Source organism: Parasphingorhabdus sp. (assembly GCF_048269915.1).
In the GTDB taxonomy this organism is placed as follows: domain Bacteria; phylum Pseudomonadota; class Alphaproteobacteria; order Sphingomonadales; family Sphingomonadaceae; genus Parasphingorhabdus.
Map to the genome: position 1 here is coordinate 418,395 of NZ_JBLWTY010000001.1, position 114,367 is coordinate 532,761.

105 protein-coding genes, 1 pseudogene and 1 riboswitch (2 of these 107 only partly in view) are annotated in these 114,367 nt (G+C 57.2%); of the genes and pseudogenes, 47 read left to right on the forward strand and 59 right to left on the reverse strand.

Going from position 1 to position 114,367, the window contains the following annotated elements; all coding sequences use genetic code 11:
• Positions 1-159, forward strand: partial view of a tetratricopeptide repeat-containing sulfotransferase family protein gene (locus ACN0WX_RS01950; RefSeq protein WP_417620589.1) — the final stretch only. 1,425 nt of this gene lie to the left of the window's left edge; 159 of the gene's 1,584 nt are visible here — the last part of the coding sequence; its start codon lies beyond the left edge, outside the window; it ends in the stop codon at positions 157-159.
• Positions 160-262: 103 nt separating this feature from the next.
• Here the strand turns inward: ACN0WX_RS01950 and ACN0WX_RS01955 are convergent, their stop codons facing one another.
• The 5 genes from ACN0WX_RS01955 to ACN0WX_RS01975 all read right to left on the reverse strand — a co-directional run bounded on the left by ACN0WX_RS01955 (position 263) and on the right by ACN0WX_RS01975 (position 7,180).
• The gene (locus ACN0WX_RS01955; protein WP_417620590.1) at positions 263-2,677 is read right to left on the reverse strand and encodes a TonB-dependent receptor; all 2,415 of its coding nucleotides are present in this window, start codon (positions 2,675-2,677) and stop codon (positions 263-265) included.
• 190 nt (positions 2,678-2,867) lie between these two features.
• Positions 2,868-3,857: a sterol desaturase family protein gene (locus ACN0WX_RS01960; protein ID WP_417620591.1), complete on the reverse strand. Its 990-nt coding sequence runs from the start codon at positions 3,855-3,857 to the stop codon at positions 2,868-2,870.
• A 275-nt stretch (positions 3,858-4,132) separates the two neighbouring features.
• Complete coding sequence (locus ACN0WX_RS01965) at positions 4,133-5,062, reverse strand: YncE family protein (protein ID WP_417620592.1); 930 nt, start codon at positions 5,060-5,062, stop codon at positions 4,133-4,135.
• A 31-nt stretch (positions 5,063-5,093) separates the two neighbouring features.
• A complete protein-coding gene (locus ACN0WX_RS01970; protein WP_417620593.1) occupies positions 5,094-6,107 on the reverse strand; it encodes an MBL fold metallo-hydrolase in 1,014 nt (337 codons plus the stop codon).
• Between the two features lie 17 nt (positions 6,108-6,124).
• Positions 6,125-7,180: an MBL fold metallo-hydrolase gene (locus tag ACN0WX_RS01975; protein ID WP_417620594.1), complete on the reverse strand. Its 1,056-nt coding sequence runs from the start codon at positions 7,178-7,180 to the stop codon at positions 6,125-6,127.
• A 212-nt stretch (positions 7,181-7,392) separates the two neighbouring features.
• Here ACN0WX_RS01975 and ACN0WX_RS01980 point away from each other — a divergent pair, with 212 nt between their 5' ends.
• From ACN0WX_RS01980 to ACN0WX_RS02025, 10 genes are all read left to right on the forward strand, one after another.
• The gene (locus ACN0WX_RS01980; protein ID WP_417620595.1) at positions 7,393-8,478 is read left to right on the forward strand and encodes a putative urea ABC transporter substrate-binding protein; all 1,086 of its coding nucleotides are present in this window, start codon (positions 7,393-7,395) and stop codon (positions 8,476-8,478) included.
• A gap of 41 nt (positions 8,479-8,519) precedes the next feature.
• The gene (locus tag ACN0WX_RS01985) at positions 8,520-9,335 is read left to right on the forward strand and encodes an ABC transporter permease (protein WP_417620596.1); all 816 of its coding nucleotides are present in this window, start codon (positions 8,520-8,522) and stop codon (positions 9,333-9,335) included.
• Positions 9,332-10,150, forward strand: coding sequence for an ATP-binding cassette domain-containing protein (locus tag ACN0WX_RS01990; protein ID WP_417620597.1), 819 nt, complete (start codon positions 9,332-9,334; stop codon positions 10,148-10,150). The genes ACN0WX_RS01985 and ACN0WX_RS01990 overlap by 4 nt, the downstream gene beginning before the upstream one ends.
• A 13-nt stretch (positions 10,151-10,163) precedes the next feature.
• Entirely contained in the window at positions 10,164-10,652 is a 489-nt protein-coding gene (locus ACN0WX_RS01995; RefSeq protein ID WP_417620598.1) for a CopG family ribbon-helix-helix protein, read from the forward strand.
• Positions 10,649-11,473, forward strand: coding sequence for an urea amidolyase associated protein UAAP1 (locus tag ACN0WX_RS02000; protein ID WP_417620599.1), 825 nt, complete (start codon positions 10,649-10,651; stop codon positions 11,471-11,473). Before ACN0WX_RS01995 ends, ACN0WX_RS02000 begins: the two co-directional genes overlap by 4 nt.
• A gap of 20 nt (positions 11,474-11,493) precedes the next feature.
• Positions 11,494-12,129, forward strand: a complete 636-nt coding sequence (locus ACN0WX_RS02005; RefSeq protein ID WP_417620600.1) for an urea amidolyase associated protein UAAP2 — start codon at positions 11,494-11,496, stop codon at positions 12,127-12,129.
• A complete protein-coding gene (gene uca, locus ACN0WX_RS02010) occupies positions 12,126-15,728 on the forward strand; it encodes an urea carboxylase (RefSeq protein WP_417620601.1) in 3,603 nt (1,200 codons plus the stop codon). Before ACN0WX_RS02005 ends, uca begins: the two co-directional genes overlap by 4 nt.
• Positions 15,725-17,491: an allophanate hydrolase gene (gene atzF / locus ACN0WX_RS02015; protein WP_417620602.1), complete on the forward strand. Its 1,767-nt coding sequence runs from the start codon at positions 15,725-15,727 to the stop codon at positions 17,489-17,491. Before uca ends, atzF begins: the two co-directional genes overlap by 4 nt.
• A gap of 208 nt (positions 17,492-17,699) precedes the next feature.
• Positions 17,700-18,692 (forward strand): sterol desaturase family protein, encoded by a 993-nt coding sequence (locus ACN0WX_RS02020; RefSeq protein WP_417621188.1) that lies wholly within the window; start codon positions 17,700-17,702, stop codon positions 18,690-18,692.
• A 116-nt stretch (positions 18,693-18,808) separates the two neighbouring features.
• Positions 18,809-19,435 (forward strand): hypothetical protein, encoded by a 627-nt coding sequence (locus tag ACN0WX_RS02025; protein WP_417620603.1) that lies wholly within the window; start codon positions 18,809-18,811, stop codon positions 19,433-19,435.
• 255 nt (positions 19,436-19,690) lie between these two features.
• Here the strand turns inward: ACN0WX_RS02025 and ACN0WX_RS02030 are convergent, their stop codons facing one another.
• A complete protein-coding gene (locus ACN0WX_RS02030) occupies positions 19,691-21,295 on the reverse strand; it encodes a carboxylesterase/lipase family protein (RefSeq protein WP_417620604.1) in 1,605 nt (534 codons plus the stop codon).
• 127 nt (positions 21,296-21,422) lie between these two features.
• Between ACN0WX_RS02030 and ACN0WX_RS02035 the strand changes: the two genes are divergently transcribed.
• Positions 21,423-22,784, forward strand: a complete 1,362-nt coding sequence (locus ACN0WX_RS02035; protein ID WP_417620605.1) for a hypothetical protein — start codon at positions 21,423-21,425, stop codon at positions 22,782-22,784.
• 12 nt (positions 22,785-22,796) lie between these two features.
• Here the strand turns inward: ACN0WX_RS02035 and ACN0WX_RS02040 are convergent, their stop codons facing one another.
• From ACN0WX_RS02040 to ACN0WX_RS02085, 10 genes are all read right to left on the reverse strand, one after another.
• Positions 22,797-24,125 (reverse strand): glycoside hydrolase family 1 protein, encoded by a 1,329-nt coding sequence (locus ACN0WX_RS02040; RefSeq protein WP_417620606.1) that lies wholly within the window; start codon positions 24,123-24,125, stop codon positions 22,797-22,799.
• A 13-nt stretch (positions 24,126-24,138) separates the two neighbouring features.
• Positions 24,139-25,806 (reverse strand): MFS transporter, encoded by a 1,668-nt coding sequence (locus ACN0WX_RS02045; protein ID WP_417620607.1) that lies wholly within the window; start codon positions 25,804-25,806, stop codon positions 24,139-24,141.
• A gap of 305 nt (positions 25,807-26,111) precedes the next feature.
• Positions 26,112-26,795, reverse strand: a complete 684-nt coding sequence (locus tag ACN0WX_RS02050; RefSeq protein ID WP_417620608.1) for a TetR/AcrR family transcriptional regulator — start codon at positions 26,793-26,795, stop codon at positions 26,112-26,114.
• A 43-nt stretch (positions 26,796-26,838) separates the two neighbouring features.
• Positions 26,839-28,428 carry an AMP-binding protein gene (locus ACN0WX_RS02055; protein ID WP_417620609.1) on the reverse strand — a complete coding sequence of 530 codons (1,590 nt, stop codon included), beginning with the start codon at positions 28,426-28,428 and terminating at the stop codon, positions 26,839-26,841.
• On the reverse strand, positions 28,425-30,074 hold the full coding sequence (locus ACN0WX_RS02060; protein ID WP_417620610.1) for a carboxylesterase/lipase family protein: 1,650 nt from the start codon (positions 30,072-30,074) through the stop codon (positions 28,425-28,427). Before ACN0WX_RS02060 ends, ACN0WX_RS02055 begins: the two co-directional genes overlap by 4 nt.
• Positions 30,075-30,088: 14 nt before the next feature.
• Entirely contained in the window at positions 30,089-32,389 is a 2,301-nt protein-coding gene (locus ACN0WX_RS02065) for a TonB-dependent receptor (protein WP_417620611.1), read from the reverse strand.
• Positions 32,390-32,576: 187 nt separating this feature from the next.
• Positions 32,577-32,774 carry a hypothetical protein gene (locus ACN0WX_RS02070; RefSeq protein ID WP_417620612.1) on the reverse strand — a complete coding sequence of 66 codons (198 nt, stop codon included), beginning with the start codon at positions 32,772-32,774 and terminating at the stop codon, positions 32,577-32,579.
• 56 nt (positions 32,775-32,830) lie between these two features.
• Positions 32,831-33,706, reverse strand: a complete 876-nt coding sequence (locus ACN0WX_RS02075) for a methyltransferase domain-containing protein (protein WP_417620613.1) — start codon at positions 33,704-33,706, stop codon at positions 32,831-32,833.
• A 16-nt stretch (positions 33,707-33,722) separates the two neighbouring features.
• Positions 33,723-34,118: an ArsR/SmtB family transcription factor gene (locus ACN0WX_RS02080; protein ID WP_417620614.1), complete on the reverse strand. Its 396-nt coding sequence runs from the start codon at positions 34,116-34,118 to the stop codon at positions 33,723-33,725.
• A complete protein-coding gene (locus ACN0WX_RS02085) occupies positions 34,115-34,747 on the reverse strand; it encodes a peroxiredoxin (RefSeq protein WP_417620615.1) in 633 nt (210 codons plus the stop codon). Before ACN0WX_RS02085 ends, ACN0WX_RS02080 begins: the two co-directional genes overlap by 4 nt.
• A 100-nt stretch (positions 34,748-34,847) precedes the next feature.
• Between ACN0WX_RS02085 and ACN0WX_RS02090 the strand changes: the two genes are divergently transcribed.
• The 8 genes from ACN0WX_RS02090 to ACN0WX_RS02125 are packed head-to-tail and all read left to right on the forward strand — an operon-like array spanning position 34,848 to position 42,579.
• Positions 34,848-35,765: an MBL fold metallo-hydrolase gene (locus ACN0WX_RS02090; RefSeq protein WP_417620616.1), complete on the forward strand. Its 918-nt coding sequence runs from the start codon at positions 34,848-34,850 to the stop codon at positions 35,763-35,765.
• Complete coding sequence (locus tag ACN0WX_RS02095; RefSeq protein ID WP_417620617.1) at positions 35,765-36,205, forward strand: YeeE/YedE family protein; 441 nt, start codon at positions 35,765-35,767, stop codon at positions 36,203-36,205. The genes ACN0WX_RS02090 and ACN0WX_RS02095 overlap by 1 nt, the downstream gene beginning before the upstream one ends.
• On the forward strand, positions 36,202-36,609 hold the full coding sequence (locus ACN0WX_RS02100) for a DUF6691 family protein (RefSeq protein ID WP_417620618.1): 408 nt from the start codon (positions 36,202-36,204) through the stop codon (positions 36,607-36,609). Before ACN0WX_RS02095 ends, ACN0WX_RS02100 begins: the two co-directional genes overlap by 4 nt.
• Positions 36,610-36,636: 27 nt before the next feature.
• Entirely contained in the window at positions 36,637-38,232 is a 1,596-nt protein-coding gene (locus ACN0WX_RS02105) for a TIGR01244 family sulfur transferase (protein ID WP_417620619.1), read from the forward strand.
• Between the two features lie 9 nt (positions 38,233-38,241).
• Positions 38,242-40,011, forward strand: coding sequence for a SulP family inorganic anion transporter (locus tag ACN0WX_RS02110; protein ID WP_417620620.1), 1,770 nt, complete (start codon positions 38,242-38,244; stop codon positions 40,009-40,011).
• A complete protein-coding gene (locus tag ACN0WX_RS02115; protein WP_417620621.1) occupies positions 40,008-41,429 on the forward strand; it encodes a cytochrome ubiquinol oxidase subunit I in 1,422 nt (473 codons plus the stop codon). The genes ACN0WX_RS02110 and ACN0WX_RS02115 overlap by 4 nt, the downstream gene beginning before the upstream one ends.
• On the forward strand, positions 41,426-42,430 hold the full coding sequence (gene cydB, locus ACN0WX_RS02120) for a cytochrome d ubiquinol oxidase subunit II (RefSeq protein ID WP_417620622.1): 1,005 nt from the start codon (positions 41,426-41,428) through the stop codon (positions 42,428-42,430). The genes ACN0WX_RS02115 and cydB overlap by 4 nt, the downstream gene beginning before the upstream one ends.
• Positions 42,430-42,579, forward strand: coding sequence for a DUF2474 domain-containing protein (locus ACN0WX_RS02125; RefSeq protein ID WP_417620623.1), 150 nt, complete (start codon positions 42,430-42,432; stop codon positions 42,577-42,579). Before cydB ends, ACN0WX_RS02125 begins: the two co-directional genes overlap by 1 nt.
• Positions 42,580-42,609: 30 nt before the next feature.
• On the opposite strand, the gene polA is transcribed toward ACN0WX_RS02125, so the two are convergent.
• Together polA and ACN0WX_RS02135 are read right to left on the reverse strand one after the other, a co-directional pair.
• Positions 42,610-45,414, reverse strand: a complete 2,805-nt coding sequence (polA, locus tag ACN0WX_RS02130) for a DNA polymerase I (protein ID WP_417620624.1) — start codon at positions 45,412-45,414, stop codon at positions 42,610-42,612.
• 77 nt (positions 45,415-45,491) lie between these two features.
• Positions 45,492-46,301 carry a GGDEF domain-containing protein gene (locus tag ACN0WX_RS02135; protein WP_417620625.1) on the reverse strand — a complete coding sequence of 270 codons (810 nt, stop codon included), beginning with the start codon at positions 46,299-46,301 and terminating at the stop codon, positions 45,492-45,494.
• Positions 46,302-46,491: 190 nt separating this feature from the next.
• Between ACN0WX_RS02135 and ACN0WX_RS02140 the strand changes: the two genes are divergently transcribed.
• Positions 46,492-46,908 (forward strand): MAPEG family protein, encoded by a 417-nt coding sequence (locus ACN0WX_RS02140; protein ID WP_417620626.1) that lies wholly within the window; start codon positions 46,492-46,494, stop codon positions 46,906-46,908.
• 80 nt (positions 46,909-46,988) lie between these two features.
• On the opposite strand, the gene ACN0WX_RS02145 is transcribed toward ACN0WX_RS02140, so the two are convergent.
• Entirely contained in the window at positions 46,989-47,726 is a 738-nt protein-coding gene (locus ACN0WX_RS02145; RefSeq protein WP_417620627.1) for an energy transducer TonB, read from the reverse strand.
• A 102-nt stretch (positions 47,727-47,828) separates the two neighbouring features.
• Positions 47,829-47,912, forward strand: a riboswitch (ZMP/ZTP riboswitch).
• Positions 47,913-47,930: 18 nt separating this feature from the next.
• On the opposite strand from ACN0WX_RS02145, the gene ACN0WX_RS02150 reads away from it, so the two are divergent.
• Positions 47,931-48,617: a DJ-1/PfpI family protein gene (locus ACN0WX_RS02150; RefSeq protein ID WP_417620628.1), complete on the forward strand. Its 687-nt coding sequence runs from the start codon at positions 47,931-47,933 to the stop codon at positions 48,615-48,617.
• A gap of 224 nt (positions 48,618-48,841) precedes the next feature.
• Here ACN0WX_RS02150 and ACN0WX_RS02155 read toward each other — a convergent pair whose 3' ends face one another.
• The 3 genes from ACN0WX_RS02155 to groES all read right to left on the reverse strand — a co-directional run bounded on the left by ACN0WX_RS02155 (position 48,842) and on the right by groES (position 52,832).
• Entirely contained in the window at positions 48,842-50,689 is a 1,848-nt protein-coding gene (locus ACN0WX_RS02155; RefSeq protein WP_417620629.1) for a DUF885 domain-containing protein, read from the reverse strand.
• Between the two features lie 151 nt (positions 50,690-50,840).
• Positions 50,841-52,493, reverse strand: coding sequence for a chaperonin GroEL (groL, locus tag ACN0WX_RS02160; RefSeq protein ID WP_417620630.1), 1,653 nt, complete (start codon positions 52,491-52,493; stop codon positions 50,841-50,843).
• A gap of 48 nt (positions 52,494-52,541) precedes the next feature.
• Entirely contained in the window at positions 52,542-52,832 is a 291-nt protein-coding gene (groES, locus tag ACN0WX_RS02165; protein WP_417620631.1) for a co-chaperone GroES, read from the reverse strand.
• 326 nt (positions 52,833-53,158) lie between these two features.
• Between groES and ACN0WX_RS02170 the strand changes: the two genes are divergently transcribed.
• From ACN0WX_RS02170 to sppA, 7 genes are read left to right on the forward strand one after another with little or no spacing between them, the layout of a single operon-like run.
• Complete coding sequence (locus ACN0WX_RS02170; protein ID WP_417620632.1) at positions 53,159-53,452, forward strand: DUF2282 domain-containing protein; 294 nt, start codon at positions 53,159-53,161, stop codon at positions 53,450-53,452.
• A gap of 60 nt (positions 53,453-53,512) precedes the next feature.
• The gene (locus tag ACN0WX_RS02175) at positions 53,513-54,385 is read left to right on the forward strand and encodes a DUF692 domain-containing protein (protein ID WP_417620633.1); all 873 of its coding nucleotides are present in this window, start codon (positions 53,513-53,515) and stop codon (positions 54,383-54,385) included.
• Positions 54,369-55,112 (forward strand): putative DNA-binding domain-containing protein, encoded by a 744-nt coding sequence (locus ACN0WX_RS02180; protein WP_417620634.1) that lies wholly within the window; start codon positions 54,369-54,371, stop codon positions 55,110-55,112. The genes ACN0WX_RS02175 and ACN0WX_RS02180 overlap by 17 nt, the downstream gene beginning before the upstream one ends.
• A 13-nt stretch (positions 55,113-55,125) precedes the next feature.
• Positions 55,126-55,575: a DoxX family protein gene (locus ACN0WX_RS02185; RefSeq protein WP_417620635.1), complete on the forward strand. Its 450-nt coding sequence runs from the start codon at positions 55,126-55,128 to the stop codon at positions 55,573-55,575.
• A gap of 4 nt (positions 55,576-55,579) precedes the next feature.
• Positions 55,580-56,104 carry a sigma-70 family RNA polymerase sigma factor gene (locus ACN0WX_RS02190; RefSeq protein WP_417620636.1) on the forward strand — a complete coding sequence of 175 codons (525 nt, stop codon included), beginning with the start codon at positions 55,580-55,582 and terminating at the stop codon, positions 56,102-56,104.
• A gap of 1 nt (position 56,105) precedes the next feature.
• The gene (locus ACN0WX_RS02195; protein ID WP_417620637.1) at positions 56,106-56,747 is read left to right on the forward strand and encodes an NrsF family protein; all 642 of its coding nucleotides are present in this window, start codon (positions 56,106-56,108) and stop codon (positions 56,745-56,747) included.
• A gap of 57 nt (positions 56,748-56,804) precedes the next feature.
• Positions 56,805-58,691, forward strand: a complete 1,887-nt coding sequence (gene sppA / locus ACN0WX_RS02200; RefSeq protein ID WP_417620638.1) for a signal peptide peptidase SppA — start codon at positions 56,805-56,807, stop codon at positions 58,689-58,691.
• Here the strand turns inward: sppA and ACN0WX_RS02205 are convergent.
• From ACN0WX_RS02205 to mdh, 8 genes are all read right to left on the reverse strand, one after another.
• Positions 58,664-59,296, reverse strand: a complete 633-nt coding sequence (locus ACN0WX_RS02205) for a trimeric intracellular cation channel family protein (RefSeq protein ID WP_417620639.1) — start codon at positions 59,294-59,296, stop codon at positions 58,664-58,666. The two genes, sppA and ACN0WX_RS02205, sit on opposite strands and share 28 nt — an antisense overlap.
• The gene (locus ACN0WX_RS02210) at positions 59,293-59,979 is read right to left on the reverse strand and encodes a PepSY domain-containing protein (protein WP_417620640.1); all 687 of its coding nucleotides are present in this window, start codon (positions 59,977-59,979) and stop codon (positions 59,293-59,295) included. The genes ACN0WX_RS02205 and ACN0WX_RS02210 overlap by 4 nt, the downstream gene beginning before the upstream one ends.
• 147 nt (positions 59,980-60,126) lie before the next feature.
• Positions 60,127-60,843, reverse strand: a complete 717-nt coding sequence (locus tag ACN0WX_RS02215) for a hypothetical protein (RefSeq protein ID WP_417620641.1) — start codon at positions 60,841-60,843, stop codon at positions 60,127-60,129.
• 29 nt (positions 60,844-60,872) lie between these two features.
• Positions 60,873-62,279 carry a dihydrolipoyl dehydrogenase gene (lpdA, locus tag ACN0WX_RS02220; RefSeq protein WP_417620642.1) on the reverse strand — a complete coding sequence of 469 codons (1,407 nt, stop codon included), beginning with the start codon at positions 62,277-62,279 and terminating at the stop codon, positions 60,873-60,875.
• A gap of 95 nt (positions 62,280-62,374) precedes the next feature.
• Positions 62,375-63,610 (reverse strand): 2-oxoglutarate dehydrogenase complex dihydrolipoyllysine-residue succinyltransferase, encoded by a 1,236-nt coding sequence (odhB, locus tag ACN0WX_RS02225; protein WP_417620643.1) that lies wholly within the window; start codon positions 63,608-63,610, stop codon positions 62,375-62,377.
• A gap of 17 nt (positions 63,611-63,627) precedes the next feature.
• Entirely contained in the window at positions 63,628-66,414 is a 2,787-nt protein-coding gene (locus ACN0WX_RS02230; RefSeq protein ID WP_417620644.1) for a 2-oxoglutarate dehydrogenase E1 component, read from the reverse strand.
• Positions 66,415-66,466: 52 nt separating this feature from the next.
• A complete protein-coding gene (gene sucD, locus ACN0WX_RS02235) occupies positions 66,467-67,357 on the reverse strand; it encodes a succinate--CoA ligase subunit alpha (protein ID WP_417620645.1) in 891 nt (296 codons plus the stop codon).
• Between the two features lie 101 nt (positions 67,358-67,458).
• A complete protein-coding gene (mdh, locus tag ACN0WX_RS02240; RefSeq protein WP_417620646.1) occupies positions 67,459-68,421 on the reverse strand; it encodes a malate dehydrogenase in 963 nt (320 codons plus the stop codon).
• Between the two features lie 399 nt (positions 68,422-68,820).
• Between mdh and ACN0WX_RS02245 the strand changes: the two genes are divergently transcribed.
• Together ACN0WX_RS02245 and ACN0WX_RS02250 are read left to right on the forward strand one after the other, a co-directional pair.
• Positions 68,821-69,915, forward strand: a complete 1,095-nt coding sequence (locus ACN0WX_RS02245; RefSeq protein WP_417620647.1) for a hypothetical protein — start codon at positions 68,821-68,823, stop codon at positions 69,913-69,915.
• On the forward strand, positions 69,912-70,952 hold the full coding sequence (locus ACN0WX_RS02250) for a phosphotransferase (protein WP_417620648.1): 1,041 nt from the start codon (positions 69,912-69,914) through the stop codon (positions 70,950-70,952). Before ACN0WX_RS02245 ends, ACN0WX_RS02250 begins: the two co-directional genes overlap by 4 nt.
• On the opposite strand, the gene ACN0WX_RS02255 is transcribed toward ACN0WX_RS02250, so the two are convergent.
• From ACN0WX_RS02255 to ACN0WX_RS02280, 6 genes are all read right to left on the reverse strand, one after another.
• The gene (locus ACN0WX_RS02255; protein WP_417620649.1) at positions 70,953-72,341 is read right to left on the reverse strand and encodes a M20/M25/M40 family metallo-hydrolase; all 1,389 of its coding nucleotides are present in this window, start codon (positions 72,339-72,341) and stop codon (positions 70,953-70,955) included.
• A 10-nt stretch (positions 72,342-72,351) separates the two neighbouring features.
• Positions 72,352-73,473 carry a cell division protein ZapE gene (gene zapE / locus ACN0WX_RS02260; protein WP_417620650.1) on the reverse strand — a complete coding sequence of 374 codons (1,122 nt, stop codon included), beginning with the start codon at positions 73,471-73,473 and terminating at the stop codon, positions 72,352-72,354.
• Positions 73,470-73,964, reverse strand: coding sequence for a PaaI family thioesterase (locus ACN0WX_RS02265; RefSeq protein WP_417620651.1), 495 nt, complete (start codon positions 73,962-73,964; stop codon positions 73,470-73,472). The genes zapE and ACN0WX_RS02265 overlap by 4 nt, the downstream gene beginning before the upstream one ends.
• Before the next feature lie 16 nt (positions 73,965-73,980).
• Positions 73,981-74,763 carry a succinate dehydrogenase iron-sulfur subunit gene (locus ACN0WX_RS02270; RefSeq protein ID WP_417620652.1) on the reverse strand — a complete coding sequence of 261 codons (783 nt, stop codon included), beginning with the start codon at positions 74,761-74,763 and terminating at the stop codon, positions 73,981-73,983.
• Positions 74,764-74,868: 105 nt separating this feature from the next.
• Positions 74,869-75,753, reverse strand: a complete 885-nt coding sequence (locus tag ACN0WX_RS02275) for an alpha/beta hydrolase (RefSeq protein ID WP_417620653.1) — start codon at positions 75,751-75,753, stop codon at positions 74,869-74,871.
• 73 nt (positions 75,754-75,826) lie between these two features.
• The gene (locus tag ACN0WX_RS02280) at positions 75,827-76,834 is read right to left on the reverse strand and encodes a phosphoribosylglycinamide synthetase (protein ID WP_417620654.1); all 1,008 of its coding nucleotides are present in this window, start codon (positions 76,832-76,834) and stop codon (positions 75,827-75,829) included.
• Between the two features lie 194 nt (positions 76,835-77,028).
• Between ACN0WX_RS02280 and ACN0WX_RS02285 the strand changes: the two genes are divergently transcribed.
• Positions 77,029-78,459, forward strand: a complete 1,431-nt coding sequence (locus ACN0WX_RS02285) for a hypothetical protein (protein WP_417620655.1) — start codon at positions 77,029-77,031, stop codon at positions 78,457-78,459.
• Between the two features lie 6 nt (positions 78,460-78,465).
• Here ACN0WX_RS02285 and ACN0WX_RS02290 read toward each other — a convergent pair whose 3' ends face one another.
• Positions 78,466-79,269, reverse strand: a complete 804-nt coding sequence (locus tag ACN0WX_RS02290; RefSeq protein WP_417620656.1) for an NTP transferase domain-containing protein — start codon at positions 79,267-79,269, stop codon at positions 78,466-78,468.
• Between the two features lie 140 nt (positions 79,270-79,409).
• Here ACN0WX_RS02290 and ACN0WX_RS02295 point away from each other — a divergent pair, with 140 nt between their 5' ends.
• Entirely contained in the window at positions 79,410-80,747 is a 1,338-nt protein-coding gene (locus ACN0WX_RS02295; protein WP_417620657.1) for a lipopolysaccharide biosynthesis protein, read from the forward strand.
• Between the two features lie 48 nt (positions 80,748-80,795).
• On the opposite strand, the gene rpsI is transcribed toward ACN0WX_RS02295, so the two are convergent.
• From rpsI to ACN0WX_RS02315, 4 genes are all read right to left on the reverse strand, one after another.
• Positions 80,796-81,329, reverse strand: coding sequence for a 30S ribosomal protein S9 (gene rpsI, locus ACN0WX_RS02300; protein WP_417620658.1), 534 nt, complete (start codon positions 81,327-81,329; stop codon positions 80,796-80,798).
• Positions 81,329-81,808 carry a 50S ribosomal protein L13 gene (gene rplM, locus ACN0WX_RS02305; protein ID WP_417620659.1) on the reverse strand — a complete coding sequence of 160 codons (480 nt, stop codon included), beginning with the start codon at positions 81,806-81,808 and terminating at the stop codon, positions 81,329-81,331. The genes rpsI and rplM overlap by 1 nt, the downstream gene beginning before the upstream one ends.
• Positions 81,809-81,964: 156 nt before the next feature.
• Positions 81,965-82,288, reverse strand: coding sequence for a divalent-cation tolerance protein CutA (gene cutA / locus ACN0WX_RS02310; RefSeq protein ID WP_417620660.1), 324 nt, complete (start codon positions 82,286-82,288; stop codon positions 81,965-81,967).
• Positions 82,285-83,337: a COX15/CtaA family protein gene (locus ACN0WX_RS02315; protein WP_417620661.1), complete on the reverse strand. Its 1,053-nt coding sequence runs from the start codon at positions 83,335-83,337 to the stop codon at positions 82,285-82,287. The genes cutA and ACN0WX_RS02315 overlap by 4 nt, the downstream gene beginning before the upstream one ends.
• A gap of 162 nt (positions 83,338-83,499) precedes the next feature.
• On the opposite strand from ACN0WX_RS02315, the gene ACN0WX_RS02320 reads away from it, so the two are divergent.
• From ACN0WX_RS02320 to ACN0WX_RS02345, 6 genes are all read left to right on the forward strand, one after another.
• A complete protein-coding gene (locus tag ACN0WX_RS02320; protein ID WP_417620662.1) occupies positions 83,500-83,907 on the forward strand; it encodes a MerC domain-containing protein in 408 nt (135 codons plus the stop codon).
• A gap of 47 nt (positions 83,908-83,954) precedes the next feature.
• Positions 83,955-84,413 (forward strand): Fur family transcriptional regulator, encoded by a 459-nt coding sequence (locus ACN0WX_RS02325; protein ID WP_417620663.1) that lies wholly within the window; start codon positions 83,955-83,957, stop codon positions 84,411-84,413.
• 97 nt (positions 84,414-84,510) lie between these two features.
• The gene (gene dxs / locus ACN0WX_RS02330) at positions 84,511-86,439 is read left to right on the forward strand and encodes a 1-deoxy-D-xylulose-5-phosphate synthase (protein WP_417620664.1); all 1,929 of its coding nucleotides are present in this window, start codon (positions 84,511-84,513) and stop codon (positions 86,437-86,439) included.
• A gap of 49 nt (positions 86,440-86,488) precedes the next feature.
• Positions 86,489-87,172, forward strand: coding sequence for a pyrimidine 5'-nucleotidase (locus tag ACN0WX_RS02335; protein WP_417620665.1), 684 nt, complete (start codon positions 86,489-86,491; stop codon positions 87,170-87,172).
• Positions 87,169-88,005 (forward strand): 2,3,4,5-tetrahydropyridine-2,6-dicarboxylate N-succinyltransferase, encoded by an 837-nt coding sequence (gene dapD, locus ACN0WX_RS02340; RefSeq protein WP_417620666.1) that lies wholly within the window; start codon positions 87,169-87,171, stop codon positions 88,003-88,005. The genes ACN0WX_RS02335 and dapD overlap by 4 nt, the downstream gene beginning before the upstream one ends.
• A complete protein-coding gene (locus ACN0WX_RS02345; protein ID WP_417620667.1) occupies positions 88,005-89,465 on the forward strand; it encodes a carotenoid oxygenase family protein in 1,461 nt (486 codons plus the stop codon). The genes dapD and ACN0WX_RS02345 overlap by 1 nt, the downstream gene beginning before the upstream one ends.
• Positions 89,466-89,493: 28 nt before the next feature.
• On the opposite strand, the gene ruvB is transcribed toward ACN0WX_RS02345, so the two are convergent.
• Positions 89,494-90,525, reverse strand: coding sequence for a Holliday junction branch migration DNA helicase RuvB (ruvB, locus tag ACN0WX_RS02350; RefSeq protein WP_417621189.1), 1,032 nt, complete (start codon positions 90,523-90,525; stop codon positions 89,494-89,496).
• A gap of 70 nt (positions 90,526-90,595) precedes the next feature.
• On the opposite strand from ruvB, the pseudogene ACN0WX_RS02355 reads away from it, so the two are divergent.
• Positions 90,596-90,679: pseudogene (locus ACN0WX_RS02355) on the forward strand (GIY-YIG nuclease family protein); the annotation flags it as partial.
• A 2-nt stretch (positions 90,680-90,681) separates the two neighbouring features.
• Here ACN0WX_RS02355 and ruvA read toward each other — a convergent pair.
• From ruvA to ACN0WX_RS02375, 4 genes are read right to left on the reverse strand one after another with little or no spacing between them, the layout of a single operon-like run.
• Positions 90,682-91,284: a Holliday junction branch migration protein RuvA gene (gene ruvA / locus ACN0WX_RS02360; protein WP_417620668.1), complete on the reverse strand. Its 603-nt coding sequence runs from the start codon at positions 91,282-91,284 to the stop codon at positions 90,682-90,684.
• A 58-nt stretch (positions 91,285-91,342) separates the two neighbouring features.
• A complete protein-coding gene (ruvC, locus tag ACN0WX_RS02365) occupies positions 91,343-91,813 on the reverse strand; it encodes a crossover junction endodeoxyribonuclease RuvC (protein ID WP_417620669.1) in 471 nt (156 codons plus the stop codon).
• Between the two features lie 15 nt (positions 91,814-91,828).
• Entirely contained in the window at positions 91,829-92,179 is a 351-nt protein-coding gene (locus tag ACN0WX_RS02370) for a DUF3147 family protein (RefSeq protein ID WP_417621190.1), read from the reverse strand.
• Positions 92,179-92,928, reverse strand: a complete 750-nt coding sequence (locus ACN0WX_RS02375; RefSeq protein ID WP_417620670.1) for a YebC/PmpR family DNA-binding transcriptional regulator — start codon at positions 92,926-92,928, stop codon at positions 92,179-92,181. Before ACN0WX_RS02375 ends, ACN0WX_RS02370 begins: the two co-directional genes overlap by 1 nt.
• 47 nt (positions 92,929-92,975) lie before the next feature.
• Between ACN0WX_RS02375 and ACN0WX_RS02380 the strand changes: the two genes are divergently transcribed.
• Positions 92,976-93,743, forward strand: coding sequence for a type II CAAX prenyl endopeptidase Rce1 family protein (locus tag ACN0WX_RS02380; RefSeq protein WP_417620671.1), 768 nt, complete (start codon positions 92,976-92,978; stop codon positions 93,741-93,743).
• Here ACN0WX_RS02380 and ACN0WX_RS02385 read toward each other — a convergent pair.
• The 3 genes from ACN0WX_RS02385 to ACN0WX_RS02395 are packed head-to-tail and all read right to left on the reverse strand — an operon-like array spanning position 93,740 to position 94,697.
• The gene (locus tag ACN0WX_RS02385; RefSeq protein ID WP_417620672.1) at positions 93,740-94,060 is read right to left on the reverse strand and encodes a heavy metal-binding domain-containing protein; all 321 of its coding nucleotides are present in this window, start codon (positions 94,058-94,060) and stop codon (positions 93,740-93,742) included. The two genes, ACN0WX_RS02380 and ACN0WX_RS02385, sit on opposite strands and share 4 nt — an antisense overlap.
• Before the next feature lie 40 nt (positions 94,061-94,100).
• Positions 94,101-94,343, reverse strand: a complete 243-nt coding sequence (locus ACN0WX_RS02390) for a DUF2312 domain-containing protein (RefSeq protein ID WP_100093000.1) — start codon at positions 94,341-94,343, stop codon at positions 94,101-94,103.
• Between the two features lie 45 nt (positions 94,344-94,388).
• The gene (locus ACN0WX_RS02395; RefSeq protein ID WP_417620673.1) at positions 94,389-94,697 is read right to left on the reverse strand and encodes a DUF1244 domain-containing protein; all 309 of its coding nucleotides are present in this window, start codon (positions 94,695-94,697) and stop codon (positions 94,389-94,391) included.
• An 86-nt stretch (positions 94,698-94,783) separates the two neighbouring features.
• Between ACN0WX_RS02395 and pyk the strand changes: the two genes are divergently transcribed.
• The gene (pyk, locus tag ACN0WX_RS02400; RefSeq protein WP_417620674.1) at positions 94,784-96,235 is read left to right on the forward strand and encodes a pyruvate kinase; all 1,452 of its coding nucleotides are present in this window, start codon (positions 94,784-94,786) and stop codon (positions 96,233-96,235) included.
• Here pyk and ACN0WX_RS02405 read toward each other — a convergent pair.
• From ACN0WX_RS02405 to galE, 3 genes are all read right to left on the reverse strand, one after another.
• Entirely contained in the window at positions 96,232-96,858 is a 627-nt protein-coding gene (locus tag ACN0WX_RS02405) for an HAD family hydrolase (RefSeq protein WP_417620675.1), read from the reverse strand. The genes pyk and ACN0WX_RS02405 overlap by 4 nt on opposite strands.
• Before the next feature lie 10 nt (positions 96,859-96,868).
• Positions 96,869-96,994 carry a type B 50S ribosomal protein L36 gene (ykgO, locus tag ACN0WX_RS02410; protein WP_011415100.1) on the reverse strand — a complete coding sequence of 42 codons (126 nt, stop codon included), beginning with the start codon at positions 96,992-96,994 and terminating at the stop codon, positions 96,869-96,871.
• Between the two features lie 101 nt (positions 96,995-97,095).
• Positions 97,096-98,100, reverse strand: a complete 1,005-nt coding sequence (galE, locus tag ACN0WX_RS02415) for a UDP-glucose 4-epimerase GalE (protein WP_417620676.1) — start codon at positions 98,098-98,100, stop codon at positions 97,096-97,098.
• Positions 98,101-98,262: 162 nt separating this feature from the next.
• Between galE and ACN0WX_RS02420 the strand changes: the two genes are divergently transcribed.
• Entirely contained in the window at positions 98,263-98,871 is a 609-nt protein-coding gene (locus ACN0WX_RS02420) for a DUF4136 domain-containing protein (RefSeq protein WP_417620677.1), read from the forward strand.
• On the forward strand, positions 98,868-99,992 hold the full coding sequence (locus ACN0WX_RS02425) for a M14-type cytosolic carboxypeptidase (RefSeq protein WP_417620678.1): 1,125 nt from the start codon (positions 98,868-98,870) through the stop codon (positions 99,990-99,992). Before ACN0WX_RS02420 ends, ACN0WX_RS02425 begins: the two co-directional genes overlap by 4 nt.
• A gap of 112 nt (positions 99,993-100,104) precedes the next feature.
• Here the strand turns inward: ACN0WX_RS02425 and ACN0WX_RS02430 are convergent, their stop codons facing one another.
• The 7 genes from ACN0WX_RS02430 to ACN0WX_RS02460 form a co-directional block, all read right to left on the reverse strand.
• Entirely contained in the window at positions 100,105-101,238 is a 1,134-nt protein-coding gene (locus ACN0WX_RS02430) for an isopenicillin N synthase family dioxygenase (RefSeq protein ID WP_417620679.1), read from the reverse strand.
• A 267-nt stretch (positions 101,239-101,505) separates the two neighbouring features.
• Positions 101,506-103,182 (reverse strand): MFS transporter, encoded by a 1,677-nt coding sequence (locus ACN0WX_RS02435; RefSeq protein WP_417620680.1) that lies wholly within the window; start codon positions 103,180-103,182, stop codon positions 101,506-101,508.
• Between the two features lie 77 nt (positions 103,183-103,259).
• Complete coding sequence (locus tag ACN0WX_RS02440) at positions 103,260-105,359, reverse strand: PQQ-dependent dehydrogenase, methanol/ethanol family (RefSeq protein WP_417620681.1); 2,100 nt, start codon at positions 105,357-105,359, stop codon at positions 103,260-103,262.
• A gap of 127 nt (positions 105,360-105,486) precedes the next feature.
• Positions 105,487-106,266, reverse strand: a complete 780-nt coding sequence (locus tag ACN0WX_RS02445) for a helix-turn-helix transcriptional regulator (RefSeq protein WP_417620682.1) — start codon at positions 106,264-106,266, stop codon at positions 105,487-105,489.
• Positions 106,267-106,294: 28 nt separating this feature from the next.
• The gene (locus tag ACN0WX_RS02450; protein ID WP_417620683.1) at positions 106,295-107,491 is read right to left on the reverse strand and encodes an alpha/beta hydrolase; all 1,197 of its coding nucleotides are present in this window, start codon (positions 107,489-107,491) and stop codon (positions 106,295-106,297) included.
• Positions 107,492-107,507: 16 nt separating this feature from the next.
• Positions 107,508-108,728: an FAD-dependent monooxygenase gene (locus ACN0WX_RS02455; RefSeq protein WP_417620684.1), complete on the reverse strand. Its 1,221-nt coding sequence runs from the start codon at positions 108,726-108,728 to the stop codon at positions 107,508-107,510.
• A gap of 176 nt (positions 108,729-108,904) precedes the next feature.
• Positions 108,905-110,413: an aldehyde dehydrogenase family protein gene (locus ACN0WX_RS02460; protein WP_417620685.1), complete on the reverse strand. Its 1,509-nt coding sequence runs from the start codon at positions 110,411-110,413 to the stop codon at positions 108,905-108,907.
• Between the two features lie 225 nt (positions 110,414-110,638).
• On the opposite strand from ACN0WX_RS02460, the gene ACN0WX_RS02465 reads away from it, so the two are divergent.
• The 3 genes in view from ACN0WX_RS02465 to ACN0WX_RS02475 are tightly spaced (at most 7 nt apart) and all read left to right on the forward strand, a layout consistent with a single transcriptional unit that may run on beyond the window.
• Complete coding sequence (locus ACN0WX_RS02465; protein WP_417620686.1) at positions 110,639-112,264, forward strand: GMC family oxidoreductase; 1,626 nt, start codon at positions 110,639-110,641, stop codon at positions 112,262-112,264.
• 7 nt (positions 112,265-112,271) lie between these two features.
• Positions 112,272-113,480 (forward strand): acyl-CoA dehydrogenase family protein, encoded by a 1,209-nt coding sequence (locus ACN0WX_RS02470; RefSeq protein ID WP_417620687.1) that lies wholly within the window; start codon positions 112,272-112,274, stop codon positions 113,478-113,480.
• Positions 113,477-114,367, forward strand: the 5' portion of a protein-coding gene (locus ACN0WX_RS02475; RefSeq protein WP_417620688.1) for an acyl-CoA dehydrogenase family protein. It continues 207 nt past the right edge of the window; 891 of the gene's 1,098 nt are visible here — the first part of the coding sequence; it begins with the start codon at positions 113,477-113,479; its stop codon lies off the right edge, out of view. Before ACN0WX_RS02470 ends, ACN0WX_RS02475 begins: the two co-directional genes overlap by 4 nt.

Consider the following 114,367-nt stretch of genomic DNA (forward strand, 5'->3'; position numbering starts at 1 on the left):
CTGACTTTCCACGAAAACAGGGCCGCCGTGGCGACACCCAGCGCCGCCCAGGTTCGGCGGCCAATCAATGCTGATGCGATTGGCAGGTGGCGTTCGCACGAAACGGCGCTGCAGCCAGCGCGGACCTTTTTCGAGGAGGAGGGGATCGCCGTAGAATAGCGCCGCGCCAGTGAAGGTCCTAGCGAAACGTGCTGCTGATATGACAGGGGCACCTGCCGTTTCCGGCAAGTGCCCCTTCCTCCTCAATCGTGAAATCAGGCGATCAGAACTTTATCCGTCCTTCGATACCGATGGTTCGCGGATTGACGACTGCCTGTCGGTAAAAGCGCACGGCGACACCATCATTAACACCAATTCGAGAGCGATCGTTGGCGACCGACACCACCGCATATTTGTCGAAAATATTATCTACGAAAAGGCCGAGAGCAAATCTTTCGGTATCGTAGGTGATCGACGCACGGTTCAGGATATAGCTTGGGATTTTATCGCCATAGGCGCGATCCCAACCGATCCGCGACACAACATTTCCGCGATAGGTTGCCGTCCAGTTCGCAATAAGATCTCCATCCATGACCGGCGTGACATAGGTTACACCCAGACTGGCCGTGTTCTTGGCCGAGCCTGGCAGGCGATCACCGGATAAAGCGTCAAGCTGGACGAACCGATTGGAATAATCCCCCGGTGTCTCGCGAATGGTGATGATACCAGGCACATCCTCGGTCAGCTTGGCATCGGTATAGGAATATGTCCCCTGGATCGACAGTTCTGGCGTTGGCTTGAACCGAAAAGAAGTTTCAAAACCCTGCGACTCGGCCGAGCCACCATTCACGGTAATGCCCGTCGCACCATAGAGCGTAGCCGAGTTGACCTGGATGCCTTGCCATTTGACCTGGAAGATATTGAAGTTGAACGACAGCATGTCTTCAAACAATTGCGTGCGCAAGCCAAGTTCTAGATTCTTGGTCGTGTCCGGTCCATATTGCAATTCGTCCGGCAGGGCGCAGATGATCTGCTGGCCAGGTGTGATGTTATCCGGACAGGGGGCGACCCGGTTCGGACCGCCGATGCGATAACCTTTGCTGTAGGTGACATAGACCATCAGGTTCGGTGTAAAATTATAGGACGTGTTGAACTTCCACACCCAGCCGTCTTTCCCGGCGTCACCGCCGTTCGCAGGCAGATCATAGGGACTGAGCGGATCTCCGAGCACCGGCAGCGCTGCCGCGCCAGCGATGGTGGATGTATATTTGAAATAGCGCGCGCCGGCGGTAACCTGCCATTCTGGAGTTACCTCGAACGTGCCTTCGCCGAATATTGCCTTTTCGGTGACTTTCGATGTGACATAGCTGACATATTCAAGCGCTTCAGGATTTGATACGGCATCTACCCATGGATGGTTTGGAATATGTTCCGCATAGTCACTCTGATATTCATTCTCATTGTAAAATCCGCCAAGGACCCAGCTAAATGGGCCTCCGTGCCGTGAAACAAAGCGAATCTCGGCGTTCTTCTGCTTGCGAGTGGTGTTTGATTCATTCCAGGCGGCAAATGCCGGGAACAACTCATAATCATAATCAAGATCGAGCAACAGATCGGTGACGTCGGCCTCACCCCGGAATTTGACTTCAGTATAGGCACCGGTGGCAACAATATCGAAGATGTCTTCGATATTGGCATTGATCTCGGCACTCACAAGATGAGCATCACGGTTAACCGGTTCGATAAAACGGCTGGCATTCTCGTAACGCCCGGTCCCGAGCACCCCTGCACTATTCGATTGCCCGCCATCGGTCTTGGTCTGCTGGTAGGCATAGGTCAGAATCAACTTCAGGTCTTCGCTGGTCTGGAAGAGCAACTGGTTGCGTGTCGCAAAAGTCCGTTCAAAGTTGAGGTCCTCAAGTTCGAAGAGATTTGCGGCATAGCCAGCGTCAGAAATACTATCTGGGCCATCCGGCTGCGGCAGGGAAACGCCTGGCTCCTGCACCAGTGTTGTATAGTCGATGAAGCCCGGATCGAAATAATAGCCCGTGGCCGAACGGAAGGCGATATGATCCTCGACGATCGGCAGGTTGATCATACCGTCCAGCTGGTAACCGATATCGCTACTATGAGCCTTTGTATAAACGCGTCCGTGCGCTTCGCCTTCAATCTCGCTCACATTCGGACGGTTTGGAATGTAGCGGATCGCGCCGGCCAATGTACCAAGACCGTATAGCGTCCCTTGCGGCCCTAGCAGCGTCTCGACACGCTCGATATCAATAAGCTTGAAATCGTAATAAAGCGGAACTTCGCCTAGATAGACGCCCAACGCATCATCAAAATTCGCTCCGGCATCACCCACGTCCGACGCATTAAGACCGCGCAGTACGATCGACCCTGTCGAGCCGGGGCCAGTGTCCGAAATTGTTAGGCCGGGTGTAAAGTCGGCGAGATCGCGGACGTCGTCTATCCTGTTCCGCTCTAGCTCCTCGGTACCGATAACCGAAATATTGACCGGGGTTTCCAGGAGTGTCGTCTCACGCCGTGTTGCGGTGACAACGATCACATCGCCGCTGTCGCTGTCGTCAGCGGCCATATTTTCCCCCGCATCCTGTGCGATAGCCGGTGTGACCAACATGGTGCTGGTCAACATCGTCGCCGAAAGCAGCCCGATCTTAAGTTTTGCGTCCTTTATCATTATTCTAATCCCTCATTTTATGCCCCCGGGGGCCAGACGTACGTTGTCCATCCTGACGCTTTATGTTGAGGATCTTCCGTGTTGCCTGCTTCTCGTTATTCGGATTCCAGGCCGCCGCTTCTAAAATCAGGGGGTTCCGATTCCGCCTAATTTTGCGATCCCAAACTTACATTCCCATGCTTTCTCCCCTCTAATTATCTGCCGATGCCGGCTTGTTCCGTTTTCCCTTGTACTTCTCGATCAGCGGTCGAAACGGGAAGATGAACTGCTCGTAGATCGACAATCGCTTGCGCTCGTCCTGCCCCACAATCTCGGACTCGCCCTCGCGATAGGTGCCGAAAATACGGTCAAGCAAAATGAGAGAATTCCCGTAATTGCACCGCGTATCTTCGTAGCTCAAAGCTGTGTGATGCAGGCTGTGGTGCCGGATCGTGGTAAAGATGTAGGAATAGAACAGCGGCGGGTCCGAACGGACATTGGCGTGGGCATATGTGGATATCACGCCAAGCAGGTTGAAGCCGCAAAACAATGCTGGGGTGTCAAAGTCAAACAGCGCGACCACGCTGAGACTGATCAGGAACAGCTCGATCGGATTGCCTACTGCCCCCTTCATCGCGTTGAGCTGGGTGATGTGGTGATGCGGCGCGTGGGTCAGCCAGGCCGGATACCAGTCGTGCATCAGACGGTGCATCCAATACTGGCCGAATTCGACCAGGAATACCACCAGAGCAGCCTGCACCAAAAATGGCATCTGGATCAACCAAGGCGTTGTGATACCGAGCGATTCCTTGAGGGATGCGAGCGGCCCGTCAGCGAACGTCTCCGTTGCCCAGCCGATCGCGGTGTAGGTGAGAATCACATAGAAGAGATCGGTAGCGAATTCCTTGCGCGTCAGGCGCCAGCCTTCGTGACGCTCGAGGATCAGTTCCAGACCCAAAACGAAGAAACTCACGGCTAGGCCAGCAACCACAATTGACCAGGGGCTTTCAGTCACCGACCTCGGCGCAAACATCCAGAATAGGATAACGGCGACCAACGTGGCGGGAGGCACAAGGTTGATCAGTGTCCGCTGGATCTGACTCTCGTCCCGATTACGAGCGGATATTTGGTCTGAGTAAGCGGCCGTGGCAGTGGCCGGCTCATTTTGTGATGCTGTGTCAAAATCCGACAGTCGAACCATAGAAAACCCCTACCAAGCCGGAAATCGGCTCAATGCCTCAGGTTTTCTTCCCCCTGTCTGACGTCGTTCTCAATGGCGACAATGCATACGATATAGATATTACGTAATGCGTCAAGAGTAATAATTAAGGCGGTAATCGTGCAGCAAGAACAGGCCTCAAAAGCCTGGAAATCCAGTGCCAGTCAGCGCTGCGACACACGCTATTAACCGTTATCCAAAACTGTGAATTTACGATCAGCGCATTGTGAGTCGCGGTCGACTGGGAGCATGATTCCCTATTCAGCGACGCTGTCGGTGTCGGTCCACCAGGATAGCGTTTGCACGTCGTGCGCTGACGTCCAGATGCCGCTGGGCGTATAACGAAGGGCACCGCTACCCGCTGCATCCCCGGCGCGTGTCAGGATTTCCATCGTCTTCGCGTCGATTACTACAAAAGTTTGATCGTCGGTGGTCCTCAACCAGACCTTGCCTCCGCCCACATCGATGTCACCATATACCAAATTATCGCCCACTTTCGTGCGACCGGCAAGCACGACGGTGTCGGGATCAATCCGCGCAACCGTTCCGTCACCCTGCTCCTGAACCCAGACGCCTCCTTCGCCAGCGGCGAGAAAACCTGGTTGTTTGCCGAGTTCGGCCGTACCGGTCACCGAATTGGTCGCCGTGTCGACCCGCTGAAGCAATTGCTTGTCGCTGCTGACCGCCCATAGCGCGTCATACCCAAAAGCAAGGAAAAATGTTCCCGGGACAACATCAATGGCTGCGACAACTGCATTCGTTTCCGGGTCTATGCGGGAGATTTTTCCATCCGCGTCGCTCGGAACCCAGATCGAGCCGGCGCCTGCGACAACATTTGTCTCACCCTTGGGGTTGGCAATACCGGTGGGAATGATCTTGTCCACTTCCGCTGTCTCGATGTTGATCCGGTACAGGTTTCCGCCTTCGCAATTTGCCACCCACAGAGAATCGGAGGCCACAGCCATCGTGCCGCACGGACGAGGAATCGCTACCGAAGCGAGCTTTCCGTCCGTCGACCATTGTTCAACCCGTCCGTCATTGGTGGTCCATACAGTATCACCATCGACTGCCAGAAAATCGGCAAAGCCGGGCACATCAAGCGCTTGCTCGGTGTAGTTCGCAGATTTCTGCATTGCTGGAGAGCAGGCCGCGACGAAAAGCAGCGTGAAGGCAAATGATCGGTTCATGCGAATACTCCTGCGAAGAGCCGGGATCAGCTCATTTGTAACGATAAGGGTTGATGTCGATCGTGGTTGTGCTGCGCGTCTGGTTGCAGAGGAAAACCGTACCGGTGAAATAGATGCCCGGCGCGGTGATCTTCTGCGCATAGGCGAAAGCCTCGCGCAATTGCTGCACGGTCATCTGTACTGGAGCCTCATTTGGCTGGTACGTAAGTCCGTAAGGATAGTCTTCGCCATCCTTGCTGATCTCGACGTGGCAACCCATGACGTGGGTCACGGGATGCGTGTCAACAAATTCGATCAGCCGTTTCATACTGTCGAACCAGGGCTCCCAGTAGGTAATGTAGCAGCGACCGCGATAGAACATATCGCCAGTATAGAGAATCTGGGTGTAGGTATCATAATAAGCAAATTCCGAAACCACGTGGCCGGGTGAGCCCCAGATCAGGATATCGCGCCCGCCCAGATCAAGCGTAACGCGCTCTCCCGGAAAATTGGTCATACCCCAGAAGCCGACCATCTCCTCGTGGGTCAGGCCCATGTAGCGCGTGTTCGGCCGGTCCGCGAACTGATTGACCGCAGCGTAGTGATCGGCGTGGAGATGGCTGAAGGCGACCAGCAGTTCCAGACTCTCCGGATTCCGACCGTTGCGAGTACACCAGTCCTCAATGCATTCGTCTACCACACCGCGCAGGTCCCAGTCATTGCGCAGCTGGGTAAAACCTTCATCGAGCAGCAGGACACGGTCGTTGCCGAAATAGAGTGGCGCGAACGGGGCTTCGTAGCTGTAGGCCTTGTTCTGTCGCAGAATCGCAGTGTGCGCGTTATACCAGTGGACATGAACCGGCGGATCTATGTTGTCCATGCACGATGGCGAACCGCAGATCCACCGGTCGGGAAAGCCTCCCGGCGCGGGCAGATTGCTCTTGAAGTCTATCGGCTCTGCACGGGTGACGGCCAATGCGGCTCCGCTGAACGTGGTCAATGCAGTTCCGACGACCGGAACGGCAGCAGCCATGGCATTGTAAGAAAGAAAGGTACGGCGATCCATGGAAATCCTCTCTACCATTAGAATGGATGGGGCGGGTCGATATTGGGCACGCCTTCGGGCCAGACGCGCGTCCGCTGGTCGGGGCTGACGCCGTTGAAGAGCACGAAATCGGGCCGGATGAGCATCATGTCCCGGCCCGCGACCTCGCGCGCATATTGCAGCGCTTCTTCAATCAGGTCCGGCGTGAGCTGCAACACCCTCTCATAAGGTTTATAGGTCGCAAATCGCGGGTAGAACTTGCCCGGTACGAACATCATGTCGATATGCCCGCCCAGCACCCATCTTACGGATTGACGCGCGGCAAAGGCTTTCAACCGTTCAAGCGACGCAATGTAGTCGCCGTCATTGCTCACGTTGATCCGGCCGGGAAACAACAGGTCGCCAGTGAACAGGAAATTGCAGTAAGGATCGTAGAAGGTTACACCGTCTTTGTGCGTGCCGGGAGTCGGAATCACCTCAATCACTCGATCGCCCAGATCGATCGCTCCCTTACTCGACGGCCAGCTTTTTCGAAAGCCATAGTGCCGCTTCATCACATCAAACGGCTTCGGCACGATCGTCGTATCCGGTCGTCCGGCAAACTGGGCCAGCCCCTGGTTCTGGGCAACGTCTTCGCCAGAAGTCAGGGCGACGGTCAACGGTAGCTTGCTGCGCCCTCTAGCTTGCCCCCAGCGGGTGATGATCGCATCTATCGTCTCGCGTAGCGGATAGTGCTGCGCGTCGGCGGTCGCGCCGCTGTCTATTAACAAGGCACTCTGGTTGCCGAACAACAGGTAGGTGAAGGGGGCCTCCCAATGCACGCAGACATTTTGTCGCAGAACGAACGTGTCCTCGTTATACTGCATGACCTGCACCCGGGGATCGCGGTTCTTGGCCGCGACGTTCGAGCCATAGATCCAGCGGAAGGCAAGCTTGCCCGGAGCCGGGCCCTCGCAATTATAGTCATGGGTCACAGGCTCTTTACGGTGCAGTGGCACGGCAGAATCGGTATTGCGGACACCGGGGGGATTGTAACCCAGGTCAGGATTGCCGTTGCCGGAAAAGGTCGGATTAATAGTCTGCGCTTGCGGCATCGAATACTCCTGACAAGCCTTCCAGTGCGGCGTTAACCGACCGCTTTCGATGCATACTCTCCCAAGACGCCGCGCCTGACCCCGGATCGAAGATGATTCGGTACGCGTACTCAACAAACATACGGATATTACTAAATATATCAACAGTAATAAATTTAGATGGACAACGACTCTTTTTGCAGCAATGCTGCATCTGCGAAAGGAGTCGAATCATGTTCAACGGAATCCGTCGCGCGGGGGCATTTGCAATGCTGGCATGCGCGCTCATCGTAGCGTCTTGCTCGCCAACGCCGGAGGAAACGGCGGTGCCGAGCACCAAATTCAACATCGGATGGTCAATCTATGCTGGCTGGATGCCATGGCCATATGCCGAACAGGCTGGCATCGTGAAGAAATGGGCAGACAAATACGGCATTGAAATCAATATCGTTCAGATCAACGACTATGTTGAATCGGTGAATCAATATACCGCAGGGCAGCTGGACGGCGTCACCGTTGCCAATATGGACGCACTCACTATCCCTGCTGCAGGGGGCAAGGACACCAGCGCAATCATCGTTGGCGACTATTCGAACGGCAATGATGGCGTGCTTTTAAAAGGCGCCGACAGCCTGCACGCGATCAAGGGGCGAAAGATCAATCTCGTTGAACTTTCGGTTTCTCATTATCTGCTGGCGCGCGCACTGGATGCGATCGGTCTGTCGATGACCGATGTCAGCACCGTCAATACTTCGGATGCGGATATAGCCAGCGCTTTCTTGTCGAAGGATGTGACGGCGGCGGTCGCCTGGAACCCACAGCTGACCACGATGAAGCAGGCGCCAGGCGCGAAGCTGGTGTTCAGTTCAGCCAACATTCCTGGCGAAATTCTCGACCTTCTGGTCGTCGACACCGCAACGCTCGAGGCCAATCCCAATCTCGGCAAGGCGCTCGCTGGAATCTGGTATGAGACCACTGCGCTGATGCAAAGGCAGGACGAGGAAGGCACGGCGGCACGAGCGGCAATGGCTGCACTCGCAGGCACAACGCCAGAACTGTTTGAGGGACAGCTTGCGACCACCTACCTGTATGCGGATCCCAAGTCGGCGGTCGCTGCCACGTCGGACAAGGCACTGATCGAGACCATGACCCGCGTGCGCGATTTCAGTTTCTCGCAGGGACTATTCGGTCAGGGCGCGAAATCCGCTGATGCTGTAGGCATGGCTTTTCCGGGTGGCAAAACATTGGGTGATCCCGAGAACATCAACTTGCGTTTCGACGAGAGATACATGCAAATGGCTGCCGATGGGGCGCTGTGATGTGCTGATACGGTCAACCTCTAGATTGAAATAGGAGTATCATGCGCTGGGTGAATCGCCGCATAGGTCGGGGCAACCGTTCGCTTTTGGGGGCTATTCCCATCCTGTTGTTAGTAGTGATCTACTTGTTGGTTGCGGCCGACCGCCACGCAATCAATCCCGACGACAAGATATTCCCCTTGCCCGGAGCGATGGTTCAGGCGATGTGGGCGCTGCTGTTCGAACCCGATCAGCTTTCGGGCCGATTGCTCTTCTGGGCGGATAGTCTGGCCAGTCTTCAGCGCCTTGGAATCGGGCTGGGCATATCGTCTTTATCGGCGCTATTTGTGGGCATGATGCTCGGGATCCTGCCGCCGGTTCGCGCGACGTTCGGCACGCTGGTTACAGCAATAGCCGTCATCCCGCCGATTGCCCTGCTGCCTATTCTATTCATTGCTTTTGGGCTTGGAGAAACCGCCAAAGTGGCGCTGATCGTCATCGGGATCACGCCCTTCATGACCCGCGACATCGCGGCTCATATCGGCGCCTTGCCGAGAGAACAGATAGTCAAGGCACAGACTCTGGGTGCAAGCACTTGGCAGCTGATGCTGCGGGTCGCCTTGCCCCAGGCCATGCCGCGACTTATTCAGGGGATACGCCTGTCGCTTGGTCCGGCCTGGGTATTCCTGATCTCGGCCGAGGCGATCGCTTCCGATATCGGACTGGGATATCGAATCTTTCTCGTCCGCCGCTATCTCGCGATGGACGTAATTCTGCCTTACGTAGCGTGGATCGCACTGCTCGCTGCGACTTTGGATTTTCTTCTCGCCAGGTCCAGCCGTCGCTTATTTCCTTGGGCACATGGAGAAAATCATTGAACATAGTGCTCAGCCTGCGCGATGTGTGGGTAGAATATGGTGACCAGGTGGTCCTGGAGCGCATCAAACTCGAGATAGAGGAAGAATCTTTTGTCTCGATCATCGGGCCTTCCGGCGCAGGCAAGAGTAGCCTGCTTCGCGTACTGTTAGGACAGGAAGCGCCGACCAGAGGATCCATCCTGCTCGACGACGTGCCGCTCAAGCCCGAATGCGAGCCAGATCGTGGTGTCGTTTTCCAGCGTTACTCGGTGTTTTCTCATCTTTCCGTGCTCGACAACACATTATTCGGTCTGGAATGCGCCCAAGCGCCGCTGACCGGTCGCCTATTCGGTGCACGGCGCCGGGCCGCAATAGCGGAGGCCGAAGAAATGCTCGTGGCGGTTGGGTTGGGCGACAATCTTCATGTCTACCCGGCGCAGATGTCAGGCGGCATGCAGCAGCGTCTGGCAATCGCACAGGCGCTGATCAAGCGGCCACGCATCCTGTTACTCGACGAACCGTTCGGTGCACTTGATCCCGGCATACGGTCGGACATGCATGCGCTGATAACGCGGTTGTGGAGGGAGTACTCGCTAACTATAATCATGGTTACGCACGACATCCGCGAAGCGTTCTTGCTTGGGACCCGAGTGTTGGCCGTGGACAAAACGCGCCACGATCCGCACGCTCCGCACCGCTACGGTGCATCCGTGGTTTACGATATTCCAGTTACGAAAAAGGGTGCGCTAGCGGAAGATATCTGCGTTGACGCAGGCGATAAGACCTGCAACGAAATTGTCAGCGGTATTACTGTTGACAGAACTAATAATAACTGAGAGGAACAAGATTATGATCTCCGAACCCACAACACTAGCCCGACTCAGTATGAGCCTTCCTGCCGAGCTCTTGCTTCATCTCGACGTGATGGTCGAAGAGCGGGGCCTCCCGTCACGGTCTCAACTGATCTCCGAGTTGATTCGCCATGCGCTGGCGGAGCACGAAGCGCTCACCCGGCCCGAAGAAATGCTCGCAGGGACCATCACGTTGGTCTATCGCGGAGACCATGGAGGCGTGCGTCAACAGCTCGCCACGACTCAGCTACACTATCTGAAGGAAGTCATCTCCTCACAGCATGTGTTCCTAGAAGATGACCAGTCGCTCGAGGTCTTGCTGGTGCAGGGTCCGGCGGTGCGGCTGGAAGAACTTTGCGACGCCTTGCGACGCATTCGCGGTGTGCATCAGCTACGGCTTGTCACCACCACCGCCCTGCTACCGCCGCTTCACGAACAGGACGGCGCAACTGGCAAGGACCGAAAGCGGAGGGGCGTCGCGGCATGACCAAGCCGCTTGCCGATCCTATGGCGGCCCGCGATCATGCCCGCGCGATGGCGGGTACAATCGTGGACACCATGCCGGTACTGCCCCCGGTCGCGAACGATTTGCCCGCCGGTGTGACCGCCGGAGACTTGCTGTGGGAAGAGACGATAGCAGCTGGCGGTTATGCCACCCGTAAACTGGCGCGGGGATCGCGCCTGCGCCTGATCGACCTTGCCGGCGATGCTTGCGTCTCGCTCCTCATCTTCAACGCAGAAATGTCAACCGAACGACTCAATGTCGCAGACACCGTGAAAGTGCAATGGAATGCCTATCTCGGTGCCGGCAAGCTGCTGCTCTCTGATATGGGCCGCGTATTGATGAGCATTCTGGAGGACGGGGCGGGCACCCATGACGCCTTTTGCGGCACGTCCAACGCCGCAACCAACAAAGCCAAATATGGTGAAGGTCACAACAGCGGTGCCTTTCCCAATAGCCGCGACCGCCTTATTCTTGGATCAGCAAAATACGGGTTGCAGAGGCGCGACGTCCACCCGTGCATCAATTTATTCAAAGGCACGCGGATCGAAGCGGATGGGGCCATCACACCGCTGATCGGTCCCTTCGAGGGTGGCCGGGAGCTGCTCCTGCGCGCCGAAATGGATGTGGTCGTGGTTATGGCCAATTGCCCGCACGTCCTCGACTCGCGCGAGGCTTGGACCGTTACGCCGCTGCGTGTTTCAGCGTGGCGCGGAACCGTGACGTCCGAAGACGACCAGATTCGCAATGCTACGCCGGAGGGCCTGCGCGCCTTTCAAAACGTCGAAGATTATTTCCGTCGCTAGGAAGGAATACTGGCCTTACAATGACAGCTCCCCCAGGATTAGAGGGCCTTCCCGGCGCCGTTATTCACGACCAAATCGTACCCGCTCGGGGACCGTGGCTTCATCATGTTTCCGCCGGTCAGACTCTGCGTATTGTCGATTTGGAAGGCAATCAAGCGGTCGACTTCCTGCTCTATTCGGCCCAAGACGATGCAGAGCGCTACAGCGCGCAAGACACCGTCGCGGCACAGGGCAATCTATTCCTGCGCGCTGGCACTGTGCTGCTGTCAAACGAAGGCCGAGCGATGATGACAATCCTCGCCACTTCGGTCGAATATCACGACACGATCGGCGGCGCCTGCTCTTGCGAATCCAATACACTGCGCTACGGCCATCACACCAAGAGCCAGCATGCCTGTGTCGAGAATTTCCTCGAGGCCAATCTAGTCGAAGGTCGCGGCAAGCGCGACATTGTGTCCAATATTAACTTCTTCATGAACGTGCCCGTCGAGGAAGACGGTACGTTGGGGATAGTCGATGGTATTTCGGCCCCGGGCCTCACGGTCGACCTGCACGCTGAAATGGATGTCATCGTGGTCGTGTCGAACTGTCCGCAAATCAACAATCCCTGCAACGGCTTCAATCCTACACCGGTGCGGATGATCATCTCCGCATGAGCGTCGATACGGTCCTCATTGCGAACCGCGGGGCGATAGCCACTAGAATTATACGAACTGTCCGCCGCATGGGTATGCGGTCGGTTGCGGTTTATTCCGAAGCCGATGCCGACTCGCTGCACGTTTCACAGGCCGATGCAGCCGTCTGTATCGGGCCCGCCCTTGCAGCAGAAAGCTATCTGGACATCGCCGCAATCATCAATGCCGCGCGCGCGACTGGCGCGGGCTTCATCCATCCCGGCTACGGCTTTCTGGCCGAGAATGCTGAATTTGCAGAGGCATGCGAGGCTGCTGATATTGCTTTCATTGGCCCGACGCCGGAAAATATCCGTACCTTCGGGCTCAAGCACAGCGCTCGCGCGCTGGCAGCTGCTCAGGGCTTGCCACTCGCACCCGGCACCGGTCTTCTTGTCGACGAGGACCAGGCCGCAAGCGCCGCGAACGAGATCGGCTATCCCGTCATCCTGAAAGCCACGGCTGGCGGTGGCGGCATTGGCATGGAAATTTGTGAGAATGAGTCCGCTGTGCGCAAGAACTGGGACCGCATCGCCCGTCTCGGTGCGGGGAATTTCGGCGATGCCGGGGTGTTCCTTGAACGCTATATCGCCCGCGCTCGCCATATCGAGGTACAGATATTCGGCGACGGGACTGGACGAGTCATGCCGCTCGGCGAACGCGATTGCTCGTTGCAACGGCGTAACCAAAAGGTTGTCGAAGAAGCGCCTGCGCCAGAACTAGACGACGACGTACGACGCAAACTCATCGACGCGGCGGTTCGCTTGGGCGAAGCTGCCCGTTATCTCTCCGCCGGTACGGTCGAATTCCTGTTCGATGCCGAGCGTCAGGAATTCTTCTTCCTTGAAATGAACACCCGTCTGCAGGTCGAACATGGTGTCACTGAAGAGGTAATGGGGATTGATCTGGTTGAATGGATGATCCGCGGGGGGGCGGGGGACTTCTCGTTCCTGGATCGGGAACCACCGGTGGCGCGCGGACATGCTGTGCAGGTTCGCCTCTACGCCGAGGATCCTGCGCTCGACTATCGCCCGACCACCGGCACGATCACCGCGCTCAACTTTCCCGACGCTATTCGGGTCGAAACATGGTGCACGGCCGGAAGTATGATCAGCGCATGGTATGATCCGATGATCGCCAAGCTCATCGTTCACGCCGATACAAGACGGACAGCGATTTCGGCAATTCAGGTCGCGCTCGATGAAAGCCGCTTGGACGGTATTGAATCCAACCTCCGCTGGCTGCGCGCCGTCGTGCGTGATGACCGTTTCACGTCAGGGCAGGTCGCGACCAGATTACTGGAAACGATCGCCTACCATCCGCACAGCATCCGCGTGGTTTCTGGCGGCACGGCCACCACGGTTCAGGACTGGCCGGGGCGGGTCGGTCTGTGGGCGGTCGGCGTTCCGCCCTCCGGTCCGATGGACGATCATTCCTTTCGTATCGGCAACCAGCGGCTCGGGAACCCGGAGGGAACCGCAGGGCTCGAAATCACCTTTACCGGTCCGACCCTATATTTCAACGCACCCACATGCATATGCCTCACCGGGGCCGATTTCGATGCGCGGCTGGACGATGAGCCGGTGGAACGGGGAGTTCCGGTCGATATCGCCGCAGGCCAGACACTCGTGCTCGGGCGTGTCACCGGCGGCGGTATGCGTGGTTATATCCTGATTGCGGGGGGGCTCGACATTCCGCCCTATCTGGAAAGCCGCAGCACGTTCGAACTTGGCCAATTCGGCGGCCATGCCGCTCGAAGGCTGATTGCAGGTGACACGCTCCATCTGGCCGGAGCGGATGTCAGCATGCCCGCACCTGTTGCCAAGGCACCGGATTTCGGGAATCACTGGACCCTGCGGGTCCTATACGGCCCTCACGGCGCTCCGGACTTTTTTACCGATGACGACATTCGCGCGACCCTCGATGCCGACTGGCGCGTGCACTATAATAGCAACCGCACCGGCGTTCGCCTGGTGGGACCCAAACCACAGTGGGCCCGCGCCGATGGCGGTGAGGCGGGTCTCCACCCGTCCAACATCCACGACAATCCTTACGCCATCGGCGCCGTTGACTTTACCGGAGATATGCCGATCATCCTTGGGCCCGATGGACCATCGCTGGGGGGATTCGTCTGTCCGTTCGTGGTGATTGCGGCGGACCAGTGGAAAATTGGCCAACTCGCCCCGGGCGACCGCCTCCGCTTTGTACCGATCACTCTCGACGATGCCAAAATCGCCAACCGCGCGCCGCTGTCGCTGGTCACTAACTCATCCTGCACCGGGGAACCGAAGCGCGAGATCGCCAATCTTTCTCCGATCCTAGCCGACACGCCCGCTCAGGGACTACGCCCGCGCACGGTCTACCGGCAGCAGGGCGACCGCAACATCTTGGTCGAATATGGCCCGATCGTCCTCGACATAGAACTGCGTATTCGTGTGCACGCCCTGATGAGGGAGCTCGAGCAGAAGGCCTTGCCGGGCGTGATCGATATCGTGCCTGGCATTCGCTCCCTCCAGCTGCATTTCGACGATGACGTGCTCGACCAGCGTGGTGCGCTCGCCGCCTTGATGGAAGCCGAAAATCAACTTGGTGATCTGGAGGATTTTACGGTCCCTTCACGGATCGTGCATCTGCCACTCAGCTGGCGCGACCCGGCAACGATCGAGACGATCGAAAAATACATGGCCGCCGTCCGCGACGACGCGCCGTGGTGCCCGGACAACATCGAATTCATCCGGCGTATCAACGGCCAGCCCGACGCGGACGCAGTCGAGGACATTATCTTCGACGCGAGCTATCTCGTAATGGGGCTCGGCGACGTCTATCTCGGTGCGCCGGTGGCGACACCGGTTGATCCCCGGCACCGGCTGGTTACGACCAAGTATAATCCGGCCCGCACTTGGACTCCGCCCAATGTCGTAGGCATCGGCGGCGCCTATATGTGCATCTACGGAATGGAAGGCCCGGGCGGCTACCAATTATTCGGACGCACCATTCAGGTATGGAACACCTATCGGCAAACAAATGCCTTCGTCGATGGCAAGCCCTGGCTGCTGCGCTTCTTCGATCAAATCCGCTTCTTCAGCGTGAGCGCGGAAGAACTGGCCAAATGGAGAAGAGATTTCCCCAATGGCCGCCGATCAATCCGGATAGAGCATTCGGAATTTCGCCTTGCCGACCATCGTGCTTTCCTGGCTGACAACGCCGAATCCATCGAAGCTTTTGAGGCAACGCGGCAATCCGCCTTCGAGGCCGAGCGAGCTCAATGGCAGCAAAACGGCGAATTCGACCGGGTTACCAAGCTAGCAGAAGACCCCGCAATCGGGGCTCCCATTGCTCCCGCGGTCGAAGTGCCCGAGGGCACCGACCTGATCGAGGCTCCGTTTGGAGGGAGCGTGTGGAAACTCATGGTTGCGGAGGGCGATGAGGTCCAGGCCGGGGACGTTATCGCGGTGATCGAGGCAATGAAGATGGAAAGCCCGCTCGAAAGCCCGGACAATGGCACGATTGCAGCGCTCTATATACGCGAGCGCCAGTCACTGGAACCCGGCGCGCCAATGCTGGCGCTGAGGCGGCATCAATGACCGCGCTCGACCGGCAAAGCCCAGCAGCGATCGCAGCGGCCGTAAATAGCGGAGAAACAAATGCGCTCGCAGTGGCGGAAGAAACACTTGCGCGCCTTGCCGCTTATGACGCTGTTCAGCCGCAAATCTGGATCAGCCGCGCTGCACCCGCCGATATGCTCGCCGCCGCCCGGAAGGTCGACGCCCGCATTGCGGCAGGGGAACGGCTTTCGCTGGCCGGCGTACCCTTTGCGGTAAAGGACAATATCGACGTCGCCGGGTTTGAGACTAGTGCAGCCTGCCCGGCCTACGCCTATTCCCCCTCCGGCTCTGCAACCGTGGCCGGGAAACTGACCGAGGCCGGGGCCCTCTGTGTCGGGAAAACCAACCTCGATCAATTTGCAACGGGTCTGGTCGGTACGCGCAGCCCTTATGGTATCCCGCGCAACGCATATAATCTGGCCTATGTCAGCGGCGGCTCGAGTTCGGGCTCGGCTATTGCGGTTGCGGCGGGCCTCGTCGGCTTCGCACTCGGCACCGATACAGCGGGTTCGGGCCGGGTGCCCGCAGCTTTCAATCACCTGGTGGGTCTCAAACCGAGCAAGGGCCGCTGGAGCACGCGAGGCCTCGTGCCTGCATGCCGTACAATCGACTGCATAACCGTGTTCACCGACAATGTGTCGGATGCACGTCTGGTGGACAATGTGCTTGCGGGCTTCGATCCGGGCGACCCCTATTCGAAGCCGCGGGCGGACATCACGCTGCGCCCTCAACGCATCGGCGTACCCCGCCGCGATCAGCGCGCCTGGTTCGGCGACAGCCAGTCCGAATATCTATACGAGCGAGCCATCTCCCGGCTGGGAACCGATGCCGAAGTCGTTGAACTGGACATCACACCCCTCAACGAAGCGGCGAGCCTCCTTTACAATGGTCCTTGGGTCGCTGAACGGGCGGCAGCCATTCAGGAATTGTTGGCCAGCAACCCAGACGCGATCGACGAGACGGTACGGTCGGTGGTCGAGCCCGGCCTGACCATCAGCGCGGTCGAGCTTTTCAAAGGCATTTACCGCCTTGCCGAACTCAAACGCCATGCGGACGTCCTTTGGGACAAGATCGACGTTCTCGCTTTTCCTACCACCGGCACAACTTATCGCGTCGCGGAACTGATCGCTGCGCCGATCGCGCTGAACAGCAATCTGGGCTTTTACACCAATTTCGTGAATCTCCTCGACATGGCAGCAGTCGCTGTGCCCGCCGGCAGCCGTTCGAACGGGACCGGTTTTGGCATCACTTTGATTGGTCCTGCCGACAGTGATCAGGCCCTGCTTGCTGCGGCCGAAACTTATCTTGCGGCAGCAGATCTGCCTGCTCCGCCCGTACTCGACATGGAGGGAAAAATGGAACACGTGAAACTTGCCGTCGTCGGTGCCCATTTGAAAGACATGCCGCTGCATTGGCAGCTGAGCTCGCGCAACGCCGTGTTCATCGGTGCGTTTGAAACCGCCCCTACTTATCGTCTTTACGCGATAGCTGATAGCGTCCCGCCCAAGCCCGCACTGATACACAGCGACGATGGTGCTGCGATCAAAGTCGAAGTGTACGAACTCGATGTCGCCGCATTCGGTAGCTTCGTGGCAGAAGTTCCGGCTCCCCTGGCAATAGGGACGGTGACCCTGGCCGACGGGACCAGCGTCAAAGGCTTTGTCGCCGAGCCTCGCGCTACGGCAGGGGCGGAAGATATCACCGATCTCGGAGGCTGGCGCGCCTACGTCAAGGCGGACTGACAAGCCTCCTAATCTTCAATTCGGAGAAAATTGGCCGACCATAGGCAACGCCAAATATTACGCTTGACGTAAATGATAATATCGATACCATAGTCCTCACAGCAAAAAGAAGTCGTTCACAGGAGAGATACTGCAATGCCGGGCCGGTTGCCCGACAGGGCAGCAGCTATTCTTGGGCCTCGGCCCTCAGCTAAATGAGGTAGGCGATATGAACGGAGTTCGCGTAGGAAACAGGATTATCGGAGCCGATGCACCGGTCACCGTCGGATGGGAAAACATTGGCAGGGTGGAAGGCGGCCCGGCCAAGCAATTCATCTTCACATATTTCCAGCCCACGGTGCTCTTCGCCCTGCTTGCTTTCTGGTATTACGCGCCCAATTCCCTCGCTGTAGCTTCGACGGCCATCTGGATCGGCATCAGCTTCAAGATTCTGTTACTGGCCCTGGAATGGGTCAACCCGCGCTACGACAGCTGGCGTCTTACCTGGAAGGAATGTGCTACCGACCTCTTCTATGTCGGGCTCGGCTATACGGTACTTCGCATGGTCGACCATTATATCGGCGACGGCGTTATCATTGAAGCCATCCAGAGCTCTTTTGACTGGGATAAATTCTCCTGGTTTACGAATTTGCCGCTGCTGGTTCAGGCCCTCCTGATCTCGATGATATTCGATTTCGGTCAATATTGGATGCATCGCGGCATGCACAACTGGTATCCGCTGTGGCTGACCCATGCACCGCATCACTATATCACCCAGCTAAATATCAACAAGGGCGCGGTCGGTAATCCTGTCGAACTGTTTCTTATCGGCCTCGGTATCGGCGGCTTCTTCGATTTCATACCGCGGGCCTTTCTGATCGCCGGTGCCATCGGCCTCGCAGTTGGCACCTACCAGCATATCAATGTCCGCTTCAACACGCCGCGCTGGTGGCTCTTCTTGTTCAACACCACCGAGCACCACAGCGTGCACCACTCACAAGACTACGAAGCCACCCGCAGTAATTACGCCAGCACGTGGATCATCTTCGACCGCATCTTCGGCACCTGTGTTGACGGTGAAGCAGAACTGCTCGGAATGGAAGGCGGGCGCCGGATGCCGATCAACGAGACGATGGTCTTCCCATTCACCGAAGGATATAAGTCAATCAAGTCGCGGATTCAGGGCCGTCGGCAGCCGTCGGCTGCCATGCCAGCCGAGTAACCGGTTGTTTTACCTCTGCCTGAAGTAATCTTCTCTCGACATGCGCTATGTCTGCTCCTGCACAAGGCGCAAGAACTGGCTTACTTTCTTCCGGACATAGGCTGGGAAAATTGCAAATGAAATTGCCTTTCATCGAGCGTATCTGGCACATCAAGGGCTCGCTTGCCTTGGAAGATCGCCAGTCCCCGGAAGATGCTTTTGAAAAGCTCGATCCGTTATTCCAGACGCATGGAACTGTCTACGAGATCGAAGGTGACACGCTCACGTTCCGCAAGCACAATCCCGCCGCCCAGGACAAGCTGGCAACGTTCAATCGCGGCACGCTGCGTATCGTCGAGAGCGAAGGGAGGCCGGTACTCGCATACAATCTTACCAGCCCGGCATTGCTGGCCTGTTTTCTGGCTCCGCTGCTGTTTCTGGCCCTAGCCCAGGCTACCATCGCTATTGGTGAGTTCGAAAATTCGAAAATCGAAGCCGCAGGCGAGTCCGGGGAAGGTGCGGACAAGTCGAAAAAGAACGACGAAGCGGACAAGGACTTCCAGTTGCACTGGCTGGACGAAGCGCTGGGTGCACCCGCACCGGAAAAGCCTGACGAGAAAGACAAAGACGAAGACAAAGATAAAGATAAAAAACATTCACCCACGGCCGCCTATATTTTGGCAGCGATCTTCGCCACACTTTATATTGTAGGGCGAATACTCGAGCCATGGCTGATCAAGTCAACCTTCCGCAAGAAATTATAAGGCATTTTGCGGCCTGCATGGATCAGTTTCAAAGTCTGTCGACGCGCAATAGTCCGCCACTATGACCCATCGCTGTAAAACACCGGTTGGTGGCTGTCTGCTGCATATCGGGTCTTTGGCGCCGGTCTTCCCTAGTTAAGCCGACCGTTTTCTACGAGTTCCTTATTCTGCATGCTGCCAAGCTATCCTGGCGTTGCTCAATCTGTTTCTCGCCTAAATCACACAATGTCATCGGCTCATGCAGCCCATGCACAATCAAGGTTTTCGGCTGCTATTCTGAATGCAAGATTTGATCGGACTGACGTTAATGAACCACTGCTCATCATTGCATCGCCGTTGTATCATCACCTGCTCCTGAAGTTCGAACATAGCGCTCGCGCTGCCATGCTCAACGACCGGGGTAGCGGCGAACCGCATATTCGCGTGATCTTCATCATATGTCGGCCAGGGCGGTCCGTTCTTGGTTGATGGCACACCGGTAGCGGCAAAGCTTGTCCAATAATCGACCATCATCGTTGCAAGAATATGGTCGGCGGCATCGACGGGTGCAGGCCAGTTGGCAGGCAATCGTTTGTCTGGCCCGACGCGGCCAAAAGTGAAGGGCAATTCCCCGGCGTGAAAATTGCATAGATCACGCTCCTCCGCTGCAGCATAGCAATGATCGAAGATGAACGAATAGACGGGCTGTCCCGCTGCAGCCTGTTGCCTGACCATACGCTCGGTTGCCCAGCCATAGACCGCATCACGCGTCGCAGCGAGTTGGCTTTCCGGGACATCCGAGGCCGGATAGAGTTTTAAATAGGCTGGCGCGAGATCGCCATATCGCCTTTTAATTTCGGCTTCATAGGCGGTGGGGTCTATGGGGACTGGTGGAATTAACAATCGTTGCGAGCGGATTTCACCACTGTTGAGACCAGCCAGGATCGGTACCTTCGCCTGCTCGCCGCGATCGAAAATATCGACAACCTGTGCGGGCAACACTTTCCCGTCAACTGTCCCCTGGGCAGGCAGGCGAGCCTGCAAGGCCTTGATCATCAACGCTTCCGCGTCCAGCGCTCGTAGCGCGCCAATATCCTTCCCCAGCGCCATGCCGAATGTTTCGGCGGCAGGCATCTCGAAGGCGGGTTCGCTGAGCTTCGGCACGGCGCGGGTATTCGCACTTTGGATGATAGCCTTGGCAAACAGGCCGTGAGCCCGCGGGCTGGACAGTAGATAGGTGATGCTGAGCGCGCCGGCCGATTCACCCATTAGCGTAACATTCTGTGCATCGCCGCCAAACGCGCTGATATTATTCTTCACCCATGTCAGCGCCGCGATCTGGTCAAGCAAACCATAGTTGCCGGAAATGTCTTCCGGCGATTCGGCGCTGAGCTCGGGGTGCGCCAACCAGCCAAAGACACCAAGCCGATAGTTGATCGAAACGAAAACAATCCCCCGCTTCGCATATTCGCTTCCGTCATACATCGGACTGGCGCTCGTTCCGCGTTGCAGTGCACCGCCGTGAATCCAGACGATCACGGGTGCGCCATCTGCCTTTTGTGGTGCCCAGATGTTGAGTGTCAGACAATCTTCACTAGTGGCCGCAATCTCTTCGAAATAGACACTGTTGGCGGGGTAGGGAGGCTGGATGCAACTGGCACCAAATTCGCGTGCGTCATAGGTGGCTTGCCACGTCGCGGGCGGCGCGGGTGGTCGCCAGCGCCGTTCGCCAACCGGCGGCAAGGCATAGGCAATGCCCTTGAATATGCGGATATCATCCGCGATTGTTCCGGTGAGCCGACCCTGTGCGATCTGCACTTCAGGTTGGTCCGGCTGGGCGGCGGAAGATTGTGTGCCAGCCACAGCTATCATGATGACCATGATACATGCCAAGATTCGAACCGCGGTTCCGTGCATCCTATTCCTCCCCGAGACAGCCGCAATGCTTGCCATTTTTCCTCCTCAACCCTACACTCACTCGCAAGTGAATATCAAGTCCGCCGCATTTATGACCGACCCAAGGTCGGCACGGAAACTGGCGCGGGCACAACGGGGAGATGGTGGTGTGAATGGACCGACGCGACGCGAGGTGCTGGTGGGCGCGAGCAGCCTGTCCCTGACGGCGGCGATACCGACAGCGGCGCAGGCCACAGCCACCACTAAGCCCAATTCGATTGCAGACGATCTCGCCAGATATATCGGATTTGGTAGCAAGCAGTCGGGGGGCGAAGGTGACGTCGCATGCGGCCACTGGCTCGCCGGTGAGCTGGAAGCGGCCGGGTTCGCTGTCGAAAAACCCGTGCTTTCGGTTCCATATTTCGATCCCGCACATTGCGAAATCGCGATTGACGGCGCGCGGGCAACCGTCTGGCCGCAACCAATTGTCACTCCGACGCCGGCAAGCGGCCTATCCGGTCCGCTGGTTCGCGTCGACGGCGCGGGGCGGGCTGACGCGCCGCTCCTCGGAGCAATTGCACTGGTTGATCTGCCTTACGGCCGCTGGTCGTCGGCCATTTCGAAATCCATACGCGGGCCCGTCGATGCCGCCTTCGAGGGCGGTGCAAAGGCGGTAGTCATTGTCACCAACGGTCCCACCGGCAAGGTGATCGCTCTTAATGCCGATGGTCGCGCGCCTATGTTTGCGGGGCCCGTTGGCCTTCTCGCACCCACCGATGCCGCACCCTTCCTGAGCGCTGCGATGACGCATGAAAGGGCGACCGTGACGCTGACGGGACAGGCCGGTCGGCGACCGGCCTTCAACGTGATCGGCCGGATGGATCGGCAAAAAGGGAAATGGATCGTCATCTCGACGCCGCGTTCGGGCTGGTATGGTTGCGCGGCAGAACGAGGCGGCGGCATTGCCGCGTGGCTCGACCTTGCGCGCAACATACCCAGGATGCTGCCCGATCACGATATCGCCTTCCTTTGCAACAGCGGCCATGAATATGAAAATCTGGGAGCCGAGGAATCGCTGAAGGCGACAGCGCCCAAGCCCGAAAAGACCCACTTCTGGTTACATCTTGGCGCCAATCTTGCCGCACGCGACTGGCACGAAGGGCTGTTTGGACTATCGGCACTGCCGGGCACGGATTCGCAGCGCTATCTGGTTGTCAGCCCGCCACTGCTTGCCACGGCGCGGCGCCTGTTCAAGGGGCTGGTGGGGCTCGAAGGGCCTTACCCCAGCGACAAATTATCGGCGGGCGAGTTAACCGCGATCATTGCCGCAGGCTACTCCTCGGTGGCAGGAGTGTTCGGATTGCACCGCTTTCATCACGTCGCTGACGATGACGAGCGATGCATCGATGCGCCAAGTGTTGCTGTGACGGTTGCGGCATTCCGCGACCTTCTGCTGGAAGCCAGTCAGGCCTGAAATCTCGAACAGCTACAAGCGGTTCGCGCGAGCGAGCGCACCGAAATGATAGGCGCTTGGCCGGGGCGTCCGTTTGAACGTCTCGCGGTCAACGGCTGCCAGTCCAAAGGTGTGGCCATAGCCCGATGTCCATTCGAAATTATCGAGCAAGGACCAGTAGAGATAGCTGCGGACGGCGATCCCCTCATCGAGGCAGGCCCTGACGCCGTCGAGCGCCTGATCGATAAAGGCAATCCGGCGCTTGTCATCGTTCACCGCTACGCCGCTTTCGGTCACATAAATCGGCTTGCCAATATTGCGATGCGCCCAGCGGATCGTATTGGCCAGCGCCTGGGGGTAAAATTCATAGCCCGACATCGTCAGTTCGGCATCCGGCGGCGGCGCGACCATCCCATTCTCGTTGAAAACCATCCGCGTATAGCACTGAACGCCGAAGAAATCAGAGTGGCTGCGGGCCACATCGATCCAGTCACCGTAGAGCATCCGCTCATAATGTGCGACCAGCGAAGGCGCTCCTGCCGACTGAATCTCCTGTGTGGTAAGTGTTATCCCCACGGGCAGTTCTGGCCTTACCGACTTGATTTCATCATAGGCCAGACGATGCGCTTCCTGCAGGATCGGCGTGGAAATGGCAGGATCGGAATAGGCCAGGCGCGAAAAGCGCGGTGATCCGGTGGCGGCAACCGCAGCCCTGTTCACTTCGCTTATCTGTTTGAGCGCCGCATCCGACCGCGGGTATAGCGCAACCAGCAGCCCGATATTGGCTTCGTTGAACGTAGTCACGAGATGCATCAGCCCGCCCAGTCTTTCCGCGACAATGCGGCAGAAGCGTGCGAATAATTGCGATGCATCGCTCACCTCGAATCCGCCGCGGGCAGCAAACCAGAGTGGCGTGGTGAAATGGTTCAGGGTCACAATCGGCCGCAGCCCGCGCGCACGACATGCTTCGAGTACGCGCTTGTAATGATCGAGAGCAGCATTGGAAAAATAGCCCTCGCTGGGTTCGATCCGCGCCCATTCCAGACCCAGCCGGTAACAGTTCAGGCCCAGTTGCTGCGCGAGTGCGAAATCTTCGTCATAGCGATGATAGCTATCGCACGCATCGCCGGAACGGTCCTTGAACAAGGTGGGCGTTATATTTTCCGCCAGCCAGGCATCGCTATTGGTGTTATTGCCTTCGCTTTGGTGAGCGGAGATCGCGGCCCCCCACAAAAAGTCAGCCGGTGCAGGGCGGCGTGCAGTCACCGAAGCTGTATTCGCCATGAGGGCGGGAGCGGCCGCGGCACCTGCCGCAACCTGCATCAACTCGCGTCGCCCTATCTCCATATCCTGATCCGTCACAGCCCGTTCCTCTCTACGCTTCAATGTCGCGTTTATAGGTTTCTGGAAGAAACAATATCCCGACCACCGCAGTGATTCCGGCTATCACGACGGCATACCATAGCCCCTGATAGATGCTGCCTGTCGCCGCGACCATCGCGAAGCCAATCGTTGGCATAAAGCCCCCGACCCAGCCGTTTCCGATATGATATGGCAGAGACAATGACGAATAGCGGATACGCGCGGGAAACAGTTCGACCAGCAGAGCGGCAAGCGGTCCATAGACCATCGTTCCCAGCGTCCCGAGCATGCACAGGATCACGATAACCTTGAACCGGTCCATCTCAGCCGGATCGGCGCTGTCCGGATAGCCCGCTCCATCCAGATTTGCCTTCACCGCCGCACCAAAATTAGCAATAGCGGCGGCCTTTACCTTTCCGCTTACCGCATCTGGATCGGGCGCCGTGACGACATGATCACCGATTTCAACCGATGCAATGGTCCCGGCAGGCGCTTCGATATTCTCGTAGTTGATCCCGTTTTTTGCGAGATAGGATTTGACGATATCGCAACTTGTCTTGTCAAACGTGTTGCCACCGATAGGGTCGAACTGGAACGAACATTCGGCACCATGGGCCACGATGCGTACGGGCGCGCGTTCGATAGCCGCCGCCATTGTCGGGTTGGCGGCGCCGACCAGCGCACTATAGAGCGGGAAATAGGCAAAAACAGCAATAACGCATGCTGTCATCATGATTGGCTTTCGACCAATTTTGTCGCTGAGCCAGCCCCAGAAAACATAAAGGGGAATGGTGATTGTCAGCGCAGTGGCGACAAGGAAATTGGCGGTAGCACCGTCGACCTTGGCGATTTTTTCGAGGAAGAAAAGCGGGTAGAGATGGCCCGAGAAACCGATCACCGCTTGCCCGGCGACCGCACCAAATAACGCGATCAAAACGATTTTTAGATTTTTCCACTGTCCGAAGGCTTCCGTCAGCGGCGCTTTCGAAGTCGCGCCATGCGCCTTCATCCGTTGAAAAACAGGGCTTTCGTTGAGTTGGAGGCGAATCCAGAGCGCGACCAACAGCAGGATGATGGAGAAAAGAAAAGGCACGCGCCAACCCCAGGCAAAAAAGTCATCGGCATCCAAAGTCGTACGCAATCCGACGACAAACATTGATGCCAGGATCAGACCCAGCATTGCCGTAGTCTGGATAAAACCGGTGTAAAAGCCGCGCTTCCCCTTCGGTGCATGTTCGGCGATATAGACTGCTGCGCCGCCATATTCGCCGCCAATCGCCAGGCCCTGCAACAGCCGAAGCGCCATCAGGATGATCGGTGCAGCAATGCCGATGCTATCATAGGAAGGCAGTACGCCCACTGCGAAGGTCGACAGACCCATGATCGCCATGGTGACGAGGAAGGTTTTCTTGCGCCCCACGATATCGCCGACACGGCCGAATACCAGCGCGCCGAACGGTCGCACCGCAAAACCGGCAGCAAAAGCCATCAGAGCAAGAATGAAGCCTGTGGTTTCGTTGACCCCCGAAAAAAACTTGGCCGAAATAACGCTGGCAAGCAGACCGTAGAGATAGAAATCATACCATTCGAATACCGTCCCCAGCGAGGAAGCGGCGACAACGAGCTTCTCATTCTGTTTTTTACCCACGCCGTCTGGCAAAGCTTCCGTGCTGGTAGCCATATCCCTTCTCCCATTTGTTCCGGTCGAGACGGCAGTTCTTCGCCTATCCGCCTCCGCCGGAGAATATCAGCGCGCGGCGTTGCCCGCCGGGCTTCCTTGTTCACTCGTCAAAAATGCACGTTCTACCGAGACAACGGCAGAACCCTTGAGGATAATATTCAGGCCGAGCCGCACCAACATTAACCTGTCCGACCGCCTCAGATCCCGCATAATTCGGTACTCCAATAATAACTCACTTGTGAGTGAATAAGAATCACGTCCTGAAACCGAAGCAGGTGTCCTTTCCTGCCTCGACACTTTTCCTGTTAATGTTGCTCGCAGATTTCCTTGAAGCCAGCCGCCATGAATCGGGCCATGCGCTGCTTGACCGCAGAATAATCGTCCGACTGGCAAAGACCATGCGACAATTTGTCGATACGTCCGGTCCGCGCAAGCGTGAGCATCAGCGCTCCGGTCACGAAATGATAGCCCCAGAAAATATCTTCTTCGGCTGCGTTGGGGAGCGCTTTCTTCAAAATGTCGATCAGGCGCAGCACCACCGGATCGAAATATTTATCCATATATTCGGCACCATCCGGGCTGTTTGATGCTTGGGCACCAAATGCGCCATAGTTTTTCCATCCTTCGCCACCATGAATATAGAGGTCGAGGTCGGTGTCCAGGAACGCATGCAGCGCACCCTCAACCGTCGGCGTTTCGCCGGCCGCACGGTCGTAATCATCAAGCGCCTGCATCCGTTTTTCGATTGTAACGACTGCACGCCGTGCAAAGACGGCGTCGAACAAGGTTTGTTTGTCATCGAAATAATAGTTGAGCAGCGTGTGGTGGACGCCCACTTGCTTGGCGACATCCTTTAGCGTCACCCCGTAAAAGCCGTGCGTCGCAAACAGGAATTCGGCAGTATCGAGGATCTGCTCCATCATCTCGGCGCGTTGCTCCGCCTTCGACAACTTCTTCACCGCGGTTTTGACTGTAGACACCAAATTCATTTCCTTCTGCACATTTATGGTCGCTGTCGCGACCGCGATCACCCTACACGTGTCCGTAATCCGCCCGCAATTGTATTTTATCGATCTTGCCGGTCGCCGCGAGTGGCATCTCGTCGAGACGGATGATCGCATCAGGAATCCACCAGGTCGCGACGCTCCCTCGCAAAGGTGCAAGCAGTTCTTCATCGCTGATCGATTCACCATGCGTCTCGACCAGCAGGACAGGACGCTCGCCCCATTTCGGATCAGTCCGGCCTATCACTGCAGCGAGTGACACCTGTGGCAGCGCGCCAACCAGCGTTTCGATTTCGGCGGGGTTGATCCACTCGCCACCCGATTTGATAAGATCCTTGGCACGTCCCGTGATCGTCAGATTCCCGCCGCCGTCGATGCGCGCCAGATCACCGGTGTCGAACCAGCCTTCAGCGTCGGTTGCGGATTCCTCATGACCAAAATAGCGCCCTATGACGCTTGGCCCGCGAACGCGCAAATATCCCTCCGACCCGCGCTGATCGGCAAGCGGGCTACCGCTTGAGTCGGTGAGCAAAAGGTCGACACCTATGGCTGGCCGCCCAGAGACGCTCGCCGAGCGTCCGGGGTCGCCAGGTGCCGCGGCGGTACCGAGCGGTGACAATTCGGTCATGCCCCAACTTGTCTGAACCTCGGCTCCCAGCCTTCGCTCGATCCGCTCCATCAGCGCCGGTGGCATTGACGCGCCCCCGACGAGAATCCGTTCGAGCGTCGGAACCTCGCCGCCTTCACTCTCGAGATGCTCGACCAGCCCCAGCCAGACGGTCGGCACTCCCACGCCCAGGGTCACGCCTTCGGACCGGATCAGGCGCGCAATATGCGCACCATCGCTATGGCGACCGGGCAGCACCAGCTTGGCGCCGACCGCAGGAACCGTGAAAGGCAAGCCCCAGGCATTGGCATGGAACATGGGAACGATTGCGAGCACCGCATCCTGCGCACGCACGCCCATGACGTCGGCTTGAAGTTGCCGCATTGTATGCAGGTAGCAGCCGCGATGTGTATAGCTAACCCCCTTGGGCGCGCCGGTCGTGCCGGAAGTGAAGCACAGTCCGGACGGCGTGTTCTCGTCAAACTGCCCCCATTCGACATCCATTGATGCTGTGCCCATCGCCGTTTCAAGCGCGCCAACTACAATAGGAGCGCCGGCTGGGTTATCCTGCGCCGTGTTGTCGTCGAGCAGCAATATATGCCGTACCGTGCCCCCTTCATTGGTAGCGTCGAGGGCAAGGGGCAGAAGATCGGGGCTGACCAACAAGATGCCAGCTTCCGACTGGACCAGCATTGCCCCGAGCTGTTTAGCCGTGAGGCGTGGATTCAATGTATGGCATACGGCGCCCATGCCGATAATTCCGTACCAGCTTTCGAAATGGCCTTGCGTATTCCACGCGAGCGTTGCCACCCGGTCGCCACTGCCAACGCCGAGCCCCTGTAGGGCACCTGAAATCGCGCGCGCGCGCTGGTATAGCGTCGCGTAATCGATGCGTTCGATCTCTCCGTCTTTCCCTGCTGACACAACCTCGCCGGAAGGGTGCCATTTTGCAGCATGGGAAAGAAACTTGTCGAGAGTCAGTGCATAATCTTGCATTGAACCGTCGATCATTTGCACCCCTCGGCTTTGGGGGGCAGCGGCGGTGACGCGATGCCGACATTCCAGTTCCACGCAATATCACCGGCCGCGCGGCGGCGGCACACGACCGCTTCGTGGAGCACGGCCGTGCCGTGGAGCAGCTTGTGACGTGCGCGCGGGACATCGGCAAAATGCATAAAGCCGCTGTTGTTCGAATAGTCCGGCCAGTCGGGCTGGCCTTTCGCCTGAGGGCGGCTGTGTTTCGCAAAGCTCGCCCAGTAATCGCCCATCGCATCAATCATTTTATGTTCCGCCAAGTTGCTGGGAATTTTCGGCCAAAGCGGCGGCGTTTTGCCCGCGGTATCGAAAACATAGGGTAATTCGGCAGCGTGAAAGGCGTGCAGATTCCATTGCTGCGTCGCCGGATAGCCGTGATCGAAGAAATAGAGATAGGCGGGTTTGCCGAGCGCGGCCTGGTTCGAGACCAGCCGCTCGGATGTCCAGCCATACATCGCATCACGCGTCGCGGCGAGCATGCTTTCCTCGATATTCTTTGCCGGATAGCGGGCAAGAAAGGCATCGGCAAATTCGCCGTAATTCGCGCGGACCATCGCTTCATAAGCCTCTGCATTATCCGGGGCCTTGGGCAGCAAGAAGCGCAGTGAACGGATTTCCCCGGCGTTAAAACCGGCCAGGATCGGCACCGGCGCCTGTTCGTTGCGGTCAAACGTCTCGACCAGCTGGCGCGGTACGATTTTTCCGTCGACGACAGGGAAAGGGAAATAACCCGTGGCGGGTGCCTTGCTTGCAATCTCTTCCGCCGGCAAGGCGCGAAGCGCAGCAAGATCGGTCGCGCCGAGCTTGGTTGCCAGATCAACACCCTGCTGCTCGGCTGGCACCATGCCGTTCAGCTGCGCGCGCAGCCCGGGCGCCGAAACCATATAGGCGCTTTGTGCAATTGCCTTGTGGAACAGCCCCCGCGCTTGCGGCGCAGCCATTAGATACATGACGCTGAGCGCGCCCGCAGACTCACCGGCGATCGAGACATTTCCGGCATTGCCGCCGAAGGCGCCGATGTTTCGCTTCACCCATTCCAGCGCCGCGATCTGGTCGAGCAGACCGTAATTTCCCGACACGCCGTCGGCCGATTCAGCACTGAGGCCCGGGTGCGCGAGATAGCCGAGCGCCCCGAGCCGGTAGTTGATTGACACGACGATCATGCCGCGCGCCGCGAGCGCGCTGCCATCATAAAGCGGGTCGCCCCCTGATCCGGTGGTCAGCGATCCGCCATGGATCCATACGAACACCGGCGCACCCTTGGCATTTTCCGGTGCCCAGATGTTCAGCGACAGACAGTCCTCGCTCATTGCCGGCAGGTCCCAGGCATAAATGCTCGGGCCCCGCGGCCCCGGCTGCAGACATGCCGCACCGAATTTGGTCGCATCGCGCACATCCTGCCAGTCTGGCACCGCCTGAGGCGGTGCCCAGCGCAGCTTGCCGACCGGCGGTGCCGCATAGGGAATGCCCTTGAAGATGCGAATACCCTTTGCTTTGCTACCCTCCACCTTGCCTGCCGGCGCGTCGACCATAGGGCCAGACGCGGCGACAGCCGGTCCTGCGAACAGGGCGGTTACAGCAAGAGCAAAGGGTAGCAGGCGGGAGATCATCGTAGCTTTCATTATCCTCTGTCCAATCAGAACCGGTAATTGGCACGAACACCAACCGTCCGCGGCCGCAACCGGGCGTAACGACCATCAAGGAAGGCCTCCGGATGGACATAGGTGATCGAGCTGTCATTCAAAACATTCTCGACATAGGCGGTCAGGTCAATCGACCCCAGCTTGACCCCGGCATAGAGATTCATATTGGTCCACGCCTCGGTAAAATCATAGGTCGGAGACAAGGCCGCTGGATTGCCGGGCACGTTCGGGAACTGGTTCGGGAACGATCCGACATGCGACACATTGACGGCAGCGAAGCCGCTGTCGCTAGCGCCGATCGCAAAGTCATACCGCACGGTACCGGAACCCTGGAAGTGCGGCGATGCAAGCCGGGTTCCCTTTTCCGCGCCCGAGATTGCCGCCTCGAGTGCGGTTAGGTCGGTTACCTTGGCTTCGTTGAATGAACCGTTGAGCGTAAGGCTCAGGCCCTGAACCGGCCGCGCGACAAATTCGAACTCAAGGCCATAGCTTTCTGCTCCGCCAATATTGGTGGCAAACTGGATCGAGTCGGACACACGGTTTGCCTGGACCTGGATGTTTTTCCAGTCGATATAATATGCCGCGATATTGGCGACCAGGTCACCCCCCAGCCAGCGCCCTTTGATACCAACCTCATAATTGGTAACGCTGTCCGAACTTGCACCATCCGGTATCACCAGATCATTGGGATCAATTGCGCTCACCAGACCTGCCCGCGCATTGACCACCGGTGTGCGAAAACCCGTGGACACTGTCGCATAGGTGGTCAGGCTGTCGCTTGGCTTCCATGACGCGCTCGCCTTCCATGACAAGCGATCATCCGAGACCTTGAGCCCTTCGGCATAAGCGATAGGCGTCACAGTGATCGGCGGGAAAAAGAACCCGCATGCCGGGAAGAATTCCCTGCAATAAGCCGCGGTCAGATAGTTGCTGTTATAACCGCCCCCGCGAGTAAAACTCTGCACCTTGGTGTTGCCATAGCGAAGCCCGCCAGTGACCCAGAAACTATCGCTGAAACGGAAGGTCAGCTCGCCGAAGCCCGCAATTTCAGTCTGGTCAGTATAAGCCTGAAAACGCTGATAATATTCGTCGGGAAGCCCGGTGAGGCCGTTCGCATTGAGATATTCCGGCGTCGAACGATAGGCGAAATCGACCGTCCGGCGCTTGTCATAGTAAAAGAAGCCCGCGACCCATTCCAATGGCCCCGAACCGCGCGAAACCAGCCGCGTTTCCTGGACGAACAGGTCATCATAGCCATAGGCGTCGAGCGCGAACGGGAAGGCTTGAGCATATGTTCCCGCAAGATCGACGTAAAAAGAAGCATCATAGTTCGACAATGTCGTTGAACTGATCAGCTCGGCAAAATCGAATTCATGATTGATGGTTACGTTAAAGTTGGTGAGTTCGCCCTGGAACAGATCGGGGCGGTCCGAATTGCGCACAAATTTCCCGAGAGTCGGATTGGTAAGACCGGAATCCGCTGGCTTGCTGTTTTCGTAGGAAGCGAGCAGGCGAACTTTCATACGGTCGCTGGGCTGCATCAACAGGCTGACGCGCCCGCCATAGGCTTCCAGGCTGTTGGAGTCATTCACACCGGTGCCGATATTGTCGACCCAGCCATCTTCGTTGCGATAATAGCCCGTAGCGCGCAGGCCGAGCTCGTCCGTCATGATCGGAATATTGATCATGGCGTTGTAGCGCTGGCGAACCGAACTGGATCCGGTAAGGGCCAGGTCGGCGCTGACCGAAGCCTCGAAATCATCGAGGTCGGGACCGCGGGTAATGATACGCATCGCGCCGGCAAGCGAGTTGGAACCGAATAATGTGCCCTGCGGTCCGCGCAGAAATTCCACACGCTCAACATCGTATAGATTGGGATCTAGAATAGTAGAGTTGCCATTCGCTGAAATCGGCAGTTCGTCGATATAGATGGCGACTGCACTTTGCAGCCCGGCGCTATATCCGTTCGTGTTAATTCCGCGGCTGGTAAAATTGTTGAAGTTCTGGGTCGGTTTGTTGACGACGATACCCGGGGTGTTCTGTGCGATGCCTTCGTAACCGACAATGCCGAGATCATCCAGATCTTCCTGGGCATAAGCTGTGACGCTGAGCGGAATATCCTGAATCCGCGCGGTACGGCGAGTTGCAGTGACGACAATTTCCTTATTGTCGCGCTTCTGATCTCGCGCCGCTGCGTCAGCGGCTTGTGGCACTTCGGTCGACTGTGCGACTGCGGAAACGGGTTGGGCGAGCAAAGCGACCGCAGACGCGGACGCAAAAAACTTAACATTCATATGAACCTCTCCTCCTAGCCAACGCTCTCTGTCGCTGACTTGGGCACGGTTTATGCCACTTTGCGTCGCAATGTCAACACTCACTATCACGTGTGTGAATGTGTTGCTTGGCGGGCGCGCTTCAGCCTCTTTTAATAGCGATTGGAACTATCAGCTGCATAGAATCCATCACGGCAGCAACCTGAGTCTACACCCGCCTTTCCGGGCGGTGAGGAGCAAGACAGTGCTTGCCGCTGCAATCACCGGAACCAAGGCGCAATGCCGCCTTTTGAAAGAAACGGCTGCCAATCGCGAATTGCACATTTGCTGGATTTTCACCTTTGGGAACAACAATCTTCTGTTCTTCGCTGATTATCGCTCCCAACATCTCACTGGCTTCTGGCACCCGCCAGACTTCCCTCGGTGTAATCCGCAATACCCGCCATTCGCGCGACCAGAATCTTATGCAATCGCAGATACCAGCCAGGCTTTTCCTTGCATCAGAACACCTTTTCCGGGAACATGATGCTTGGCAAACAGATCGGTCAGCTCCTCGCTAGCCGCCGCGAATATGGTATCGCCTTTATCACGCAACGCACGTCCGGCAGCCATCGAAGCAAGCGCAAAGGCAACAGCTTTGTCGGGCGTTGCACCGATACCACCGACAGGTTGCAGACCTTCATATGCCGCAACATCAACATTCGTGAAACCACCGCCGCTCAGTATCTCTCCAAGATATTCCAAATCCTCGAAAGCGAAAGGCCCCGGCGCACGCGGGATCGCAGGCGGAACTTCGATGTGATTTCTGACAACGCCCATCATCTCCATCATCCAGAGATTTTCGCGTGGCGGTCCCCATACCGCGAGATCAATCCGGCCACCCGGCCGGACAAGGCCGTGCAAATGCGAAAAAGCTGCTATTGGATTATCGAAAAACATGCTGCCAAAACGAGAGAACAGGCGGTCATAAGGCGCGTCAGGCAATTGAACGACGGACGCGTCGGCGCAGGTAAATTCGATATTGGTCGCGCCGCTTTTTGTGGCGCGTTCCCGCGCGGCTACGACGAGGTCAGGCGAAATATCGACGCCCATGACCTTGCCGGAAGGCGCAACCGCAGACGCAATGGCAAGCGTGGTAGCGCCGCCACCGCAACCCAGATCGATCACCGATTCCCCATCTTGATAATCGGCGCGGGCGAGCAAAGCGTCTCCGATCGGGGCAATCATCTCTTCGAACAGGAAAAGACTCGCCAGCCATTTAAGCCCCATTTCTCCAGCCCAGTCTTCCGGTTTCAGCTCTTCGGGATGCAAATCTTTATCGGCGCCATCATTGGTCATGAGATATTTTCCTATTCTACAGAATTTTTGCGAAGCCCGCCGTTCCGGTTTCAGGCAACGGTGTTTGCGCTGGCGGATCACATGTCGCCGCCGCCATCACCTGCTGCGGATCGGGCATACTGGTCATCAAAGCCTCCATCGTCCGGACGCAAAGCCGGGCGGTATCATTCGCAAGATCATACCAGATCTGCTTTCCTTCCCGCCGTGTCCGCACAATATCCGCCCGCCTCAAAGCGGCAAGCTGTTGGCTGAGCGCTGGCTGACCAATGCCCGTTGCCTTGTCAATTTCGCTGACCTTGCTCTCACCGCGCAGCAAATAGGACAATATCATCAATCGCTGGGGCTGAGCATAGACCTTCAGCTTTTCCGTTGCTTCATCGGCGCGGTCGCGGCTTTCAAAAATCGCCGTCATGGCGCATCCACGAAATGGCAGAACCAGTCATCTTCGCGGTTGACGTCCTCTGCCGATAGCGACGGTATCTGAAGCACAGCGTCACCAGGCTGCCACCCTTCGGGTGTTAGCACATCTTTGTCTGCGGTAAGCTGCAGCGCGGCCAGCATGCGAACCATCTCATCGACCGAACGCCCGACATTGTGCGGATAGCTCGTCGTCGCCCGGACAATGCCCTCGGGATCAATGAAATAGCTGGTCCGCATCGCCGCAGAATCCGCTGCATTCTCGTCGATCATGCCGAAGGCGTGGCCGACGGCCATGCTTGGGTCTTCGACGATGGGAAAGGGGATTTTTATATCAAATCGATCTTCAATAGCGCGTACCCAGGCAAGATGGGAGTATAGACTGTCAACCGACAGGCCCAGCAGGGCACAATCCATAGCCACGAACTTGTCCTGATGACGTGCGAGCGCGACAAATTCGGTCGTGCATACCGGCGTAAAATCCGCCGGATGGGAAAAGAAGATCAGCCACCGGCCACGATAATCCGACAGCTTGATCGGACCATGGGTTGTGCGCGCCTGAAAATCCGGTGCGGCGTCACCTATACGCAATAACCCGGACTTTATCTGCAGATCGTCTGACATTAGTTTCGCCCTCTCTTGAGATTTAGCATTGCTAGGATATTGACGTAAGCTATATAATTGATTACATGATTTATGTAAATATGAATATGAGGAATTTTCTATGACTGATTCGACCCTGATTCATGCAACAGAACAGATTTCCAATGCCCAGCGTAAAATCCCTGTAATCAAGGCATTTTTTGATCAAGCGACTTACACCGTGACTTATGTGGTGCACGATGCAGAGACCAAATGTGCCGCCATTATCGACAGCGTGTTTGACTTTGATCCTGCCTCCGGCCGGACCTCCTTTGATTCCGCCGACGAGGTTATTGCTTACGTCAAGGAACAGGGCCTGACGGTCCAGTGGCTGCTCGAGACGCACGCCCATGCTGACCATTTGTCAGCGGCGCCCTATCTGCAGGAAAAGCTGGGCGGAAAAATTGCCATTGGCGAGCATATCGTGACCGTACAGAATGTTTTCGGGAAATTGTTCAATGCCGGCACCGAATTTCAGCGAGATGGATCCGATTTTGATCGACTATTTGCCGACGGAGACACGTTCCAGATCGGCGAATTAGACGTAACGGTGATGCATGTCCCCGGTCACACACCCGCTGACATTGCCTATGTCGTCGGCGATGCGGTCTTTGTTGGCGACACGATGTTCATGCCCGATTATGGTAGCGCCCGCGCCGATTTCCCGGGCGGCGACGCACGGCAACTCTATCGTTCGCTGCGCCGTATTTTGGAACTTCCCCCGACCACCCGCCTGTTCATGTGCCATGATTATCTGCCCGCGGGCCGGACCGAATATGTCTGGGAAACCACCGTTGCCGAACAGCGGAAGGGCAATATCCACGCGCATGATGGCATTACGGAAGATGAATTTGTCAATATGCGGACCGAGCGGGACAAGACGCTGGCTATGCCGCGACTGATCCTGCCATCGGTACAGGTCAACATGCGCGCAGGCCATCTACCACCCGAGGAGGACAATGGGGTGCGCTATCTCAAAGTTCCTTTGAACGGCGTCTGATGCTCTCCGCATTTCCCCAAGCCATGCCGCTGGAAGGTCTGATCGGCGGACTTATGATCGGTATTGCCGCAGCAATCATGCTGCTCGGCCTTGGCCGCATTGCCGGAGTCAGCGGCCTGGCCGCGCGCGCCACCGGGATCGCCGACAGCGGGGCTCCGCGCAGTGTGGCACTTGCCTTTATCATCGGTCTTCCGCTGGGTGCCTTCATTATGGCGTCGGTCACCGGCGGCATTGAAACGCGTTTCCCGCCCTCGGTCATTCCGTTGGTTATTGGCGGCTTGCTGGTTGGTTATGGCACGCGCCTTGGTTCGGGCTGCACCAGCGGTCACGGCGTTTGCGGGATGTCGAGACTGTCCCCGCGTTCGTTGATTGCTACAGCCATATTCATGGCCAGCGGCTTCGTCACGGTCGCGCTCATGCGTGTAGGAGGTGTGCTGTGAGGCAGATATTGGTCGCCCTGTTTGCGGGATCATTATTTGGTGCCGGCCTTGCTTATTCAGGCATGGCTGATCCCGCGCGTGTACAAGGATTTCTGGATCTTTTTGGCCATTGGGACCCGACCCTCGCCTTTGTGATGGGCGGAGCGATGATTCCGATGGCATTTGCCTGGATCATTCAAAAGCGGCTCGACAAGCCTTTTGCCGATGCGCATTTCTCGCTTCCGGGCACTACACTCATTGATCGCAAGCTGACGATCGGTGCGGTGCTTTTCGGCGTCGGCTGGGGCATAGGCGGTCTCTGTCCGGGGCCGGGGCTAGCCGACTTGGCGATCAACCCCCTGCCCGCTTTGGCCTTCGTGGGCGCATTGCTGGCGGGAATGACATTGCATCGGGTGACAAGTTAAAAAAGACACGGCCATGAAGGATGTCCAATGACAGACAAGCAGAAAATAACAAAGTTGAGCGATAGCGTGAGCGTATCACCGCAACTTGCGCTTGGTGATGTGGCAATACTGGCAAAAGCTGGGTTTAAATCGATCATCTGCAACCGGCCCGATGACGAGGACGGTGATCACCCCCGCTCTGCCGCCGTGGCCGAAACCGCGAAAAAAGCGGGCCTGCAATTTGCATATGTTCCGGTGGTGCCCGGGGCAATGACTGATCAGGACGGCGAGAAAATGGCTGCCGCGCTAGCAGACCTTCCTGCGCCCGTCCTCGCTTATTGCCGGTCCGGTGCGCGGTCTACCAAATTGACCGACATGGCACGGCAAAAATCAGAGAAAACTTTTTCGCCATCCAGCCAGTATAACGTTGTCATTGTCGGTGGCGGATCTGCTGGCATTGCTACCGCTGCCAGCATGTTGAAGCGGGACAGAAAAATCTCGCTTGCGATTATCGACCCGGCCGACGACCATTATTATCAACCCGGCTGGACAATGGTCGGAGGTGGGGCCTTTTCTGCGGAATTCACGCACCGCAAGGAAAAGGATCTGATCCCTGCCAGAGCGCAATGGATTCAATCTGCAGTCCGCTCATTTGATCCTGACAATAATTCTATCCTCACAGCTGACGGGCAGGAAATCGGATATGATGTGCTGATCGTCTGCCCGGGCATCAAGCTTGATTGGGAAGCGATTGACGGCCTGCCGGAGGCTTTGGGCAAAAATGGTGTCACCTCCAATTACCGTTACGACCTAGCGCCCTATACTTTCCGCCTCGTGAAGCACTTGGCTGGCGGACGAGCCTTGTTCACACAGCCGCCGATGCCGATAAAATGCGCAGGAGCACCGCAAAAGGCGATGTATCTGTCCTGCAGCAAATGGGAAAAAGAAGGCGTCTTGGGCGATATTGACGTACAGTTTCACAATGCTGGCGCAGTGCTGTTCGGTATCAAGGAATATGTGCCCGCCTTGATGGAATATGTTGAGCGATATGATGTTCATCTGAACCTCGAATCCAGACTGGTCGCAGTGAATGGCGAGGCCCAGATTGCTACTTTTGAACAGAAACATGGGGAGGAAACCAAAAGGGTCGAGGTAGAGTTTGACATGATCCATGTCGTCCCACCACAAATGGCTCCCGATTTTGTCCGCTCCAGTCCGCTGGCAGCCGAAAGTGGCTTCGTTGATGTTGACCCCGCAACCCTGCGGCACAGCAAATATGCCAATATATTCTCGCTTGGCGATGCCTGCAGCGCGCCCAATGCGAAGACGATGGCGGCCGTCCGCAAACAGGCCCCGATTGTTGCTGTTAATGCCCTCGCAGCCCTTGAGGGCAAGCCGCCTGTGGCTGATTATGACGGCTATGGCAGTTGCCCGCTGACGGTTGAGCGCGGCAAGGTCGTGCTGGCCGAATTTGGCTATGGTGGAAAGCTACTGCCGAGCTTTCCCAACTGGCTGATCGACGGCACACGGCCCTCACGGCTCTCCTGGCTGCTAAAGGATACGATCCTGCCACCAGTCTATTGGCATGGCATGCTCAAAGGACGTGAATGGATGGTCAAACCCCACCGCATCGGCGCGGAATAAGACAGCCGCATGAAAATTTCCCGCTATTTGCCGATCCTCGATTGGGGCAGCCGCTATAACAGCACGACGCTGACCAATGATGGCGTCGCTGCCATCATCGTGACCATCATGCTGATCCCGCAAAGCCTGGCTTATGCCATGCTGGCAGGATTGCCGCCTGAAATTGGCCTCTACGCCTCGATCCTGCCGCTGATTGCTTATGCGATATTCGGGACCAGCCGGACATTGGCGGTCGGACCCGTTGCAGTGGTGTCGCTGATGACTCTGACCGCCGCGAGCGCCGTTGCCCCTCCCGGGAGCCCGGAATTTATCGCAGCCGCACTGGTATTAGCCCTGCTTTCGGGGCTGTTCCTCCTGCTTCTGGGCATATTCAAGCTCGGTTTTCTGGCCAATCTGCTCTCCCATCCGGTTGTCTCCGGCTTCATCACCGCCAGCGGTATCATCATCGCGACCAGCCAGCTGAAATCGATTTTTGGTATCAAGGCGAGCGGAGCCGCGATGCCCGAACTGGTTTCCAGCATCGTTGCGACGATCGGGACAACCAATATACCGACGCTGATCATCGGCGTCTCCGCAACCGCCTTTCTCTTCTGGGTCCGCAAGGGCCTGAAGCCCTTGCTGATGCGCCTTGGCCTTCCCGCCCGGCCGGCCGAACTGATCGCCAAGGCGGGACCGATAGCCGCTGTTGCCGTTTCTACCATCGCGACGATCCTGTTCGATCTGGAGGCCCAGGGGGTCAAGGTGGTCGGCGACATCCCGCAAAGCCTGCCGCCCTTTTCCGTACCGTTGATCGATATGGAACTGTGGAAAACGCTGGCGATACCGGCGTTGCTGTTGAGCATCATCGGGTTTGTAGAATCCGTCTCTGTCGGCCAGACACTGGCAGCCAAGCGGCGTCAGCGGATCGATCCGGATCAGGAATTGATCGGCCTCGGCGCAGCCAATATCTCGGCGGCTTTCTCGGGCGGATATCCAGTCACCGGCGGATTTGCCCGTTCGGTGGTGAATTTCGATGCCGGCGCGGAAACGCCCGCTGCCGGAGCCTTCACTGCGGTCGGGATCGCCCTGGCGGCACTGTTTCTCACCCCGCTGCTCGCTTCGCTTCCCATCGCCACCTTGGCCGCGACCATCATTGTCGCCGTGCTGAGTCTGGTCGACCTCAAAACCCCGCTAACGATCTGGCGCTATTCGAAAATGGATTTTGCCGCCATGGCGGCAACCATTGGTGTCACCTTGCTCGCCGGCGTCGAGCCGGGCGTGATCGCCGGTGTCGGCCTCAGCCTGGCGCTTTTCCTGTGGCGCAGTTCGCGTCCCCATGCAGCCATCGTCGGACGGGTCCCCGAAACCGAGCATTTTCGCAACGTCAATCGGCACAAGGTTTTTACCGATCCCCGCATATTGACGATCCGCATCGATGAAAGCCTCACCTATCTCAATGCACGCTGGCTCGAAGAATTCATCCTCGAACAGGTCGCCGAACAGAAAAGCGTTCGCCATGTCATATTGATGTGTTCGGCGGTCAATGCGATTGATGCGTCGGCGCTGGAAAGCATCGAGGCGATCAATCACCGGCTTGAGGATGGCGGCATTTCGCTCCACCTGTCCGAGGTCAAGGGGCCGGTGATGGACCGGCTGAAACGCTCGCATTTTCTCGACCAATTGTCAGGAAAAGTCTATCTTTCACAAAATGAAGCATATTCTGCACTAATTGCAATTGCGAACCTCGAAGACAAAGCCGACAGTCCGATTGATATTTGGAGCGCAAGAGGCCTGATATGATAGAAAATGATCTCGCAATTAATCTGGCACGGGCGCAATTTGCATTTACCGTCAGTTTCCATTTCCTGTTTCCCGCATTTACGATCGGTATCGCCAGCTATCTCGCGGTTCTGGAAGGGCTTTGGCTGAAAACCGACAAGGGCGTTTACGCCAACCTCTACCGCTACTGGCTCAAGATTTTTGCGGTGGTCTTTGCCATGGGGGTCGTTTCCGGCATCGTCATGTCCTATCAATTCGGGACAAACTGGTCGGTATTTTCCGATAAGGCCGGACCGATTATCGGCCCGCTCATGGCTTATGAGGTGCTGACTGCATTTTTCCTCGAAGCCGGCTTTCTCGGCGTGATGCTGTTCGGGATCAACAAGGTCGGGCGCAAATTGCATTTTGTCGCGACACTGGCTGTGGCCGTCGGGACATTTATCTCCGCATTCTGGATTTTGTCAGTGAACAGCTGGATGCAGACTCCAGTAGGCTTTGCAATCAACGAAGTCGGTCAATATGTACCGGCAGCAGGATGGTGGGATATCATCTGGAATCCCAGCTTTCCTTATCGGCTCGTGCACACAGTACTTGCTGCCTATCTGACCACCGCATTTGCAGTCGGCGCCGTCGGTGCCTGGCATCTGCTGAAAGACAAGACCAACCCGGGCGCCCGCAAAATGTTCTCCATGGCGATGTGGATGGCAGCACTGGTTGCGCCGGCCCAGATATTCATGGGCGATTTGCACGGTCTCAATACGCTTGAGCATCAGCCCGCGAAAGTGATGGCAATGGAAGGCCATTATCAAAGCCATCCCGATGGCGCGCCGCTGATCCTGTTCGGTATTCCCAACAGCAAGGAAAAGCGCGTCGATTATGCGGTTGAGATACCCAAGGCCTCATCCTTGATCCTTAAACATGATCTCAACGCGCCGCTGGCCGGGCTTGATACCATTCCTGACAAAGACGAACCGCCGGTCGGAATCGTGTTCTGGGCCTTCCGGATCATGGTCGGCCTTGGCTTTGCCATGCTTGGCATCGGCCTTTGGAGCCTCGTCGCCCGGACCCGTAAAAAACTCTATGACTGGCCCTGGTTGCACCGCGCCGCCATGGTGATGGGACCATCGGGCTTTGTCGCCGTGCTGGCCGGCTGGGTAACCACCGAAGTCGGACGGCAGCCCTTCACCATCTATGGCCTCCTCCGTACGAGCGAGAGCGCAGCACCGCTCGATGCACCGGCAGTTGCCGCTTCGCTGATGGCTTTTGTGGTCGTCTATTTCGTCGTCTTCGGCGCCGGCATCATATATCTGTTCAAACTTGCCGCAAAAACCCCTGAAGCGCATGAACCAACACCTGATGACGCACCCATCCGTTCGGCCGGAACGACCCCGGCAGCGGCGGTTCTCGACGCAGATACTGACGAAGGAGTAGCGACATGACCGGCATCGACCTGACCGTCATCTGGGCGGCCATTATCGCCTTTTCCGTCATCGTCTATGTGGTCATGGACGGCTTTGATCTCGGCATCGGCATTCTGTTTCCCAATTTCAAGGTCGGTTCAGATCGTGATACGGCTATGAACAGCATCGCACCGGTTTGGGACGGGAATGAAACCTGGTTGGTGCTCGGTGGAGGTGGACTATTGGCCGCGTTTCCGCTGGCCTATGCCATCGTCTTGCCGGCGCTCTACGCCCCCTTGATCGCCATGTTGCTCGGACTGGTGCTGCGCGGAGTAGCTTTTGAATTTCGCTGGCGGGATCCGTCCCACCGGGCCCGTTGGGATTTGGCCTTCACTGCTGGCTCGGTCATCGCGACCTTCGCGCAAGGCATCACACTGGGCGCCCTGCTTCAGGGGATCACGGTCGAAGGCCGCGCTTATGCCGGCGGCTGGTGGGAGTGGCTAACGCCGTTCAGCCTGCTCACCGGCTTCGCACTGCTGGCTGGCTATGCCCTGCTCGGATGTTGCTGGCTGATCTGGAAAACCGAAGGGCCGCTGCAACGTCAATGCTACAGTTATGCCGGCCGGCTCGGTATTTTGCTGCTGATCGCCATTGCCGCCGTTAGTGCAGCGACACCCTTTCTGGAGGGTGAATATTACACGCGCTGGCTCGCTTATCCTGGCATTATTGCGACCGCTCAAATCCCGTTGGCTACTGTGATAATGTCGATGCTGTTTTTCCGGAGCCTGTCGAAACACAAGGAGGCGGCGCCATTTTTCTATGCCCTCGGACTGTTCGGGCTGTGTCTCGTTGGTTTGGGAGTCTCGATGTGGCCGTATGTCATCCCGGGACGCATCACGATCTGGGAGGCAGCCGCTCCTTATGAAAGCCAGTTGTTCATGCTCATCGGAGCCGCCATCATGGTCCCGATCATTCTCGCTTATACTGCCTGGGCCTATTGGGTGTTTCGCGGGAAGGTCGGATCGGACGGATATCACTAATGGCTTTTGATCCGCTTTCGGCAGATGGCAAAACGGCGGATGCTGCACCCTTACCCAGGCGGCTGATCTGGATGCTGGCTTATTGGGCTATGGGCGTGCTTGCCATAGGCACAGTCGGCTTGTTCATCCGGTTCTGGATCAAGGCCTGAAAGGGGAGCGGGAAGCCTTGGGCTGTCCCATCAATGGGCTTCGTCCCAATTTTTACCAGTCCCGATATCAACATCCAGCGGCACAGACAGCTTTACCGCCGGTTCTGCCGCGCCGGACATCACCGAACGGATCACTTCGCTGGCCGCAGCGACATCGCCCTCGGGCAATTCGAAGACCAGTTCGTCGTGCACCTGCATCAGCATTTTGACATTGCCCAGTCCGGCATCGGTCAGCGCCGGGCCCATGCGCGCCATCGCGCGCTTGATGATATCCGCGCTGGTTCCCTGAATCGGCGCATTGATCGCCGCGCGCTCGCTACCCTGCCGCTCGGCCTGATTGCCCGACTTGATCCGTTCGAACCATGTCTTGCGGCCGAATAATGTCTCGGTGAAACCCGCCTCGCGGACCGATTGCAGGGTCGTCGAGATATACTGGTTGATGCCGGGGAAGCGCTCGAAATATGTATCGATCATGGCCTGCGCTTCATCCGCATCAACCTCCAGACGCTTGGCCAGGCCCCAACGGGATATACCGTAGAGTATGGCGAAATTAATCGTCTTGGCGCGCGCACGGGTATCACGGTCGACCTCCCCGAACAGCTCCTGCGCGGTTCGGTTGTGGATATCCTCGCCGTTGGCAAACGCCTCTTTCAGCGTATCGACATCGGCAATATGCGCGGCGAGGCGCAGTTCGATCTGGCTATAGTCGGCGGCCAGGATGACATTGCCCGGCGCGGCGACAAAGGCTTGCCGGATCTGGCGGCCGATCTCGGTACGGACCGGTATATTCTGCAGATTCGGTTCGGTTGAGGACAGTCGCCCGGTCTGCGCGCCGCTCAACGAATAGGACGTATGGACGCGCCCGGTTTTTGCGTTGATCTGTTCCTGCAAGGCATCGGTATAGGTCGATTTGAGTTTCGCCAGCTGCCGCCAGTCGACCACCTTCTGTGCGATCGGCTCGCCGTCACCGGCCAGCCGTTCGAGCACCGTGACATCGGTCGAATATTGCCCCGACTTGCCTTTCTTGCCACCCTTCAACCCGAGCTTGCCAAACAGGATTTCTCCAAGCTGCTTGGGGCTGCCAATGGAAAAAGGTTCGCCGGCAATTTCATGAATCTGCTTTTCCAGCTTTTCCATTTCTTCGGCAAAGGTCGTCGACAGACGCGCCAGTTCCTCGCGGTCGACCAGCACGCCGGCTTCTTCCATCCCGGCAATCACCGGCACCAGCGGACGATCGACCATCTGGTAGATGCGGGTCGCGCGTTCCGGGACCATGCGCAGGCGCAGGATTTCCCAGAGGCGAAGCGTCACGTCGGCATCTTCGGCACCATATTCGGTCGCCTTGTCGAGCGGCACTTCGGCAAAGCCAATCGCTTTTTTGCCGGTCCCGGTCAGCGATTTGAAACTGATCGGTTCGTGTCCGAGATGCAGCTTGCTCAATTCGTCCATGCCGTGGCCATGCAGCCCCGCGTCGAGATTGAAGCTCATCACCAATGTATCGTCAAACGGGGTGACCCGGATATCATGCTGGGCCAGCACGCCCATGTCATATTTCAGATTCTGCCCGACCTTGAGTATTGCGTCATCCTCGAGCAGCGGTTTCAGCTTCGTCAGCGCCTCGTCCAGGTCAATCTGGTCGGGCGTCTCGCCAAACATGTCGCCGCTGCCATGACCGAGCGGGATATAGCAAGCCTCATTCGGGCCGGTCGCCAGACAGACACCGACGATGCGCGCGGTTACGCTTTCCAGACTGTCGGTCTCCAGATCAACCGCGCAAACGCCTTTTTCCTTAGCCCGCTCGATCCACTGGTCGAGCGCTTCCACGGTCTGCACACAGGTATATTGCGCGCGGTCGATGGCGGGAGCATCGGGCAGTTTCGCCGCCGGCGGCGGTGGCGCCTTGTCGGCAACATCGGGGTCCTGCGGCTGGGCATGGCCATCGCCACCCAGTTTTTTCAGCAGGCTGTTAAAGCCGTGGTGGGTCAGAAATTCGCGGAGCGGCTCTTCCGGTATATCCTGGATCAGGAAACTCTCGAGCGTATCCGGCAGGGAACAGTCCTCGTGGAGCGTCACCAGCACCCGCGACAGCCGCGCCTGATCGGCATATTCGATCAGATTGTCGCGCATTTTGGATTTTTTCATCTCCGGCGCAGCGGCCAGCACACTTTCGATATCGCCATATTCGTTGATCAGCTTCGAGGCGGTCTTGGGTCCAATCCCGGGCACGCCGGGGATATTGTCGGAACTGTCGCCCATCAGGCCGAGCACATCGCCAAGCTTTTCGGGTCCGACGCCGAATTTCTCCTCTACCGTAGCGCGGTTCATCCGGCCGTTTTTCATCGTGTCGAGCATATCGACCCGGCTGTCATCGCGCGGTTCAATCAACTGCATCAAATCCTTGTCGGACGATACGATGGTGACATGCCAGCCGGCTTCCAGTGCCGCCTTGGTATATGAGGCGATCATATCATCGGCCTCGACATTTTCTTCCTCGATCAATGGCAGAGAAAAGGCCCGTGTCGCATCGCGGATCATCGGAAATTGCGGCTTGAGATCCTCCGGCGCTTCCGGGCGGTTGGCCTTATACTGGTCGTAGATATCATTGCGGAAACTGGTCCCCGCCTTGTCGAGCACCACCGCCATATGGGTCGGGCCGTCTGCCTTGTTGAGCTCGTCGGCGAGCTTCCACAACATGGTGGTATAGCCATAGACCGCCCCGACCGGTTCACCATGCACGTTGGTCAGCGGCGGGAGCCGATGATAGGCGCGAAAAATATAGGCCGAGCCATCAACAAGATAGAGATGATTGGGTTTGCTGTCTGGAGAGTCCGTCATGGCCGCCAGCACTAGCAGCGCCAACCGCCTTCGTCATTTGAAATTCCGCGTCTTCGGGAATTTGGATTTGGTTTAATTCAGTGCAAATCCCGCATCATGCCATGGAACGGACGCAGCTCAGTGAGCATGCCCGGCTCGAACAATACCACCTTGTTGCGCCCGCGTCGTTTGGCAGCGAACAAAGCGGTATCGGCATGCGCCATGCGCTCGGAGCGGTCTTGATTCGAGGAAATGTCGGTCAAGCCAATGCTGACGGTAATCACATGGCGCATTTTGTGATACGGTTCGAAAATCGTATTCTCGATTTCATAGCGGACCATATCGGCGATTACCTTGCCTTCCGCCGGACTGGTGCCGGGCAGAAATATAGCAAATTCCTCCCCGCCAATCCGGCCGACCAGATCTTTCCTGCGCAAAACCTTGCGGAATATATTGGCAACCAGGATCAGCGCCTGATCGCCAGCCGCATGTCCATAATTATCGTTGATTTCCTTAAAATGATCGACATCGACGATCATCAATATATTGGCCATTTGTCTCGCACGCATTTGATCGAGCCGAGCTAGGAAGCTGTCCCGATTGTGCAGACCGGTCATCCCGTCAAAATTGGCTCGCTGTTCGAGCGCCTTGTTCACTTCGTGCAATTTTATTTGCGCATTCTGGAGCTGGTTGGTCAAATTGGTGAGCGAAAATCGCTGTTTGGACGCATAGAAGCACAGCGGAATAGTGACCCCCCAGGGCACCATGATCGCGATGCCCATCGCCCGCCAGAACCGGTCATCCAACCCGAAAACTGCAAGATATGCCACGCTGGTGAATGTGAATGACGCGAGCACCGCGATCAAGGAGATGATGACGGTCTGCCGGATGGGCGACATTTGTGACATGGTTGAAATCATGCAGCGGCAGATAGCGGGAATAGATTGAATAGCGGTGCAAATTCATGGTTAATTTTTTACTAAAAGGGCGCAATGTGGCGCTTTGACTTGCCATTTTTTGGCCGATAAAATCTTGCACCTGCTGATCCACTACCGCAAATCCCCCAGGAAGAAGAAAGATCAACCAGGAGAATGCTGAATGACCCCGCCGATTATTGCTGCCGTCGCCGGTGCCATACTCATCATCATGCAGGCCATATTTATGCTACTGGTTGGCATGCACCGCAGTCGGCACCGGGTCAATCTGGGTACCGGCGACGATCCGGCGCTCGAACGCAAGATTCGCCGCCATGGCAATCTCGCGGAAAACGCTGCTTTATTCGTCGTTGTGCTGGCACTGGCCGAAATGACCGTGGTACCCAATGATGTGGTCGGGATCATCGCCATTATATTTATCCTGGGCCGGATATTTCACGCGGTGGCCATGTCTACCGTCGCCGGATCGCACGGTGCCGAAAAAACCCGGGCCTTTCTGATCATGCGGGCCGTTGGCGCGTTCAGTACCTTCGGCAGCTTTATCGCCCTCGGCGGCTATCTGCTCGCGGGCATATTCTAGCTATTCTCCCTCCCCATATCGGCTGCGAATCCTGGGCATGTCCGGGGGAAAACGCGATTATATGGGGATGCAGGAGGGGATTAGTTGACCCGCTGCGGACCGCGCCCGTCCCGCCACCACTGCTGCAACCAGCCATAAGGCTGCGCAACCGGTCGCCCGAATGCATCCCGCGCCGGTTCGAAACGAAAGCGCGCTTCGATCAGTTCACAGGTGATCGCATCCAGCGCAGGATGGCCGCTGGATCGCTTGATGTGACAATCGCTGGCACGGCCGTCGACACCGACTGTAAAATGGGCGACAACATCACCGCGCGCCGCGGCTTTCCAGACATTGCGGGGAATATCTTTGCGGGTAAAGGCGCCGGAAACATGGCGGGGTCCGGACACTATGCCCCCCGCCCCGGAACCGTCGCCGCTACTGCCACTGCCAGAACCTTCCCCCTGCCCGCCACCACCGGTCCCGGAACCCGGCCGGTCAGAAGCGCCGGAGTCATTGTCCCGTCCGGGTCCGGAAATCGGCGCAGCAACGACCGGCGATATGATATCAAGCTTTACCGCCGGCTTCGGCGCGACAATTTGGCTCGCCCTGGCTTTGAGGTTTTCCTGAGAAGCCGCCCCTTCTTCTGCCTGGGCCGGTTTCCTGTCGGGGACCGGTTCCGGTGGTGCCGCCGCGGTGATGGTAATAACATTGAGCCCGGCGGATACAGATTTCACCATTTCCATTCCCATGCCGCTCACCAGCGCATAGCCGATAGCGGCATGAATCATGATCACCGCAAATAGCGATTTTGCGCGATCCGGCCATCTTTCATCCGTCACATATTCCATCCATGCCTCATATCAGATGGCATATTAATATCCGCTTGCCTCCGGGAAGACGAACAGGATCCGATTGATCATGCCCCGCTTTGTTGATAAACAGGCCGTGTTCGTAACTGGCGAGATCAAGATGGGAACCCATCGGGGAGCGGACGATTTTGACAGCCGATCGCCTGGGCATTTCTCTAACCAAGGAGTAGCCCGATGACCGACACCCAAAAACCCTTCCATATTGTCTTTCTGCTATTCGACGGCATTACCCAGCTGGATTTCACGGGTCCCGCGCAATTTCTTGCCCGGATGCCAGGAGCAGTCGTTCATACCGCTGCCAAGCGTATCCAGCCGATTGAAACCGACAGCGGTTTTGCGATTCTGCCAAACTGCAGTTTCGCTGATTGCCCGCAGGCAGACCTGCTCTGCATACCCGGCGGATTTGGCACGAGGGACGTGATCGCCGATGCGGAGACTCTGCAATTTATCCGCGATCAGGCCGCCGGAGCGCAATATATAACATCTGTTTGCACCGGTTCGCTGGCGCTCGGCGCGGCCGGCCTGCTGGAGGGCAAACGAGCGACCAGCCACTGGGCGTATATTTCGTTGCTGGAACGCTTCGGCGCGACCCATGAAAAAGCGCGGGTCGTCAAGGATGGCAATATCATTACTGCGGGCGGCGTCACGTCGGGCATCGACTTCGCGCTAGTCGTAATTGCCGAAATCGCCGGACAGAAATTTGCCGAATCCGTCCAGCTGGGGCTGGAATATGATCCACACCCACCATTTCATAGCGGTCATCCGGATGTAGCGGACCCGGAGCGGGTGGCGCTGTTACGCGAACGCAGCTATGATGCGGTGTTGGCCAATCTCGCGGAGATCATCCCGCTTCGATCCTGACCAAAGACTTGCCGATATCGCTACCATTGACCCGGGTCTCGTAAGCGGTCAGGATATTCTCAAAGCTGCGCGAAACATCACCGTCCTGGGGGCGGCTATTCAATTGACACAAACGATTGGGCGTTACGCGCTTCTCTCCGTGGTTCGGGAGCAATTCGGCGAGGATCATCCTGCCCGACAACATTCTTGTTGCGGGAAGAATGAACCCTATTGCGCGTCGCCCCTTAGGAACCGGCCGTGTCGTCAAGCCATTGATCGACCCGCTGCTCCAATATGCCGAGCGGCAGCGCCCCACCGCCAAGAATCAGGTCGTGGAAGGCGCGGATATCAAACCGGTCGCCGAGCCGCTGCTTTGCCCGCGCGCGCAGTTCGAGTATCTTGAGCATGCCGATCTTGTAACTGGTGGCCTGCCCGGGATTGACCAGATAGCGCCGCACTTCGGAGCGCACGGCGGCTTCCGGGATTGAGCTGTTTTCCAGAAAATAGGCCACCGCCTGCTCTTCGCTCCAGCCCTTGGCGTGCAGGCCGGTGTCGACGACCAGCCGGATCGCCCGCCATATCTCGCTGGTGAGCCGACCGAATTCTGAATAGGGATCCTGGTAGCCGCCCATTTCCTTGGCCAGCGTTTCTGCATAGAGACCCCAGCCCTCGCTATAGGCGGTATAGCCCGCCTGTGTCCGGAACACAGGAATGCCGGTCAGTTCCTGCGCGATGGAAATCTGCATATGATGGCCCGGCAGGCCTTCATGATAGGCAATCACCTCCAGCGTGGGAATCGGCATCGCCCGCATGTCGGAGAGATGGGCATAATATATACCCGGCCGCGAACCATCGGGTGTGCCGCTGCGATAATGCTGGGCCGCGCCGTCGCGTTCGCGGAAAGCCTCGACCCGGCGGACTTCGAGATCGGCTTTCGGCAAAATCCCGAAATATTCGGGCAGCTTTTTCTTCAGCGCCTCGATATGGCCCTTGGCAGCGGCAATATATTGGTCTGCCCCGGCGTCATCATCGGAAAAATAGAAGCGGTCGTCTTCGCGGATAAACTTGAAAAAGGCCTTGAGATCGCCGTCAAATTCCACCCTGTCCTTGACCGCTTCCATATCGCTGCGCAGCCGCGCGACTTCGCTGAGACCCAGATTGTGGATTTCGTCGGCGGTCAGTTCGGTCGTCGTCTGGTTGGCCAGGCGATAATTATAATAAGCCTGTCCGTTTGCCAGTGCACCGGCCCCTCTTGCGTCCGGGTCGGTGTTCGGCATATCCGCTTCATACCAGGCAATGATACGCTGATATGCTGGCGCAAAGGCCCCGACCAGCGCAGTCCGTGCCTCACTACGGAGTTCCCCGGCGCGCACCTCGTCGATGATCTGCTTGTCAACAAGCCCCTGCAACTTCTCTTCGGTCGCGACCCAGATGGCCGAAGACGGCCCCCCGTCAAAAGGCGCGCCGCTGATGATCTTGGTCGATTGATCAATCACCCCTTCATAGGCGAAACGCGGCGGACGGGTTCCTGCCGCCGCGTTGGTCTTTGCCCGCGCCAACAGCTGATCGAGAGCAGTGGCCACGCCCGACAGGCGCTGGATGAAACCGATCATGTCCGCTTCACTATCCACCTTGTGTGTGTTGATCAGAAAGGTCGGGAAAAAGCTCTGCAGCCCGTTGTGCTGATGCAGCGCATAGCGATTGGTCCGATATGGCAGCCCGGCTTCGGCCTGCGCCAGATTGTACAGCCAGATATCATAAGATATCCTGGCGTCCTGCGAGAGCTTGTCATAGTCGAAATCCCGCTGCATTTCGGCCACCGCACTGCGCAGCCAGGCCAGCTCCCTGTCCGCACCTGCATCGCTGAAATCGTCGATCAGACCGTAATCGGTCTTGCGCCCGACAAAGGTTTGCTCGATCGGACTGAACCGCAGCTGTTCTTCATATTTGGCATCGAACCACGCATTGATGCGATCGGTTTCATTCGACGCCGCAACCGCGACTTGCTCTGGCGCGGCCACAGCCGGACCGACAGGCAAGGCAAGCAGACAGGTTGCCAAAGCCGCATGGAAAAAATGGAGCCGGACTTGCATAAGCGTTCACCCTGTCGCTGTATTTTCAATAAACACCGTCATTGCACAAATGACAGGATTTGGAAATTAATCTGACGCCTAATGCAAAAAGGGGCCGGAAGTTTCCTTCCGGCCCCTCTTGATTGGTTCGACTTGCGCCGGACGGTCGGGTTTAGAAGCCCATGCCGCCCATGCCGCCGCCCATGCCGCCCATGTCGGGCATGCCGCCGCCGGCTTTGTCTTCTGATGGCGTTTCTGCCACAGCCGCTTCGGTGGTGATCAGCAGACCGGCAACCGAGGAAGCGTCCTGCAGAGCAGCACGGACAACCTTGGTCGGATCGATAACGCCAGCTTTGACAAGATCTTCATACACATCGCTGAATGCGTTGAAACCGAAGTCCTTGCTCTTCTGGTCGAGCAATTTGCCAGCAACAACCGCGCCGTCGAAACCGGCATTTTCAGCGATCTGGCGAACCGGAGCCTGCAGCGCCTTGCGAACAATGTCGATGCCGCGGGTCTGGTCGTCATTGGCGCCTTCCAGGCCTTTCAGAGCAGAGGTTGCATAAAGAAGCGCGGTTCCGCCGCCAGGGACAATGCCTTCTTCAACAGCAGCACGGGTTGCGTGCAGCGCGTCGTCGACACGGTCTTTCTTCTCTTTCACTTCAACTTCGGTCGCGCCGCCGACTTTGATCACGGCCACACCGCCAGCGAGTTTCGCCAGACGTTCCTGCAGCTTTTCCTTGTCATAGTCGGAGGTTGTGTTTTCGATCTGGTTACGGATCGCTTCAACGCGCGCCTTGATGTCCGCTTTCTTGCCAGCACCGTCGACAATCGTGGTGTTATCCTTGTCGATAGTAACATTCTTGGCTTCACCGAGCATGTTCAGCGTAACGCTTTCCAGCTTGATACCGAGATCTTCGGAGATCATTTCACCCTTGGTCAGGATCGCGATGTCTTCAAGCATCGCTTTACGGCGATCACCGAAACCAGGTGCCTTCACCGCTGCGATCTTGAGGCCGCCGCGCAGCTTGTTGACTACCAGAGTAGCCAGCGCTTCGCCTTCAATATCTTCGGCAATGATCAGAAGCGGACGTCCGGCCTGAACAACTGCTTCCAGAATCGGGAGCAATGGCTGCAGGTTGGTCAGCTTCTTTTCGTGGATCAGAATGTAAGGATTTTCGAGGTCCGCAATCATCTTGTCCGGGTTGGTGATGAAGTAGGGAGACAGGTAACCGCGGTCAAACTGCATGCCTTCAACAACATCGAGTTCAAAGTCGAGACCCTTGGCTTCTTCAACCGTGATCACGCCTTCCTTGCCGACCTTTTCCATGGCTTCGGCGATTTTCTCGCCGACTTCACGGTCGCCATTGGCAGAGATAATGCCAACCTGGGCAATTTCTTCGCTGCCCTTGACGTCTTTCGAACGCTTCTTGAGGTCTGCAACCACAGTTTCAACAGCCTGATCGATACCGCGCTTCAGATCCATCGGGTTCATGCCGGCCGACACGGATTTCATGCCTTCCTTGACAATAGCCTGAGCCAAAACGGTGGCAGTGGTGGTGCCGTCGCCGGCAACATCGTTGGTTTTCGATGCAACTTCACGAAGCATCTGTGCGCCCATATTTTCGAACTTGTCTTTCAGTTCGATTTCCTTGGCAACCGAAACACCGTCCTTGGTGATGCGCGGTGCGCCAAAGCTCTTGTCGAGCACAACATTACGGCCTTTGGGGCCGAGGGTTACTTTTACGGCGTCGGCCAGCGTGTTCACACCCTTGAGGATGCGTTCGCGAGCGTCACGACCAAATTTTACGTCTTTAGCAGCCATGATATTTTCCTCTGCTTACATGATTGATGGGATGAATGGGGGAAGCGCTTATTTCTCGAGAACGCCGAGAATATCGCTTTCCTTCATGATGATCAGCTCTTCGCCGTCGATGGTGACTTCCGTGCCGGACCATTTGCCGAACAGAATCTTGTCGCCTTTTTTAACGTCAAGCGGCGTTGCCTTGCCATTGTCGTCTTTCAGGCCATTGCCGACTGCGACAACCTTGCCTTCGGATGGCTTTTCCTGTGCGCTATCCGGAATGATGATGCCGCCAGCGGTCTTGGTATCCGCCTCGACGCGGCGCACCAGTACACGGTCATGTAATGGACGAAATTTCATAGATTTCCCTTTCTTGTCCAATCCAAATCTCTTCAGGCCGGTCGTTCGAGACCAGCCGGGAGAGCAGAATATGAGTAAATTAGCACTCTCTCCTTTCGAGTGCTAACGAGGTCCATGTAATGTCTATTCATCTGCCGTCAAGGGAAAGGGGTGAAAATATTTCACACGATTTTTGCCGGATTTCCGAGGCATTGCGATTCGTTCCACCGACAATCCCCGTTGCTAGAGGGACGAGATGTAACCGGACCACCGGGGGCCACGAATGGCACCATGAACCCGTTTTACCGGGTTTCGAACCGTCCCCCCGTTTCTAGAGAGGAAATTTCATGTCTGATTTGATCAAAAATACCGCTGCGGCTGCCGCCCTGGCCGCCGCCGCAACCCTGTCCCTGTCTGCTACTGCGGCCCAGGCGGCCGGTGCCAAGGAAAAATGCTACGGCGTCGCGCTGGCCGGAGAAAATGGTTGTGCGGCGGGTCCGGGTACCAGTTGCGCCGGAACCTCGACCATCGATTATCAGGGCGATGCCTGGAAATATGTCGCCAAAGGCGAATGCGTCAAGCTGGGCGGCACACTGACCGCGCACAAAGGCAATGCGAAACCGGTTCCCAAAAAGAGCTGAACGCGCTAAATTCCGTGGATGGCCGCAATTCCTGATCCTCATGTTTCGTCAGCCGCATCAATGCCCCGCTCCCTCCCTCGATCGGGCGGCATAGGTTTGAAGTCGGTCCATTACAGCAATGTGCTGGACGACGGCGGGGAGGCGAAACACCCGTCCTGGGTCGAGGTCCATCCACAGAATTACTTCGGCGATGGTGGCCCGGCGCACCGCTGGCTCACCGCCATCGCCGGGGTTTACCCTTTGAGCTTTCACAGCGTCGGCCTGTCGCTGGGCAGCGCCGACGGGCTCAACGCCGATGATCTGGAGAAAATCGCCGCCTTGTGCGACCGCTACCAGCCGGCGATGGTATCCGACCATCTCAGCTGGAGCGGCAATGCCCATGACCGCTATCCCGACCTGCTCCCGATTCCCTATACAAGCGAAGCGCTCGAGCATTTTGTCGCCCAGATAGGCAAGGTTCAGGACCGCCTCCGGCGTTCGATCCTGATCGAGAATCCGTCCCGCTATCTGGACTATCGCGATGACGAGATGAGCGAGACCGACTTCATCCACGCGCTCTGCCGCCAAGCGGGCTGCGGACTGCTGTTCGATATCAATAATGTCGAGGTCACCGCGACCAATGTCGGGCTCGATATGGAAGCCTATATCGACGCAATTGATCCCGCCATCGTCGGCGAGATCCACCTCGCCGGCCATGCGCGCGAGGAGCATGCCAGCGGGCCGCTGCTGATCGATGATCATGGTTCGATCGTCAGCGATACCAGCTGGCACCTCTATCGCCGCTTCATCAAGCGCGCCGGCCCCAGGCCGACCCTGATCGAATGGGACAGCAATATCCCGGAATATGATGTGCTCATGGCCGAAGTCGCCAAGGCCGATGGGATATTGGGTGATCTTTCAACCACAGAGCCTCGCCATGCCCTCGCTCGCTGAAAGCCAGGCACGCTTTATCGCCTGCCTGCAGAAAGGTCCGGCGCATTTCCCCGACGACCTGTTCATGCAGAGCGCCGATCGCGCCTTGTTGGGAATGAAAGCCCATGCCAATACCATCTCCCACGCCCGGCTTGTGGCGCTGGAAGACAGCTATCCCAAATTGCACACCCATATGGGTCACGAGACATTTCACGCTGTCTCCCGCGACTATATCGAGCAGGATCATATCCTGGCCTGCGACCTCAACCGCATCGCCGCCGATTTTGCCGTCTTTCTGAGCGATCGGGGCCATGACAGCAGCACGGTGGATCTCGCCCGGATCGAGTGGGCCTGGCTGGAAAGCTATCGCAGCGCGGAAGCCGCACCCCTTCTGCTTGCCGATATTGCCGCGCTGGCCGAGGACAAGCTGCTCGCCTTTCCGATTGCCGCCCATCCGGCATTGCGTCTGGTCGCGATCACCGGTCGCTTGTCACCGGAACTCTCCGGACTGGCCGACAGCGATCCCGGCGCCCCGATGCCTGGTGCCCTTTTGATAGTCCGGCCGGAAGCGCAGATATTATTTCATCCGCTTACCGGCGTCGAGCAAGCCATTGCCGAAAAAATTAGCGAGAGCGCGACCATGGGTAACCTTTTGGAACATGCGCTCGAATTGGGAGATGAAACCACGGCGATGCAGCACCTTGTCAAGCTGATCCAGGCCGGGGCGCTGATGCATATCGAGGGGTGAAATATTGACGGTTATGACGAGAAGACTGGTCCGCATGGCAAGCGGCGTCGTGCCGGAGGCTATTGCTCTCCTGTTCACCCGCGTGGCGCTGGCCGGAATCTTCTGGCGATCGGCGCGCACCAAGGTCGAGGAAGGCAGCTGGCTGACGATCAAGGATACGACATTTTTCCAGTTTTCGGACGCGCCGTTCAATCAGGTGCCCATATTCAACGGCCAACTGGGTGCCTATGTCACCACCTACATGGAGCATTTTCTACCGGTTCTGCTGGTCCTGGGACTGGCAACACGTTTCGGCGCGCTTGGCATTTTGGGCATGACTCTGGTGATCCAGACGTTCGTGTTCCCGGAAATGGCGGTCTGGTGGCAGACCCATATTCTCTGGGTGGCAATGGCAATGGTGCTGATCGTGCGCGGAGGCGGCCTGTTCTCGCTGGACCGGCTGATCGGACACCGGCTGGGCTGAGGCAATGATCGCGAGCGAGGAAACTTTCCGGAACCTGATGATCAAGGCCCAGGGCGGTGACAAGCTTTGCTATTCCAGCCTGCTCACCGAATGCGAAAAATGGCTGCGCCGCTATTATGCCCGCAAGATAAACCCGGCGGCGATTGACGATCTGGTGCAGGAAACCCTGATCTCGCTCCACCGCAAGCGGGCGAGCTATGATCCGGAAAAGGCCTTTCTGCCCTGGCTTGCCGCGATCGGTCGCTACCGCTGGATCGACAGCCTGCGCAAGATCTACCGGCACGAGCATGACCAGCTTTATGAAGACATGGTCGCTGACCCGCAGAATGAGGGAGTGGCCGCCAAGGTCAGTCTCGAACGGCTGCTCGCCATGATCCCGTCAAAACAGGCCGAGGTGATCGGGCTTGTCAAGATCGAGGGCCTCAGCATTATCGAGGCCTCCGCGAAAACCGGCCAGTCCGAATCTCTGGTCAAAGTGAATATCCATCGGGGACTCAGGAAAATGAGCGCCCTTATCGAGAGTGAATGACATGAATGGAGTTGCCGATAATCTGATCGACAAGCTGGTCGACGACCTCGAACCGGTACGGACGCTGAACCCGAAAAGCGGCCTGGCGATCGCCTGCGGCCTGGCTCTGTCCGCTGCCGTCGCTGTGGCGGCCATGCTCGGTGTCCGCCATGACCTGAAGATCGGCATGGTCGACGAGATGTTCTTTCTGCGCAGCGGGGTGCTCCTGATGCTCGGCCTTGCCACTGCAATTGCGGTAACCAATATGGCGCGCCCCGGAGTCGGGAAGTTGAACCGCGGATGGATCTGGGCGCTGGTTACGGCCGGACTCTTCCCCCTGACCACTGCGATCATGAGTATGATCAACATGCCGCCGGTGGAATCCTTGCGTCCGATGGAAGGGCTGAAATGCCTGACCGTCAGCGGAATTGCGGCACTGGCTATAGGCAGCGGGTTAACCTGGTGGTTGCGACGGGGCGCACCAACATCGCCCGAACGCGCAGGCTGGCTGGTCGGCGTTGCCTCGGGAGCGCTGGGAGCGATGGCCTATAATCTCCACTGCCCGTTCAATGATATATATTATATCGGATTGTGGTTCACTATCCCGGTGATCGTCAGCGCCGTGATCGGCCGGCTGATCATCCCTCGTCTTATCCGCTGGTAATATCCCGCCCCGATCCCATATAAGAGGGATCAATCCGGTCAAAACAGGGACATGAATATGCAATTTGCGCGAGCGGCGTGGAAATTTCTGGTAGCGATAAAGGATGGCATGGTCCTGATCGCCATGTTGCTGTTTTTCGGCGGACTCTATGCTCTGCTGTCGTCGCAGCCCAATAGCGCGGCGATCCGCGACGGCGCGTTGCTGCTCGACCTCAATGGCGTGATTGTCGAGGAGCCGGCTGCGCCGACTCTGGAAGATTTGCTGGCAGGCAATAGCAACAGCCCGCGCGAATATCGCTTGCGAGATGTCGTGCGTGCGATTGATGCCTCGGTCGAGGATGATCGCGTCAAAGCCATCGTGCTCGATCTCAGCAGCTTCGCCGGTGGCGGCCAGACCAGCCTGACCAGCGTTGGCGAGGCGCTGGACCGCGCCAAAAAGGCAGACAAGCCAATCTATACCTTCGCCAGTTTCTATAGCGATGACAGCTATCAACTGGCCGCGCATGCGACACAAATCTGGATGGATCCGATGGGCGGCATCATCTTCGCCGGGCCCGGCGGCAACCGGCTTTACTACAAAGGGCTGATCGACCGGCTGGGTGTGACCGCCAATATCTACCGGGTCGGAACCTATAAAAGCGCGGTCGAACCCTATATGCGCGCCGATCAGTCACCGGCCGCGCGGGAAGCGTCCGAAGCGCTCTATGGCGTGCTGTGGGACAGCTGGCTCGCCGAAGTAAAAAAGGCGCGACCGCAGGCAATGATCAAACCATTTGCCGACGATCCCGCCACTTTCATCACCGCGGCCGGCGGTGATTTTGCAGCGGTTGCGATGAAACAGAAGCTGGTCGACAAGATCGCCGACAGGACCGCCTTTGACAGCTTTGTCGCGGAACAGGTCGGAACGGATGAAAAGCCTTCTCCCGACAGTTTCAAAAGCATTGATTATGACGATTTCGTCGCCGCAAATCCGGTCGACAGCGCTGGTTCCCCGATTGGCGTGATTACGGTCGCCGGCGAGATTGTGGACGGCGAATCCGGCCCCGGCATGGCCGCCAGCGGGCGGATTGCCGAACTGATTTACACGGCACTGGACGAAGACGAGATCAAGGCTTTGGTTGTCCGCGTCGATTCCCCGGGCGGCTCGGCCTTCGCCAGCGAAGAAATTCGCCTGGCCCTGCTTGAGGCAAAGAAAAAGAATTTGCCGATCGTCATTTCAATGGGCGATGTTGCGGCCAGCGGCGGCTATTGGGTCGCGACCGCAGGCGACCATATCTTCGCCGAACCCGATACGATCACCGGTTCCATCGGCGTGTTCGCGGTTCTGCCCAGCTTTGAAAAGGCACTAGCCAAATGGGGTGTCACCGCCGATGGCGTCCAGACCACCCCACTGTCCGGCGAGCCCGATTTTGTCGGCGGTTTCAGCGAGGATCTCAATGCGATTCTGCAAGCCGGTGTCGAAGACAGCTATGGCGACTTCGTCAAACTGGTTGCGGCAGCGCGCGGCAAGACGCCAGCAGAAGTTGATACGATCGGACAGGGCCGCGTCTGGGATGGCGGTACCGCCCGGCAACTGGGCCTGATTGACGGTTTTGGGGGCATAAAAGAGGCGCTCGCCGAGGCGGCCAAGCGCGCGGGCCTGGCGGAAGGTGACTATCATGCGCAATATCTCGATCCGCAAAACAAGCTCTCGTGGCTGACCTTCGACAGTATTCCCTTTGTCCGGCAGGAAATCGCGCCGGTCACCGGCGTCATCGGCTGGGTCGCGCAACGTCAGAAAGCGATTTTTGGCGAGGCCATGACGACCGCCCAGGGATTGCTCGCACGCGAAGATGTGCAGGCATTATGTCTGGAATGCGGAACCCGGGTGCAGCAGAACAGAAGCGCGTCAACCGACTGGATCAGCCGGCTTTTAAGCTATTCTTCATCCTCCAGTCCGCGATAGGCAGGTAAAGACAGGCCTTTGACGATGGCGATTGCGCGCAAGATAAATCCGGCGCCAAAAGCGATTAGCGCGGCGATGAATCCCTGCACACCGATTTGCGCCAGAAGCACGAAGACAAAGGCCGCAAGCGCGCCTGCGGTGACATAGAGCTCCGGCCGCACGATAATCGAAGGTTCTCCCGAAATCAGGTCGCGGATCACCCCGCCGACACTGGCGGTGATAATGCCCATGATTGCTGCGGGCACTGGATCAATACCCAGTTGCAGCGCCTTGGCGGCGCCGAAAACCGAATAAGCCGCCAGGCCGATGGCGTCGAACCAGTCAACCGCCGCCGGTCGCCAGAATTTGACCGGCGTAATCCACACCAGCAGAGCGATAGAGAGACATAATATCGGCACCCGGGCGTCCTGCACCCAGAAGACCGGTGCGCCAATCAGCAGATCGCGCACCGTGCCGCCACCGACGCCGGTAACCAGCGCGAAAAAGCCGAAGGTCACCAGGGTCTGCCGGTTGCGCGCCGCGACCAGTGCCCCGGAAATCGCAAATACCGCTATCCCGAAAAGATCGAGCCAGCCGAGCGCGCTATACAGGAAGGCCGAATTCATGATGTTGTCCTTCGTCTGCGCCGGGTAAACAGCATCACGAAACCCAGAATGGAACCGATCAACGCTATCGCCGCCGACCCGATCAGGATCGGGTGGCTGGTGTCCTCACGCGTCTGCAGGTCCATGATATGCAGACCCCACATGAAATCGAACGCCCGCCAGAAGCGGGTACGAACGGCGAGCGTTTCACCCGTCAGGGCATCGATATAGATATTGGTGCCATCGGCGAAATGCACCTGCCAGGATGGGGTTTTCCGGCGCAAGTCAAAGGGCGCCTTGTCCGCCGCATAATAGCGGACTTGCTCGATATTTTCGTCTGGCAGGTAGAGCGCATCCGCCATCACGCCTGCTGCCTTGGCGTCGAGTTTGGCCAATGGCCGGCCGGTCGCTGCGTCATAGCGCACCGTCCCGCCATCATCATGGGTTACGATCCAGACCATTCCCGAGCCCTGGCTTATCAGCCGTGCACCGCTCACCGCCTTGCCGGTATCGGCGAACATCGTGATATTGTCATGGGCGATGCTATTTTCCGCCACTTCGGCCCGCAAGTGCGTCCCCCGCACTTGCTCGATCGGCCGCGCGACCATGAACAGGCCGGTGGCGGTCCACAAAATGACCGGCACCCCGATCAGCCAGCCCAGCCAGACATGCCAGCGCATAAGTTTATGATGTTTGACCGTCATGGACGTCCCCGAAATTGTCGCAGCGACAGTAGAACAGAAATCCAATAGGCACCATCAACCGATTGGTCGCTCTGCCAGCGATCAATATTCACTTGCAGCCGATCGACTGATCCCCTTGGCAGGGCGGTCGCAGAAATACCGGAAAAATCACCAGCAATATCTGCTATTGGCACCGTTATCCCTTCTCGCGTCCTGCAATGCCGAAACATTCGCAGGATCACGAAGATAAGCGCTTTCCTTGGCCATTTTTCCATCATTGCTGAGGATACTTGCCGCCAGAAGCTCCTGTCTGCCATCTGCTTTTGCTTGCTGCTTCTCGTCGAACAGCAGCGCATAGGGATTTTCCCGGACCCAGGCAAAGGCCTCTTTCCTGAGCGTCTGCTGCTTCTCGATATCGCAAAAAGCATACCCATTGATCGTCGGGCCAGCCAGTTTGACAAATGATCCGACAGCGGCGAAAATCTCACCTTTCGGTGTAAACGGAGCGGGCCTGCTATACTCTTCCAGAACATCCGCCATTGTGAAAAATCGATCTTTGGCCGCATAGAACCAGAAGACGGACGCATCGCGCTCACCAACGTCATACAGGCGCGAGGCCAGCACCATCATTGTGATTGGCGAGACATTGGCCGGTTCCGATCGAATTGCAGATTGGGCTTGCAATATCTGGGCAGGCTCATCGGAGCGCAAAAGCTTGTCAAACCGGCTGTCCACGCGAACGATGCGCTTTTTCTCCGTAGCGGCGGCAGTATAGAAAGGGGTGACATAGATATCGACCGAGCGGACCTGGGTTTCAGTCTTCCCCCAGGCCGTTCCGCAAAATCCCGAAAAACAGACTATCGCCGCCAGCATTCTCCAGAACATATAATATTCCCTTCATCCGCAGGCGATATTTACATATGGATCGGCTTGCCCTGCACCGCCATTGCCGCTTCCTTGATCGCTTCCGAATGGGTCGGATGGGCGTGGCAAGTATAGGCAATATCCTCGCTGGTCGCACCAAATTCCATCGCCTGAGTGACCTGGGCGATCATCGTGCCGGCGAGCGACGAGATGATATGGGCGCCAAGCACGCGGTCGGTTTTTGCATCGGCGATGACCTTCACATAGCCTTCGGTATCGCGATTGGTCTTGGCGCGGCTATTGGCGGCAAAGAGGAATTTGCCGACCTTATATTCAACGCCGCTGTCCTTCACCTCTTCCTCGGTCTTGCCGATGCTGGCAATTTCGGGATAGGTGTAAACGACGCCGGGGATCAGATCATGATTGATGATGCCCTGCTGACCGGCGATAAATTCGGCGGCGGCAATGCCTTCATCCTCGGCCTTGTGCGCCAGCATCGGTCCGGGCGTCACGTCGCCAATTGCATAGACACCGGGGACTTCGGTCTGGAAATCATGGCCGACCTCGATCTGGCCGCGATCATTGGTTTCGACGCCCGACTTTTCGAGCGCGAGACCGTCGATATTCGGCTTGCGGCCGATCGCCACCAGCACGACATCGGCTTCCAGCGTCTCGCTGTCCCCGCCCTTGGCCGGTTCCATGGTCAGGGTCGCTTTCTTGCCCTTGACCGTGCAGCCGGTGACCTTGGTGCCCGTTTTGATATCAAAGCCCTGTTTCTTGAACATGCGGTTCGCATCCTTGCGGATATCGCCGTCCATGCCGGGCAGGATCTGGTCGAGATATTCAACCACTGTAACTTTCGCGCCGAGCCGCAGCCAGACGGAACCGAGTTCCAGTCCGATCACGCCGCCACCGATAACGACCAGATGGCCGGGGACTTTCGGCAGTTCGAGCGCGCCGGTGCTGTCGACCACGACAGATTTGCTATTGTCGACCTCGACGCCGGGCAGCGGGGTTACCGAAGAACCCGTGGCGATCAGGATATTTTTCGCAGTGTAACTTTTGTCGCCGACCTTGACCGTGTGGCTATCTTCAAAGGCGCCATGGCCCTTGATCCAGTCGACCTTGTTCTTCTTGAACAGGAACTCGATGCCGCCGGTCAGCTCCGCAACCGCCTTCACCTTCTCGGCCAGCATCTGCTTCAGATCAAGCTTCGCGCCGGTCAGTTTCACGCCAAATTTCTCCAGCGCGCCCGAATGGGCTTCGTGATAAAGTTCCGACGCGTGCAGCATCGCCTTGGACGGGATGCAGCCGACGTTGAGGCACGTACCACCGAGCGTTGCGCGGCTCTCGATGCAGCCGGTTTTCAGACCGAGCTGGGCCGCCCGGATCGCCGCGACATAGCCGCCGGGGCCGGAGCCGATTATCAGAAGATCATAATCAAAATTGTCGGTCATATTCTACCTCTTTTGTGCTCCGGCCCCCGAGCCGGAGCCTTGGCGTCAAAACGCTAAATATCCAGGGCTCCGGGTCTTAGCCCGGAGCACAAATCCTACAAATCAATCAAAAGCCGCGCCGGATCCTCGATCGCTTCCTTGATCCGTACAAGAAAAGTCACCGCCTCGCGGCCGTCGATCAGACGATGGTCATAGCTCAGTGCCAGATACATCATCGGCCGCGCCTCGATCGAGCCGTCGGGCATCACCACCGGACGCTGGTCAATCCGGTGCAGGCCGAGCACCGCCGACTGGGGCGGGTTGATGATCGGGGTCGACATCAGCGACCCGAACACCCCGCCGTTGGAAATGGTGAAGGTTCCGCCCTTCATGTCTTCCATGGTCAGCGTGCCGTCCTTGGCGCGCTTGCCGAAATCACCGATCGTATTCTCGACATCGGCAAAGCTCATCGCTTCGGCATTGCGGATAACCGGTACGACCAAGCCATTGGGCGCGCTCACCGCGACCGAAATATCGGCATAGTCATGATAGACGATTTCCTCGCCCTCGATCTGCGCATTGACTGATGGCACGTCTTTCAGGGCCATGCAGGCCGCCTTGACGAAAAAGCCCATGAAGCCAAGCTTCACGCCATGTTTTTTGGCGAAGAGTTCCTTATATTTGCTCCGCGTTTCGATCACTGCGGTCATGTCGACATCGTTGAATGTGGTGAGCAAGGCCGCCGTATCCTGCGCCTCTTTCAGACGCCGCGCGACGGTCTGGCGCAAGCGGGTCATGCGCACACGCTCTTCGTTGCGGTTGCCACCCTGTGACGGGACCGCCGGAGCTGCTGCCCCCGCACTGTCGCCTTTTTCGGCTACCGCTGGCTGCTGCGCACCGGATTTCACATATTGTTCGATATCCGCCTTGGTCAGCCGGCCATCCTTGCCGGTGCCGGTAATCTGGCTTGGGTCGACACCATGTTCGAGCACCAGCCGCCGTACCGATGGCGACAGGGTGATCGAGGCATCGGGTTCGTCCGACCTGGCTTCCGGCCTGGCCGAAGCCGGAGCAGATTTGGCAGCGGGCTTGGAAGCAGCCGGTGCCGCTCCGCTCCCCGCCTCGATCGTTGCGATGACCGCACCCACCTCGACCGTATCACCCACTGCGACCTGATGGGCACCCATCACGCCCGCTTGCGGGGCGGGCACTTCCAGCGCCACCTTGTCGGTTTCCAGGCTGGCAATTGGTTCATCCGCCGCCACCGCATCGCCGGGCTGCTTGAGCCATTCGCCGAGAGTCGCTTCGGTGATCGATTCGCCCAGTACCGGGACTTTTACTTCTGTTGCCATGTTCTACTGCTCTCTTTTCAATCCTGTACGGGATGCCCCAGTGCTTCCGCCACCAGTTGCTCCTGCTGCTGCTTGTGCCGTGATGCGAGACCGGTTGCCGGCGACGCGCTGGCACAGCGACCGGCATAGACCGGACCGCGCGGTCCGACGCCTGCCTGCTCAAGACATTTTTCCAGATAGGCCCGGACAAAATGCCAGCTGCCGTTATTTTCCGGTTCTTCCTGCGCCCAGACGAGCGTCTCGAGATTTTTCATCCGCTTGAGCCGCACCACCAGAGGTTCGCCGGGGAACGGATAAAGCTGTTCGATCCGTATAATTGCGGTATTCTTGTCTCCCGCTGCATCGCGCGCTTCGATCAGATCATAGGCCACCTTGCCCGAACAGAGCACCAGCCGTTTTACATCCTTGTCAGCAGGCGGATTAGTGTCGGACAAAATCCGCATGAAATGATGGTCACCCTGGAAATCATCCGCTTTCGATACCGCCATCTTGTGCCGCAGCAGCGACTTGGGGGTCATGATGACCAAAGGCTTGCGGAACGAGCGCAGCATCTGCCGCCGCAGCACATGGAAATAATTGGCCGGGGTGGTGATGTTGGCGACCTGGATATTATCCTGCGCGCACAGCTGCAGGAACCGCTCGAGCCGCGCCGAACTATGTTCCGGACCCTGCCCTTCATAACCATGCGGCAACAGCATCACGAGACCGTTGGCGCGCAGCCATTTGGCTTCGCCCGAGGCGACAAACTGGTCAATCATGATCTGCGCGCCATTGGCGAAATCACCAAATTGTGCTTCCCACAGGACCAGAGTTTTCGGATCGGCACCGGCATAGCCATATTCGAAACCAAGCACGCCATATTCGCTCAAGGGACTGTCGAGCACCTCAAAGCGGCCGTGCCTGACGGTGCTCAGCGGCACATATTTTTCTTCCGTCTCCTGATCGACCCAGACGGCGTGGCGCTGGGAAAAGGTCCCGCGCCCGCTATCCTGCCCGGACAGGCGCACATTATAGCCTTCCGACACCAGCGATCCGTAAGCCAGCGCCTCGCCGGTTGCCCAGTCAAAATTTTCGCCGCTCTTGAACATTGCGGCCTTGGCATCAAGCACCCGGCCCAGTGTCTTGTGAATCTTGTGGCCCTCGGGAACCGTGGTCAGGGTCCGGCCGAGACTGTCGAACAATTTCGGGTCGATTGCGGTTTCAACATTGCGGCGCGCGGTTTCCGGATCGGCCGGAACATGCAACCCCGACCAGCGACCGCCAAACCAGTCGGCCTTGTCTGCCTTGTAATCGGCCGCAGCCTGAAATTCGGTTTCGAGATGGTCGGCAAAGGCTTTGCGCGTCTTGTCCCCCCAATCCGCTTCGATCACACCTTCCTCGACCAGCCGGTCTTCGTATAGCTTGCTGACTTTGGGGTGCTTCTTGATCGCAGCATACATGATCGGCTGGGTGAAGCTCGGTTCGTCGCCTTCATTATGGCCAAAGCGGCGGTAGCACCACATGTCGATCACAATATCCCGGCCAAAGCGCTGGCGGAATTCAATCGCGATCTTGCAGGCGAAGGTTACCGCCTCGGGGTCATCCCCGTTGACGTGGAAAATCGGAGCCTGCACGCCTTTGGCTACATCCGACGGATAAGGCGATGAACGGGCAAATTGCGGGCTGGTGGTAAAGCCAATCTGGTTGTTGATCACGAAATGGACACAGCCGCCGGTATTATAGCCACGGATACCCGAGAAGCCGAGGCATTCCCAGACGATCCCCTGACCGGCAAAGGCGGCGTCACCGTGGATCAGCACGGGCAGAACCTGATCATGTTTTTCGAGATCGTCCCGCGCAACCTGCTGGGCGCGGACCTTGCCGAGCACCACCGGGTCGACCGCTTCGAGATGCGATGGATTGGGCACCAGGCTCATATGCACATTGATGCCATCAAATTCGCGGTCGGTGGACGTACCGAGATGATATTTAACATCGCCCGATCCGCCGACATCTTCGGGATTGGCCGAACCGCCGTGGAATTCGTGGAAGATGACCTTGTAAGGCTTGGCCATCACATTGGCGAGAATGTTCAAACGGCCGCGATGGGCCATACCATAGACAATATCGCGGACACCGGACTGGCCGCCATATTTGATAATATTCTCCAGCGCCGGCAGCATCGATTCGCCACCATCGAGGCCGAAACGCTTGGTCCCGACATATTTCTTGCCGAGGAAATTTTCATATTCCTCGCCCTCGATCACCTTGTTGAGAATCGCCTTCTTGCCTTCCGGCGTGAACTGGATTTCGGCATCCTTGCCCTCCATCCGGTCCTGCAGAAAGCGCCGTTCCTCGATATCGGCAATATGCATATATTCAAGACCGACCGGGCCACAATAATTGGCGCGCAGCACCGCTTCGATTTCGCGGATTGACGCTGTTTCAAACCCCAGCACACCGCCCAGAAAGATCGGCTGATCCATCTCGTCGGCGGTAAAGCCATGAAATTCCGGAGTCAGGTCGGCGGGTTCCTCCAGCTTGGAAAGCCCGAGTGGATCCAGATTGGCACCCAGATGCCCGCGTACCCGATAGGTACGGATCAACATCATCGCCCGGATCGATTTTTCCGCTGCCCGCGCAACCTCGACACTGGACATCACCGCGCCGGATTTTTCCGCCGCAGCCACAATCTCGATCGCCATTTGCGTAGGATCAAGCGCGCTGTTCAGCTCATCGGCATCGTCAATCGGCCAATGTTTGCGCTGCCAGCTCGGGCCGGGCTCTTTTTCAGATTCGAGAAATTCTTGACCTTCTAAACCCATGATCATTTCCTTGGGGAGGGCGGCCCCCTGCTCGCGCAGGGGGCCAAGTAAGCTAAACCAGTTCCTTCAGCATAGCATCCAATGTCGTTCCCAATTCACTTGGAGAAGGCGACACCCGGATACCCGCAGCTTCCATGGCCGCAATCTTGTCTTCCGCGCCGCCCTGGCCGCCGGAAACAATCGCGCCGGCATGGCCCATGCGGCGGCCCGGAGGCGCCGTGAGACCAGCGATAAAGCCGACCATCGGCTTGCTGCGGCCCTTCTTCGCTTCGTCGGCAATGAACTGCGCCGCTTCTTCTTCCGCGCTGCCGCCGATTTCACCGATCATGATGATCGACTTGGTTTCATCATCGGCAAGGAACAGCTCGAGCACGTCGATAAAGTTGGTGCCGTTGACCGGATCACCGCCAATGCCGACGGCTGTCGTCTGGCCGAGGCCAACCGCAGTTGTCTGGTGCACCGCTTCATAGGTGAGCGTACCGGAGCGCGAGACCACGCCGACCGAACCCTTCTGGAAAATGCTGCCGGGCATGATGCCGATCTTGCATTCGTCGGGGGTCAGAACGCCGGGGCAGTTAGGACCGATCAGGCGAGACTTGCTGCCTTGCAGCGCGCGCTTGACCTTCACCATGTCAAGCACCGGAACGCCCTCGGTGATCGCGACGATCAGTTCAATCTCTGCATCAATCGCTTCGAGGATCGAGTCCGCTGCAAATGGAGGCGGAACATAGACAACGCTGGCGGTCGCGCCGGTTGCTTCTTTCGCTTCCGCAACCGTGTCAAAGTTCGGCAGACCGATATGGGTCGTGCCGCCCTTGCCCGGCGTAACGCCCGCAACCATCTGCGTGCCATAAGCCAGCGCCTGTTCCGTGTGGAACGTGCCGGTATTGCCGGTCATGCCCTGGGTGATAACCTTGGTGTTCTTGTCGATTAAAATGCTCATTAAACTTGTTTCCTCGTCATTCCAGCGAATGCTGGAATCTCCTTCCCAGCGCGCCGCGTTGTCGCATGAGATCCCGGCTTTCGCCGGGATGACGGTTGCGTTTATGCCAGTGAGCTATCCAGCCCCTTACAGGCTTCCAGCAATTCCTTCACCGCATCGACCGACACGTTGAAATTACCCTGCGCTTCTTCGCTGAGTTCGATCTCGATGATCTTCTCGACGCCGTCCTTGCCGATGATGACCGGCACGCCGACGTAAAGATCGTCAACGCCATATTGGCCGGTCAGATGCGCGGCGGCAGGCAGCACCCGGCGTTTGTCCTTGAGATAGCTTTCCGCCATCATGATCGCGCTGGTTGCCGGCGCATAATAAGCCGAACCGTTTCCGAGCAGCTGAACAATTTCGCCGCCGCCGGACCGGGTGCGCTGGACGATCGCGTCGATTTTTTCCTGCGTGGTCCAGCCCATCTTGATAAGATCGGGGATCGGGATACCGGCAACCGTCGAATAAGCCGGAACCGGAACCATCGTGTCGCCGTGGCCACCAAGAACGAAGGCAGTGACATCTTCAACCGAGACGTTGAATTCGTCGGCGAGGAAGTGGCGGAAGCGGGCGCTGTCGAGCACGCCGGCCATGCCGACCACCTTGTTGTGCGGCAGACCGGAAAATTCGCGCAGGGCCCAGACCATCGCGTCGAGCGGGTTGGTAATGCAGATCACGAAAGCATCCGGTGCGTTGGCCTTGATGCCTTCGCCAACAGCCTTCATCACTTTCAGATTGATGCCGAGCAGGTCGTCGCGGCTCATGCCGGGCTTGCGGGGGACGCCTGCGGTCACGATGATCACATCGGCGCCGGCAATATCGGCATAGTCGCTGGTGCCCTTCAGATTGCTGTCAAACCCGTCGACCGGAGCGGCTTGCGCGAGATCCAGCGCTTTGCCGGCCGGCATGCCCTCGGCAATATCGAACAGGACTACGTCGCCCATTTCCTTGGAAGCTGCGAGGTGGGCGAGCGTGCCGCCGATCATGCCTGCGCCGATCAGCGCAATCTTGTTACGGGCCATATGGGAAATTCTCCTAAAAATAGAGTCGAAACGGATATTAGAGGCAGGATTAGGCCCCTATTCTGACAAATTCAACCGCATATAGTAGCATTTTACAGTGTATCTTTGCAATTGGTTCGCAATAGCAATAGTTGTGCATAAACCTCATCCTCCAGAACTCGTTTCAGGACCTCGACCGGCTTTCCCTATCCCGGGATCCTGAAACAAGTTCAGGATGACGCAGAATGGCAAACATGTTTCCAATTCTTCCAATCTTTTGCGTTGCAAAGTGAAATTGAAATGCCATGATGATGGTTGACGTGTTCCGCGCTCGATGCGGAATTCTGAGAGGCTGGCGCGAGTTCGGCCCCAGAGCTCCTCACCGGGTGAGGAGTCTGTTGGCGAATTGGGAGAGAATATATGCTGACAAAAGGCGACGATTATCCGCTGCACCAGACACCGGAGCCAATGGCGCTATCGGGCGGAAACCGCAATTTCTATGACCGCTATTTTTTCAACGGCTATAGCGCAGACGGCGGCATCTTCTTCGCCGCAGCCCTCGGCATCTACCCCCAGCTCGACATCATGGACGCCGCCTTTTGCGTGACGATTGACGGCAAGCAGCATAATCTGCGCGCCTCCAAACGCATGGGCAGCGAACGGCTTGACCTGACCGTCGGCCCGATCACCGTGAGCATCGTTGAACCGCTACAGAAACTGCGGCTGACCGTGGCCGGCAACGACAGCCCAGTCACTGCGGACATCAGCTTCACCGCCCGCCACAGTCCGATCGAGGAACCCCGCTTCATCCGCCGCGAAGGCCCGCGCCTGCTGATGGACTATACCAGAATGACGCAAAATGGCGACTGGAGCGGCACGATCACGGTCGACGGTCAGGACCTGAACGTCGCGGACTGCCGCGGCACCCGCGACCGCAGCTGGGGCATCCGGCAGGTCGGCGCGCCAGAGTCGCAACCGCCGCCAGCCGGTGCCCTTCCGCAATTCTGGTGGCTCTGGGCGCCGCTCAATTTCGACGGCCATTGCGGCTTCTTCCACAGCAATGACGATGGCAAAGGCAAGCCCTGGAACCGCCGCGGCGTGGTCGACCCGATTGCCGGAGAAGCGCAGGAATTCGAGCCGGAAGCAATCGATCTCAGCTATCACTCCGGCTCCCGCCGCATCAGGCAGGTGCAGCTGGAAACCGGCAACGGCACGCTGTCCATAACCCCGCGCACCGGGGAGAATGCGGTGACTTTCTACATGTCCGGCCTCGGCTATCTGCATCCCGCCTGGGGACATGGCATGGACCACGGGGAGCTGGAAGTCGCGCATGACATCATCGCGCTCGCCCCCGAACCCGCGATCGACATGACCACCATCCATATCCAGGCGCTCAGCGATACGGTGCTAACGGTAGACGGCAACGAGCATCGCGGGATCGGTGTCGTCGAACAGCTGTTTATCGGCCCGCACGCCACCAGCGGCCTGACCGGAATCATGGACCCTGCTCCATGAGCCGCGCCCTGCCCGTACGCCCGGAGGAATTTGAGAAAGACTTTATCGAAGCCGTTTTCGGCGCGCCTTCCGGGTCGCTTCGATCATTGAGCTACGCGCCGGTCGGTACCGGGCAGGTCTGCGACAGCTACCGCTTCACCTGCAAATGGTCCGAAGGCAATCAGCCCGAAAGCTTTGTCGCCAAATGCCCCAGCGCCGATCCGGTCAGCCGGGGTGCAGCCGCGATCTTTCATCTCTACGATATGGAAGTCGGCTGGTATCGGGACGTGGCCACCGGCTCCGGCGTTTGCTGTCCCCGGTCCTATCATGCGGATATTGCCGGCGACGAGCAGGAATTTGTGTTGTTGCTGGAAGATATGGCCCCGGCCGCGCAGGGTGACCAGCTGGCCGGTGCGTCGCTGGTGCAGGTAGCAACCACACTGGCCGCCGCCGCTGCGCTGCACGACATCCAGCCAGAGGGAGGGTTTGACGCCTATAAATGGCTCCATCACGGCGCCGGCAACAGCGCATTTCTGGAGAACACCCTCCCGCAAGGCTATCCGCTGTTCCGCGACCGGTTCAGCAAGCTTCTGTCACCGGATATCCTGGACCTCGGACAGCAGCTGATCGAACGGATAGGCCGATATGTTGCGCACGAACCGCCCGAACTGACGATCACCCATGGCGACATGCGGCTCGACAATATATTGTTCCACGCTGACGGACAGGTTGCGGCGCTGGTCGACTGGCAGACCTGCTCGCTCGGCAACCCGGCCAATGATGTCGCCTATCTGATCGGCACCAGTTTTGCCGATCCCGCCGACCGCCGTCGACACGAGCAATCGCTCGTCGAAGACTATCTTGCCGCCCGGTCAGACGCTCCGGCCTTCGCTGCATTCTGGCGGGAATATCGCCGCCATGCCTTTTCCGGTTTCATCATGGCGATCAACGCCTCGCTGCATGTCGAGCAGACCGAACGCGGCGACCAGATGTTTGCCGCCATGGCCGAAAGACCCGCACAAATGGCCCTGGACCTGGACAGCCTGAGCTTGCTCTGACTAGCCCGCAAGCTCCCGCAGCATGTCTTCCCAGACATCGATATTCATGTGGAAACTTTCCACCGGAATACGTTCATCCAGTCCGTGCGCGCGGGCATCTTCGGGAATTTTGAGCCAGACGCCACTGACGCCATAGACCGGGATGCCGATGCCGCGGAAAAACACGCCATCGGTCGCCCCGGTCGACATCGAGGGTACAATCGGCATATCGGGAAAGCGTTTGTGGATCGCGTTGCTGTAAGCGCCCACAACATCCGCGCGCAGGGGACTCGCCGGTGCGGAGGCACCGAAGGAATCGCTGAGCGCGACCGTCACACCGTCGCCGGCAATATCCTGCAGTTCCGCCATGACATCATCCGGCTCGACGCCGGGAAAAATGCGGCAGTTGACCGTCGCCTCGGCCAATTGCGGCAGCGCATTGTCCGCATGTCCGCCCGTCAGTTTCGTGGCGACGCAGCGCGTACGGGTGAGACCAACTTCCTTGGGGTCCGCCTCTATGATATCCGCGGCCTCGCCGTCACTTTCATCCGCCAGCCAGCGCCGCATGGCATCGCCCAAATCTCCCCGTTCCTGTTTCGCACGGGCGGCAAAATAACCGCGGGTAGTTTCGTTGAGCATCGGTTCGAAGCGATGTTTTTCCAGCCGCGTGAGGGCGGCGGCCAGTTCATAAATCGCATTGTCCGGCCGCGGCCTGGAGCTGTGACCGCCCTTGTTGGTAACGGTAAAACTATAGGTGCGATAGGTTTTCTCTGCGGTTTGCATGCCGTATCCGAGCGGGATGCCGTCATCGGTAAAACCGCCGCCGCCCGCGTCGCTGTTCAACGCATATTCGGCGCGGACCAGATCAATCCACTCGCTCGCAGCCAGCCGCGACCCATCGCCTGCCGTCTCTTCATCGCCGGTAAACAGCACGATCAGATCACGCGTCGGTTTAAAGCCGGAGCGTTTCAGGCGGATCAGGCTCATCACAATTGCGGTCATGCCCGCCTTGTTGTCCACGGACCCGCGGCCCCAATAATAACCGTCTTTCTCGCGGAAGATAAACGGATCATCTTCCCAATCGGCACGCTTTGCCTCGACCACATCCATATGCGCCATCAAAAGTATCGGCTTGGCCTTGGCCTTCCCTTCAGCCGCCCAGCGCAGGATCATGCTCTCGGTTTCACCATGGGGTTTGACGACAATGTCGGTCAGACCCTCGGCTTTGAATTTGCTGGACAGCAATTTGACCAGGCGCGGTACTTCGCCACGGCCTTCGACGGTGGGAATTTCGACAACCTGTTTGAACAGACCCTTTGCTTCAGCCTCCGGCGTTTCGGCCTGGCTCGCTTGGGCCCCTGCCATCACAAACGCCAACGCGGCCATTCCCTTCCAAAAAAACCTTCGCATAATGCCTCTCCTAAGTCTGGCTTTCGGAACCGTGGCCCAAAGCAAGATATTCTTCGGACTGCATCTCGATCAACCGAGATGCAGTCCGCTCAAATTCAAAACTTCCATCCCCCTCGGGGTAAAGGGCATCGGGCTCCGCCTCGGCGCTGGCCAGCAGCTTCACCCGATATTCGTAGAGCGCGTCGACCAGCGTGACAAAGCGTGCCGCCTCGTTGCGATTTTCTTTCGACAATTGCGGGATGCCGACGATGATGACGCTATGAAAATGGCGCGCAATCGATAGATAATCCTGCGCACCGCGCGCTTCGGCGCACAGGCGTTTGAAGGAGAATACCGCAACGCCCTTCAAGGATTTCGGGACGTGCAATGTCCGGCCACCCGGGACCGCCAGTTCCTCCGAAGGCACATGCGCCCGGTCCTCGGGCGGATAGTCGGTCAGACGAAAAAAGGCTTTGCTCAGCGCCTTTGTCGCCTCCTCGCCGTTGGGCACGTGCCACAGATCAACACCGCCCAGCCGCTCGCGCCGGTAGTCGGTTGGACCGTTGAGCGAAATCACGTCCAGCCGCGTCTTGAGCAGATCGATAAATGGCAAAAAATGTTCCCGGTTGAGACCATCCTTGTACAGGTCATCGGGCGGGCGGTTGGAAGTGGTAACGATCGTCACGCCGGCCTCGATCAGTCCGGTAAACAGTCGCGACATGATCATCGCATCGGCGCTGTTGTTGACCACCATTTCATCAAAGGCCAGAAACCGCGCTTCGCTGGCCAGGGCAGCGGCAACCGGGAGTATGGGGTCTCCCAATTCCTTTTTGCGTTCCTCGCGGATCCTGGCGTGAACATCCAGCATGAATTCATGGAAATGGGCGCGCTTTTTTCTGTGAATATCGAGATTTTCGTAAAACAGGTCCATCAGCATCGACTTGCCGCGTCCCACTCCGCCCCACATGTAGATACCGCGCGGCGCGGCCGGCTTTTTCCCGAAGGCGCGCCACAAGATGCTGCCGCGCGGCGGCACCGATTCGAGCTCTTCCTGCAGAACGGCCAGGCGTTGTGCGCAAGCCTCCTGATCGGCATCGCGCTGCAATTCCCCCTGCGCGATCAGCGCCTGATAGCGCTGATAAAATAGACTCATTGTAAATCGATCTTCTGATTCGGCGCTTTTTTCACGATCGCGGTAAAGGACGCCATATTGTCGTCCCCATTCTCGCCCTGCACTACCAGTCCGCGCATGAACAAGAAACGACCGGTTTCGCGAGTAATCTCGACCCGCGCTTCGAGCGGCTCAGTCATCCGTGCACCGCCCAGGAACTGCGTCTGCAATTCCAGCGTAACAGCAAAGCCGGAAGGGCCGATCTCCAGCACCCGCATTGCCGCGAACAGCGAACAATCGATAAATCCCATCATCGTCCCGCCATGGACAACATCGCCAAGATTACGATGCTTGCGTTCGGGAAACATCCGGACCCGCGCGATATCATCGCCCAGCCCATCGCCACCGCGCCGAACGATCATTCGGCCCAGAAAACTGTTATAGCAATCGGGATCGTTCAGCGCCCATGTCTGCCAGCCCGGATAGTCGGGGTCGGGATCGCTTATGATAAAATTACGCTCGGACTCGGCCATCAATATTTGCAGGCGGTCAGATTTCGCGGGATGCGGTCATCTTCTTGATCTCGGCGATCGCCTTGGCCGGGGACAGGCCCTTGGGACAGGCGTTGGCACAGTTCATGATCGTGTGGCAGCGATAGAGCCGGAACGGATCTTCCAGTTCGTCGAGCCGTTCGCCAGTCATTTCATCGCGGCTGTCTGCGAGCCAGCGATAGGCTTGCAACAGGATTGCAGGGCCCAGAAATTTGTCGCTGTTCCACCAGTAGCTCGGGCAGCTTGTCTGGCAGCACGCACATAGGATGCACTCATAAAGGCCATCCAATTTGTTGCGGTCTTCCGGCGATTGCAGCCGCTCCTTGCCCGATGGCGTCGGCGTAACCGTTTTCAGCCATGGCTGGATCGAGGCATATTGCGCGTAGAAATGGGTAAAGTCAGGAACAAGATCCTTGATCACTTCCATATGCGGCAGCGGGGTGATGGTGACCTTGTTGCCGCAATCCTCGATCGCGGTGGTGCAGGCCAGACCATTTTTGCCGTTGATATTCATTGCACAGGAACCACAGATGCCTTCGCGACAGGAGCGCCGGAAAGTGAGCGTGGCATCCTGCTCGGACTTCATCTTGATCAGCGCATCAAGCACCATCGGGCCGCATTCGTCGAGATCAATCTCGAACGTGTCATAGCGCGGATTTTCGCCCTTGTCCGGGTCGTAGCGATAGATTTTGAACGGGCGCTTTTTCCCGCCAGTCAGGGCTTGATGCAATTCGCCGGTTTTGCGAATCTTGCTATTCTTGGGGAGCGTGAAAGTGGCCATGTCTGTCGGATTCCCTTGTTCAGTGCGTCGGCATAACCAAGAAATGCCGCTATCTCAACCGTTTTGCACTGCAAAAAACCACCACATGGCTTGTAAATCATGCAATCAGTTATGACGCTCGAAAAATGCAACCATATCGTCCAGTACAGGGGCTTTGTGACGAAACGGCTTGGCTACCGCCATCATAATCTCAAGATGATCGATATCGGGATATTCGACATATTCGGCATGGCCGCCTGCTGCCCGGACTTTATCGCGCAAAACCCTGCTGTTACGGGGCCTGACTTGCGTGTCATTGGCGCCACTGGAAAGCCACAGTGGCGGCGCATCGGGCCGGACAAAATTGACCGGCTGGGTCATCTCCGGTGTGTGATATTCGCCAAAGCTTTGCCTCGTCGTTTCCGAATCAAACGGATAAAAATCATAGGGGCCGGCCAGCGCCGCCACGCCCCGGATCAGGTCGGGTGACTTGCCTTCCCGCCCCAGCCACTGCCGGTCGAGCGCCAGCATCATCGCGTTATAGGCACCGGCGGACTGGCCCGAAAGGAATATCCGACCTGCATCCCCGCCATGCGCGGCGATATTGTCATGCACCCAGGCAACAGCCTTGGCGCTATCTTCCAGAAAACCCGGAAACCGGGTGTGGGGAAACAAGCGATAGTCCGGCAGCACCACCATAAAGCCGCGATTGGCCAGTGCCCGACCGGCGAAGGCATAATGGTCCTTTGCTCCATCACGCCAGCCGCCGCCATAAATGAAAACGATCACGGGAAGCGAGTTGGGCACAGCATTTTTCGGAGTCCATATATCAAGTCCCAGACCTTGCAGATCATCATAGATATGATTCCGCACCAGCAACTTCGCATTATTGTCACCAGGGATGATATTATTGGCCATATCGAGCTGCTTCGGACCAGGATGCGAGAAAAACCACCAAGCCAAACCGGCGATAGCCAGTACCAGCAGGCCGATGAGAAAAAACCATTTCATGAGCCGGTCCTTAACCAGCCGCCGAAGCGCTGGCAATGCCGCCAGTCGATGGCAAAATGCAATCTGGTCGGGTTTAGTCCATTAATCCGTGACGCCGGTAGCCTTCGGCCAATATCGTCTCGATCAACTGCTCCTGCGTCCATCCGGCGCGTAGCGCCGACCGTCCGAACACTTTTTGTGACCACAGGTTGCAGTTGAGATTGACTTCCAGAAACTGGATATCGCCGGTGGTCATATTTACCCGAAATTCGAAACGGCCATAATCAAAGGGCCGATAGTCGATCATCGCCCGACGTGTGAATTCGGCAATCTGCGGACATATTTCTGCATGATCAAAGTCAACCAGCTGATATTTATGGCCACGCTCGACCAGGTCGCGCTTTTCCCAGTAGGTCCGCAAATGGCTGGGGTCCGCCTGTTCGAACAGCATCATGGGCATGATTTGCGGCTCGCCGTTGATAGTGACAACCGGAACTTCGACATCACTGCCCACCAGAAAAGGCTCGACAATGGCATCATGCCCTTCGTCATGAATCTCTGCCACCGCCTGCCTGACGCTTGTCCAGTCTGAAGCGTCATGGATCCCCCAGCTTGCTGAACTGGCATTGGGCTTGACCACCATCCGTTCAGCCATCGGACAATCTTTTTCTTCCACCGGCGCACCGCAGCGGTAAATTGCCCAGGGCGCAGTAGGCAAGCCCCGTTCCCGGGCCGAAAGTTTTGCAAGATGCTTGTCATCTGAAAGGCCCCGCAAAATCGGAGAGGCACCAAGAAAAGGAATGCCCAGACGCTTGCAGAGCAAGGGTATCAGCATTTCGCTATTCAAAAACCCACCACGATTTAGAAGCGGAAAGACAAAATCCGCTGCAGGCCGCTCGAATAATATTTCATAATTGTTGGAAAGCATCAGGTTGAGGCCCAGCGATTCCAGGATAGAGCGCACCTCATGATGGTAGATGGCATGATTGCCATCTTCCGCATGCAGGCTGCCATCGCCCAATGCATGTTTCGCCATGAACAGCAGGCGGACCTCTTCTTTGGCACGGTCGGATATTTTTAATGGATCAGCAATTGCAGTCACAACACTACGCTCCAGCTGCACAGGACGGAAATATACCTGTGTCAAATTGCGAAAACTTGGAAAATCGCTGCGTACATAGGACATTTTTCTGAATAAGCAATTTCCCTTTTCGCCCAATCCTTCTATACTTGCGGCTGTTTGCAACTGGTCGAGTAATTTTGTTGAGTCTGTTACAATCCCAATCGGCTCAGACCATGAGCAGTGGCGGCGACGCCCGTATTGAACTGGATCCCGATTCCGGACTCAATCGCTATCACAGCAGCCCTTGGCCGCGCGATATCATTGCCTATGCCAGTTCTACGGCAAATGACATTAGCAGGTCGGCTTTCACCCATGTAGAATCAGTGCTTGCCGAACATGGTAGTCTGGTTTCCTCGCCGGAATTTTATCGGGAACGGCTGGAGAGTCTGCGCAACAAGATCCGGACAGCTTATACGCTTCCGGAATCGACACAGATCGCCTTTGCCCCTTCCGGCACGGATCTGGAATATATCGCTCTCCTGTCAGCGAGTGGCGAACAGAATCGCCCTGTTCACAATATTCTGCTCGGCTCGGACGAGGTCGGCAGCGGTTGTATCCATAGTGCACATGGCCACTATTTCAGCGGTGAAACGGCGCTTGGCATTGCCACGATACCGGGCATGCCAGTCGACGGACTGGGCGATACTTCGCTACGGGAATTTCCGGTCCGCGATGAAGCAGGCGTGGCATATAATAGCGGCCAGATTGCCAAACAGATCGACTCGGTCATCAGTGCCGCTCTTGCGCGTTCAGAAAAACCACTGATCCATATCGTGCACGGCTCCAAGACCGGATTGATCCTGCCGCATCTTGGTGAAATCGATGCATTACGAGAAAAATATGGCACCGACATCGCGTTCGTTGTCGATGCCTGTCAGGCGCGTATCACCTCGCAAGCTATCGCTGATTACCTACGCCGCGATATCATGGTATTCCTCACCGGCTCCAAATTCATGGGCGGTCCGCCATTCAGCGGATTTGCCGTTATGCCCGAGAAAATGCTGCCGCATTGTGGCTCGATACCGGCAGGGCTTTGCGATATTTTCCGGCGCGCCGAGTTCCCGGTTGGCTGGCCCGGACAGGCCAGGCTTCGCGCCGAAAGCAATCCCGGGCTGCTGTTACGGCTGGAGGCATCGCTCTTCGAACTCGAGCGTTTTCAGTTGCTTGATATTGCCGAAATCGTTCGGATCACGGATGAATTCCGCACGGCCACTCAGTGGCTATGCGATCAGATAGGTGCTGAAAAAGTTCACAGTTACCCGCCGGGGGAAAAAGATGAAGCCAGGCTGCATCCGCTGGAGATGCGCACTTTGGTGACCCTCAATATCAGCGATGGACACAGCCTTGATTTTGACGACGCAACCCGCATCCATAAAGCGATGGTGACCAAGAATATCCGGCTGGGGCAGCCCGTGCGCTGCGTCAAATGGGGCCGCGGGCGATTTGGCGGTACGTTACGGCTCGGCCTGTCCATGCCGCAAATGGTAAAATTTGCTACGCTTGATGGCCCGGAGCTCGCCCGGAAAATGCATGCAGATATGGAGGCAATTGCAATCGCCTACCAGGAAGCCCGCGACTCCATGTTCATGGCGACGGAATCCTGAGTCCGGTCACAATTTCAAATCCGCAACCCTGTCTTCCAGGATCGCTTCCACAATCTTGTAGGTCCGCTCGTTATCGACATCAATTGCCTGCGTCCCATCACTGAGCGGCACCCGGCGCATGGTGATGCCGAACCGTTTCGACATGCGTTTAAACGCGCCATCAATAGTGACCCACTTGAACCGCATGAGCAGGATGTTCACTAGTCCGAAAGCAGTGATCAATCGCTTCGGATTGTTCATAAACTGACCACCTTCGCGGAAAATCTCTGCTGCCTTCAGGGCATTCTCATTGGCAATTCCATATAGATTGCAATTGGCGTAACCATTGTCGCGAAATTCATAGAATCCGCGTTGTGCCAAGGGATGAATCGCGCGAATATCATCCTTGTTCGCCAATCCGGCGACGGCATCAGCACCTTCACCCAATTTCCGCACGGCCCGGTCGATGCAATCATGCTTGATCAGCACATTATCCGCGGTTGTGATAACAAACGGAGGGGATCCGTTTTTACAGCCCAGCAATACGCTTTCAGCGATATTGCTGTCTGACCGGATGAAGTGAATGGGCAGGTCATCGCGGGCAAATTCTTCCGCAACCGGCCGGACTGCCGCCTCGCCATCGGGCTCGATCAAAATATGGACCGCCCGGCAGCCCGGATGCGACGTCACCGATTGCAAGGTGCGTACGATCAGCATTTCGCCAGCAATCGGTATCAGGCATTTGTGACTGACGCCGTGGGCTTCGGCGAGCGGGTTGACTACGCCGGTGCGCTGAGCGGCGAGCAAGATGACATCAAATTTATTATCCATGTTGCTGCTGTGGCGGGCACACGGATTTTTTTCAAGAGGAGCCTGTGCAAGTCAGAGATAGAAATAACTGGATTTTGCGATAAAGAAAGGCTCAACCGCCGGATCATATATTGGAAAATGTGTAAACTGTGTTGCGAAATATGTTCAACAGATGGTCCCGTAGCGAGGATTCGCTTGTCCGGGTGTTTCGCAACAGCAGCTGGCTGTTTTCCGCCAAAGGCATCGGCGCGATCCTCAGCATTTTCTATCTGGCCATATTGACCCGCACATTGGGCGTCGCCGGATTCGGTGAATTCATGGTCATTGTCGGCGCGGTCCAGGTGCTGGCCGCGATATTGAAACTGCAGACCTGGCAGACTGTTGTGCAATTTGGCGTGCCCTATCTGCTGGCTGGGCAATATCGGAACTTTCGCAAACTCTCGCTACAAAATTTCTGGGTTGAGTCGATCGGCGGGATCGCCGCTTGCGCCGCCTTGTGGCTGCTATTGCCGTTGGGCGCGTCGCAATTCGGTTGGACCAAGCCCGTCGAGCAGTCAATCATGGGCTATGGATTGATCGTGTTCCTGTCGATCCGGTCTACACCGATCGGCATATTGCGCGCACAGGATCGTTTCGGCGGCAATGCTTTCGGTGATGCCATTATTCCTATCGTCCGATTTGCTGGCGCGTCGGTCCTGTTGCTGAGCACCGCTTCGATGACCGGATTTCTGATTGTCTGGGGCCTTTCCGAATTTGTCAGCTTTGTGGTGATGTGGCTGATGGTGTGGCGTCGGCACGAAAATGATCGTTCGGCTCTGGATATATCCGCCGATCCCGTCACCCCTCCAACCCGGAGAGAATATCTGACTTTCCTGTTGTCCACCAATCTCGCTTATCTGATCAGTGTAGTGCGCGAACGACTGGTTGTCGTAATCGTGGGTTTCTTCGTTGGCGTATCCGCCGCTGGCCTGTTCCGGCTGGCCGACCAGCTTGCAAACAGCCTCAATCGCCTGTCAGAGGTTTTCGCCCGTCCTCTGTTTGCCGAACTGTCGCGGTTGATCGCGCACGGCCGGTCGCGGGATTTGCGTGCGCTGTTCTGGCGTTCTCTCAAAGTTTCGGCGATCAGCGGCGGCGTCCTGTTTATCGGCCTGATATTATTCGGCAAATATATCATTGCCCTGATTTCAGGCCCTGACTATCTCGCCGCTTTCCCGATATTGCTTCTGCTCGGCGCAGCAACGATCATCAGTCTGGCCGGGCTGGGCCTGGAGCCTCTGTTGCAAGCTGCCGGGCGAGCGCAGCACGCGCTGATCGCAAGAGTCAGCGGACTGGCTGCGCTCGGCCTACTGATGGTGATTCTGCTGCCCCGTTTCGGCATAATCGGAGCCGGTTGGGCAATGCTTGTCTCGGCAATTTTGACGGCCATAATCCTGTTCGCCTTGAGCCGAGCCGCCATAATAAAACCACGGCAACGAGTTTCCAAAACTCCCATGGCATAAAAAAGGCGACCCGCAGGCCGCCTTTTTCGCATTGTGATGTGGCTGTGCTTAACGCTTGGAGAACTGGAAGCTCTTGCGCGCTTTCGCCTTACCATATTTCTTACGCTCAACCTTACGGCTATCACGGGTGAGGAAGCCTTCTGCCTTCACTGCAGACCGCAAGGCTGGCTCATATTTGGTCAATGCCTGCGAAATACCGTGCTTTACTGCACCAGCCTGGCCGGAGAGACCGCCACCCTTGACCGTGGCTTCAACGTCATACTGTCCTTCGCGCTCGGTAATTGCAAAAACCTGATTCAGCACCAAACGCAAGGTGGGGCGCGCAAAATAGGTTTCCTGATCGCGACCATTGACCGTGATCTTGCCCTTGCCAGGCTTCAGCCATACGCGCGCTACGGCATCTTTACGACGACCGGTTGCATAGGCGCGGCCATATTGATCCAGTTCCTGCTCGCGCAAGGGCATGGTTTCAACAGGCGGTTCAACGGCGACAGTATCCGTTGCCGCCGCAGCTGGTGTGTCGACAACAGCGGCACCAGCGATTTCTTTCAAATCGGAGAGATCGGTTTTTACGTCGGACATTATGCACCCACCTTATTCTTGCGGTTCATCGAAGCGACGTCGAGCGTCACCGGGTTCTGGCCAGCATAGGGATGCTCGGTACCAGCGAAAACATGCAGGGCACGCATCTGGGCGAAGCCGAGCGGGCCTTTCGGGATCATCCGTTCAACAGCCTTTTCGACCACACGCTCCGGAAAGCGGCCTTCAAGGACCTTGTCTGCAGTGATACCGCTGATGCCGCCGGGATAGCCGGAGTGCTTGTAATAGGTTTTCTGCTTGGTCTTGTTGCCGGTGAACTTCACCTTCTCGGCATTGATCACGATGACGTGATCACCGCAATCGACGTGCGGGGTATAGCTGGGCTTGTGCTTGCCGCGCAGAATATTGGCGACGATTGATGCCATCCGGCCGACGACCAGATCTTCGGCATCAATGATATGCCATTTCTTTTCGACTTCAGCAGGCTTCGCCGACTGGGTCTGTTTGGTGATACCCTTCATGGGGTGGCTCCTTCTTGGAGAGTTGGGATTCAAAAATAATAAATGCCGAACAACCCTGATTCGCAGGGGTTCGACAAACTGCGGCGCTATTGGCGCTGTTTTCCCGGTAAGTCAAGCGAAAGCGGGGCTTTGCTGGCGGGTATAATAATACCCCACCTAGTTTCTGACCTGACCCAGCAACCATTTTTCATAATCAGGATCGGCGGCATCGACCACCCAGTGCAAAATTGCGGGCGTATCGAAACTGTGCAGGATGGAAAGGCGACTCATCGCAGGCCCAACCATTTCAGTCGAGGTTTTGAGCAGCGCCGGAAACTCCTGTTCTTCGTGCAACTTTCCTTGAAATTCATATTGCGACACGACCGGAGCAAAATGATTGGCACAGGCAACCAGCTTTTCCTGGAGCAGGCTAAGCGCCACGCGTCTGGCTTCCTCTGCGGATCCAAAAGTCGAATAGATCAGCGCAACCGATCCAGTCATTGCGATGCGCGACCGAGAAGATGCACACCCCAAACCGTCGAAGCGACGACCAGCGCGCCTACGGCCTGATGCAATACCGCCAGATGAATATCGATCCCGGTCATAACTGTTGCGATGCCAAGCAATATCTGGCTGCCGAACGCCATATGAATGGCGATCGAGGCGCGGCGGCTGACCACTCGAACCTTTCGCGCAAGCAGAACAAGAAAACCGACCACAACCCAGGCCCACCATCGGTGAAGAAAATGCAGCAGATAGGGATCGTTATTAAGTGCGGTCCAAAAACCTGAGGTCCAGTCGATACCGCCGGGAATGAAATACTCGTTCATGAGCGGCCATGTGTTCGAGACATAGCCAGCATTCAAGCCTGCGGTATAAGCGCCAAACAACAATTGGATCACCAACACGGCCAGCACCGCCAAGCCCAGTCCGGTCATGCGCGCGGGCCGGCTGTTACCGCATGCAAGCTGCCGCAGGTCCAGCGCTGTCCACACCAGGCCTCCCAAGATGAACAACGCCGTCAACAAATGCACCGCCAGGCGAAAATGGCTTACATCCGTCCGCTCGCTCAGTCCCGAGCTTACCATCCACCAGCCGATCGCTCCCTGTAAACCGCCAAGCGCAAGCAGCGCCACCAGCCGTCCGCCATAACCGTTCGGAATTGCCCGCTTGACGGCAAACCAGAGCAGCGGCAGTGCAAAAGCCACACCGATCAAGCGCCCCAGAAGGCGGTGAATCCATTCCCAGAAATAGATAGACTTGAAATCCGCCAGCGTCATCCCAGCAGGACCACTGATTTCCAGATATTCGGGTATCTGCTTATATTTCTCAAACTCTGACAGCCAGTCCGCCTCGCTGAGCGGCGGCAGCGCTCCGGTCACAGGCTTCCATTCGGTTATCGACAATCCCGATTCGGTCAATCGAGTAATCCCGCCCACAACCACCATGATAAACACCAAAAAAGCGACCGAATAAAGCCAATTGGCGATCGCGATCGGGCGGCGGCGGACCCTGTCGGCAGGCTGCTCTGGGATGGTCTGGGCATTCATCGGCCGCTATTTGGAATTAAAACCATGACGTGACAACCAGAATCACCCACGCAAGCTCGGAAAAATGCTGGCGACGAAATGATGTCCCAAAATGATATGTTGTATCTTAACACGCATTTTCCTATATCCAAGCCAAGCAACCGGAAAGTTAGTCAGCGAGTCGTGTTCACCGTAGCGAAATTGTGGGACAAAGAAGGTCTGTGGGTCAAGGATGGCCTGTGGGACCGTCTTGCCGTGCTTGTGTCCGGCCTGTGCCTTGTACATTGCATTTCCACGATTGCCTTTGTCGCGATCCTGTCCTCGGCGGGCGGTCTGCTGCTCGATCCGCTAATCCATGAAGTTGGTCTGGGAATCGCGATTGCGCTGGGACTGTTCACCTTGGGACGCGGCGTTCTGGAGCATGGCTATATCATGCCGGTAGCCGTCGGCAGCCTGGGGCTGGGGATGATGATGGGCGCGATCACGGTTGGCCATGAGGGCGGACATGGCGCCGCCGAGATTTTTTATACCATGTTGGGCGTCGGCGTTCTCGCGCTCGGCCATGATCTGAACTACCGCGCCACCCACTAATGCGCGCGCCCATTGCCCTCGTGGCGAAACATCCCTAAATTATCCTCATGGGAAAACATGATCATCACGAGCATCACGGCGAATCCTTAGCCGACGCGGCACGCGCCAATCTGGAAAAATCGGGCGAGAAATGGACCGATACAAGAGCGGCTATTTTTGAAGCCCTGGCCGGTTTCTCTCGCCCCGCCTCGGCCTATGACATTGCCGAGCTGGTTTCTGCAGCACGGGGCAAACGTGTTGCACCAAACAGTGTGTACCGGATTCTCGACCTATTTGTGGCCAACAATCTCGCGATGCGGGTCGAAAGTGCCAATGCCTACCTCGCCAACAGTCACCCTGGATGCGAACATGATTGCATTTTTCTGGTCTGCGATACCTGCGGCGAAGCCACCCATATCGACGACGACCCCTTGTCTCAGCAGGTCCGCAAGGTCGCGAAAAGCCAGGGGTTCAACTCCATCCGGCCAGTGATCGAAGTACGTGGTATTTGCCAGAAATGCAGCTGATCCGCCCCGCCGATCAGCAAAAATTCACAGTCAATCTGCGGAACGTTCGACAGCGCAAGGGAAAGCCGTTAAAGCTGGGGCCAATCAGGGAGTGAATATGCCGGTTTCGAATACACCTTTGCTGGACACCGTCGTCTTGCCGGCTGATCTGCGCAAATTAAAGCCCGAACAACTCCGGCAGTTTGCCGACGAGCTTCGCGCTGAGGTGATTGACACAGTATCGACAACCGGCGGCCATCTGGGTGCCGGTCTGGGTGTAGTCGAGCTCACAGCCGCAATCCATTATGTCTTCAATACACCCGAAGACCGGCTGATCTGGGATGTCGGCCATCAATGCTATCCACACAAGATCATCACCGGTCGCCGCGACCGGATCAGAACCCTGCGTCAGGGCGGAGGCCTCTCCGGCTTCACCAAACGCTCGGAGAGCGAATATGACCCTTTTGGCGCAGCGCACAGCTCGACATCGATCAGCGCAGCGCTCGGCTTTGCCATCGCCAACAAGCTGAACCACAAACCGGGCCGTGGCATAGCCGTTATCGGTGACGGCGCGATGAGCGCGGGCATGGCCTATGAAGCAATGAACAATGCTGCAGAGGCCGGCAATCGGCTGGTTGTCATTCTCAATGACAATGACATGTCAATCGCGCCACCGGTCGGCGGACTTTCAGCCTACCTCGCCCGTATCGTGTCCTCGCGCGAATTTCTCGGCGTGCGCCAGCTTGCCCGACGGATTGCTCGAAAACTGCCCAAGGCGCTCCATGACGCAGCGCGCAAGACCGATGAATATGCTCGCGGCATGACCATGGGCGGGACTTTGTTCGAGGAACTGGGATTCTATTATGTCGGGCCGATCGATGGTCATAATCTCGAACATCTCATTCCGGTTCTGGAAAATGTCCGCGACGCGGCGGAGGGGCCCTGCCTGATACATGTCGTCACCGAAAAGGGCAAAGGCTATAAATTTGCCGAGGAAGCGGCTGATAAATATCACGGCGTGGCCAAATTTGATGTAATCTCCGGCAAACAGGACAAGGGTCCTGGTGGCGGACCACCTGCCTATCAGAATGTGTTTGGCGAGACGCTGGCCAAACTGGCCGATAGCGATCCGCGTATCTGCGCCATTACCGCTGCCATGCCGACCGGTACCGGCGTCGATAAATTTGCCAAGGCACATCCAGACAAGGCTTTTGATGTCGGTATCGCCGAACAGCATGGGGTGACCTTTGCCGCCGGTCTGGCCGCCCAGGGCATGCGGCCTTTCTGCGCGATCTACTCGACCTTCCTGCAGCGCGCATATGACCAGGTCGTCCATGATGTGGCGATCCAAAATTTGCCGGTGCGCTTTGCAATCGACCGGGCAGGACTCGTCGGTGCGGATGGTAGCACCCATGCAGGCTCTTTCGACATCACCTATCTGGCAACCCTGCCCAATATGGTTGTCATGGCCGCTGCAGACGAAGCAGAACTGGCCCATATGACCTATACGGCAGCGGAATATGACGCTGGCCCGATCGCCTTTCGCTATCCGCGCGGCAACGGCACCGGGGTTGCGATTCCGGAGAAACTCGAACGGCTGGAAATCGGCAAGGGCCGGATCGTCAAACAGGGCAGCAAGGTCGCGATCCTGTCGCTCGGTGCGCGCCTCGAAGAGGCCAAAAAGGCAGCCAACCGGCTGGAAGCCAAGGGACTCAGCACCACAGTCGCCGACCTGCGTTTTGCCAAACCGCTCGACGAGGCTCTGATCCGCAAATTGCTCACCACCCACGAGGTAGCGGTCACGATCGAGGAAGCAGCCGTTGGCGGTCTTGGCGCACATGTCCTGACCTATGCATCGGACAATGGCCTCACCGACGCCGGCCTGAAGATTCGCACCATGCGCTTGCCCGATATATTTCAAGAACAGGACAAGCCGGATTTGCAATATAAGGAAGCGGGTCTTGATGCGAACGGCATTGTCGATACGGTGCTGAAGGCCTTGCGGCACAACAGCACCAATGTTGAGGATGCCGGAGCGCGAGCCTAACCAATATTGCAGCTTGTGATTGCTGGAAACGGTCTTTAGGCGTTTCCCCATGCCACCCGAACTCTCCCATATCGATCACTGGATTTTCGATCTCGACAATGTCCTTTATCCGGTAGAATGTGATTTATTCGCCCTGATCGATCTCAAGATGGGCGAATATATTGCCCGGACACTGGATTGTGATCTCGTCGAAGCGCGGAAAATCCAGAAGGGTTTTTTCCACGACCATGGCACCACGCTGGCGGGCTTGATGCATCACCATGGCACCGATCCGCATGATTTTCTCGATTTCGTGCATGATATCGACATGGATCGCCTTTCGCCTGCTCCGCTGGCTCGGAACGCGATTGAAGCGCTGCCCGGCGAAAAGCTCGTCTTTACCAACGCCGATCGACCCTATGCCGAAAAGGTGCTGGAGAAGCGGGGCTTTGATGGCTTGTTTCACAAGATGCATGACATTCTGGATGCGGACCTCGTGCCCAAGCCCCAGACCACCGCTTATATGAGCATGATCAGCGCCACCGGTATTGATCCGGCCCGCGCCCTGTTTGTCGAGGACACGGCGCGCAATTTGCGTCCGGCAAAAGATTTGGGCATGACAACCATCTGGATCAACACCGGGGCCGAATGGGCTGGCCGCGAGCATGATCCCGCCTATATTGACCACGAAATAACTGATCTGGAAAGCTGGGTCACCGGCCTCCACAGCGCGAAGGAAGAACAACCAACATGACCGCAGCATTGCAGACCATAATCGACACCGCCTGGGACAAACGGGAATCGCTGGGCCTGACAACCCAGGGCGAGGTCCGCGATGCCGTGGATAAGGCGCTGGCCATGCTCGACGATGGCAGCGGCAGGGTTGCTGAAAAGAAAGACGGCCAGTGGGTGGTCAACCAGTGGCTCAAGAAAGCGGTGCTGCTCTCCTTCCGGCTCAACGACAACAAGGTCATCGAAGGCCCCGGCGGTGCCAATCACTGGGACAAGGTGCCAAGCAAATTCACCGGATGGGGTGAAGACCGTTTCCGTGAAGCCGGATTCCGCTCCGTCCCCGGCTCGATCGTCCGGCAGGGCGCGTTCATCGGCCGCGGCGTCGTGCTGATGCCGAGCTTTGTCAATATCGGCGCCTATGTCGATGAAGGCACGATGGTCGACGGCTGGGCCACCGTGGGCAGCTGCGCGCAGATCGGCAAGAATGTCCATATTTCCGGCGGCGCCGGAATCGGCGGCGTGCTCGAGCCATTGCAGGCAGGTCCGGTGATCATCGAGGATGGCGCATTTATTGGCGCGCGGGCTGAAGTAGCCGAAGGCGTACGCGTTGGCGAAGGCGCGGTGCTCTCGATGGGCGTCTATCTCGGCGCCTCGACCAAGATTGTCGACCGCGTCACCGGCAAGATCTGGATCGGCGAAGTGCCCCCCTATGCGGTCGTGGTACCCGGCACTATGCCACCCAAGGTGAACGTTGATGGCGTCCCCGGCCCATCGCTCTATTGCGCGGTGATCGTCAAGACGGTCGATGCGCAGACGCGGTCGAAGACCGGTATCAACGAGTTGCTGCGCGACTGATGGCCACGCCGGTCAATCGGGTGAAGGTGACGCTGGAACCCAATGACCATCCCTATCGCAATGGCGCCTGGACTCCGGTTTTCGAGGAACTGGATACAGAAGATCTCGAAATAATCGGGACGATCCCCGCCGATATCGACGGGCTCTATGTCCGCAACACGGAAAACCCCGTGCACGACAGCATTGGCCGCTATCATCCCTTCGACGGCGACGGGATGATCCACACCATCCGGATCAAGGATGGCAAGGCGAGCTATCGCAACCGCTTCGTCCGGACCGAGGGTTTCGAAGCCGAACAGGCTGAAGGCGGGCCTTTGTGGATCGGTATCATGGGCAAACCCGATGATTCCAAACGCAAAGGGTGGGGCACGCATGGCAGCGTCAAGGACAGCAGCTCAACCGATGTCGTGGTCCATGCCGGTGCGATCCTGTCGACCTTCTATCAATGCGGCGAAGGCTATCAGCTTGATCCTGAAACCTTGGAAACGCTGGGTACGGCAGACTGGGTGCCGGCAGACGGCATTTCCGCCCATCCGAAAGTCGACGAGGCGACCGGCGAACTGCTGTTCTTCAACTATTCGACCAGGGCACCCTATCTCCACTATGGCGTCGTCGGGCCTGACAATAAGCTCAGGCATTTCATCCCGGTAGAACTTCCCGGCGCACGCCTGCCGCACGACATGGCCTTCACCGAAAATTTCGTGATTTTCAACGACTGCCCGCTCTACTGGAAGCCGGAGCTGATCGAGCGCAATCTCTATATTCCTTCATATCACCCCGACGAGCCGACCCGCTTCGGCATCATCCCGCGCTTGGGCCAGCCAGAGGATATCCAATGGTTCGAAGCCAGACCGACCTATGTGCTCCACTGGACCAATGCCTATGAAGAGGGCGACGAAATCGTCCTCGACGGCTATTATCAGAATGATCCGGTGCCGCCGCCATTGACCGATTTCCCGGCGGGCTATGAAAGCATGGGCGCGAGCATCGATCTGCACAGTTTCAAACCCGAACTGCATCGCTGGCGCTTCAATCTGAAAACCGGCGAGACCAGCGAAGAGACATTGTTCGATGATTATCCGGTCGAATTCGGAATGATCAACCAGCGGATCGCGGGACAGCCTTATCGCTATGTCTATAGCGTTACCGGCGAGCCGGGCTGGTTCCTGTTCAACGGCCTGACGAAACATGATCTGGCCACCGGCAAGGCGGAGCATCTCTCGTTCGGCGAAGAGCGTTACGGCTCGGAAGCCCCGTTCATTCCGCGCGCCAATGCGCGTTCAGAAGATGACGGCTATCTGATCAGCTTCATCACTGATATGAAGCAGGACCGGTCGGAATGTATCATCATCGATGCGCAGAATATTTCGGCAGGACCGGTGTGCACGATCATATTGCCGCACCGGATCAGTAGCGGCACGCATGCTACTTGGGCTTCGGGCGAGCAGATTGGGGCATAACTGTGCTCCGCATCAAGTGCGGAGCACGTCAATCAAACAACTCTGCATCACTCGCTTTACCGGCAGGCGGACTTAACCCCAGATGCTTCCACCCGCGATCATTGAGCGCCCGCCCCCGCGCGGTCCGCGCAATCAGCCCGAGCTGGATCAGATAGGGCTCGATCACTTCCTCGATCGTATCGCGCGGCTCGCTGAGCCCGGCCGCGAGCGTCTCCACACCCACCGGCCCGCCCTTGTAGATATCGGCGATCATATGGAGGTACCGCCGGTCCATCGCGTCGAGGCCAATGCTGTCGACCTCCAGCCGGGTCAGCGAGGCATCGGCGGTGGCCTGATCGACAATCGCGCTACCCGCGACATGGGCAAAATCCCGCACCCGGCGCAACAAGCGTCCGGCGATACGTGGCGTGCCCCGTGCGCGGCGCGCGACTTCGGTGGCACCATCGGGCGCAATCTCGAGATCAAGCAGCCGCGCAGCGCGGTGGACCACCTGCTCCAGCTCCTCGGTCGAATAGAAATTGAGCCGCACCGGAATGCCGAAACGGTCGCGCAATGGCGTGGTCAGCAGGCCCTGTCGCGTGGTTGCCCCGATCAGCGTGAATTGCGGCAAGTCGATCCGCACAGACCGCGCTGAAGGGCCTTCCCCAATGATCAGATCCAGCGCACGGTCTTCCATTGCCGGATAGAGCACTTCCTCGACCACCGGATTGAGCCGGTGGATCTCGTCGATAAACAGGACATCGCCTTCTTCGAGATTGGTCAGCAGCGCCGCCAGATCCCCGGACTTGGCAATCACCGGACCAGACGTGGCGCGAAAACCGACGCCCAGCTCGCGTGCGATAATCTGTGCCAGCGTGGTCTTGCCGAGCCCGGGTGGCCCGAAAAATAATGTGTGGTCCAGCGCCTCCTTGCGCTGCTTCGCCGCCTCGATAAACACCCGCAAATTCGCCCGCGCCGCCTCCTGCCCGACAAATTCGTCGAGCGTTTTCGGGCGCAGCGCGGCGTCGATGTCTTCCGGCTGCCGCTGCGGCGTAAGATGCGGATTATCAGTAACGGCCAATACCCCTGAATGCGTCACCCCGAACTTGTTTCAGGGTCCATTTTACGCCCATACACCGCCGGTGCGACAAGTGAAACAACCCTGCGTCTACATTCTCGCCAGCCAGCCGTACGGCACACTTTACATCGGCGTAACGTCGAACCTGATCCAGCGCCATCACCGCGCCGCCTTCTTCAACGCCAGCCGCACCAGCGCATCCAGGGTCGCGCCATCGCCTGCCTCGGCATCCGCCGCCGCCACCGCAGCACTGGCATCCGCCGGTTTGAACCCCAGATTCTGCAGGGCGCTAACCGCATCGGCGCTGTTGTTCGAGGGTGCGTGAACCGCGCCGCCGCCCGCAACCGAGTCGGTCGCGATACCGCCGACCTTGTCCTTCAACTCGTTGACAATCCTGAGCGCCAGCTTGGGACCTACACCGTTGGCGCGCGAAACCATCGCCTTGTCGCCCGTCGCCACGGCGCGCGAAATCTCGCCCGGCTCCAGCGCCGACAGGATCGCCAGCGCCACCTTGCCGCCGACGCCCTGCACCGAGATCAGCAACCGGAACCAGTCACGCTCCGAGCCACTGGCAAAGCCCATCAGCCGCATGTCGGTCTCGCTGACCTGCATTTCGGTATAGATGGTCGCGCCGTCGCCCTTGCCGCCGATCGCACCGATGGTCCGCGACGAACAGAAGACCAGATAGCCGACGCCATTCACGTCGAGCACGATATTGTCCGTGCCGATTTCGTCGATGGTGCCGGTCAGTTTTGCGATCATGCAAGTGTTTTAGCGCGGCAGGCGAATCTGTCGAGTTTTTGTTTTGTTCTTTTCCGTCTTACCGCCCGCGATGATGCGCATGGGTGATCGCCACGGCCAAGGCATCGGCGGCATCCGCGCCGGCCAGCTTTACACCGGGCAGCAGGATTTTGATCATCGCCTGCACCTGATCCTTGTCCGCCTTGCCGACGCCGACCACCGATTTCTTCACCGCCCGCGCGGCATATTCGCCGACTTCGATCCCGGTCCGCGACGCGCCGAGCAACACAACGCCGCGGGCCTGCCCCAGTTTCAACGTGCTTTGCGGATTGCTGTTGACGAACACTTCCTCGACCGCCGCGGCCTCCGGCTTATATTCCAGCAGCAGATCGGTCAGTTCGAGATCGAGCTTCAGCAGGCGGCTGGCCAAGGCCATTTTGGGATCGGTCTTGATCTGGCCATTGGCGATATGGGAGAGCCGGTTGCCCTGCGCGCTGATCACGCCCCAGCCGGTGGTGCCGAGACCCGGATCAAGGCCGAGAATGATCATCTCAAATATGCCGCATCAGATCGGCAGCCCGATACGGCGACCGACATAGGCCATGATCAGATAGAGGCTGATCGTCAGTACGCACCCGGCTGCCAGCGACAGCCAGAAACCGATACCATTGCGCAGCATCGTCGGAATCAACAGGAACATTGGAAGAGATGGAAGCACATACCAGAAGGTCGCTTCGGCATGCAGCGCCATATTTTCCGTATCGGGGCGCCCCCACCACAGGAAAATCATGCCCAATATCGAGATCAGCGGCAAGGACGCTACAAGCGCCCCGAAACTGGGCTGGCGCTGTGCGATAGCCGCTACCAGAGCCACGATCACTCCTGCGAGTGCGGCCTTGGCGGCAAATTCCCACATCACCCGGCGTTCAGTTTTTCCATGATCTCGTCGGACACGTCATAATTGCCCCAGACGGTCTGGACGTCGTCATCCTCTTCCAGCAGATCGATCAGGTTGAGCAGGGTTTCCGCCTGCTCCTGGTCCACTTCCACCTGCACCGATGGCCGCCACGCCAGCTTGACGCTCTCCGCTTCCCCGAGCGCCTTTTCCAGCGCACCGGAAACCTCGTGCAAATCTTCCATGGCGGTCCAGATTTCATGGCCGTCGCCGTCCGAGCTGATATCTTCCGCGCCCGCTTCCATGGCCGCTTCCAATACCTTGTCCTCACTACCGGCGTCGGCGGGATACTGAATATAGCCGACCCGGTCAAAACCGTGCGAAACGGAACCGCTTTCGCCCAGATTACCACCATTTCGCGACATGATCGTACGCACATTGGTGAACGTGCGATTGGTATTGTCGGTCAGGGTTTCGATGATCAGCGACACGCCGCCGGGGCCAAAACCTTCATAGCGCACTTCGTTATAATCATCGCCTTCATTCGCCGAAGCCTTGTCGATTGCCCGCTGGATATTATCCTTCGGCATTGACACAGCCTTGGCGTTATTGACCGCCAGACGAAGGCGCGGGTTCATATCGGGATCGGGCATACCCGATTTTGCCGCCACGGTTATTTCCCGGCTCAGCTTGGAAAAGGCGGCTGCCCGCTTCTTGTCCTGCGCACCCTTGCGATGCTTGATATTTGCAAATTTACTATGGCCTGCCATACGATTCGTCCGTTGTTTGGATGTTTTAGTGAAGGGCTCTTTGCCGCATGTTCGAAGCCAACTCAACCATTGGATGGGCAATCGGTCGACTGTCCGTCACCGCCGCCGACTTGCTGGCCTTTTTGCGCGCGCCAAAGCTGGACGGTACAGCCTCCCCAGCGCACCGGCAAACCACCGGCCTGTCTTGGCTTTTTGCGCTTAATCTGATCATCGTAGCGGCCATTGCGGCAGTTCTTGTCCCGATCATGCTGGCCCTTGATATCAGCATGTCGACCAACATGTCCGATCTGCTTAATCGTCCGGTCTGGCAGTTGCTGTTGCTTGTCGTCGTTGTCGGACCGATATTCGAGGAACTGATTTTCCGGTCCTGGCTGGGTGGGTCACCACGGTTGCTGGTCCCTTTTTTCGCTTTTGTGGCCTGGACGGCCGGCACATTCATTGCGGGAAAAATGGGTTGGATGCACGGCAATAGCATCGTGCCGCTGGTCCTGCTGGCCGGGGTCATGATCGCGGCCGTCGTCGGTCTGGCTGCCTTCTGGAAACGCCCTGTGCCCCAGTGGTTTGTCCGATTCTTCCCGCTGATCTTCTGGAGCCAGGCGCTGCTCTTCGCCTTCGTCCATGTCTTCAACTATGCAGGCGACAATCCCGCCACGATGCTGCCCTTTGTTTTGCCGCAGCTGGTTGGCGGCCTCATCTGGGGCTATGCCCGGATTCACCACGGCTGGTGGGCAAATATCGCGATGCACATGGCTTATAACCTGATCGCGACCAGCGGTTTGCTCTACATGGCTCTCACGCAGGCCGCAGGCCTCTAGTCGGTGACAACCGCGGTTCCCGAAGCGGAGACCATCAGCATCGATCCCTTCTCACCAACGACTTCATAGTCAAGATCAACGCCAACAACGGCATTGGCACCGACCTTCGCCGCCTCGGCCTCCATCTCCGCCAAGGCTTCATCCCGGGCCCGTTTCAGGACATTTTCATATTTGCCCGAACGCCCGCCGACAATATCGGTGATGCTGGCGAACAGGTCCCGAAACAGGTTGGCGCCGACGATCACTTCACCAATGACGATTCCGCGATAGTCACGGATAGCATGGCCTTCGACACTGGGCGTAGTGGTGACAATCATCGACGTTCTCCCAACTGGATTGACGATCCTAGCCGATCACTCAGGCAAGCCCAAGCGCCGATTTATAGGTGTCGAGAATGGCTTCCATTTCCTGACGGTCGTGGGTTTCCATTTTGCGCAATCGCACAATCTGGCGCATGATCTTGGCATCATAGCCCTGCGACTTGGCTTCGGAATAAACATCGCGGATATCGTCAGCCATGCCCTTTTTCTCTTCTTCCAGCCGTTCGATACGTTCAATAAACAGACGCAGCTGGTCTGCGGCAACATTGCCCTCGCTCATTCTCTTGTTCCTTTGAAAATCTATGTTCGGATTCGAAGCGTGTCTTTAAGCGGCGGCAGCGTTTTTGGCCACGCTTTCCTTCATCTTTTTGAGCCGCTCCGGCGTCGCCTCGGTCTGGTATTTTTTCTTCCATTCGCTGACAGGCATGCCGTGGATCGCCACCCGTGCCTCGTCCTTGGTCATCGCACCGCCCGCATCCACGGTCGCTTCCATCACCCAGTCGGCCAGGCAGTTGCGGCAGAAGCCCGCCAGGCCCATCAAATCGATATTTTCCGCGTCATGGCGGTGCTGCAAATGACTTACCAGACGGCGAAATGCAGCGGCTGCGGCGGCATCGGATATTTGATCGGTCATGTTCGTTTCCATTGTTTTTTGTTTTTAACCTGTCATGAAACAGGATTAGGCAAGGCGCCATTAAAGCGCCCAGAAGGAATTTGTAAATGGCATCGCCAATCTTCTCTCGCAACCGCAAGGTCAAAGTCCTGGCGACGCTCGGTCCGTCCAGCGGCAGCCCGGAAATGATCGAGAAAATGTACCGTGCCGGGGTCGATGCCTTCCGGATGAACATGAGCCACGGTGAACACAAGGCCCACGCCGCCAACGTGAAGTCGATTCGGGCGCTGGAAAAGAAGGTCGGCCGGCCGATTACCATATTGGCCGACCTGCAGGGCCCCAAATTGCGCATCGGCACTTTTGCCAAGCCACCCGTGATGCTGAAGGAAGGCGCCCGTTTCACTCTCGATATGGTCGAAAAACAGGGTGACGCAATGCGCGTCAGCCTTCCCCACAAAGAAATATTGGAGACTTTGCAGCCGGGTCACACCCTGCTGCTCGACGATGGCAAGATCCGGCTGGAAGTGATCGAGGCCGACGGGAAAAGCGTCGAGACCAAAGTAATCGTCGGCGGTGAAATATCCGATCGCAAGGGCGTCAATGTTCCCGAAGTAGTGCTGCCGGTCAGCTCGCTCACCGACAAGGATCGCAGGGACCTGACCTTTGCACTGGAACAGGATGTCGACTGGATCGCGCTCAGCTTCGTGCAGCGCCCCGAGGATGTCGCCGAAGCGCGGCGGCTGATCGACGGCAAGGCAGCGCTGCTCGCCAAGATCGAGAAACCCGCGGCGATCGACCGGCTCGACGAGATTCTCGAGCTGTCCGATGCGGTGATGGTGGCGCGCGGCGATCTCGGCGTCGAACTTTTGCCGGAACAGGTGCCCCCGCTGCAGAAAAAAATTGTCGCCGCGGCCCGCAAGCTTGGCCGGCCCGTAGTCGTTGCCACCCAGATGCTGGAATCGATGATCAAGTCGCCGACGCCGACTCGTGCCGAGGTATCGGACGTCGCAACCGCGATCTACGATGGCGCCGACGCGATCATGCTGTCGGCAGAATCGGCGGTCGGGGACTGGCCGATCGAATCCGCCACGATGATGGACCGGATTGCCGCGCAGGTGGAAAATGATCCCTCCTATGCCGACCGCGTCCATTTCACCGAGACCGTGCCCGACGAGACCACTGCCGATGCACTGGCGGCGGCGAGTTATAATATCGCCCGCACCATCGAGACATCAGCAATTGTCTGCTATACGGCTTCCGGTTCGACGGCGCGCAGAATGGCGCGCGAGCGGCCCTCCGTGCCGCTGCTGGTGCTTACACCCAACCGCCATACCGCTCGGAGAATCGGCCTGCTGTGGGGTGCCCACGCCGTGGTCACCCGCGATGTAAATGATTTCGAGGAGATGATTGCCAAGGCCAAGCGCATGGCCCTGCGGCATAAGCTCGGCCAGGCCGGTTCACGCCTGATAGTCTGCGCCGGTGTGCCTTTTGGCACGCCGGGATCGACCAATCTGCTGCACATCGTCCGCCTGAGCGGCGATGAACTCAAGCGCAGCTAGAGCAGCCGCAAGGCGCGCAATTCCCGTTCGAGCGCCTTCGCATCCGTAAAATGATGCCCGGCGAAGCCAACCGCTTCGCTCGCGGCAACATTGTCCATCCGGTCGTCAATGAAAATACACTGGTCGGCGCAACGGTCAAAACGTTTCAGGGCAAGCTCAAAAATTGCCCTGTCCGGTTTCATAAGCTTTTCTTCACCGGAAATGACGATATCGGAAAACTGGTCGAATATTGGTGCCAATGGTCGAAATTGCGCCCAGGATTCGGCACCGAAATTGCTGATACCGAATATCGGAACAGCCCGTTGCATCAAAGCGTGGACAATTTCATGCACGCCCTCGACAGGGCCGGGTATGGATTCGGGAAACCGTTCGGAATAGGCTTTGATAAGACTGGCATATTGCGGAAATTGACGGGATCGTTCCCTCACCATGTCGGCAAATGAGCGCCCGGCGTCATGCTGGAAATGCCATTCCGGGGTCACGACATGGTCAAGAAACCAGTCCAGCTCTTCGGGATCATCGATCAGCTTTTCAAACAAGCAGCGCAAATCCCAACGATACAGCACATTGCCAATATCAAAGACGACGGTGTCAATTTTGGAAATGGCAGAAGCTCCTGCCACAAACGGGCTTTTAGCCTTGGCGTGCTTTAAACCGGCGATTCGTCTTGTTGATCACATAAGTGCGACCACGGCGACGGATGACGCGGCAATCCCGGTGACGGTTTTTAAGCGACTTCAAAGAGTTGCGGACTTTCATTTTGGTACCACGCCTTGGTTATCTGAATTTCTTGAAAGCAGCCTTGCTGCGTTGAAGCAGGCCAATTAAGGTCGCCCGCCGTCAAAGTCAAGCGACCAGCGCTATTCTCCGCGAATTTCGATCAGTTTGCGCTCCCATGCCAGCGCATGCGCGACAATTTCGTCGAGATCGGCATGTTTCGGTTGCCAGGGGAATCGTTCCATGATCGCGCGATTGTCGGAAATCAGCGAATCGGGGTCGCCCGCCCGTCGACCTTCTATTTTCCGTTCGATTTTCATGTTGGTGACGCGGTCGACCGCGTCAAGCACCTCGAGCACGGAAAAACCGCGACCATAGCCGCAATTGAGCAAATGGTTCTGATTCGGCTCCGCGATCAGCGCCTCAAGCGCAAGTACATGGGCATCGGCAAGATCAGAGACATGGATATAGTCACGCACTCCGGTGCCATCCGGCGTGTCATAGTCGGTACCGAAGACGGCGACACTGTCGCGTTTGCCCAGCGCCGCCTCTACCGCGACTTTGATCAAATGGGTGGCACCAGCGGTCGACTGCCCCGCACGCGCCTGCGGATCAGCACCCGCGACATTGAAATAGCGCAGGGCACAGAAATTCAGGTCATGCGCCACCGAAACATCGCGTAGCATGTGCTCGGTCATCAGCTTCGACATGCCATAAGGGTTGATCGGCACTTGCGGCGTCGTTTCGCTGACGGGGCTTTCCTCGGGAATGCCATAGGTTGCCGCGGTCGATGAGAAGATGAAATGCTGCACTCCGCCGTTGACGGCCGATTCGATCAGACTACGGCTTTTGACACTGTTGTTATGGTAATATTTAAGCGGGTTTTCTACCGATTCCGGGACGATTACCGATCCGGCAAAATGCATGATCGCACCGATATTTTTCTCCTTGATGATCTTGGAGAGCAAAGGGGAATCCTCGATATCACCTTCATAGAAGGCGACATCCTCCGGAACCGCCCAGCGGAAACCGGTGGTCAGATTGTCGATCACCACAATTGGCCAGCCGGCATCACGCAACGCCAGAACCACATGGCTGCCAATATAGCCGGCCCCGCCAGTTACCAATATTGTGAACGGTTTCGCCATTGTTGCTTGATCCCTGTCTTTCCCAATATCGGCAATTTCAAACGCTCTGCCGCGCCTGGTACTTCCTTGGGTTAAACCGAGCGATGCGGCGATGCAATTTTTTACCGCCGTAGCCGGGATTATGCGCTAATAGGGCGCGGGGCGAAGTAAGGAGCGTGTATCATGACCGGTTTTCATTCATTCGCAACAGTGACTTTGGCTGGATTGTTCTTGTCGGGATGCACGGCGATGATGCCGCCGGTTGACGTCACCCGCTTCCACAATGCCCAGGTTGCTGCGATCGTCCCGGGCAGTGTCGTCATTGAGGCTAATGTCCTGGAGGAAGGCGATAGCCGCAGCATTGAATATGCGACCTATTCCGCCGCCATATTGCACGAGTTACAACGGGTTGGCTTCACAGAAGCCCGCGACGGTGCCGAACAAAGCCAATATGTTGCCCGCTATACGATCGAAAGGGTGGTTCTCAGTGCAAGCGGGGTACGCTCTCCTGTCTCGGTCGGTGTCGGCGGCAGCACCGGCAGCTACGGGTCGGGCGTCGGTCTGGGCATCGGAATCAATCTTGGCGGTCGGCCAAAGGACCGGATCGTCACCGAATTGTCGGTCCGGATCACCGACCGCGATGCTGGCAGCGTTGTCTGGGAGGGCCGTGCCTCGGTGGAAGCCAAACAGGGATCGCCGGCATCGCAGCCCGGTCTGGCGGCAGCAAAATTGGCAGAAGCCCTATTCAGGGACTTCCCCGGAGAGTCAGGAACCACTATCAGAGTGCCATGAGCATCCAGATCACCAGCGCGTTCGATAGCGGTAATATCGAAGTCCACGCCATTGATGGCACTTCTGCGACATTGTCCATCCGGAAGGACAAGGACAGCGAATTTTTCCAGTGGTTCCATTTCCGGGTTACCTGCGCCATCGGCGACGAACTGGAACTGGCCATCACCGGGCTGAAAGAATCGGCTTATCCGCAGGGCTGGCCCGAATATGACGCCTGCGTCAGCGAAGACCGCGACTATTGGGGCCGTGCAGCGAGCAGCTATGATGAAGAAAGCGGCACGCTGACGATCCGGTATACGGCGAGCAGCAATATCATCTGGTTTGCCTATTTCGCGCCGTACAGCATCGAACGCCATCACGACCTGATCGCCGAGACCGCTGCCGTCGAGGGCGTTACGGTTCGGGCGCTCGGCTATAGCCTCGAAGGACAGGCGATCGACTGTATCGAGATGGGCGGCGGGACAAAGCAGGTCTGGCTCTACGGCCGCCAGCATCCTGGCGAAAGCATGGCGCAATGGTGGATGGAAGGTGCGCTGGAAATGCTGACCGATCCGTCGGCCCCGCACGCAAGGCTCTTGTTACAGCAATGCCGGTTCCATATCGTTCCCAATATGAACCCCGATGGTTCGCGTAGGGGGCATTTACGAACCAATTACGCCGGGACGAATCTCAATCGGGAATGGCATGAACCGAGCCCGGAAAAATCCCCTGAAGTGCTCTGCGTCCGCAATGCAATGGACGAAAGCGGTGTCAACTTTGCTATGGATGTCCACGGAGATGAGGCTATTCCTGCGGTTTTCATTGCCGGTTTTGAAGGTATAGCCTCGATCACCGACGCGCAGCTGGGCAAATATCATGACTTTCGCGATCGCCTCGCCCGACGCACCCCGGATTTCCAGACCGAGCTTGGCTATCCGACCGCTGCGAAGGGCAAGGCCAATCTGTCGATGTCGACCAATCAACTGGCAGAGCGCTTTGGCGCCGTGGCGATGACTCTGGAAATGCCCTTCAAGGATAACCGCGATCTGCCTGATGCCGAACAGGGCTGGTCCCCTGAACGCTGCATATTGCTGGCCCGTGAATGTCTCGCCACGCTGGCGGAGATGATCGACGAAATCTAGCAAATGACGAAGACAGAGAGATTCGATGCGTCGGCATTCTTCTCTCGAAGCTTGTGGTAAAACAGGACGCCCTGTTGCGGTTCACCCCTGAAATCTCAGCGCCTCGTTAAACTCATCCAACTGCCTGAAATAATTCCTCGAGAACGTCGGAATAATGGGCCTGCGCCACATCCGGGTGAGAACGAAGCCGGGCCTTCAGATGGTTTAGCCCGATATCACGGAACATTGGGTTTGCCGGATCAGAGCTTACACCTCGCTCCTTTTGCTTCAGCTCATCCGGCAGGTCGATTAGAGGAACAGTTCCGTCGAAGCTTGCTCCGAAGAAAAATGGGATCGAAAATCTCTCCGTGCCTGCAGGTGGTGCGACCACCGTATGGATATCTGCATGGACGAATCCGTTGGTGGCCAGTTCAAGCAGCTCACCCGTGTTCACAATGAAGGTGCCGGGAATGGGTGGGGCATCAATCCAGCTTCCATCCTGGCTTTGAACACGAAGGCCAGGCAAGACATCTTGCAGCAATATTGTCACCAGGCCGCCATCCTTGTGGGCCCCAACACCCTGATCCGATTGAGAGCCCTCTAAGCCTGGATAACGGAGAATCTTCATATGCTGGCGAGGACCGGATTCATACATCGGAGCAAAGAAGTTCTTGTCCTGACCGAGAGCCAAGGCAATGGCCTCGAGGACCGCAATGCTGACACGTGTAACTTCTGCCTGATAACGTAAAATGGTTGTTTTGAATTCAGGAAGCCCTGCCGGCCATTGGTTGGGCCCGAGCGCCCGCTTCCAGACGGGCGCTTCCGGACTCAGTTCCGCAATATCCTCTTCACAGTCGAAATCGACCTGCTCCCGCCAATCCTGTTGACCACCCGTCAACTCCATGCCAGCGCGGTTATACCCCCGAAACTGCGGGGAGTTGAGCATATCGATTGATACTTTTTCTGCTTCCGGCAAGGCAAAAAACTGCTTTGTTGCTTCGATGGCATCTGTTGTCAGCTTTGCGTCTACGCCATGTCCGGCAAGATAGAAAAAACCGTAGTTATGAAGAATATCGCGAAGTTTCGAGAGGAAGAATGCCTGATCTTCGCTTGTCCCGCGCATTAGCGAGATATCTAGAACTGGAAGTGAGGGCGCGACATTAGCAGCGGCCATTTCTGCTTCGTTATCAGATGATGATTTAAGACCATCGCTTGTTTCAGAAATCGCATAATCTTCCAGATCGGAATTTATGAAAAGGTCAGTCATTATATATCCTCTCAAATCGTGCATCTTGGTGACCTTCGTTGATTGGAATCTCCAACCTGCATCATTTCTTCAATGACGATCACTTGGTCTTTAGGATGATGATTTAAGGGTCTCGGTAAACCACATTCGATCCCATGATTTTTCATGGGCAAGGGCCCACAATACATGATGAATATTGCTGATGCGCATCGTCGGGCTGGATCTTGACGCCCCCCCTGTTCTTGAACGGCATCAAAAAATGAGAGGGTGGTCCGTAACTGATTTCGTTTAAAGATTTCCGGGCAAAGGCTGAGAATAGAGGCCGTCGTCGCTGGACCCGGATATGTTATAGGAGTCCGGCTGCACCTGTATACGTCGATAGACCAGTGGAGGGCTTTCGTCGCAATGCAACTCCATGATATCGGCAATATTGGCAGCATCCGCATTGGTCCGCCGCTGGTTATGACGGACATAGTCCAGCCACGTCGCTACATGATAACGCTCAACCCACAACCGGGTGTTCGAAAGATCGCGATATAATGTCCACCTTCTTGCGCCATCCCTTCTTCGAATGCGGCGACGTTCATTCATGACAGCGAGAAAACGGGAAATATTTGCGGGGTCGATCTTGTAATGGATAGTGATCGCTACCGGCCCGTTTCTTGGATCTACCGGAACATCGGTGTTTGGTTCGTTCCATCGACGCAAGGGATTAAGATCTACATCGTCAACTTGAGGCAACGGCATGAAACGCCCCCCGATGATACTTGCACACAATAATAAACAGGCAAGGAGCAACGCTCTTGTGACTCCGATATGCGTAGCAGCCATGCCAAACAGGCTACTGCCTATTGCCATACCGCCAAAGGCGGCCATCTGATAAAGCGATATGGCGCGCGCAACCACCCATCTTGGCGATGCTAGTTGCATGGTGACATTGAGCGTTGAGAGCACCAATATCCAGGCCGCACCGGCAATGACAAGGGCTGGCACAGTGATCATGATATTGGTGGAAAGCGCGGTTATCGCCCCGCCGACTGCCATTATAGCGCTCGCCACGGAAACCACACCGCCAGCCGATAGCCGATGGCGAAGCGGTGAACTCAGCAATGCCCCGGCGACCGCGCCAGCGCCAAAGGCTCCCAGCAAAATGCCGTAGGTAATGGCATCACCCTGCAAGAGATCGCGCGTAATGACCGGCATTAGTGCGGAGACAGCGCTCGCGCATATTGAAAACATGATGGCTCTGGCCATGACTTTGAGCATATGCGGCGACATGGAAACATAGCGCAGGCCGCCCATCATTGCGCTGCCGATCCGCTCCGGGGGGAGAGCGTTTGCGTCTTGCTCGGGGCGCCAGCGCAGCAATACTGCAAGAAGCCCGAAATAGCTTATGCAGTTCACTAAAAACGCCGCTGCTGCGCCAGCAAAAGCGACAATCGCACCTCCCAGTGCTGGTCCGGCGCTGCGCGCGATATTAAATGCTGCGCTGTTCAAGGCGACAGCGGCAGGAAGCATGGGCTTGGGTACTATATCGCCAACCGATGCCTGCCATGCAGGACCGTTAAGAGCATTGCCGCACCCGATCAGGAATGTGAAGGTTAGCAGCATATAAGGTGAAGCAAAACCGAAATAGGTTAGCAATGCGAGCAAAACGGACACCGTCAACATGAAACATTGTGCCGTCAACATGACGCGTCGACGATCGAGATTATCGGCGACGGCTCCGGCAAACAGGGCCAGAAGCATGATGGGCAAGGTGATGGATGTTTGCACCAGGGCAACCATGCGCGGCGAAGATGTGAGCTCCAGCATGAGCCAGGATGCGCCAACAGACTGGATCAGGAAACCCAGATTAGACAGCAGATTTGCTATCCAGATTCCCCTGTATAAGGGAATGGACAGCGGCGACTGAGCCGTCGTTACATTGCTCTGGCGCGTGCTATCATCATCCGGAGTGACCATGCGTGTCAGCTATACTAAGTTTCCTTGTGCCTCCAATAATTCGAAGGTTTTGCTAGATAATCTTCGGCTGGCCCGGTTCATTCCCCCTTGAGGATGCTGTCCCAATCGTCATTCGCACGCCGGATCAGATAAGCATGGATCGCCTTGGCATCCTGCTCAGAAACGAGATCAGCAAAGCTGGCCATTCCTTTTTCCTTGCGCGTGCCGCGAATGACTATGTCGAGAAATTGCTCATGGGTGGTTGGCGACATGCGCCGCAAATCCTTTATGCCGCCGCGAGCGCGCTCGCCATGGCAGGCCGAGCAATAATCAGCATATAGCTGTTCGCCGCTTGCTATCTTGGCAGCATCGGCACCGGTTTCCTCGGGGCGAACAAGCTCTGGCCCCTTGTCCTTGATAGCGGGCAACTGCGCGGTTCCGGACAGCTTGAACACCAGCAGGCGAGGAAATTCAGATAGCGGGAAGCCGAGAGATTTGGCCGAAGTTGAGTGGGCCAGACCACCGCCCCAGCCAGCATTGACAGCGATATATTGAACACCGTCAATCTGGTAGCTGATCGGGCCGGCCATAGGGACTTGCTGGGTAGGCATCTCCCACAGCTTTTGACCTTTGTCTGCACTATAGGCTGCGAAAGTCCCATTGACAGTACCCTGGAATACAAGATTGCCTGCCGTTGCAAGAATGCCGCCACTGCCGCGCTGCGTATATGGCACGCGCCACTGCTCCTTTTGCGTGACAGGGTTCCACGCCGTCAGCCAGGTCTTGTTGTGCTTTTCCGCATAATCGGATGCTGCCTTGCGGGTGAGATCATAGCCGGTAGTGGAAATACCCAACTGGCTCATGTTGCCGGGTGTTTGCTGGAAATCGGGGTTTACCGAATAGGCCATATACATTTCTGTTACCGGGAAATAGGCAAGGCCGGTTTGCGGGCTATAGGCCATTGGATGCCAATTATGGCCGCCCGCCGGGCCAGGTGTGACCATTACCGGGACTTCGCCATAATGCGCTTCCGGATTGACGATGGGCCGCCCGGTTTTCATGTCGATGCCCGATGCCCAGTTCATGGCAACATAGGGTTCCGCGGAAAGCAGCTCGCCTGTGGCCCGGTCAAGAATATAGAAGAAGCCGTTTTTTGGTGCCTGCATCAATATTTTGCGGACTCGCCCGTTGAGTTTCAGGTCCGTCAGGATCATCGACTGGGTTGCCGTATAATCCCATTCTTCGGCGGGGGTCGTCTGATAGTGCCAGGCATATTCGCCGGTATCGGCTTTCAGCGCGACAATGGACGACAGGAAAAGATTATCGCCGCCGCCGGGGCTACGATATTTTTGCGGCCAAGGGCCACCATTGCCGACGCCAATATAGACGAGATCCAGTTGCGGATCATAGGCGATAGAATCCCATACCGTGCCACCGCCGCCACTTTTCCACCATTCGCCGGACCATGTCTTGGCCGCCATTTCAAGTATCTTGTTTTCTTGCGGTTTGGATGGATCGCCAGGCACGGTATAAAATCGCCATAGCTGTTTGCCTGTTGCAGCGTCATAGGCAGTCACATAGCCACGAGCCGCGCCTTCTGCTCCCGCATTGCCGATCACGACCTTGCCGTCATATACGCGCGGCGCGCCCGTAATCGTATAGGGCCATACCGGGTCGAACGTCTCTACGCTCCACACTGATTTTCCGGTCTCGGCGTCTATTGCGATAACGCGGCCATCCAATGTCGCAATATAGATATTGCCCTTCCATGCAGACAAGCCACGCGTGACGATATCGCAACATGCATGCTTGCCCTTGTCGCGGTCCACCTCGGGGTCGAACCTCCACAGCTCCTTGCCGGTCTTCGCATCATAGGCGACTGTCACATTCCATGGCTCAATATTATAGAGCACGCCGTCAATCATGAGCGGTGATGCCTCGACACCCCGGTTGGTGGAAATATCTGCGTACCAGGCAAGACTGAGACCCTGAACATTGGCATCATTGATCAGCTTGAGCGGGCTGTAGCGATCCTCGCCATATGTGCGACCCGGACCCATCCATTGACCGGGTTCATCATCGGCCGCAATCATGCGGATATTATCCACATTTGCTGTTTGAGAAGACGCAAGTGCAACAGAAGCGGTTGCCAGTGCAAGGCATGTTACAAACCCGATTTTGCTAATCTTCAATGCCATTACATCTGCTCCTCAATATATAATATATTATCAGCCAGGGTGATATACTCGCCTCTGAAAACTGTCAATGTGACAGCGGCATGTCTGTCGATAGGAAAGCCCTGACAGCACCATATGTTCTGCCGCATCACAGGCGCCCTTCAAACGCCATATGGCGATGCAACCGCATCAGATCGCGCCGGTTGACCAACCCAAGCTTGCTATATGCGCGCCTGCGATAGGTTATGACGCTGTTTGACGAGAGGCGCTTTCGTTCGGCTATCTCTGTTTGCGTTTCGCCGAGCATCATGGCGACTGATATCTCCGCTTCGCGTATGCTCAGGCTGGGGACCATTGCCCGCAACGATTGCATTAGTTCAGTCTCGTTCAACATGCGTCCGGCAAGATGGCTATTGCGCAAGTGACTTTCGACCGCAGCCATTAACAGGGGAGCCTGTTCTTCTACCTGTTCTATTGTCTCTGTTGAAAAAGCGGCCCTGCTCCCCACTCGATAGCCATTGGCGAACAGAACAGGGGAGCCGGGCCAGAAAATCGACAGTCGCTCCCGAATATCGCCCCGCTCGTAGCAGGTAGCCCTGTATGCGGGATCGGCTATGTCCACAGCGCGCCGGCGGACGATGATTGGCCTTTGGACACCTGAATGGAAAAGGCGCGACATCTGGCTATCAGAGCGCCAGAAGCGTGATGCGTAAACGAGGGAGGCCTGCGATGAGAAATCCGCCAACTCGGGATGCTTACCCTGGGCGAAGAGCAATTTCACCAATTGGCCGGGTCCGACAGAAAATACAGAGCAAAGCTGGACGTTGGCGATTTTCTCGAAAACAGCTAGAAAACACTGTGCAAAATCCTCTTTGCCGATAGCGGCAACAAGCTCGACCAGGCAATCCGTTAGCCCGTTCTCGTTCATTGTTCACCTCCGACCTGAAAGGCCATGGTCATTCAGCCAGCAGTTGTTTTCGCTGGCTCCAATCGATGACTGAACTGATGCATTGTTCAAGGAGTTCCGGTTGTTCTAGATAATAGTGCGTCGCACCCTTCAGCTGAATATATTCTTTGTCCGGCGTTGCTAGTGCTTCGTATATTGTTGGGTTATGCGTGGAAGGAACCGCTTCATCGGCGGTATTCTCGATTTGTAAAACGGGCGTCTTATGGATACGCGCGGCGTTCATCGGGCCTTTGGCATTGGACTTGTCATAACTCCATTGACTCAGCCAGGACCGAAGAGTGGTATAGCGTGCCAAGCCTACTGGCCCAACGTTCACGGCCATCGGCTCGCCCATATAGGTCCAGTTAACGCGGCGGTCCGACGGATCAACAGCCGGATCAAGCCAGCGCACATCGCACATAGTGCGATGAACAACAAAGGCGCGTTCTCGTTCAGGCGTATTGAGAGCGTCCAGCCGTGCCAGCTCGCTTTCGGCCCATGCCGTGATACGCCGATTGCGTGCGCGCTGCGCCTCGCGAAAACGAACAATAAATTCAGCGCTATAAGGCGGCTGGTTGGGACAGTCTGGCGAGTAGATATCAAACTCGAGATCACGGTTGTCCGGATCCAGTTCATCGGTCACAGAGGGGTCGAGCCATTCTGTCAATGTTTCTGCCCGAGAAAGATGAGCGGCAATGAAAATGACGCCGTCAGCCGGTTGCAATCCCGCCTGTACAAGATCGATTGGATCGCCCGCTGGTGTATGAGTGATGCTGGGATTTTCCGCTTGTGCTTGATAGAAAAGCGAGAGCGAGCCACCCCCGGACCAGCCAACCAAGATGACCTTTTCATAGCCCAGTTCCCTGCGCGCATAGGCTATCCACTTGCCCAGGTCGATTGCAACCTTCTCGAATATAAGCGCGGTATCGTTACGCGGATAGCGGCTGGCAGCGCACAATATGTCCAGCCCGGCATCTGCCAGCGCCGTCGGCATTGGCAAAAGATGCAGCACCGACGTCGGGTGCATGAAAACATAGACCGTCTTGGATTGGGAATCCGGAGCCCGCAGCAATTGCCCCTCCAGATTTACTTTGCCCGAATTGCCCGCGAACCCATATGTTTCGGTAAATTTGGGGTTGTCGGCAAAGGAAAGGATCAACGGCGTGCGTGTCCATTCGGCGTTCGGCATGTCGGAGGCATTCTGCATTTTCGTCCTTTTGCGGTCAGGCTACAGGGGTTGGGGCGTCGGTCAGCGACACGCTCGTTGCATCATAACGAAACAGCCATTCATAGCGCTCGACGACACGATCTGGCTGCCATTGCTCATCGACATAAGCCTGAGCGCCTGCGGGCTCTGCCAATGCCGGATTGTGGAAACGCTTCGTATTCGCATAGGCGCCTTCGACAGCCTTGGTTGCGCGCGGCACCCGTATTTTCTGGTAACGGTCGAGGGCCTCGTCGATCGTATCAAATTCTTCAAAGGCGCGGGCGAGGATGCAACCGTCCTCCAATGCCATTACGGCTCCCTGAGCCAGGAACGGAAGGGACGGGTGGCATGCATCGCCGAGCAACGCAATGCGCCCCTCGACCCAGCGCTGCATGGGCGGGCGGGCGAGCAGTGCCCATTTAAAGGGTTGGGGAATGGCCTCGATATAGGCGTGCACCTCTTCATTCCACCCGGGGTAATCGTCATGAAATTCCGCATTGGTGCCTGCCGTTGACCATGACTCGACCTGCCAGTCCTGACGCTCGACAACGCTGGTGAAATTCATCAGTTCGCCACGACGGATGGGGTAATGGATGACATGCCCGCCAGGACCGACCCAGTTTACGCCAACCGGTTTTCTTAGCTCTTCAGGAAGCAGTTCCATGGGAATGACGCCTCGCCATGCGACAATACCGGTAAATTTCACCGGCCCGGAACCGAACAGCTGCTCGCGCATCTTGGAATGGACGCCATCTGCGCCGATCACGACATCAAATGTTTGTGAAGGCCGACCATCAAAGGCCAAAGTGACCTTGCTGTCATTGCGTTCAACAGCGGTAAAACGATGATCGAGATGGATGGCGTCGGGTGATGCTTCTTGCACAGCCTTGATCAGCATCTGGTGCAGGTCATTGCGATGTACATTGACATAGGGAAATCCGTAACGCTCAAGGGATTCAGCGCCGAGGTCAAAGAGCTTCCATGTGTCGCCGGTATTCCACAGGCGAATTTCTTTGCCGAGTGGTTCGAACGCTATTTTCATCAGCTCAGAACTCAGACCAAGCGAATGAAGGATTCGAACACCATTTGGACTGATCTGCAGGCCGGCACCTACTTCCTGTAATTCCGGAGCTTGCTCAAATACCGAAACCTCGAAGCCTCGCCGCAAAAGAGCGAGCGCGGCAGTCATACCCCCGATACCACCGCCTACAATCCCTATGCTCACTTTGCTCTTCATGGTTCAGGCCTTTCTATTTTTTGCTCCACCAAGCAGCGAATATATACTCTTGACGAATGTTGTTCGTCAATAACATATATTTTGCTCGGCGAAAATTGGCGCCAGAAATATCGGATTGCTGCACTTTCAAGAGGATATTATTGGGAATAGGGGTTTTGCAGGCCGGCTCTCCACTCTCACAGAGCAACAGCTACAGCCTTCGTTTCGGTGTAGGCTTCTATGCCCTCCCTGCCGTTTTCACGGCCCCAGCCCGACTGCTTGAAACCGCCGAAGGGCAAGGCGGGGTCCAGTCCACCACCGTTGACGCGCACAGTGCCCGCCTTCAATTTTCGTGCAAGGAGATGTGCGGCCGACAGATTATTGGTCCATATAATGGCTCCTAATCCATAATCGCTGGCATTGGCATTAGCGGCGATCTGGTCCAGCTCGTCATCACCAAAAGACATGGCGCACAGAACCGGACCGAAAATCTCCTCACGGCGGACAGCCATACTGGCGTCGGTATTGGTCAGGATGGTCGGCGAGACGAAATATCCTTCGCGGTCCAGTTCCTCGCCGCCTGCGTAAAGCATTGCACCACTCTGTACGCCGCTATTTACATAACCGCGGACACGATCCCGCTGAATGCGGGAAATAACCGGCCCCATTTGCGTGTCGCTATCCAAACCAGAACCGATTTTGATAGATTTTGCGATTTTTGACACGCCTTCAACGACTTCATCAAAGTGGCTTTGATGCACAAAAAGGCGCGAACCGGCATTGCAGACTTGCCCGGTATTGGTGAAGATCGAGCGAGCGGCCCCTTCAATCGCTTGCGCGACATTGGCATCAGGCATAACGATGACCGGTGTCTTGCCGCCCAGTTCCAGCGTAACCCGCTTGAAGTTTCCGGCCGCCGCTTTCAGAATAAGGCGGCCTACTTCTGTCGAACCTGTAAAAGTAACCTTGTCGACATCCGGATGTGCCGTCAGCGCAGCACCGGCAGTGTCGCCAAATCCGGTTAGCAGATTGAAAGCGCCTGCAGGAAAGCCGACTTCCTCAATCAAATGTGCGAGCCGCAAAGCAGTCAGCGGCGTTTCCTCTGCAGGCTTCAGGATGATGGCGCAGCCTGCAGCAAGTGCAGGCGCAATTTTGGCAGCGGCCATTGCGAGGGGCGCGTTCCAGGGGACTATCTGCGCCACTACGCCGACCGGTTCTCGCAACGTATATGCATGCCATGTGCCGGGGCCAGATAATGCAATAGATTCGCCGTTCAGCTTGGTTGCCCAGCCGGCATTGTAACGGATGGTTTCGATGGCGTGCGGCAGGTCGAAATAACGCGCGTCGCGGACCGGCTTGCCATTGTCCAGAGATTCCAGCGCTGCAAATTCATCGATGTTGGCTTCCAGCGCGTCGGCAAGACGGAACATTAATTTTGCGCGAGCGGCGGGCTTCATCTCGCTCCATTCGCTGGCGTTCATGGCAGCTCTTGCTGCGGCAACGGCGCGATCAACATCCGGGGCTGTAGCCTTTGCTACAACCGCCAATGACTTGCCTGTGGCAGGATTCTCTGTGCTGAAGCTTTCTTCTTCCAGTGGTTCGACCCAGTGGCCACTAATGAAAAGTTTATGTGCCCTGCCCGCAAATGCCAGCGCCTTGTCGAGTGAAGGTATGGCTGCCGTTTCCTTCATTGCAGTTTTCGTCATATTCGCTCCTCATTATCCTTATGCGTTCAGTCCGTTAGACTGGGAGAATCAGATCAGTTTGCGGGACCTGAACAGGATGGCCATAGCGGAACTAATTAGTTCTTGTCGAATGCTATTTGCTATGGCACAACGACCTTCGAGTTTGTAAAGTGGGTTGCCGGAACTTTTGAATCTATATTTTCCCGGTGGAGATTATGCGTAAGAGATCGGGATGCCGGTGTGTCGATGCCGTTAGAATTTGACTATATTGTAGTGGGAGCGGGTTCAGCAGGTTGTGTTCTCGCTAACCGCCTGACGGAAAACGGCGCAGACGAGCTGTTGCTGCTGGAAGCGGGTGCCGCAGATAGTAGCTGGCTATTTAAAATGCCGCTTGGCTTCATGATGACTGCAGCCAATCCAGCTTATGATTGGGGTTACGAAAGCGTTGCTGACCCGAAGCTCGCGGGCCGATCGTTGCCCGTCCCGCGGGGGCGGGTGTTAGGCGGCTCGTCTTCCGTCAACGGCATGATTTACATGCGTGGCCATTCCAGCGACTATGACGGCTGGCGCCAGATGGGCTGCGAAGGGTGGAGCTATGCCGATGTACTGCCCTATTTTCGGCGGATGGAAACTAGCTGGCGGGGGGCTGGCCCCTATCATGGCGACAGCGGCCCACTGGCGGTTTCAGCTGTCGATGACAAACGCTTGCTGGCTGGCCCCATTAAGGACTCGGTCAAGGCCGCGGGCTTTGGCCTTAGCGACGATCTGAGCGGAGAGACGCAAGAGGGCTTTTCCCGCTGTGAAGTGACGGTCGATGAAAAGGGGCACCGGTCAAGTACGTCGCATGCATATCTGCGCCCCGCACTCAAACGGCATAATCTTGAAGTCAGGTCCGGTGCGCAAGTGACACGCGTCCTTATCGAAAATGGTCGCGCTGTTGGCGTTGAATATATTCGCCGTGGCCAGATAGAACAGGCGCTGGCGCGCAAGGAAGTGATACTTAGCGGTGGCGCATATAACTCGCCCCAGCTTCTGATGCTCTCCGGTATCGGCCCTGCTGAACATTTACGGAAACACGGATTGGCGGTCCGCGTTGATTCAACCAATGTGGGCCAGAATCTTTCCGAACATCCGTTGGTCTATATGAGCTTCACTGCGCGCGAGCAGAGTACATTCCTGAATGCCCTGCGCTTTGACCGCGCCGCCTTATCTGTTGCACAATGGGCAATAGCGGGAAAGGGAGCATTTGCCAGCCAGATTACCAGCGGAATATTGATGTTGCGTACCCGCCCTGAACTGGAACGCCCGGATATTCAGCTTGTTTTTTTGCCAGTGCGTCTGGACGCCAAGCTATGGTTTCCGCTCGCCAGCAAGAAACAACAGCATGTATTTTCTGTTATGGTGATGCAGCTTCACCCGGAAAGCAGGGGGACAGTAGAGCTTGGCTCGTCTGACCCGTTCGCAAAACCCCGCATAGACCTGAACCTGCTGTCGACGCCAAATGACTTCGCAGACATTCGCGGCGGCATGGCTGCTGCACGGTCGATATTTGCCGCAGAGCCGCTCGCCGGCATGGTGCGTGGGGAATTGGCACCCGGAGCGGCGGTTCAAAGCGATGCCGACCTGAACGAGTTCATTCGCAATAATCTCAAAATTACACAGCATCCTGGAGGCACATGCCGGATGGGCAATGACCCCGCATCAGTCGTTGATAATGAGCTCAAGGTGAGAGGGGTTGGGGGACTTCGCGTGGTCGATGCGTCCGTCATGCCTACGGTGCCGGGTGCCAACATCAATGCCGCGGTCATCATGCTTGCGGAAAAAGCGTCCGACATGATTCGCGGGCATGCGCCGTTGTCGCCGGATAATTAGCTGCAAAATGGAATTACAATTCACCGATGATGAAAAGGCATTTCGCGAAGAAGTCCGTGCCTATCTGCTTGCCAATGTGCCGGGCCATATTCGCAAGGCCGTCTATGAAGAGCGGCCTTTGCCGCGTGAATGGCAAATAGAAGCCCAGCAGATATTGAACCAGGCGGGCTATGCCGTACCGCATTGGCCTGTGGAATGGGGCGGACGAGACTGGTCTGCCGTCAAGCGCGCAATATTGGCTGAGGAAATTGACCGCAATTCCGTGCCAAAACCGCTGGCTTTCAATACAGCACTGGTCGGGCCGGTCATTGCCGCCTTCGGATCTGACGAACAAAAGCGACGCTTTCTGCCTGCCATTGCCAATCTCGATTTGTGGTTTTGCCAGGGTTTTTCAGAACCCGATGCAGGGTCGGATCTGGCCTCACTCAAGACCTCCGCTGTGAGGGATGGCAAGGTCTATCGAGTCAATGGACAGAAGATATGGACAACATATGCGCATGAGGCGGACTGGATTTTCTGCCTTGTCCGTTCGGCACAGATGGACCGTCCCCAGCAGGGCATTTCCTTTTTGCTCATGGATATGAACATCCCGGGAATCACCGTGCGCCCCATTCCGACGATCGATGGCTATCATCACGTCAACGAGGTCTATTTCGACAATGTTGAGGTGCCGGTCGACAATCTGGTGGGCGAAGAAGGCCGCGGCTGGGACTATGCCAAATATCTTTTGGGGCAGGAACGTACTTCCATGGGCAATGTCGGCTTTTCTGGCAGGCGACTGGACCGGGTGAGGGCCATAGCATCGCAAGCATCAGGAGAAAGCGGGGCTCTTATCAATGACCCTGATTTTCGTCGTCGCCTCAGCTGGACCGAGATAGAACTCAAGGCATTGCAGCTCACCCAGATGCGCGTTGTCGCCAGCGCGCGCAGCCCGTCTGACGGTCCGGACCCCAAGACATCCATCCTCAAGATCAAAGGAGGCGAACTGTTGCAGGCGGCCGCTGGATTATTATTGGATACGCTTGGCCCCGAAGCCCTTACTGCCGGATTTTCTGCGCAGCATGAAGGGGAAGACCTGCATCAGGGGCTTGATGAAAAATCAGCGATTTTGTCGGCTTATTTCAGCTCACGCAAATATTCGATCTTCGGTGGATCCAACGAAATTCAGCGCAACATATTGGCAAAGGCCGTGCTCGGTTTGGGAAGACGAGTATGAATTTTGACCTGAGTGAAGAGCAATCGATGCTCGCGGACGCGGTTGGCAAGCAATTCGAGACTCATCAGGCAGACATTGACGCGTCTGTGGCCTCAATCTGGAGCGACTATCATATGCTTGGCCTGATCGGGCTGCCGTTCTCGGAAGGGGTTGGCGGTTTTGGCAGCGGGTATGAAGAAATCATGATTGTGATGGAAACCTATGGCCGCACACTGGGAACAGCGCCCTATCTGCAGTCGGTATTGATGGCAGGGCGCCTGCTGGAGCTATTGGGCGGCGGCACTGCCGAGTACGCACTGGCATCGCTTTTATCGGGCGACCAGCGATTTGCTTTATGTCTTTATGAACCGGGCGAGCGCTATCGCTGGTCCGCGCCCAATAGCTCCGCGGCGCGTCTGGATGGTCGCTGGATATTGACGGGAAAAAAGACCGCTGTTCTGGACGCAGATCGCGAGACGACGCTGATTTGCCCAGTGACGACCACTGACGGTTTGCGGCTCTTCCTCGTGCCATCGAACATTTATGGCGTAGCAACCGACGTTTTCCCCACACCAGACGGCCGCACTGCTGCCAATATAGAGTTTGATCGGGTCTCTCTTCCTTATGATGCAGAAATTGGTGATCCCGCCTCCAACCAGGCGCGGCTTGAAGAGGTGCTGGATGGCGCCATTCTCGCATGCTGCGCTGAAATGGTCGGAGCAATGGAAAAGCTTCTTGAAATTACCGTGGAGTATCTTGGCACGCGCAAACAGTTCGGTGTCGCAATCGGTTCGTTTCAGGTGCTGCAGCATCGCGCAGCGGACATGCTCGTTTCAATAGAACAGGCACGCTCCATCATGATCCACGCCGCCTCGATGATGTCCGGCTCCGCGGCAGACAGGCATGTC

What these genes read in the sequence shown, in the direction of transcription:
- ACN0WX_RS02110 (WP_417620620.1), top strand. Translation starts at nt 38,242, where the DNA reads ATGAAAATTTCCCGCTATTTGCCGATCCTCGATTGGGGCAGCCGCTAT.
- ACN0WX_RS02060 (WP_417620610.1), bottom strand. Translation starts at nt 30,074, where the DNA reads ATGAAAGCTACGATGATCTCCCGCCTGCTACCCTTTGCTCTTGCTGTA.
- ACN0WX_RS02080 (WP_417620614.1), bottom strand. Translation starts at nt 34,118, where the DNA reads ATGACGGCGATTTTTGAAAGCCGCGACCGCGCCGATGAAGCAACGGAA.
- ACN0WX_RS02245 (WP_417620647.1), top strand. Translation starts at nt 68,821, where the DNA reads ATGCTGACAAAAGGCGACGATTATCCGCTGCACCAGACACCGGAGCCA.
- ACN0WX_RS02180 (WP_417620634.1), top strand. Translation starts at nt 54,369, where the DNA reads ATGCCCTCGCTCGCTGAAAGCCAGGCACGCTTTATCGCCTGCCTGCAG.
- ACN0WX_RS02050 (WP_417620608.1), bottom strand. Translation starts at nt 26,795, where the DNA reads ATGAATTTGGTGTCTACAGTCAAAACCGCGGTGAAGAAGTTGTCGAAG.
- ACN0WX_RS02185 (WP_417620635.1), top strand. Translation starts at nt 55,126, where the DNA reads ATGACGAGAAGACTGGTCCGCATGGCAAGCGGCGTCGTGCCGGAGGCT.
- groES (WP_417620631.1), bottom strand. Translation starts at nt 52,832, where the DNA reads ATGAAATTTCGTCCATTACATGACCGTGTACTGGTGCGCCGCGTCGAG.
- ACN0WX_RS01955 (WP_417620590.1), bottom strand. Translation starts at nt 2,677, where the DNA reads ATGATAAAGGACGCAAAACTTAAGATCGGGCTGCTTTCGGCGACGATG.
- ACN0WX_RS02035 (WP_417620605.1), top strand. Translation starts at nt 21,423, where the DNA reads ATGACCGACCCAAGGTCGGCACGGAAACTGGCGCGGGCACAACGGGGA.
- ACN0WX_RS02150 (WP_417620628.1), top strand. Translation starts at nt 47,931, where the DNA reads ATGACCGACACCCAAAAACCCTTCCATATTGTCTTTCTGCTATTCGAC.
- ACN0WX_RS02045 (WP_417620607.1), bottom strand. Translation starts at nt 25,806, where the DNA reads ATGGCTACCAGCACGGAAGCTTTGCCAGACGGCGTGGGTAAAAAACAG.
- ACN0WX_RS02215 (WP_417620641.1), bottom strand. Translation starts at nt 60,843, where the DNA reads ATGTTCTGGAGAATGCTGGCGGCGATAGTCTGTTTTTCGGGATTTTGC.
- ACN0WX_RS02375 (WP_417620670.1), bottom strand. Translation starts at nt 92,928, where the DNA reads ATGGCAGGCCATAGTAAATTTGCAAATATCAAGCATCGCAAGGGTGCG.
- ACN0WX_RS02190 (WP_417620636.1), top strand. Translation starts at nt 55,580, where the DNA reads ATGATCGCGAGCGAGGAAACTTTCCGGAACCTGATGATCAAGGCCCAG.
- ACN0WX_RS01980 (WP_417620595.1), top strand. Translation starts at nt 7,393, where the DNA reads ATGTTCAACGGAATCCGTCGCGCGGGGGCATTTGCAATGCTGGCATGC.
- cutA (WP_417620660.1), bottom strand. Translation starts at nt 82,288, where the DNA reads ATGACTGGATCGGTTGCGCTGATCTATTCGACTTTTGGATCCGCAGAG.
- cydB (WP_417620622.1), top strand. Translation starts at nt 41,426, where the DNA reads ATGACCGGCATCGACCTGACCGTCATCTGGGCGGCCATTATCGCCTTT.
- ACN0WX_RS02285 (WP_417620655.1), top strand. Translation starts at nt 77,029, where the DNA reads ATGAGCAGTGGCGGCGACGCCCGTATTGAACTGGATCCCGATTCCGGA.
- ACN0WX_RS02090 (WP_417620616.1), top strand. Translation starts at nt 34,848, where the DNA reads ATGACTGATTCGACCCTGATTCATGCAACAGAACAGATTTCCAATGCC.
- ACN0WX_RS02435 (WP_417620680.1), bottom strand. Translation starts at nt 103,182, where the DNA reads ATGGTCACTCCGGATGATGATAGCACGCGCCAGAGCAATGTAACGACG.
- ACN0WX_RS02420 (WP_417620677.1), top strand. Translation starts at nt 98,263, where the DNA reads ATGACCGGTTTTCATTCATTCGCAACAGTGACTTTGGCTGGATTGTTC.
- ACN0WX_RS02370 (WP_417621190.1), bottom strand. Translation starts at nt 92,179, where the DNA reads ATGTGGGAATTTGCCGCCAAGGCCGCACTCGCAGGAGTGATCGTGGCT.
- ACN0WX_RS02335 (WP_417620665.1), top strand. Translation starts at nt 86,489, where the DNA reads ATGCCACCCGAACTCTCCCATATCGATCACTGGATTTTCGATCTCGAC.
- rplM (WP_417620659.1), bottom strand. Translation starts at nt 81,808, where the DNA reads ATGAAGGGTATCACCAAACAGACCCAGTCGGCGAAGCCTGCTGAAGTC.
- groL (WP_417620630.1), bottom strand. Translation starts at nt 52,493, where the DNA reads ATGGCTGCTAAAGACGTAAAATTTGGTCGTGACGCTCGCGAACGCATC.
- ACN0WX_RS02440 (WP_417620681.1), bottom strand. Translation starts at nt 105,359, where the DNA reads ATGGCATTGAAGATTAGCAAAATCGGGTTTGTAACATGCCTTGCACTG.
- ruvC (WP_417620669.1), bottom strand. Translation starts at nt 91,813, where the DNA reads ATGATCATTCTCGGCCTTGATCCGGGTCTCGGCACCACCGGCTGGGGC.
- ACN0WX_RS02140 (WP_417620626.1), top strand. Translation starts at nt 46,492, where the DNA reads ATGACCCCGCCGATTATTGCTGCCGTCGCCGGTGCCATACTCATCATC.
- ACN0WX_RS02265 (WP_417620651.1), bottom strand. Translation starts at nt 73,964, where the DNA reads ATGGCCGAGTCCGAGCGTAATTTTATCATAAGCGATCCCGACCCCGAC.
- atzF (WP_417620602.1), top strand. Translation starts at nt 15,725, where the DNA reads ATGACCGCGCTCGACCGGCAAAGCCCAGCAGCGATCGCAGCGGCCGTA.
- ACN0WX_RS02290 (WP_417620656.1), bottom strand. Translation starts at nt 79,269, where the DNA reads ATGGATAATAAATTTGATGTCATCTTGCTCGCCGCTCAGCGCACCGGC.
- dapD (WP_417620666.1), top strand. Translation starts at nt 87,169, where the DNA reads ATGACCGCAGCATTGCAGACCATAATCGACACCGCCTGGGACAAACGG.
- ACN0WX_RS01960 (WP_417620591.1), bottom strand. Translation starts at nt 3,857, where the DNA reads ATGGTTCGACTGTCGGATTTTGACACAGCATCACAAAATGAGCCGGCC.
- ACN0WX_RS02250 (WP_417620648.1), top strand. Translation starts at nt 69,912, where the DNA reads ATGAGCCGCGCCCTGCCCGTACGCCCGGAGGAATTTGAGAAAGACTTT.
- ACN0WX_RS02325 (WP_417620663.1), top strand. Translation starts at nt 83,955, where the DNA reads ATGGGAAAACATGATCATCACGAGCATCACGGCGAATCCTTAGCCGAC.
- ACN0WX_RS02115 (WP_417620621.1), top strand. Translation starts at nt 40,008, where the DNA reads ATGATAGAAAATGATCTCGCAATTAATCTGGCACGGGCGCAATTTGCA.
- ACN0WX_RS02275 (WP_417620653.1), bottom strand. Translation starts at nt 75,753, where the DNA reads ATGAAATGGTTTTTTCTCATCGGCCTGCTGGTACTGGCTATCGCCGGT.
- ACN0WX_RS02065 (WP_417620611.1), bottom strand. Translation starts at nt 32,389, where the DNA reads ATGAATGTTAAGTTTTTTGCGTCCGCGTCTGCGGTCGCTTTGCTCGCC.
- ACN0WX_RS02095 (WP_417620617.1), top strand. Translation starts at nt 35,765, where the DNA reads ATGCTCTCCGCATTTCCCCAAGCCATGCCGCTGGAAGGTCTGATCGGC.
- ACN0WX_RS02030 (WP_417620604.1), bottom strand. Translation starts at nt 21,295, where the DNA reads ATGGTCATCATGATAGCTGTGGCTGGCACACAATCTTCCGCCGCCCAG.
- pyk (WP_417620674.1), top strand. Translation starts at nt 94,784, where the DNA reads ATGGCATCGCCAATCTTCTCTCGCAACCGCAAGGTCAAAGTCCTGGCG.
- ACN0WX_RS02085 (WP_417620615.1), bottom strand. Translation starts at nt 34,747, where the DNA reads ATGTCAGACGATCTGCAGATAAAGTCCGGGTTATTGCGTATAGGTGAC.
- odhB (WP_417620643.1), bottom strand. Translation starts at nt 63,610, where the DNA reads ATGGCAACAGAAGTAAAAGTCCCGGTACTGGGCGAATCGATCACCGAA.
- ACN0WX_RS01965 (WP_417620592.1), bottom strand. Translation starts at nt 5,062, where the DNA reads ATGAACCGATCATTTGCCTTCACGCTGCTTTTCGTCGCGGCCTGCTCT.
- ACN0WX_RS02055 (WP_417620609.1), bottom strand. Translation starts at nt 28,428, where the DNA reads ATGATCGACGGTTCAATGCAAGATTATGCACTGACTCTCGACAAGTTT.
- ACN0WX_RS02455 (WP_417620684.1), bottom strand. Translation starts at nt 108,728, where the DNA reads ATGAAGAGCAAAGTGAGCATAGGGATTGTAGGCGGTGGTATCGGGGGT.
- ACN0WX_RS02345 (WP_417620667.1), top strand. Translation starts at nt 88,005, where the DNA reads ATGGCCACGCCGGTCAATCGGGTGAAGGTGACGCTGGAACCCAATGAC.
- ACN0WX_RS02125 (WP_417620623.1), top strand. Translation starts at nt 42,430, where the DNA reads ATGGCTTTTGATCCGCTTTCGGCAGATGGCAAAACGGCGGATGCTGCA.
- ACN0WX_RS02135 (WP_417620625.1), bottom strand. Translation starts at nt 46,301, where the DNA reads ATGTCACAAATGTCGCCCATCCGGCAGACCGTCATCATCTCCTTGATC.
- ACN0WX_RS02390 (WP_100093000.1), bottom strand. Translation starts at nt 94,343, where the DNA reads ATGAGCGAGGGCAATGTTGCCGCAGACCAGCTGCGTCTGTTTATTGAA.
- ACN0WX_RS02385 (WP_417620672.1), bottom strand. Translation starts at nt 94,060, where the DNA reads ATGATTGTCACCACTACGCCCAGTGTCGAAGGCCATGCTATCCGTGAC.
- ykgO (WP_011415100.1), bottom strand. Translation starts at nt 96,994, where the DNA reads ATGAAAGTCCGCAACTCTTTGAAGTCGCTTAAAAACCGTCACCGGGAT.
- ACN0WX_RS02425 (WP_417620678.1), top strand. Translation starts at nt 98,868, where the DNA reads ATGAGCATCCAGATCACCAGCGCGTTCGATAGCGGTAATATCGAAGTC.
- sppA (WP_417620638.1), top strand. Translation starts at nt 56,805, where the DNA reads ATGCAATTTGCGCGAGCGGCGTGGAAATTTCTGGTAGCGATAAAGGAT.
- polA (WP_417620624.1), bottom strand. Translation starts at nt 45,414, where the DNA reads ATGACGGACTCTCCAGACAGCAAACCCAATCATCTCTATCTTGTTGAT.
- ACN0WX_RS02450 (WP_417620683.1), bottom strand. Translation starts at nt 107,491, where the DNA reads ATGCAGAATGCCTCCGACATGCCGAACGCCGAATGGACACGCACGCCG.
- mdh (WP_417620646.1), bottom strand. Translation starts at nt 68,421, where the DNA reads ATGGCCCGTAACAAGATTGCGCTGATCGGCGCAGGCATGATCGGCGGC.
- lpdA (WP_417620642.1), bottom strand. Translation starts at nt 62,279, where the DNA reads ATGACCGACAATTTTGATTATGATCTTCTGATAATCGGCTCCGGCCCC.
- ACN0WX_RS02295 (WP_417620657.1), top strand. Translation starts at nt 79,410, where the DNA reads ATGTTCAACAGATGGTCCCGTAGCGAGGATTCGCTTGTCCGGGTGTTT.
- rpsI (WP_417620658.1), bottom strand. Translation starts at nt 81,329, where the DNA reads ATGTCCGACGTAAAAACCGATCTCTCCGATTTGAAAGAAATCGCTGGT.
- ACN0WX_RS02465 (WP_417620686.1), top strand. Translation starts at nt 110,639, where the DNA reads ATGCCGTTAGAATTTGACTATATTGTAGTGGGAGCGGGTTCAGCAGGT.
- ACN0WX_RS02105 (WP_417620619.1), top strand. Translation starts at nt 36,637, where the DNA reads ATGACAGACAAGCAGAAAATAACAAAGTTGAGCGATAGCGTGAGCGTA.
- ACN0WX_RS01970 (WP_417620593.1), bottom strand. Translation starts at nt 6,107, where the DNA reads ATGGATCGCCGTACCTTTCTTTCTTACAATGCCATGGCTGCTGCCGTT.
- ACN0WX_RS02075 (WP_417620613.1), bottom strand. Translation starts at nt 33,706, where the DNA reads ATGACCAATGATGGCGCCGATAAAGATTTGCATCCCGAAGAGCTGAAA.
- ACN0WX_RS02175 (WP_417620633.1), top strand. Translation starts at nt 53,513, where the DNA reads ATGCCCCGCTCCCTCCCTCGATCGGGCGGCATAGGTTTGAAGTCGGTC.
- ACN0WX_RS01985 (WP_417620596.1), top strand. Translation starts at nt 8,520, where the DNA reads ATGCGCTGGGTGAATCGCCGCATAGGTCGGGGCAACCGTTCGCTTTTG.
- zapE (WP_417620650.1), bottom strand. Translation starts at nt 73,473, where the DNA reads ATGAGTCTATTTTATCAGCGCTATCAGGCGCTGATCGCGCAGGGGGAA.
- ACN0WX_RS01975 (WP_417620594.1), bottom strand. Translation starts at nt 7,180, where the DNA reads ATGCCGCAAGCGCAGACTATTAATCCGACCTTTTCCGGCAACGGCAAT.
- galE (WP_417620676.1), bottom strand. Translation starts at nt 98,100, where the DNA reads ATGGCGAAACCGTTCACAATATTGGTAACTGGCGGGGCCGGCTATATT.
- ACN0WX_RS02445 (WP_417620682.1), bottom strand. Translation starts at nt 106,266, where the DNA reads ATGAACGAGAACGGGCTAACGGATTGCCTGGTCGAGCTTGTTGCCGCT.
- ACN0WX_RS02315 (WP_417620661.1), bottom strand. Translation starts at nt 83,337, where the DNA reads ATGAATGCCCAGACCATCCCAGAGCAGCCTGCCGACAGGGTCCGCCGC.
- ACN0WX_RS02270 (WP_417620652.1), bottom strand. Translation starts at nt 74,763, where the DNA reads ATGGCCACTTTCACGCTCCCCAAGAATAGCAAGATTCGCAAAACCGGC.
- ACN0WX_RS02255 (WP_417620649.1), bottom strand. Translation starts at nt 72,341, where the DNA reads ATGCGAAGGTTTTTTTGGAAGGGAATGGCCGCGTTGGCGTTTGTGATG.
- ruvA (WP_417620668.1), bottom strand. Translation starts at nt 91,284, where the DNA reads ATGATCGCAAAACTGACCGGCACCATCGACGAAATCGGCACGGACAAT.
- ACN0WX_RS02205 (WP_417620639.1), bottom strand. Translation starts at nt 59,296, where the DNA reads ATGAATTCGGCCTTCCTGTATAGCGCGCTCGGCTGGCTCGATCTTTTC.
- ACN0WX_RS02155 (WP_417620629.1), bottom strand. Translation starts at nt 50,689, where the DNA reads ATGCAAGTCCGGCTCCATTTTTTCCATGCGGCTTTGGCAACCTGTCTG.
- ACN0WX_RS02170 (WP_417620632.1), top strand. Translation starts at nt 53,159, where the DNA reads ATGTCTGATTTGATCAAAAATACCGCTGCGGCTGCCGCCCTGGCCGCC.
- ACN0WX_RS02470 (WP_417620687.1), top strand. Translation starts at nt 112,272, where the DNA reads ATGGAATTACAATTCACCGATGATGAAAAGGCATTTCGCGAAGAAGTC.
- ACN0WX_RS02000 (WP_417620599.1), top strand. Translation starts at nt 10,649, where the DNA reads ATGACCAAGCCGCTTGCCGATCCTATGGCGGCCCGCGATCATGCCCGC.
- uca (WP_417620601.1), top strand. Translation starts at nt 12,126, where the DNA reads ATGAGCGTCGATACGGTCCTCATTGCGAACCGCGGGGCGATAGCCACT.
- ACN0WX_RS02230 (WP_417620644.1), bottom strand. Translation starts at nt 66,414, where the DNA reads ATGGGTTTAGAAGGTCAAGAATTTCTCGAATCTGAAAAAGAGCCCGGC.
- ACN0WX_RS02380 (WP_417620671.1), top strand. Translation starts at nt 92,976, where the DNA reads ATGTTCGAAGCCAACTCAACCATTGGATGGGCAATCGGTCGACTGTCC.
- ACN0WX_RS02460 (WP_417620685.1), bottom strand. Translation starts at nt 110,413, where the DNA reads ATGACGAAAACTGCAATGAAGGAAACGGCAGCCATACCTTCACTCGAC.
- ACN0WX_RS02025 (WP_417620603.1), top strand. Translation starts at nt 18,809, where the DNA reads ATGAAATTGCCTTTCATCGAGCGTATCTGGCACATCAAGGGCTCGCTT.
- ACN0WX_RS02395 (WP_417620673.1), bottom strand. Translation starts at nt 94,697, where the DNA reads ATGACCGATCAAATATCCGATGCCGCCGCAGCCGCTGCATTTCGCCGT.
- ACN0WX_RS02430 (WP_417620679.1), bottom strand. Translation starts at nt 101,238, where the DNA reads ATGACTGACCTTTTCATAAATTCCGATCTGGAAGATTATGCGATTTCT.
- dxs (WP_417620664.1), top strand. Translation starts at nt 84,511, where the DNA reads ATGCCGGTTTCGAATACACCTTTGCTGGACACCGTCGTCTTGCCGGCT.
- ACN0WX_RS01995 (WP_417620598.1), top strand. Translation starts at nt 10,164, where the DNA reads ATGATCTCCGAACCCACAACACTAGCCCGACTCAGTATGAGCCTTCCT.
- ACN0WX_RS02195 (WP_417620637.1), top strand. Translation starts at nt 56,106, where the DNA reads ATGAATGGAGTTGCCGATAATCTGATCGACAAGCTGGTCGACGACCTC.
- ACN0WX_RS02005 (WP_417620600.1), top strand. Translation starts at nt 11,494, where the DNA reads ATGACAGCTCCCCCAGGATTAGAGGGCCTTCCCGGCGCCGTTATTCAC.
- sucD (WP_417620645.1), bottom strand. Translation starts at nt 67,357, where the DNA reads ATGAGCATTTTAATCGACAAGAACACCAAGGTTATCACCCAGGGCATG.
- ACN0WX_RS02020 (WP_417621188.1), top strand. Translation starts at nt 17,700, where the DNA reads ATGAACGGAGTTCGCGTAGGAAACAGGATTATCGGAGCCGATGCACCG.
- ACN0WX_RS02210 (WP_417620640.1), bottom strand. Translation starts at nt 59,979, where the DNA reads ATGACGGTCAAACATCATAAACTTATGCGCTGGCATGTCTGGCTGGGC.